An 89977-nucleotide genomic window follows, 5' to 3' on the forward strand; every position below is an offset into this window, starting at 1 on the left:
CGCGGCACACCGTCACGCCGCGGCGGGCGGGTCCCCGCACCATGTGACGGCGCACGGCGGCGAGGCGGTCGACCATCCCCTGCCCGGGGCCGGGCAGGGTCTCAGGCCGCCCTGATGACGTCGTCGGGTTCGGGTTCCGGGGTCGGTTCGGGGGTGGGGAGGTCGCGCAGGCGTGGGATCGGGGAGGGGAGCAGCCACAGGACGCTGAGCACGGCGCCCGCGGTGCCGATCCACAGCCCGGCGTGCAGGCCGAGGGAGCTGCCGAGCGCGCCCCCGGCGAGGGCGCCGAGGGGGCGGAAGCCGTGGTTGAGCATGCGGTAGGCGCCGGTGACCCTGGCGCGCATGGCGGACGGGATGAGGGCGGCCTGGATCGAGCCGCCCGCGATGTCGACGAGCATGACGCCGACGCAGGAGACGAACTCCGCCAGACACAGCAACCCGACGACCAGCCATGTCGGCCCGGCGGCCAGCGGGATCAGCAGGAGCGGCACGGTGAACGCCACGAGGCCGACCACCACCGTTCTGCCGATCCCGATCCGGCGGACCACGCGGCCCGTGAGCGCGGCGCCGATCAGGCCGCCCAGGGCGCCGACGCCGAGGGCGAGCCCCAGCAGGCCGGGGGCCAGGCCCAACTCCTCGGTGGCGTAGAGGATGAAGAGGGTGTGAAAGATGAAGTTGAAGAACTGCACCGTCCCCGACGCCGCGAACATCGCCCGCATGTACGGGTTGCGCACCACCCAGCGCAGGCCCTCGGTGAAGTACCCCTCGGCGGGCGTGGCGGCGGAGGGCTCGACCGGGGAGACGCGGGCGAGGAAGCCCGCCGAGAGCAGATAGGTCAGGCCGGTGGCCACCAGGGCGAGCGGCGCGGTGAGCACCTGGACGAGGATGCCTCCGGCGCTGGGGCCGCCGACGAACGACATGGCGCGGCTGCCGTTGAGCAGCGACTGCCCCTGCACGAACTGCCCGGTGGGGACGAGCGACACGAACAGCGTCGCGTTGCACACGTCGAACAGCACCGTCAGCACGCCGATCGCGAACGCCACGCAGTAGAGCTGGGCGAGCGTCAGCAGGCCGAGCAGGTGGGCGGCGGGGATCGAGGCGATCAGCAGGGCGCGGCCGATGTCGGTGGCGATCATGACGTGGCGCCGCCTCGACCGCCGGTCGGCCCAGGCCCCGGCGGGGAGCGAGAGCAGCAGGGCGGGCAGCAGCTCCAGGGTCTTGAGCAGGCCCATCTGGGCGGCGTCGGCGTCGAGGACGAGAACGGCCGCGAGCGGGATCGCGATCAGCGATATCTGGTCGCCGACCAGGGAGATGGACTGGCCCGTCCAGTAACGCCGGAAGCCGCGCTCGGCCAGCAGCGCGGGAACGCGCGCGGCGACGCGGCTCATCCCGGGGCGCCAGGCGGCTCGTCGCGGTACTTGTAGGCGATCCTGAGGACCTGCACCAACTCGGCGCCCTCGGGCCGCAGTCGGGGGTCCTCCGCGCGCGGGGCGTACTCCTCGACCAGCTCCCTGAACCGGTCGCGCAGCTCGGTCAGCTCGGCCGGGGTGAGATGGATGACGGAGTCGCCGAACTCCTCGGCCTCCTGCCACTCCCGCGACAGCGCGTGCCGGGTCTCGATCGCGTGGGTGATCCGCTCGAACCAGTACTCCGCCACGGCCGTGCTCAGCGCCGCCGTCGCCTCGCCCACGGCCGGGTCGTCCGAGTGGTCGGGCCACGAGGTGTAACGGGCCGTGGCGCGCCAGGGCTTCTCCCGTCCTGTCCCGCCCTCGGCCTCCTCGACCAGCCCGTACTTGGCGAGCATCCGCAGGTGGTAGGAGCAGCTGGCGACCGACTGGCCCACGAGGTCGGCGGCCTGGGTGGCCGTCAGGGGGCCGCGCAGGCGGAGCAGGCCGACCAGCCGCATCCGGGTGGGGTGGGCGTAGGCCCGCAGCGCCTGCACATCGGACAGGTGGACCCGCGAGGGCCACGAGGGCCGCGAGGGCTCGGGCGGTGGGGAGGGTGGCGTGGCGTCGTCCATGATGTAAAGGTAGCTTTAGAAAGGAATCTTTAGCAAGCTTCCTTGAGAAGCTCCCCGATCGCCTCTTCCGATCGCCTCGCCCCCGTCAGGCCCCGGCCTCGGGCACCACGTCGAGGACCGCCTTCCCGGCGACCTTCCGCTCGACCAGGTCGCGGGCCGTCTCGGCGAACCGCTCCCAGGGAGCGCGCCGGTCGATCTCCGGCGAGAGGCGACCGTCCGCGACGAAGCCGAGCAGCGCCGCGAGATCGGGGCCCGGCTCGCGCATGTCGCCGAAGCTGCCGAGGGTCTTGGCGGCGCCCAGCGAGAACAGCGCGCCCGGCGGGAAGACCGCGGGCTCCATCGACGCGTAGCCGATGTGCCGCACCGCACCGCCCGGCGCCAACAGTGCCCAGGCGGCGACCAGTTGAGGGCCGCCCACCGTGTCGAGCACGAGATCCACCGGCCGGTCCACCCCGTCGAGGCCGACGACCACCGCGTCCGCGCCCAGCTCGCGCAGCCCGGCGGCGCGCGCGGCCGACCCCACGGAGGCCGTGACATGGGCGCCGCCGAGCGCCGCCAGCTGCACGGCGTAGCGGCCCACTCCCCCGGCCGCGCCGGTGATCAGCACCCGGCGGCCCAGGACGGAACGGGCGCGCAGGGTCCGCAGCGCGGTGACGCCCGCCATGGGCAGCGCGGCGGCCTCGGCCAGCCCCACGCCGTCCGGGACCTCGGCCACCGCGCCGGTGTCCACGGCCATGCGCTCGGCCCACGCCCCGGCGCCGAACGCCACCACCCTGGCGCCCACCGCCGGGCCGCTCCCGTCCGCCGCCGCGCGCGCCACGACCCCGGCCGCGTCGTATCCGTGCACGGTCCCTGGCGGGCGCAGCCCCGCGAACTCCACCTCGCCCCGGTTCAGCGAGAAGTGCCGGACGTCCAGGAGGAGTTGGCCGGGGCCTGGACCCGGCTCGGGGGCCCGCCCCAGGCGGAGGGCGCCGGGCGCCTCCGGGTCCACCACCAGCGCGCGCATGTCCATCGCGTCTCCCCTTTCGCTCATTCCTCGCCCATCGAGGACGGGACAAACGGACCACCGGTCCGCTTGACCGGTGGCCGTCACCCTATCCGGACCAACGGTCCGCATGCCAGTGAGGGCCTCCCGCCCCGGACGGCCCCTCAGCCAGGGGCCCGGCCCGCCAGCTGGGCCGACGCCGCCCTGAACAGGCCGTCGGCCGCCAACTCCGCCGGCGTGGGGCGCCGTTCCGTGAGCCGGGCCAGCAGGATGCGCCGCGTCGGCGCCTCGGGCTTGAGCGCGATGACCCTGATGCCGGAGCGCAGGTTCGTCAGCGCGAGCCGCGGCGCCAGCGCGATCCCGAGGCCGATGGAGACCATGGCCTGGGCCTCCTGGTAGTCATGGGCGTGGAACGCGATGGCCGGGCGGAATCCCGCCGCGTGGCACGAGCGGGCGAGGACGTCGGCGACGGGGTGGGCGTCCGCGCGCGTGATCCAGCTCTCGCCCGCCAGCTCGGCGATGTCCACCGACGCCCGGTCGGCCAGCGGGTGCTCCTCCGAGACGATCAGCGCGGTCGGGTCGTCCAGCAGGTGCGTCAGCGTGAGCGCCGGGTGGTCCACGCGCCGCCAGTCGTAGTCCCACAGCAGGGCCAGCTGCACCTCCCGGCTCTCCAGCATGGCGATCAGCCCGTCGAGCATCGCGCTGCGGACCGCGAGCCTGATGCCCGGGTGCGCCTGTCCGAAGCGGTGGACGACCAGCGGCAGCAACGACGAGCCGGCCGTGGGGAAGGACCCGATGCGAAGTTCGCCCGAGCGAAGCCCGGCGATCTCCTCCAGCTCGGCCCCGGCCGCGCCCAGCTGGCGCCCGATGTGCCGCGCATGCCGCACCAGGGCCTCTCCCGCCTGGGTCAACTGCACGCCCCTCGCATGCCGTTCCAGCAGCGGCTGACCGACCTCCGACTCCAGCTTCGCGATTTGCTGCGACACCGCGGAGGGCGTGAACGCGAGGGCCTGCGCGGCGGCCGTGAGCGAGCCGTGCCCCGCGACCTCGGCCAGCAGCAGCATGCGCCTGACATCGATCTGCATGAGCCGTTCCTCCCCTGAGAGTTAAGCGTTGCTAAAGGGCACCCCACATTTCCGTGATTGTACTGAACGCCCGCGGCGCGCATGCTCGTGTCGCTCACCCCAGGCAGCGGGAGGTTTCCAGGTGGTGCGATTGCCAGCGACGCTGATGCGTGGCGGTACCAGCAAGTGCTGGGTGTTCGACGCGGACGACCTGTCCATGGCCGACGACCGCCTCGACGAAGTCCTCGCCTCCGCGTTCGGCGCGGCCGATCCGCGCCAGATCGACGGGGTCGGCGGCGCCACATCCACCACGTCCAAGGCCGTGATCGTCGGTCCATCGCGGGAGCCGGGCACCGACGTGGACTACCTGTTCGCCCAGGTCGGCATCGGCACGTTCGGGGTGGAGTGGGGGAGCAACTGCGGCAACTGCGCCACGGCGGTCGGCCTCTACGCCCTCCAGACGGGCCTCGCCACCCCGGGGGACCCGGTCAGCACCGTCCGGCTGCGCAACCGGAACACCGGCGTCAGGCTCTCCGCCACCGTGCCCACACCCGGCGGCACGGTGCCCGAGCTGGGGAGCGCGACCGTGCCGGGGTCATCGGCCGAGGGCGTGCCCGTCGGCCTCGGGTTCGCCAGCCCCGGTGGGGCGAGCACGGGCGCGCTGCTGCCGACCGGCGACAGCGTCGAGCGCGTGGACGGCGCCCTCGCGACCCTGGTGGACGCGGGCGCCCCCGCGGCGCTCGCCGAGGCCGCGTCCGTGGGGGCGAGCGGTCTCGAGACGGTCGAGGAGTTCGCCGCCCTGGTGCCGAGGCTCGCCCTGCTGCGCCGGGCCGCCGCCCTGCGGATGGGCCTGGTCGGCCCCGACGACCCGGTCACCTTCGCGGTGCCCAAGGTCGGCGTCGTCGCCCCGGCGGGCGACTACGTCACCTCGCTCGGCGTCCCCGTCCGCGCGGACGCCTACGACCTGGCCGTTCGCATGGTGTCGATGCACGCCCCCCACCCGGTCATCGGCCTGACCTCGGCGGTCGCGGTCGCCGCCGCCGCCATGACGCCGGGTACTCTTCCGGCCAAGTTGGCCGAAAACCGGCCTCTGGCGTCCACGATCCGGCTGGGGACCCCAGCGGGGATCGTCGAGGCCGAAGTCACCACCGACCACGCCGGCGCGATCGACACGGTGACGCTCCACCGAGCCGCCCGGCGCCTGGCGACTGCCGAACTACTGGTCCCCGCCCTCCTCCGGGAAAGCGTGTGAGGCGCACACGCCTTCCGGCAGCAAAGGAGCTGTCATGAAAGTCCAACTGGAAAACATCACGCTCGCCTACGGCGACGCGGTCGCCATCAAGGACCTCAGCGTCGACATCGCGGACGGCGAGTCGCTCGTCCTGCTCGGGAAGTCCGGGTGCGGAAAGACCTCGACCATGCGCTGCGTCGCCGGGCTCGAAACGCCCCTGAGCGGGCGCATAACGATCGGCGACACCGTTGTCTTCGACAGCGAGAGGCGCGTCGACGTCCCGCCGAACAAGCGCAACGTCGGCATGGTCTTCCAGTCGTACGCCGTCTGGCCGCACCGCACCATCTTCCACAACGTGGCCTTCTCCCTGCGCCAGCAGAAGCTGCCCAAGGCCGAGATCCGCGAGCGCGTGAGGGACGTCCTCGACCTGGTCGGCCTCACCGAGTTCGCCGACCGCGGCGCCAGCCTGCTCTCCGGCGGCCAGATGCAGCGCGTCGCGCTGGCGCGCAGCCTGGTCATGCGGCCCAGCGTGCTGCTGCTCGACGAGCCCCTGTCCAACCTGGACGCCAGGCTCCGCGACCGGCTCCGCGTCGAGCTGCGCGAGATCCAGCAGCGGCTGAGCCTGACCTGTGTCTATGTCACCCACGACCAGTCCGAGGCCCTCGCGCTCGCCGACCGGATCGCGTTGATGCAGAACGGCAGGATCGTGCAGATCGACCGCCCGGAGAAGATCTACGACGCCCCGTTCTCCGCGTCCATCGCCGACTTCCTCGGCGTCTCCAACATCTTCCCCTGCACCCGGGTCGCCTCCCGCGAGAACCTCTCCGTGCTCGGGCTCACCGGCCATGACGTGGAGGTCCTGAGCCGATCGCTGCCCACGGGACCCGAAGGGGCCGCCGAGGGATCCGGCGCCGCCGACCCGGCCGACCCGGCGACGCCCCGCGTCTGCATCCGCCCCGAGGACATCCGCCTGCTGACCGAGCCCCTGCCCGAGGGCGGCAACAACTGGCTCGGCAAGGTCGAGGTCGTCAGCTTCCAGGGCTCCTACGTCCGCTACCGCGTCGGCCTCAAGGGCGGCCCCGAGCTCGACGCCCTCGTCCCGCGGCACGGCAGCGCGCTGCTGCCCGTCGGCACCCCCGTGTGGGCCACCGCCGAGCCCACCGCCGTCCAGGTGCTGCCCGCGGAGGTGCCCGCATGACCGCCGCGATCGCCAGGCTGCGCCGCGCCCTGCCCACCGGCGTCCTGCTGCTCGGCCTCGCCACGCTGGTCATCGTGCCGATGCTGTTCATCCTGCTGGCCGCGTTCAGCACCGAGGTCCCACGCCCCGGGTCGATCGGCCTGGACGCCCTGTCGCTGGAGAACTTCGAGGTCCTCTCCACCTCCCAGGCCATGGGGGCCCTCGGGAACTCGGTGTTCATCGCGGGCGCCGCCTCGCTCGTCGCCCTCGCCATCGGCTGCGGCCTCGCGTTCCTCGCGGCGCGGACCGACGCCCCCGCCAGACGGCTCCTCTACTTCACCGGCATCGCCCCGCTGTTCCTGCCGTCGCTGGTCGGCGCCCTGGCCTGGTCGCTGCTCGGCTCCCCGGCCACCGGCTTCCTCAACCTGCTCCTGCACGGCGTCGGGCTCGACATGACCCTCGACATCTACTCGCGGCCCGGGCTGATCATGATCCTGGCCCTCTACTACGCCCCCTACGCCTTCCTCCTCGTGCACAGCGCCCTGTCGCTGATGAACCCCGACCTGGAGGAGGCGGCGTTCGTCCACGGCGGCACCCGCCGCCACACGCTGCGCCGGATCACCTTCCCGCTGGCCATGCCCGCGATCCTGGGCTCGGGCATCCTGATCTTCGCCCTCACCATGGAGAACTTCCCGGTCGCCCAGGTCATCGGCAACCCGGGTCAGGTGGACACCCTGCCCAGCTTCATCTACCGCCTGATGAACGCCTCGCCCTCCCGCGGCAACGAGGCGGCCGCCGTCGCCGTCGTGCTGACCGCCGTCCTCCTCGTCGTCACCGCCATCCAGCAACGGGCCGTGCTGCGACGCAAGTTCACCACCGTCACCGGCAAGGGCGTCAAGGCGAAGCTGATCCCGCTCGGGCGCTGGCGCTGGCCCGCGTTCGCCGCCGCCATGGTCTACTTCGCCCTCGCGGTGGTGCTTCCCGTGACCGCCCTGCTGATCGCGGCCCTCCAGAACTCCCCCTACATCGCCAGCCTGGGGCAGCTCACCGACGCGGACGCCCTCTCGTTCTACAGCCTCGGCGAGATGCTGACCTCGGAGGACTTGCTCCAGGCCGCCCGCAACAGCGTCCTGACCGCCGTCCTCGCCGGCCTCATCGGCACGGCGATCAGCTTCGCCATCAGCTACACCGTGTACCGCACCAACGCGCCGGGCCGCCGGGTGCTGGAGTTCGTCGCGATGTCGCCGCTCGCCGTCCCCGCCATCGTGCTCGGCCTCGGCCTGCTGTGGACCTGGCTCGTGGCCCCCATCCCCGTCTACGGAACGATGGCGGTGCTGGTCGTCGCGTTCCTCGCGGTCTTCCTCCCACAGGGGTACCGCGGCGTCTCGGCCTCCATCCTCCAGGTGGACCGGGACCTGGAGGACAGCGCGGTGCTCCTCGGCTCGCCCCGCGCCAAGGCCGTGTCCTATGTGACGCTGCCGCTGATGCGCGTCGGCATGGTCTCCACCCTCCTGCTGCTCCTGATGCTCTGCATGCGGGAACTGTCCGCCGCGCTCTTCCTGTTCACCTCCGACACCCGGCTGCTCTCCATCCTCATCTTCGACAACTACGACAACGGCGCGATGCAGGGCGCCGCCTGCGTGAGCCTCCTCTACTGCGGCGTGATCCTCGTGATCGCGCTCCTCGCCAAGTCCCTGGGGGCCAAGACCGTGGAGGGATCACGATGACGCGCGTGACACGGACGGGAGAGGCGGGACGGACGAGAAGGGGACGGGTGACGGCGGCGGCGCTCGCCGCCGCGGCCCTCGGGCTCGCCGCGGCCTGCGCGCCCCCGCCCTCGGTCGATGTGGTGGACGCGGAACAGGCGAGCGTCGACACGAGCGACGGGCTCGTGGTGGACGGCGAGCGCATCGCCGACGCCGAGCTGTTCGCCGCCGCCACCGATGAGGGCTCGCTGTCGCTGTACAGCGGCTACGTCGAGAACTCGGAGAAGGAGGTCATCAAGGCGTTCGAGCACGACACCGGCATCGACGTGGAGCTGGTCCGCCTGGTGCCCAACCGGCTCGCCGAACGCGTCCTCAGCGAGCAGGGCGCGGGACGGCTCGGCGCCGACGTGGTGCGCACCTCCGACTACGACATCGCGTCCCGCATGCGGGACGCCGGGGTCTTCGAGGCCCACGAGGTCCCCGACTACGACCAGCTGGACGACACCGTCCGCTACCACGGCGGCGAGTTCTACCGCGTGTTCAACCCCCTGTACACCTTCGCCTACAACACCGTGCTGGTCGACGAGGAGGACGCCCCGACGTCCTGGTGGGACCTGACGGAGGCCGAGTGGCGGGGCGAGCTCGGCATCACCCAGATCGGCGCGGGCGGCAGCTCCCTCACCCTCAACCGCTTCCAGGAGGAGACCCTCGGCGAGGACTTCCTGCCCGCCCTCGCCGACCAGGAGCCGCGCATCTTCGACTCATCGTCCGCCGCCCTCGAGTCCCTGGCCAGGGGCGAGGTCGCCGTCGCGACCGGCGTCGTCAGCAGCGTCAACATCGCCGCGAGCAAGAACGCGCCGGTGAACTTCGTGATCCCCGACGAGGGCATGGCGGCCTACGACTACTTCGTCGGCAAGACGTCGTCGGCGCGCCATGAGGCCGCCGCCGAGCTGTTCGTCGACTGGAACCTGTCCAGGCGCGGCGGCGACGTCTTCCGCCAGATCGGAGAGTTCCCGGCCCGGGACGACCTCACCCCGCCCGAGGTCCTCGGCCAGACGCTTCCGACCCTCGCCAGCGGCGGCGTCGTGCGGATCGACCCCCGGGTCCTCCTGGACCACGCGGCGACCGACCAGCGCCGCTGGCTCGGGCTCTTCGGCTACCTCTGACGGCTGCCCTCGCGGCTCCCCTTGACGAGCCGAACGCCACGCGCGCCACGCTCCGGGGCGGCGCTACCCTGTTCGGACCAGCAGTCCGGATGCAGGGAGGCCGCCCCGCATGACCACATCGCGGACCGAGCGCACCGAGCGGGCCGACGCCCTCCGCAACCGCGAGGCGGTCCTGCGCGCGACCGAGCGGCTCCTCGCGGAGGGCGGGGGCGCGCCGGTCTCCCTCGACCGGGTGGCCGCCCTGGCCGGGGTGGGCAAGGGCACGGTCTTCCGTCGGTTCGGCAGCAGGGCCGGGCTGCTCCAGGCGCTGCTCGAGGAGCGCTCCGCCTCGCTGCGCCTGGCGGTGACGGAGGGTCCTCCCCCGCTGGGTCCTGGCGCGCCGGTGCGGGAGCGGCTGCTCGCCTTCCTGGACGGCCTCGGCGCCGTCGCCGAGGGCAACGCGATCCTGCTCGCCGCCCATGAGCAGGCCTGCGCGGCCGACAAGTACCGCGACCCCAGCTATCTGTTCTGGCACCGCCACCTCAGCGGCCTCTTCGCCGCCCACCACCCCGCCACCGAGGCCGACTTCCTGGCGCACGCCGTGCTCGCGGCGTTCGACGGCGACCTGGTCAGGGAGCTGACGCCCCCCGACGACCCCCGCAGGTTCACCCGCTCCGTCCAGCGGATGGCCGTGGCCCTGCTCGGCGGCGACACGGCGCCCTGACCCCGCGCCCGCGCCGGGAGCGGTCAGCGGTCAGCGGTCCATGCTCCTCACCCCCCGGAAGATCCCGCGCGGCCCGTCCCGCTCAGCGGTCACGGCAAGGGCCCCCTGGGTGTCGGTCCGCAGCACCGTCGCCCCTGCCGACTCCAGGGCGGCGACCGTGCGGGGCGCCGGGTGGCCGTAGCGGTTCTCCGGGCCGCAGGAGATCAGCGCCAGCTCGGGGCTGAGCCGCTCGATGAGCGGCGGGTGCTGACCGGCCGAGCCATGGTGGGCGACCTTCACCACGTCCACCTCGCCGAGGTCCTGGCTCTCCGCCAGCAGCCGCTCCTGGGCGGCCGGCTCGAGGTCCCCTGGCAGCAGCACGGTCAGCGGCCCGGCGCGCACCAGCAGGGTGACGCTCCCGTCGTTGGCCCCGAGGCCCGCGCTCGCCGCGTCGGCGGGCGGCCACAGCACCCGCCAGCTCAGCGCCTCCCCGACCCGGCCCCGCTCGCCCGGCGCCGCAGGCACCACCGGGACCCCCGCCTCCCGCGCCACCCGGTCGACCAGCGCCGCGCCCTCCGGGGGATCGCGCACCGGGGAGGTCTGGACGGCCCCCACCGTGCGGCCCCTCAACACCCCGGCGAGACCGCCGACATGGTCGGCGTGGAAGTGGCTCAGCACCACGAGCGGCACATGGCGCACGCCAAGCTCCCGCAGGCACCGGTCCACGGCCGCGGGCTCGGGCCCCGCGTCCACCACCAGGGCCGAGCCCCCTCCCGCCGCCAGCACCAGGGCGTCGCCCTGCCCGACCTCGCACGCCACCAGCCGCCACCCCGGCGGTGGCCAGCCCGTCAGCAGCCGGGTCAACGGGGGCGGGCGCAGCAGCGCGAGCAGCACGAGCAGCGCGCAGACCGCGGCGAGCCAGGGGCGGCGGGGCACGCGCCGCGCGAGCACGAGCACCCCCGGGGTCACCCCGGCCAGCAGCGCCGCGCCCGACCAGCCGCCGGGCCAGGCGAGCTCGGCGCCCGGCAGCCCGGCGCCGGTCCTGGCCACGGCCGCGATCCACCGGGCGGGCCACCCCGCGCACCAGGCGAACGCCTCCGCCACCGGCATCGCCACCGGGGCGGTCGCCAGGGCGAGCCATCCCAGCACCACGGCGGGCGCGACGGCCGGAGCCGCCAGGAGGTTGCACGGGATGGCCACCAGGCTGGTGCCCTCGGCGAACACCGTGATCACCGGCGCGCACACCATGTGCGCCGCGGCCGCGGCGGCCAGCGCCTCGCTCACCCGGCCCGGCATCCCGCGCGCCCGCAGCGCCTCGCTCCACCGCGGCGCCACGGTCAGTAGCGCGCCGGTGGCGAGCACCGAGAGCAGGAAGCCGAACGAGCGGGCCAGCCCCGGGTCGAACAGGATCAGCAGCAGCACCGCCCCGGCCAGCGTCGACAGCAGCGCGCGGCGCCGCCCGGTGGCCAGGGCCAGCAGCGCGATCCCGCCGCACACCGCCGCGCGCAGCACGCTGGGCTCGGGGCGGCACACCAGCACGAAGGCGAGCAGCAGCCCACCGCCGACCACGGCGGTGACGCGCAGCGGTATGCCGAGGCGCGCGGCCAGCCCGCCGCGCTCGGCGCGCGCCGCGGTGCCAGGGCTGCCGATCAACAGCGCCAGCACGATGGCCACCTGGCTCCCGCTGACCACCACGAGATGGGTGAGCCCGGTGGCCTCGACGGCCGCGTCGAGATCGGGGGTGATGCCCGAGTCGTCGCCGATGACCAGCGCGGGGAGCAGCGCGCCCGCGTCGCCCGGCACGCCATCGGCGGCCTCCCGCAGCCCGGCCCTCAGCCGCCCCGCGAACCGCTGGTGCGCCCCCGGCCCGCCCGTCACCTCCGGCGACCCGGCGTCAGGGACGACGAGCACCGCCGTCAGCTCCCATGCCCGCCCCGGCATCGGCCGCTCGGCGCGGGCCGCCACCCTCAGCCGGGTCGAGGGCAGCAACCGCAGCCACTCGTCGGTCCTTTCGGTCCGGGTGACCAGCAGGACCGGCGACTCCACCCGCCGCGCGCCGCCGCCCGGGGTCAGGACGCGGGTCGCCTCGGCCGCCACGAGCACCGGCCTGGGCGCGCCCGCGGGGGCGCCCGGCCGCTCCCGCGCCTGCCGGGGATCGCCGGTCAGCGTCACCTCGACGGTGACCCGCCGCCCCGCCAGCTCGTCGAGCGGCCCCGCGGAGACCGCGGCCCGATGCAGCCCCGCCACCGCCGAGCCGGCGGCCGCGGACAGCAGCGCGAGCGCCACGGCCACGAGCAGCGGCCCGGCGCCGCGCCGGGCGGCGGGCAGGGCCGCCCCGCAGAGCAGCGCGCCCGCCGCGGCGCAGCAGCCGAAGGAGCCGAGCGCGGCGACCCTCGGGGGCGCGCCGAGGGCCAGGGCCGCCGCCGCCCATGCGGCCCCCGCCGGGGCAAGCAGCCGCAGGTCGACCGGCCCGTCCTGGCGGGGCGCCGGATCGCCGAGCCGGTGCCCTGAGGCGACGTGGACGGGATGGCGTGAGCCGCCGCCCGGCGGCTCAGAGGGTGACACGGTCCCTCAGATCCGCCAGCCGCCGCTCGCCGATGCCGGTGACGTCGCCCAACTCTTCGACGGCGGTGAACGGGCCGTGCGTCTCCCGGTGGGTGACAATGCGCCCGGCCAGCACGGGCCCGATGCCGGGAAGGGTCTCGAACTGCTCGGCCGTCGCGGAGTTCAGGCTGATCGGGCCGCCCTCGGCCCCCGGCGGGCCCGCCGCGGCACCGGGCGCCGTCGGCTCCCCGCCGACCACGATCTGCTCGCCGTCCACCAGGGGCCTGGCACGGTTCAGTCCCTCGGTCGGGGCGCCCGGCTCGCTGCCGCCCGCCGCCTCGATGGCGTCGGCCACGCGCGACCCGGCGGGCAGCGTGTACAGCCCGGGCTCGACGACATCGCCCGCCACGTCGATCACCACCTCGCCCCCCGAGCCAGCCGAACCGGCCGAGTCTTCCGCGTCCTCGGGCGCCGCCGAAGGGCCGCCCTCCTCGGTCGACCGGTCCGACTCGGCTGCCGGGACGCGCTCGGCGACGGCCGCCGCGCGGGGCCGCCCGGTCCAGACGTGGTGCGCGGCGAAGCCCAACGCCACGACCAGCACCACCGCGAGGGCCACCAGCGCCCTGGGCTCGATCCCGCAGCGCTCGCCCACCGCGAGCCGTGCCCGCGCCCACCACGGGAGCCGCGGCGCCTCCTCAGCGGCCGCAGCCTCGGCCGCCGTCTCGGGTGGTGACTCGGTCGGCGGCACGGGAGGCGGCGCCTCGGGCGGCGGGGTCATGGGACGCGCCCTCGTCCCCGCCACGACCGTCAACTCCCCTTGCGCACCCGACCGTTCGCCGGTGAACAGCGCGGCGGCCCGCCCCCGCGCCACGGCCTCGCGCACCGGCCGCCGCCCCGCCGCGCGATGCCGCCCTGGGCCGCCGTCCCTCCGCCCCGCCGGTCCACGCCCCGGCCCGGCACCGATCCCACGCTCACGTCCTCGGATGATCTCCATGACCCCGAAGGTAGGCGCACGAACACCCCCCGAACGGCCCCCGCCGAGATCTGTGGACAACCACCGCCCTGTGGAAAACCCCGTCCCCCACACGAGCGACCCCCACGCCGCCCGCCCTCCTCAGCGCGGCGCCACCACCGCGCCGAGCAGCCCTGGCCCCGTGTGCGCGCCGATCACCGCGCCCACCTCGCTCACATGCAGGTTCACCAGCCCGGGCAGGCGCCCCCGCAGCCGCTCCCCGAGCTGTGTGGCGCGTTCCTCCGAGGCCAGATGGTGCACCGCCACATCGACGGGGCCAGCGCCCGCGTGCTCCACCGCGAGCGCCTCGAGGCGGGCGATCGCCCGCGACGCGGTGCGCACCCGCTCCAGCGGCTCGATCCGCCCCTCGCGCAGCTCGAGCAGCGGCTTGACGGCGAGCGCCGAGCCGAGCAGCGCCTGGGCGGGGCCGATCCGGCCGCCGCGCCGCAGGTGTTCCAGGGTGTCGACATAGAAATACGCGCGCGTTGACCCGGCCCGTTTCACCGCAGCGGCCACCGCGTCATCGGGGGTGCCGCCCGCCGCGACCGCCTCGGCGGCGGCCACCACGCTGAAGCCGAGCGCCATCGCGATCATCGCGCTGTCCACCACGCGCACGGGCACGGGCGCCTCGCGCGCCGCCACGACGGCCGCGTCGTACGTTCCCGAGATCTCGGACGACAGGTGGAGCGACACGATGCCGTCGGCGCCCGCCTCGGCCGCCGCCAGGTAGGCCGCCGCGAACGTCGCGGGCCCAGGGCGTGACGTCGTCACGGGCCGCCGCTGCTGGAGCGCGGTCGTCAACTCCCGCGCCGCCTCGTCCGTGCCGTCCTCGAACGCCGTCCCGCCGAGCACCACCGTCAGCGGAACGACGATGATCCGATGCCGTTCAACCGCCTCCCCCGGCAGATAGGCCGTGGAGTCGGTGACGATGGCGACGGAGCGGGACCGGGGCATGGGACGGAGACTACTTGAGCCCCGCACCGATCAGTCCGCGTCCTCCACGGCCTTCCTCGGCCGCTCCCGAGGAGGCAGGGAGTGGCCCCCGCGGGGCGGCGGCTCGGACGGCGACCAGTGCCGCAGGGCCTTGGCCTCGATGGCGATCTGGTCCTGGAGCGCGTCGAGCCCTTCGACGTTGTCGTGCCGGGCGCGATCCTGGGCCGCCATGCGCAGCGAGTCCGCCGACGCCTTGATCCGGTCGGCGCGCACCCGCAGGTCGGGCAGCCGACCCGCGATCCTGGCCCGGTCGGGCTCGCCGGTCATCAGCGACGCGAGCTCGCCGTCGAGGCGATCGGCGTGGCCCGCCAGCTGGTCGAGGAGGGCGAGCGCCTCGCCGAGCGCGGGGTCACGTTCGGCGCCCGACGCGAGCGTGCCGCGCGTGCTGTCGAGGCTGGCGCGCAACTCCCTGCGCGTGCGCGCCACATCGCCGATCAGGCCCGGCTGGGCCGAGCGCGCGGTGAGACTCGCGTCGGTCACCGCGCGGCGCACCTCCCGCTTGGCGCGGTCGATCCCGCGCCGGGTGGCGCGCACGCCGCGGGCGACCGCGAGCACGAACACCGTGAAGAACAGCAGGGACAGCACGGCGAGCGCGATAGCTATCTCCATAAATCTCCAGAGTAGAGCCATCCGGGCCCGAGTCGGGCCCGGATGTCAGCCAGGAACGACGTTCACCAGCTTCGGCGCCCGCACGATCACCTTCCTGATCGCGGCACCGCCCAGCGCCTCGACGACCCCGGGGGCGGCAAGCGCCAGCTCCTCCAACTCCGTGTCGGAGATGTCGGGTGCCACGTCGAGACGGGCCCTGACCTTGCCCTTGACCTGCACCACACAGGTCACCGTCTCGTCCGTGACATACGCCGGGTCGGCGACGGGGAAGGAGGTGTGCACCACGCTCCCCTCGTGGCCCAGCCTGCTCCACAGCTCCTCGGCGATGTGCGGCGCCAGCGGGGCGATCAGCCGCACCAGCGTCTCAGCGGCCGCCCTGGGCACCCGGTCGATCTTGGTGACGTGGTTGTTCAGCTCGGTGATCTTGGCGATCGCCGTGTTGAACCGCAGCTGTTCCAGGTCTTGGGCCACGCCGTGGATCGCCTTGTGCATCGCGCGCAGCGTCGCGTCGTCAGGGGCGTCGTCGACGACCGAGACCTCGCCGGTCGTCTCGTCCAGGACGTTGCGCCACAGCCGTTGCAGCAGCCGGAACTGGCCGACGACCGCGCGGGTCTCCCACGGCCTCGAGACGTCAAGCGGGCCCATCGCCATCTCGTAGAGCCGCAGGGTGTCCGCGCCGTAGGAGGCGAACACCTCGTCGGGTGAGACGACATTCTTCAACGACTTGCCGATCTTGCCCAGCTCGCGCCGCACCGGCTCGCCCCGGTGGACCCAGCCGTCGCCGACCTCCTCGACCTCGGCGGCGGGCACGGGGAAGCCGCGGCTGTCGCGGTAGACATACGCCTGGATCATGCCCTGGTTGAACAGCTTGTGGTACGGCTCGGCCGAGGAGACATGCCCCAGGTCGAACAGCACCTTCTGCCAGAAGCGGGCGTACAGCAGGTGCAGCACGGCGTGCTCGGCGCCGCCGACGTACAGGTCGACGCCGCCGGTGCTCATGCCCTCGCGGGGGCCCATCCAGTACCGCTCGATCTCGGGGTCGACCAGCGCGCGGTCGTTGAACGGGTCCAGGTAGCGCAGCTGGTACCAGCACGAACCCGCCCAGTTGGGCATGGTGTTGGTCTCGCGGCGGTACTTCCGCGGCCCGTCGCCCAGGTCGAGCTCGACATGGACCCAGTCGTGGTTGCGCGACAGGGGTGTCTCGGGCTGGGTGTCCGCGTCCTCGGGGTCGAACGTCCGCGGGGAGTAGTCGTCGACCTCGGGCAGCTCGAGCGGCAGCATCGTGTCGGGCAGCGCGTGCGCCACGCCGTCCTCGTCGTAGACGATGGGGAACGGCTCGCCCCAGTACCGCTGGCGGCTGAACAGCCAGTCCCGCAGCCGGTAGGTGACCGTGCCCTCGCCCGCGCCGCGCTCGCCCAGCCAGGCGTTGATCCGCTCCTTGGCCTCGGCCACGCCGAGCCCGTCCAACGAGACGCCGGGGGCCGAGGAGTTGATCAGGTGTGCTTCACCCGAGGTGAACGACCCGTCCCAGGTGGCCGGGTCGGTGCCGCGCCCGTCGGTGGGCTCGACCACGCAGCGCATGGGCAGCCCGAAGGCGCGGGCGAACGCGAAGTCGCGGCTGTCGTGCGCGGGGACGGCCATGATCGCGCCGGTGCCGTACCCGAGCAGGACGTAGTCGGCGATGAAGACGGGGATCCGCTCGCCGTTGACGGGGTTGGTCGCGTGGACGCCGGTGAAGACGCCGGTCTTCTCCTTGGCCTCGGCCTGGCGCTCGACGTCCGACTTGGCGGCGGCCTGCTTGCGGTAGGCCGCGACCGCCTCGGCGGGCGTGGCGTGCCCGCCGGTCCACTCCCCCGGCGTGCCCTCGGGCCAGGCGGCGGGGACGACCTCCTCGACCAGCGGGTGCTCGGGCGCCAGCACCAGATAGGTGGCGCCGAACAGCGTGTCCTGCCTCGTGGTGAAGACGGTCACCGAGGCGTCGTCGGCGACGGGGAAGTCGACCCTGGCACCATGGGAGCGACCGATCCAGTTCCGCTGCTGGATCTTGATGGCCTCGGGCCAGTCGACGGTGTCCAGGTCGTCGATCAGGCGGTCGGCGTAGGCGGTGATCCGCATGTTCCACTGGCGCAGGCGGGCCTTGAACACCGGAAAGTTCCCGCGCTCGGAGCGGCCTTCCGCGGTCACCTCCTCGTTCGCCAGGACGGTGCCGAGGCCCGGGCACCAGTTGACCGGGGCGTCGGCGGCGTACGCCAGGCGGTGGGCGCTCAGCACGTCGGCGCGCTCGGCGGGCGACAGCTCGGCCCACGCGCGCCCGTCGGGGGTGGGCCGCTCGCCCGACGCGAACAGCTCGACCAGCTCGTCGATCGGCCGGGCCAGGCCCGCCTCCTCGTCGTACCACGCGTTGAAGACGCGCAGGAAGATCCACTGCGTCCAGCGGTAGTAGTCGGGGTCGATGGTGGCGAACGAGCGCCGCGTGTCGTATCCCAGGCCCAGGCGCCGCAGCTGGGTGCGGTAGGTCCTGATGTTCGCCTCGGTGGAGACGCGGGGGTGGGTGCCGGTCTGCACGGCGTACTGCTCGGCGGGCAGGCCGAACGCGTCGAAGCCCAGGGTGTGCAGGACGTTGTGCCCGCTCATGCGCTGGAAGCGGGCGTAGACGTCGGTGGCGATGTAGCCGAGCGGGTGGCCCACGTGCAGCCCCGCCCCCGAGGGGTAGGGGAACATGTCCATGATGAACTTCTTGGGCCTGGCCGCCCGCCCGCTGTCGTCCGCCAGGTCCCCGGTGGGGTTGGGCGTCTCGTACGTGCCGTGCCGCTCCCAGTAGTCCTGCCAGCGCGCCTCGATGTCCGCTGCCAGGGCGGCGTCGTACCTGTGTGTCTCGCTCATCGTCTTCGAAGCTCCATCGGTCGTCATCCGCCACGCCATGAAAAAACCCCTCGCACAAGGAGGGGTAGCCACGCTGACGTCGTCCTGACGTTCGTCAGCGCGGCTGCGTAAGCAGAAGGCGTACGGCACGCATGCCGACAGGGTAGCGCACGGGGCCCGGCGCGGCCCTGGCGAGCGAACGGGTCACCCGGCGGTGGGGGCGGGCGCGGCGGCGGGGGCGAGCCAGCCCTCCCTGGCCGCCAGCTCCCTGGCGGTGCGGACCAGCGCGGCGACCGCGGGCGGGGCGCTGCCGCGCGGGCGGACGAGGGCGAGCGGGACGCGGGGCAACGGGTCGCTGACCGGCAGGTGGGCGGCGGTGGGCAGCAGGTGCTCGGCGACGGAGCGGGGCAGCAGCATGAAGCCGCCGCGTAGGATCTCCCGGTGGTGGCGCAGCCCGGGCACGGGATTCTCCCAGACGGGGAACGTCTCGCCCGTCGCGCGCAGGGCGCCGAGCACCGCGTCCACATAGCCGGGCGCGAGCTCCCTGGCCAGGAAGCGGAACGTCTCGCCGCGCAGCTCGGACAGCGCCACGGCGGGGCGCGCGGCCAGCCGGTGCCCGGCACGCACCACGACGACGCACTCCTCCTCCCGCAGCACCTCGGCGACCCAGCCGTCGGGCACGGGCGGATACCGGCCGATGGCCAGGTCGAACGCGCCGTCGGCCAGGGCGGCGGGCAGCTCGGCGTCCCAGGTCTCCCTGGTGGCCACGCGGATCGCCGGGTGGCGCCGGGCCAGGGCGGCTATCAGCTGCGGCAGCTCGGCGTGGGCGACGCTCGGGCCGTAGGCGACGCGGACCGCGCCGCCCGCCGCGCGGGCGGCCTGCCGGGTGCGGGCCACGGCGCGCTCGGCGTGGTGCAGCACGTCGCGCGCCTCGGCCACGAAGACCTCGCCCGCCGCGGTGAGCCGCGTGGGCCTGCGCAGGAAGAGGGCGAGCCCCAACTCCCGCTCGAGCGCGCCGATCTGGCGGCTGAGCGGGGGCTGGCTCATGTGCAGCCGCGCGGCGGCGGCCTGGAAGCTCCCGGTGTCCGCGATCGCGATCACGTACCGCATCAGTCTCAGATCGACGGCCATGCCCTGAGGGTATGTCGGGTGACATAAAGGGACTGTTCGTTTCGGAAGTGACCGGGAAACGCTCTCAACGCCCTTGCTCGCAGAGCATTCGCCGGAGAAGAGAGCGAAAAAACATGTCTGAGACGGACGGTGACGGAACGTCGGGCGCCTCGCGCCGCCACCTGCTCGCGGCGGGTGGCCTCGCCGCGGCCGCCGGAGCCGGGGCCCTGGCCCTCGGCGCGACCGGCTCGGCCGCCGCGTCGGGGGCGGGGGGCCGCGGCGCGGGCGCGTTGATCACCAGGCGGTTCCCGGCCAGCGGGGAGCGGATCCCGGTGATCGGGCTCGGCACGTTCATGACCTTCGACACCCTGCCCGGCGCCCCCCGCGGCCACCTCCGCGACATCGTGCGGCGCTTCCTGCGGGCCGGGGGCGCGGTGATCGACACCTCGCCGCTCTACGGCGCCGCCGAGGCGAACACCGGCTGGGCCATCGCCGGGGCCGCCGATGACGTCTTCCTCACCAACAAGATCTGGTCCACGGGCGAGTACCTGTGGGACGACAGCCACGCGCTGCGCTCACTGGAGCGCTCGATGGAGCGGCTCTCCCGCGACCGCCCGCTGTCCGTCGTGACGTGCCACAACCTGGTCAACGTCGACGTCGTCCTGCCGCTGCTGCACGCCTGGCGGAAGGAGGGCCGCATCCGCCACCTCGGGGTGACCCACCACGACACCGCCTACTTCGACCTGCTCGCCGACTGGGTCGAGCGCGGCGCCCTCGACTCCCTCCAGGTCCGGTACTCGATCCGCACGCGCGACGCCGAGCGGAGGGTGCTGCCCGCCGCGGCCGACCACGGCACGGCCGTGATGGTCAACATGCCGCTGGAGAAGGGGCGTCTGCACGCGGTGGTCGGCGACAGGCCGCTGCCCGACGAGGCCCTTGAGCTGGGGATCGACAGCTGGGCCGAGCTGTTCCTGAAGTGGGTCGTCGCGCACCCGGCGGTCACCTGCGCGCTGCCCGCGACCTCGCGCCCCGAGCACCTGGAGGAGAACGTGCGGGCGATGCGCGGCGCGTTGCCCGACCCGGGGGCCCGCGAGCGGCTCGCGGCGACGCTGGCCGGGCTGCCGGGCTTCGCCGACATCGAGACCGCGCCCTGGTACCCGGGCAAGTCCTACCCCGGGCTGGTCTCGCGGGCCCAGGCGGCACTGCGGGAACGGAGCCCCTGGTGGCCGTCCTGACCGGGCCGCGCCGCCAGGGCCCCGTCCCTCACGCGGCGCTGAGGACCGGCTGGTCGAGGACGCGGCCGAGGAAGCCGCGCATGTAGCCCGCGACGGCGTCGAGGTGGCTCTCCAGCGCGAAGTGCCCGGTCGGCAGGAGGTGCACCTCGGCGTCGGGCAGGTCGCGCCGGAACGCCCTGGCCCCTTCGGGTCCGAAGATCCCGTCGTGGGCGCCCCACACCGCGAGCAGCGGGACGCGGCTGGTGCGGAAGTACTCCTGGACCCGCGGATAGAGGGCGATGTTCGTCGCGTAGTCGCGGAAGAGCGCGAGCTGGACGAGGTCGTTGCCCGGCCTGGCGAGCAGGCCGAGATCGTGCTTCCAGGTGTCGGGGCTCACCAGGCTCGGGTCGTCGACGCCGTTGAGGTACTGCCAGCGGATCTCGTCCTCGGTGAACGCCTGGCGCGCGGCCGTCTCGTTCGCCGGGGAGGGGTCCGCGGCATAGGAATTGAGGCCGGCCCAGAACTCCTGGACGAATCCCTCCTCGTAGGCGTTGCCGTTCTGGGAGACGATCGCCGTGACGCGCTCGGGCGCCCTGAGGGCCAGGCGCCAGCCGATGGGGGCGCCGTAGTCCTGGACATACAGGGAGAAACGCTCCACGCCGAGGCGGTCGAGCAGGCCCTCGGTGAGGTCGGTCAGCGCCTCGAATCCGTAGTCGAACTCATCGACCGTGGGCATGCCGGAATATCCGAAGCCGAGGTGGTCGGAGGCGATGACGCGGTAGCGGTCGGCGAGTTCCGGGATGAGATGCCGGAACATGTGCGAGCTGGTGGGGAATCCATGGAGCAGCAGGATCACGGGAGCCCCGGAAGGCCCGGCCTCCCGGTAGAAGATCCGCTGCCCGTTCACCATGTCCGTCCTGTGGTGCACGGCGGTCATGTTCCGGCCTCCTGCCTGTGGGCGCGTGCGACGACGCGAAAGAGTCGCAGGCACCCCGCCGCCGCGCAACAAGGCTCGCCAGCCGCCCGCCCGGGGAGCGCGCAACGGCCCAACGCGCGCCCCGGGCGACCCACGTGTCAGTCCGCCACCCTGCTCCTGCTCTGGTAGAGGAGGTCGGCGTACTCGGGGTGGTGCCCGATCCAGCCCGCGTAGAACGGGCAGGTGGCCAGCACCCGCAGCCCCGCCTCGCGCGCGGCGTCGAGCGACACGCGCGCGAGCGTCGAGCCGATGCCCTGGCCCTCGTGGGCCGGATCCACCTCGGTGTGGAGGAAGACGATCAACTCCGGGGTGCGCAGATACTCCGCGAAGCCCGCGACCTTCGCCCCCTCCCCTTCGCCCCGGCCGTCCTGGCCGGTGAGCCGCGCCTCGAAGCGCCGCGCCTCGGGGACGTCCACGATCTCGACCGCCATGGGCGATCACCCCATCTCTCGTTCATCGGCCACGGCCGAGGCCGCAGCCGCGACCGCGCCCACGCTACAAAATCGCGGTACCGGAACGGCTCCTGTATTGACGGCGTCACCGGCGGCTGCCATGGTCTAGACATGACGCGGACATGGTCTAGACCTTGGACCGGTTCGCGCCACCCCCTGCTCCCCCACGGCCCCGCATGCTCCTCCGCCGAGCGGATTGTCATGAACGCTGTTATGAACGCTCTTCTGAACGAGGCAACGCTCGGCGCGCGCTGATCACCGTTCCTCACCTCACAGGCGCCCTTTGATGCGAAGGGGACAACTCACCATGTCCATCAGCTTCCTGAAACGTCTTCCGCTCGGACGTTCGGCGGTCATCGTCGCGCTCGCGGCGATCTTCGCCACCCTGTTCGTCGCACCGCCCGCGCACGCCGCCGAGGGCCCGATCCGCGGCCTCGGCGGCAAGTGCGTCGACGTGGCGGCGGCGAACAACGCCAACGGCACGCCCGTGCAGCTCTACGACTGCAACGGCACCGGCGCCCAGCACTGGAACGTCGGCGGCGACGGCACCATCCGCGCGCTGGGCAAGTGCCTCGACGTCACCAGCGGAGGGCGCACCGACGGCACGCCCATCCAGCTGTGGGACTGCACCGGCAGCCCGAACCAGCGGTGGGTGGTCACCGGTGCCGACGACATCGTGAACCCGCAGGCCGACAAGTGCCTCGACGTGCGCGACCGCAGCACGGCCAACGGGACGCGGCTCCAGCTGTGGACCTGCACCGGCGCGTCGAACCAGAAGTGGTCGGCGCCCGGCGGGGGCGGCAACCCGAACCCCGCGGCGTTCGTGGTGAGCGAGGCCCAGTTCAACCAGATGTTCCCGAACAGGAACCCCTTCTACACCTACAGCGGCCTCGTCCAGGCGCTCAACTCCTACCCCGGCTTCGCCAACACCGGCAGCGAGACCGTGCGCAGGCAGGAGGCGGCGGCGTTCCTCGCCAACGTCCACCACGAGACCGGCGGCCTGGTCCACATCGTCGAGCAGAACCAGGCCAACTACCCGAACTACTGCGACTGGGGCCAGCCCTACGGCTGCCCGGCCGGTCAGGCGGCGTACTACGGGCGTGGCCCGATCCAGCTCAGCTGGAACTTCAACTACAAGGCCGCGGGTGACGCGCTGGGCATGGACCTGCTGAACAACCCCTGGCGCGTGGAGCGCGAGTCGGCCGTGGCCTGGTCCACGGGGCTGTGGTACTGGAACACCCAGAGCGGGCCCGGCACCATGACGCCGCACAACGCGATGGTGAACCAGGCGGGCTTCGGCCACACGATCCGCGCCATCAACGGCTCGCTCGAGTGCGACGGGCGCAACCCCGGCACCGTGCAGAGCAGGGTGAGCCGCTACCAGCAGTTCACCGGCATCCTGGGCGTCGCCCCCGGCGGCAACCTCTACTGCTGACCCACGACGCCCTCCCCACCCCCGCGCGGCCCGGAACCCCACGTCCGGGCCGCGCGGTTCCCCGTGGGGGGGCACGCCAGGGGCGCGGGGCGTGGCACAACGCGACCGCGGCGGCGCCCGTCGAACGAGGCGCCGCCGCGGGGCGGTGGGGGTCGGAGGGGGATCCGGGGTCAGCAGCGCGCGAGCGCCTCGGGCAGCTGGTCGCGGGAGGCGATGCCGAGCTTCCGGTAGACCTGGCTGAGGTGCCACTCCACCGTCTTCACCGTGACGAACAGGATGTTGGCGATCTCTCTGTTCCGCTTGCCGTCCGCCGCGAGCACCGAGACGCGCATCTCGCGCGGCGTGAGCCCGGGCATACCGGCGCGCGGGGTCTCCCGGACGCGCACGCCCAGGCTCGCGAGCTTCCTGCGCGCCTCCCTGCTGGTCGCCAACGCGCCGATCCCGTCGGCGATCTCGTCGGCCGCGCGGAACCGCCGCCGCGCCTGGGTGGCGTAGCCCGCGTCCCGCAGCCTGGTGCCGAGCCGCACCAGCTCGTTGGCCTCGAGGCCCGGCGTGCCCGCCGCGGCGAGCATCGACACGGCCTCCTCGAGCGCCTCGATCGCCTGGGCCGCGGGGAGCGTACGCGCGTAGGCGCCGAGCGCCACCCCCGTGATGTGGTCGGCGCCGAACGCCCGCGCCGTGGCCAGGTGCGCGGCGCCCATGGACCGCGCCTCGTCGAACCGGCCGAGGTCGGCCAGGCCGTGCACGGCGCGCGGCGCGGGATTGAGCGCGCAGCAGCGCGCGCCCCACTCGTCGAGCAGCTCGCGCGTGCGCAGGAAGTCGGCCACGCCCGCCTCGGTGTCCCCCTGCGCGACGAAGAGGCGGCCACGGGCCACCATGAGCGGCAGGAACAGCGTCCGGCGCGGCATGTCGAGCGAGGCGGCGTGCCGTTGGTACGCCTCCGCGGCCGTGTCCACCTGGTTGCGCAGGACCAGCAGGTCGATCAGGGCGAGGATGGCGAAGGGCCGCCCCACCGAGAGGCGCCCGAGGTCGCCCGTCGTCCGCTCCAGGGTCGCGGTGGCGTCGGTGTCGGCCTCGGAGAGCATGCCCCGGTTGAGGTTGACATAGGCGCGCAGCGCCCTGAGGTCGTCGGACGCCTGGCTCGAACGCAGCACCTCCGCCTCGTGGATGGCGTTGTCCAGGATGCTGCCCGCCTCGGTGATCCGGCCGCAGCACAGCAGGCACATCGCGACGCACCAGGCCGCCTCGCCGCCGTCGTGCTCGTCGGTGACCGAGACTCCGGCGAGCAGCGCCTCGTCGCACAGCCGCAGGACGTGGGCGGCCGTCGCGCCGGTGATGAGCGCGGCGAGCGCCCGTCGGGCGCGCTCGCCGCTCCTGGAGGCGGGCCCCTGGCCCTCGAGCCGGGTGAACGCCTCCTGCGCGGGCGGCAGGATCTGCGACAGCTTCGTCATCTCGGAGCGCAGGCGGGGCACGAGCGAGCCGGGGCGCTCGCCGACCTCGCGGTGCGCGGCGTTGAGCACGCCCATCGCCTCCTCGTAGCGCGCGTGGGCGGTGAGCGCGCCGCTGAGGTTGAGGGCGATGGAGGCCCGCTCGGCCGGGTCGTCGGCCAGGTCGAGGGCGTCTCTCAGGTGCTGGGTGGCCCGGGGGTCGCCGGTCCGCAGCTCGGCCTCGCCGAGCCCGGCGAGCAGGGAGCAACGCGCGTCATCGGACACCGTTTCGAGCAGGGCGCGGCGGTAGAGGGTGGCGGCGAGCGGGAAGTCGCCGTTCAGCAGGGAGCGTCGACCCGCGGCGATGAGGGTCTCGCCCACCCGGCTGTCCTTGGACGGGGGCGTGTGCAGCAGGTGGTCCGCGACCTGCTCGGCCGGGGCGCCGCCCGCGATGAGCGTCTGGGCGGCGGAGTAGTGGGCGCGGTAGCGGAAGGTCTGGGGCAGGTGCTCGTAGACGGCGTTGCGGACGATGGGCGCGATGTACCGCAGCGGGGCGTCGGGCTCCACGAGGCCCGCGTCGACGAGGGCTTCGGCGGCCTCGGTGGCCTCGGCGAGGGTGAGCTCCGCGGTCTCGGCGAGCTGGGGAAGGTCCCCCGACGAGCCGAAGACGGCCAGGGTGCGGGCGAGCGCGAGGGCGCCGCGCGCGCCTGGCCCGGATATGTGCTCGATCCAGCCCTGGACGACGCGGGATATCGTCCGGGGCCCGATGCGGGCGATGAGGTCGGGCCGGTCGACGCCGTCGGCCCCGGGCCGCGCCCTCAGCTCGTCGACCAGCTCGTTGAGGAAGAACGGATTCCCGGCGGTGGCCTCGTAACAGGCCAGGACCGACTCGGCGTTGAGCGGAACGCTGAGCGCGGCGGACACGTACTCGCGGACGCCGTCCCTGCTGAGGGCGCCGATGTGCACTCTGTTCGGGGCGTGCGGGTCGAGGAGGGCGCGGGCGACGCCGCTCTCCCCGCCGCGGTGGGAGGGGACCGCCGCGGCGCACACGAGGATGCGGTAGGGGCCGAGCCTGCCGCGCAGGCTCTCGAGGAAGCGCAGCGACGGGGCGTCGACCCACTGGAGGTCGTCGAGCAGGACGAGCAGGGGCTTGCCCTCGGAGACGTTGACGAGCAGGTGACAGAGGCCGTCGACGATCGCCTCCTCCTGGGCGGCCTCCGTCTCGTGGGCGGGTCCCTCGTCGCCGTAGCCGAAGAGCGGGGCGGCGGAGGCGGCGGGGCCCGAGAGCGCGGCGTCGCGCCGGTCGGTGCCGACGCGGGCGAGCCACTGCTCGAAGAGCTGACGCACCACTCCGTGACGGAACGTCGACTCCAGCTGGTCACCACATGCCTGGAGCGTCGTGAAGCCTTCCGAGACGGCCTGCTCGCGAACGGCCTTGAGGAGTGAGGTCTTTCCCGTGCCGAATGTCCCTTCCACCAGGACGAGGCCGCCGCTTCCGTTCCGGCAGGCCCGCACCATCGCGCGGAGATAGGACAGCTGGGTGCGACGCTCCACCGTGGGGCGGAAATCGGCCGGGGCCGTGGAATGCGGCCTCGGCGTCGCATAGGCGTACATCAAAAAAAGTCCCCCATTTCCGGACAATCACGCACTTTTGAACCCTCGTCAGGCCCGGTCACAGATGGCCGGACAAGGGACTTCACAGCAGCGGATAACGCGATCCGGGATTGCCGGTCCGCGCGCCGCATTGGGCAGGTCACACCCAAGCGGTGATGTTCAAGACGCGGTCAAGACTAGCCCAACCCGCCTATTTCAGGAACGTGCGACTCACTTCGGCGGGTGGGCCCCGGCAATATGCCGTGGCGGACGGCCCACCGGGCCGAGGAGCGTCACAGAAACGTCTTGGCCAGTTCACGTGGAGGCAATCGCCTCGGCGATTCCGATCACCCCGACTCGGCCGACTCTTTGGCGAGCACTTTCGCCAACTCCTCCCGCGAGCTTATGCCCAGCTTTCGGTAGACTCTGTTCAAGTGCCATTCCACGGTCTTGATCGTGACAAAGAGCGTGTGGGCTATATCACGGTTTCGTTTCCCCTCCGATGCGAGCACGGCCACCCTCCGCTCCTGGTCCGTCAGACTGCACGCCCCTGTGGCGTCGGTGACGCGGACGCGGACCCCCATGGCCGAGAGCTCCGCCTTGGCCACCTTCATCGGGCCCCAGGCGCCGCACCCCTGCGCCGCCTTCATCCCGGTGGTCAGCCGCTGCCTGGCCTGGGTCAGCAGGCCCTGGCGGCGCAGCGCGGTGCCGAGCTCGATGAGCGCGACGGCGTGTTCGAGGCGCGCGTCGCTGCGCGCCAGGATGTCGACCGCCTCCTCGAGCCGGTCGATGCCCTCGCCCTCGGGCGCGGCGGCGGCCGAGGCGCGCAGCACGGCGGCCACGACGCGGGGCGCCCCGAACGCCCGCGCCGTCGGCACCCATTGCTCGCTCTCGAACGCCGCCTCCTCCGCCCGGCCCGCGCGGACCTTGGCGATCGCCGCCTCGGCCGCGGGCAGCAGGGTGGGGTTGTCCAGGTGCCACTCCTCCATCACCCGGCACGCGCTGAGGATCTCCTCGATGCCCGCGTCCAGCTGCCCCGAGGCGATGCGCAGCCGCCCCCTGGCGAACATGATCGAGGTGTGCAGGATGGGCCAACGCAGCAGCGCGCCCCGGTCGTAGCGCTGGAGCACGGCCTCGGCGGCGGCGAACTCGTGGCGGGCGGTGAGGACTTCGGTCATGGCCGCCACGGCGTACGCGATGGCCGAGCCGGCCACCCGTCTGGTCCTGTCGAGGACCTTCTGCGCGTCGTTCCGCGCCTCGTCGAGCCGCCCGCGCCGGCAACGGACCCAGGCCCGCAGCGAGTAGGCGGCGTCGATGGCCAGCGCCATGCCGCGCTGCTGGGCCGCCTCGACGATGAGCGTGAGCAGGCGCTCGGCGTCGGCGAGCCGGTCGCAGTAGGCGAGGGCGAGGGCGGTCAGGCACCACGAGTGGGCGCCCAGGTCGTGCTCGGGAAGGGCGATCCCGTCCCCCGGGATGGTCCTGACGACGTCCTCGGCCAGGGCGACGACCACGGCGGCGGGCTCCCCGCGCCGCAGCGCCTCGACGGCCCGCTCGGCGGTGAGCATGGGCCGCAGCCCGGGGTTGGCCGCGAGACCGGCCTCGAGACGCCGCAGCCGCCGGGAGGCGGCCGGTCTCAGCTCGGCGGCGCGGTGGGCGGTGCTGAGCAGGGCGATGTCGAGCATCGTGCACTCCCCCTCGCCCGTGGGGCCGCTCTCCTCGCGCAGCTCCTCGAGCAGGGCGGTCGCCCGCTCGTGGCGGCACTCGAGGACCAGGGCCATGAACAGGTCGAGGCCGATGCGCGCCCGTTCGTCGGGGTCGGTGCTCAGGCGTAAGGCCCGGGAGAGGTGCTCCTGGGCCTCGGACCTGTGGACGCGCAGCTCGGCCCTGCCCAGGTCGATGAGCAGCTGCCGCAACTCCTCGTGCCCCGGCGGCTCCTGGAGCGCGCGGCTCAGATAGGCCACGGCCGCGGCGTCGTCGCCGTCGGCGGCCGACTTGGCCGCCGCCTCGCGCAGCACGGCGACGGCCTCCTCGCTCCCCGCGGTGGGGGCGCGCACCAGGTGGTCGGCGATCTCCTGGGCCGGGGCGGCCGCCGCGACCAGCACCTCGGCGGCCCTGGCGTGGGCGGCGCGGCGGACGCTGACCGCAAGGTTCCGGTAGACGGCGGTGCGGACGATGGGGTGGATGAAACGCGGCGGGGTCTGCGGGTGGAGCAGGCCGATGTCCGCCAGCACGCCCAACGCCTCGGCGGCCGTGGGCTGGTCGAGCCCCGACACGTCGATGGCGTACATCAGGTCGGCCTCGGTGCCGAGCACGGCCATCGCCTCGATGAGCCGCACGGCCGACGGCGGCAGGGGCGCGAGCCTGCGCAGCACGTGGTGCACGACCTTGGAGGGGGCCAGGTCGAAGACCCGCGCGGGGGCGATGTCCTCCTTGTGCCCGACCTGGGCGAGCTCGCCGAGCAGCTCGTTGAGGAAGAACGGGATCCCGCCGGTGGCCCGGTGGCACGCGGTGGCGAGCGTGCCGCCGCGCTCCTCGCCGAGCGCGCGGGTCACGTGCTCCCACACGCCCTCCTCGCTCAGCGGGTCGAGCCGCAGGAGCTGGGCGGAGGGGCGGGAGACGATGGCCCGGGTGATCTCGGCCTGGTGGCCGCTCTCGGCCGGGTCGGTGGTCATCGCGAGCAGGATGCGCCGGTCGGCGAGCCGGGCCGCGAGGTAGTGGAGGAAGCGCAGCGACGGGGTGTCGATCCACCCGCTGTCGTCGAGCAGGAGCGCCACGGGGCGGTACTCGGCGATGTGGACGCACATCCAGTACAGGCCGTAGAGAAGGCTGTGATGGCGCTGGTCCTCGGAAGCGGACGATCCGTTTCCGCCGAAGTCGAACAACGGGGCGGCGAACGCCGCGGGGCCGCGCAGCACGCGGCGGCGCACTTCGGGCGTCGCGGAGTTCAGCCAGTTGTCGAAGAGTTGATGGACGGCGCCGTACGGGAATCCGCTCTCGTATTCGTTGCTCTGGGCGTGGAGGACGAAGAACTCGTTCTCCGTCGCGCGGTCAAGCAGGGTCGCGAGGAGCGAGGATTTCCCGAGTCCTGGGGCGCCCTCTATGACGAGGAGCTGACCTTCTCCGTCCCGGCACGCCTTCACCGCTCCGTCAATGGCATTCAGTTCGTGGTCGCGCTCGGTCATCAGGCTGCTTGACATCTGCATGCCACACTCCGCTCCCCGTCACCTTGCCCAAGGTTAAAAGATCCGTTGGTTGGATGCTGGCAGATTCCGCAAACGGAAGGCTGTGCCCGTGCGAACGGCGGCCACGGGCACAGCCGGTGGCGACGCGGACCACGGGCCGCGCGGCGCCTGACGCCGGACGTCAGTCCTTCACGGGGCGCATGTCGCTCAACCCCCAGAAGACCTGGAGGCTTTCGATGAGCCCCTCGGCGTTGACCGAGAAGACGTCGAGGGCCCGCACCTCCACGCGGGCGCCGCTGCGCGGCTCGAGGGGGTTGAGCGACGTGGCGGCCGCGGGGATCGCGATCTGTTTGCCGTCCATCGCCGCGGACGGGTCGCCGACCTCGTGGACGGTGAGGTCGTGGGCGAGGACGTTCTCGTAGTACTTGCGCACCGCGGCGGGCCCGCTGTGCGGGTCGTGCCCGACGGGGTCCTGCACGACGGCGTCGTCCGAGAAGAGCGCCACGATGTCGTCGAGCTTCCCCGCGTTGAGCGTCTCGAAGTAGTGCAGCACGATGTCCTTGCGCTTCTGCTCGTCGAGCATCAACTTCCTCCTGGTGACTTCGGAAGGGAACGCGGCCAGGTGCAGGTAGTCACGCCCGTCGTACGGGGGCGTGATCTCGCCCAGCCAGTAGCGCCCACGCTGGAACGCGTAGGTCGGCAGGTCCACGCGCCTGGCGCCCGTCCCGGCCAGGACGGCGCCCCAGTCGGCGGACGCGCCGCGCACATACGGCGCGGCCAGCGCGGCGAGCGCCGCGGCCACCGTGGTGGCGGTCAGCGTGATCGTGCCGGGGGCCTGGCTCGTGGGCGCCTCGGGGCGGGCCAGCCAGTGCGCGGGGTCGGTCAGCCGCTCCGCGCCGACCGCCTCGCCGGTGCCCGCCTCCCGCAGCGGCCTGCCGCCGGTGAAGGTCACCCGGGCGAGCGCGGCGCGCAGCTCGGGCTCGGCACCGTCCGGCCCGGCGTGCGCGGCGGCCAGCAGCGCCGCGGCGTCCTCGAGGGACAGGCGGCCCGCGGCGTGCGCGGCGGCCAGCGCCCCCGCGCCGTGGAACAGGTACTCCTCGGCCTCGGCGCCCCAGCTCTCGTAGAGCCGCGTCAGCGCCACCTCGCGCGCGAACGCGTCGGCCTGCGGCGTCGGGGCGGGCAGCCGCACGTCGAGGTGCGCGCGGACGGTGTCCCACGCCTCGGCGAACGGCGGGAACGCCTTGTACAGCGCGTCGGTCGAGCCGCCGGGGGCGCCGGTGAAGAGCAGCGCCGTGCGGACCCTGCCGGTGGAGGGCTCGGGGCAGGTGAGGACGTGGGCGGCGGGCTCGTCCCGTTCCCACTCCCCCTCCAACACGGCGAGCGCGTCGAGGAGTTCGGCGCGGTCGGCGGCGGTGATCAGCGCGCGGTGCTCGAACGTGGCGCGCCCCGTGGCCAGGGAGTGGGCGATGTCGGCCTGGGCGAGCTCGGGGTGCGCGGCCAGGTGCTCGCGCAGCCGCCCCGCCTGGGCGCGCAGCCCCGCCGCGGAGCGGGCGGAGAGCGGGAAGGGCAGGGTGTCGCCCGCGTGCGCGGCGGCCACGGGCTCGCCCGAAGGCCCGGCGCCGAAGGGCGGTTCGCCCGGGGGCTCCTCCAGGATGAGGTGCACCTGAGTGCCGCTCGCGCCGAACGACGAGACGCCCGCCCTGCGCGGCGCGGCGCCCCGCTCCCAGGGCTCGTGCTCGGTGACGAGCCGCACGGTGCCTTGCGACCAGTCGACCTGGGAGACGGGCGTCGAGGTGTGCAGCATGGCGGGCAGCAGCCCGTGCCGCATCGACAGGATGGTCTTGATGACGCCCACGACGCCCGACGCGTTCTGCGGGTGGCCGATGTGGGACTTGGCGGTGCTCAGGCGCAGCGGCCCGTCGGCGGGGCGGCCCCTGCCGTAGGTGGCCTGGAGCGCCTCGACCTCGACGGCGTCGCCGAGCTGGGTGCCGGTGCCATGGCCCTCGACGGCGTGGATCTGGTCGCCGGTCAGGCCCGCCTCGGCCAGCACCCGCTGGATGAGCTGCTGTTGCGACTTGGCGTTGGGCGCGGTGAGGCCGTTGCTCGTGCCCTTGTGGTTGATGGCCGAGCCGCGGATGACGGCGAGCACCGGGTGGCCGAGGCGGCGGGCGCGGGAGAGGCGTTCGACGGCGACCATGCTGGCGCCCTCGCCCCAGCCAGGCCCGTCGGCGTTGTCGTCGTACGGCTTGCAGCGGCCGTCGGCGGCCGAGCCGCCGGTGAGCTGGTGCCACGCGAACGGCTGGGCGAGCACCGCGATGCCGCCCGCGAGCGCCACCGAGCACTCGCCGCGCAGCACGGCCTGGGTGGCCAGGTGCAGCGAGACGGCGGACGACGAACAGCCGGTGTCGATCGTGACGGTGGGCCCGTTGAGGTCGAGCGCGTAGGCGAGGCGCCCCGAGGCGAACGCGGGGGCCCCGCTGGCGCCCAGGTAGGGCTCGCTGGCCTCGGGGACCCTGGAGGGGACGAAGCCCTGGTAGCCGATGCCGGTGTAGACGCCGACCTCCTCGTCGGCGAGGGCGCGCGGGTCGATGCCCGCCCGTTCGAACGCCTCCCACGCGACCTCGAGCAGGATGCGCTGCTGGGGGTCCATCACGACGGCCTCGTCCGGGCTGATGCCGAAGAACGCGGGGTCGAACTCCGTGATGCCGCCGATGAGTCCGGCCTCGTGGATGCGGCGGACCGCGTTGCCCATCGGGAGGTCGTCCTCGTCGTCCGGCAGGTTGTCCCAGCCGCGGTCGGCGGGCGGGGGGCCCACCAGGTCGCGGCCCTCGACGAGCGCGTCCCAGAACTGCTCGGGGCTCTCCACGCCCCCGGCGAGGCGGCAGCTCATGCCGACGATCACCACGGGGTCGTCCTCGGGCGTGACGGCGGCGGGCGCGCGTTCCGCGGCGGGCGAGGCGGCGTCGGCGCCGTGCGGCCCGCCGAGGAGCTCGCCGCGCAGGAAGGCGGCGAGCGACGCGGGGTTGGGGTGGTCGAAGACGAGCGAGGCGGGGAGCGCGAGCCCGGTGGCCTCGGCGAGCCTGCGGCGCAGGTCGGTGATGGTGAGCGAGTCGAACCCGAGGTCGCGGAACAGCCGGTGGGGGCCGATCTCCTCGGGCGAGGTGTGCCCGAGGACGGCGGCGGCCTCGGCGGCGACCAGGTCGATCAGGATCGACTCCTGACCCGCGGGCGACGCGCCCGTCAGGCGGGAGACCAGCGCGGACGGCGCCTCGCCCGACTCGGGCTCGGGCGCGGGCCTTTCGGCGGCCTCGGCCTCCGCGCGCCGGATCGCGGGCAGGTCGGACAGCAGCGGGCTGGGGCGTTCGGCGGTGAAGCTGGCGGCGAACAGCGGCCAGTCGACCCGCGTCACGGCGACGGACGTCTCGTCGTGCCGCACGGCCTGCGCCATCGCCTCGTTGGCGACGCGCGGGTCCATCTCGAGCACGCCGCGGCGGCGCATGTGCGCGGTGAACGCCTCGTCATAGGCGATGCCTTCGCCGCCCCACACGCCCCACGCGACGCATGTCGCGCGCAGGCCGCGGGCGCGGCGGCGCTCGGCGAGCGCGGCGAGGCGGGCGTTGGCGGCCGAGTAGGCGCCCTGGTGGCCGCCGCCGAGCACGCCGGTGTGCGACGAGAACAGCACGAACGCGGCCAGGTCGCGGTCGGCGAGCAGCGCGTCGAGGTGCTGGGCGCCGTACACCTTGGCGGCGCGGATGCGCTCCAGGTCATCGGGGGTCATGGCGTCGAACACCAGGCCCTCGGTGGAGCCCGCGGCGTGGATGACGGCGGTCAGCGGGGCGTCGTCCGGCACGCCCGCGAGGAGCGCGGCCAGCTGCTCGCGGTCCGCGACGTCGCACGCGGCGACGGTCACCCGGGTGCCCGACTCCTCGATCTCGGCGGCCAGTTCGGCCGCGCCGGGGGCCTCGGCGCCGCGCCGCCCGGTGAGCAGGACGTGCTCGGCGCCCTGCGCGGCGGCCCAGCGGGCCAGGCCCGCGCCGAGCCTGCCGGTGCCGCCGGTGATCAGCACGGTTCCCGAGGGCCGCCAGTCGTGGGTGGGGGCGCGGTCGGCGAGCGGCGCGGGGACGAGCCGCCGCCCGTAGGCGCCCGAGGCGCGCACGGCGACCTGGTCCTCGTCGCCGATCCCGGCCAGCACGGTGGCCAGGCGGGCGGGGCTCCGCTCGTCGGGGGTGGCGGGCAGGTCGACCAGGCCGCCCCACAGGAACGGGTACTCGAGCGCGGCGACCCGGCCGAGGCCCCACAGCTCGGCGCCTTCCGGGTCGGCGGGCGGGTCGGCGGCGCCCACGGCGACGGCGCCCCGGGTGACGCACCACAGGCGCGCGGTCAGGCCCGCGTCGGAGAGCGCCTGGGTGAGCGTCATGGTGGCGGCGAGCGCGCCGTCGCCGCCCAGGGCGAGCAGGGAGACGACGCCGGCGAAGTCGGTCGCCGAGCCCGCGAGGTCGGCCAACGTGGCGGCCAGCGTGGCGCGTTCGACGGCCGTGGGGTCGAGGTCGAGGACCACGGTGTCGGTGCCGTCGCCGCGCAGGGCGCCGGTGACGGCGGCGATCGCCTCGGCGTCGCCCCCGGTGGGGACGACGACGAGCCATGACCCGGTGGGCCTGGCGGGCGCCGCGGTGGCCAGCGGCTTCCAGGCGACGGTGTGGCGCCAGGAGTCGAGGGCGGCGCGGTCGCGGCTCGCGCGCCGCCACGCGGCGAGCGCGGGCAGCAGGTCGCGCAGCGGGCGGCTGTCGTCGAGGGCGGGGCCCTCGGTGAACGCGCCGAGGTCGCCGTTCTCGACCGCCTCCCAGAACGCCGCGTCCGTCGCGTCGCCCGCCTCGGCGCGCCGGGCCTCGGCGGCGGGGGCGGCGGGCTTGAGCCAGTAGCCGCGGCGTTGGAACGCGTAGGTGGGCAGGTCGGCGGGGCGCGCTTCGGCGCCCGCGGCGTCGAGCACGCCGATCCAGTCCACGGGCGCGCCGCGCGTCCACGCCTCGGCGAGCGACGTGAGGAAGCGGTCGGCACCGCCCTGGTCGCGGCGCAGGGTGCCGACGGTGGCGACGGCCGTGTCGGTGGTCTCCTCGACGGCCATGGTGAGGACGGGGTGCGGGCTGATCTCGACGAACAGGGTGTGACCCGCGGCGCGCAGGCCCCGCACGGCGCCCTCGAACTCGACGGTCTCCCGCAGGTTGCGCGTCCAGTAGGCCGCGTCGAGGCCCGTGGTGTCGATCGGGCCGCCCTCCGCGCCGTCCGCGGTGTCCGCGGTGTCCACGGTGGAGTGGAACGGGATGGCGGAGGCCGTCGGGGCGATGTCGGCCAGGAGGCCGAGGAGTTCGTCGCGGATGGAGTCGACCTGCGGGGAGTGCGAGGCGTAGTCCACGGGGATGCGGCGGATGCGCACGCCGTCGGCCTCGCACGCGGCCGTCAGGGCGTCGAGGGCGGCGGGGTCGCCCGCGACGACGGTGGAGTTGCCCCCGTTGGCGGCGGCGACGGCGAGGCGGTCGGCCCAGGGCTCGATGCGGGCGAGGGTCTCATCGCGGCTCTGCGCCAGGGAGGCCATGCCGCCCTGGCCCGCGAGCCGGTCGCGGATGACCTGGCTGCGCAGCGCGACGATCCTGGCCCCGTCGGCGAGGGTGAGGGCGCCCGCGACCACGGCGGCGGCGATCTCGCCCTGCGAGTGGCCCACGACCGCGTCGGGCACGACCCCTTGGACGCGCCACAGCTCGGCGAGGGCGACCATGACGACGAACAGCGTGGGCTGCACGACGTCGACGCGCTGGAGGTCGGGCGCCCCCTCGGCGCCGCGCAGCACCTCTTCGACGGACCAGTCGGTGTGCGCCTCGACGGCGGCCGCGGCCTCGGCGAAGCGGTCGGCGAACGCGGGCGACGACGTCAGGAGCCGCACGGCCATCCCGGCCCACTGCGCGCCCTGCCCTGGGAAGACGAAGACCGTCTTGCCCTCGGCGGTGACCGCGCCCGTGGCGACGGCGGCGCCCTCGGGCGGCGCCGCGCCGTCGGCGAGCGACCGCAGCCCGGCGAGCAGCGCGTCGCGCCCCTCGGCGACCACGGCGGCCCGCTGCTCGGTGAACGCCGTCCTGGTGGTGGCGAGGGACAGGGCCACGTCGGCGAGCGGCAGTTCGGGCCGCTCCTCGACATGGGCGAGCAGCCGCGCGGCCTGGTCGCGCAGCGCGGCGGGGGTGCGGGCGGCGAGCACGAACGGCAGGGGGCCCGCGGCGTGGTCGTCGGGCGCGCGCTCGCCCGCGGCGGCCGACGCGGGGGTCGGGGGCTCCTCCAGGATCAGATGGGCGTTGGTGCCGCTGATGCCGAACGACGAGACGGCCGACCGCCGCGGTCGGCCGAGCTCGGGCCAGGGCCTGGCCTCGGTGAGCAGGTCGACATGGCCCGCCGACCAGTCGATGTGCGGGGACGGCTCGTCGACGTGCAGGGTCTTGGGCAGCACGCCGTGGCGCATGGCCATGACCATCTTGATGACGCCCGCGACGCCCGCGGCGGCCATGGAGTGGCCGAGGTTGGACTTCACCGAGCCGAGCCACAGCGGCGGCCCGTCGTCGGGGCGCCTGCCGTAGGTGGCCATCAGGGCGTGGGCCTCGATGGGGTCGCCCAGGGTGGTGCCGGTGCCGTGCGCCTCGACGGCGTCGACCTGCTCGGCGGTCAACCGGGCGTTCGCCAGGGCCTGTTGGATCACCTTGGCCTGGGCGGGCCCGTTGGGGGCGGTCATGCCGTTGCTCGCGCCGTCCTGGTTGACGGATGTGCCGCGGATGACGGCGAGCACCGGGTGGCCGTTGCGCCGGGCGTCGGAGAGGCGTTCGAGCAGGAGGACGCCGACGCCCTCGGAGAACGCGATGCCGTCGGCGGCGGCGGCGAACGCGCGGCAGCGGCCGCTGAACGACAGCACGTCGTGCGCCTCGAAGCCGAGGAACATCTCCGGGGTCGCCACGATCGCCGTGCCGCCCGCGAGCGCCAGCGTGCACTCCCCGGCGCGCAGGGCCTGCACGGCCTGGTGGATGGCGACGAGCGAGGAGGAGCACGCGGTGTCGATGGTGACGGAGGGGCCCTGGAGGCCGAACGTGTAGGAGACGCGGCCCGCGATGGCGAACGCCGAGCTGCCGGTGAGGAGATGGCCGTCCTGGCCCTCCGCGTCCCCGCTGCGGTCGTGCCCGTACATGGGGGCGGTGGAGCCCATGTAGACGCCGGTGAGCCCGTTCTTGAGCGCGGAGGGGACGATGCGGGCCCGTTCCACGGTCTCCCAGGCGACCTCGAGCAGCAGCCGCTGCTGGGGGTCCATGGCGAGCGCCTCGCGGGGCGAGATGGCGAAGAACCCGGCGTCGAACTGGTCGGCGTCGGCGAGGAACGCGGCCTCCCGCGTGTAGTCGGTGCCCAGGTCCCAGCCGCGGTTCTCGGGGAAGCCCGCGACGGCGTCGCCCTCGTCGGCGATGAAGCGCCACAGCGCCTCGGGCGAGTCGATGCCCCCGGGGTAGCGGCAGCTCATGGAGACCACGGCGATGGGTTCCCGCGCCATCGCGACCAGCTCTTCGTTCTGCCTGCGCAGCTGCTCGTTCTCCTGGAGCGACGCCCGCAGTGCCTCGATGACTTCCGTGTAGGACGTACTCATGCTGTGATCTCCGCTCACGTCAGTGCCTCACCGCGGGCGCCTGACCCGTCCTGGGGGTGGACCGCTCGGCCGTGAGCCGGCGCCGTCGGGCTCGACTGACTGGAGTTGGGTGGTCGGATGAGCGCGGGGTCTGGCCGTGGGGGCTCCCGGGTCCGCGGGCCCTGGAGGAGCCGCCACCACGCGGCGGGCTCCGTTTCACTGGCTCACCCGCCCGATTCTGGTCGGCGGCGGGCCCCGGCCGCCCCGGAGTCGCCCCCCGGCCAGACCCCAGCCCGGTGTGTGTTGCGTGGACATGACGGGCCGGGGTGGTGACGGGGCGGGGCGCGGACCGCTGCGGTCCGCGCCCCGTGGCGCACGCGTGGCGCGCGCCGTGCAACGCCTGGTCAGCGGCGTCAGTTGGGCTTGCGCAGGGCCATGCTGACGAGGTCGGCGACGTCCATCTCGGCGAGGGACGCGGGCTCGTCCTCGCTCTCCCCCGGGTCCCCGGGGTCGTCGCCCACGCCGGTGAGGCGTTGGAGGATACCCAGCACCCCCGCCTCCTTGAACCTCGCGAGCGGGATTTCCGCCAGGACGCGGCGGAACTCCTCCTCGAACGGGTCGGAAACGGGCCCGCCGACGGCGCCGTCGGACCCGACATCGGGGAGGACCTCGGGAAGGAGGAACGCCGCCAGGTCGGCCGGGGTCGGGTAGTCGAACACGGCGGTGGCGGGCAGCCGCACCCCGGTGGCCGCGTTGAGCCGGTTCCGCAGCTCGACGCCGGTCAGGGAGTCGAAGCCGACCTCGCGGAACGGCCGGTCGGGGCCGACCTGTTCGGGTCCCGCGTGGCCGAGCACGGCGGCGGCGTGCTCGCGGACCAGGTCGACCATGGCCCGCTCCCTGTCGCGCCCGGTGAGCCCGGCCAGGCGCTCCCGCAGCCCGTCGGCGGCCGACGCGCCCACGGCGGCCCCGGCCTTGCGGCGCGCGGGGGCGCGGACCAGGCCGCGCAGCTTGTGCGGGACGTCGCCCGATGCCGCCTGGCGCTGGACGGCGCGCAGGTCGAGGGGCGCGGGGGCGACCAGGGGCTCGGGGACGGCCGCCAGGGTCTCGTCGAGCAGGGCCAGGCCCTCGTCGGACCCCAGGAGCCGCACGCCGGTGCGGGCCATGCGCTCCCACTGCCCCTGGTCGAGGTCGCCCGTCATGCCGCTGGCCTCCTCCCACAGGCCCCAGGCCAGGGAGACGGCGGGCAGCCCGCGCGCGGCCCTGCGCTCGGCCAGGGCGTCGAGCACGGTGTTGGCGGCCGCGTAGTTGGCCTGCCCCGGGCCGCCCATGACGCCCGCGAGCGACGAGAACAGCACGAACGCGGACAGGTCGGCGCCCGCGGTCAGCTCGTCCAGGTGCAGCGCCGCGTCGACCTTGGCCGCGATGACGCGGTCGACCTGCTCGCCGGTGAGGGAGCCGATCAGGGCGTCGTCCAGGATGCCCGCGGTGTGCACGACGCCGGTGAGCGGCCGTTCCCCGGGGATCGCGGCCAGCAGCGCGGCCAGCGCGTCCCGGTCGGACGCGTCGCACGCGACCACCTCGGGCTCCGCGCCCAACTCCCTGAGCTTCTCGACCAGTTCGGGAACGCCCTGGGCGGCGGGCCCGCGCCTGCTGGCCAGCAGCAGATGGCGCACGCCGTGGCGTTCCGCCAGGTGGGTGGCGACCAGCGAGCCGAGCGTTCCCGTGCCGCCGGTGATGAGCACCGTGCCGCCGGTGTCCCAGCCGCGCGGGACGCGCAGCACGACCTTGCCGACGTGTTTGGCCTGGCTCATGAAGCGGAACGCCTCACGCGCGCGCCTGATGTCCCAGCAGGTGACGGGGAGCCGCTTCAGCGCCCCTTCGCCGAACAGGCCGACGAGTGCGGCGAGCCACTCCTGGATCTGCTCGTGGCTCGCGTCGTTGAGGTCGAACAGCCGGTAGGCGACGCCGGGGTGCGCGGCGGCGACGTCGGCGGCGTCGCGCACATCGGTCTTGCCCATCTCGAGGAAGCGCCCGCCCCTGGGCATGAGCGCGAGGGAGGCGTCGATGAACTCCCCTGAGAGGGAGTTGAGCACGACGTCGACGCCCCGGCCCCCGGTGGCGGCCAGGAACGCGTCGCGGAAGTCGAGCGTGCGCGAGGACGCGATGTGGTCGTCGTCAAGGCCGAGTTCGCGCAGGGTGCCCCACTTGCCCTCGCTCGCCGTGGCGAACACCTCGGCGCCCAGGTGGCGGGCCAGCTGGATGGCGGCCATGCCGACGCCACCCGCGCCCGCGTGGACGAGAACGGTGTCGCCAGGGCCGACCCTGCCCAATTCCCTCAGGCCCATCCAGGCGGTGAGGTAGACGGCGCCGAGCGCGGCGGACTCCTCGAACGACCAGCCGGGCAGCAGCGGGGTCACCAGCCGGTGGTCGGTGACCACGGTGGGGCCCATGCACTCCTTCATCAGGCCGAACACCCGGTCGCCTGGGGCGAGTCCGGTGACCTGGGCGCCGACCTCCGTGATGACGCCCGCGCCCTCGCCGCCCGGCACGAGCGCGGCGCGGTCGGGCAGCATGCCGAGGGCGATGAGCACGTCGCGGAAGTTGAGCGCGGCGGCGCGCACGGCGACGCGGACGTCGTGCGGGCCCAGGGGCCGGTCCGCTTCGGGGCGCGGGAGCAGCGCGAGGTCGTCGAGCGTGCCGGTCGAGCCGCCCACGGCGAGCCGCCAGTCGGGCTCGGCCGGGGGCCGCAGCGCGTCGGGCGACGCGGCGCGGGCGAGCCTGGGGGCGGACAACCCGCCGTCCGCGAGCCGAAGTTCGGGCTCGCCGGTGGCGAAGGCCGCGGCGATCTCCTCGGGCGAGGGAAGCTCGGGGCCCGTGTGCACGAGGACGAAACGCCCGGGGTTCTCGCTCTGGGCGGAGCGCACAAGCCCGGTGACCGCCGCGTGTGGGAGCGGGTCCCGACGGACGGCGAGGGCGAGCGTGGCGTCCGCGCAGCGGTCGTCGCCGAGCCAGGCGCGCAGCAGGTCGAGCGTGTCCTTGACGGTCCCCGCGATGTCGGGGCCCACGGGGACGGGATGGACGACCAGCTCGGGCACGCCGCGTTCGGCGAGGGCGGCGAGGTCGTCGGCGCCGTCGAGGACGGCGACGGGCCCCGCGGCGCCAGGGGCGAGGGGCACCCAGGTGACGCGGAACAGCGCGTCGGAGCCCGCGGGGGTCTCGCGCAGGCTCTCGGTGGCGACCGGGCGCACGGCGAGGGAGTCGACGACGGCGACGGTGCGGCCCGTTCCGTCGGCGGCGGTGAGGGAGATGGCGTCGTCCCCGGCGCGGGTCATGCGCACCCGCAGGGTGGTGGCGCCCGTGGCCAGCACCTCAAGGCCTCGGAAGGAGAACGGGAGTTGGGGCCTTCCCTCGTCGGCGGACAGGCCGACGAGCGCGCTGGGGTGCAGCGCCGCGTCGAGGAGGGCGGGGTGCAGCGCGAAGCCGCCCACGTCGGTCCCCTCGGGGAGGGCGACCTCGGCGAACACCGCGTCCTCGGTGCGCCAGGCGGCGCGCAGGCCGCGGAAGACGGGGCCGTAGCGAAGCTGGCCCTCGTCGAACCTGGCGTAGATGTCGCCCACGTCGATCGCCTCGGCGCCGCGCGGCGGCCACGAGGCGAGGCCCGCGTCATCGGCCGTCGCGCCCACGGGGGCGAGGACGCCGATGGCGTGGCACACCCACTCGCCCGCGCCCGAGGTGCCCGTGGCGTCGGTCTCGACCTGGCTGTGCACGGCGAAGTCCCGGCGCCCCGAGCCGTCGAGGTCCTCGACCACGACCTGGATGCGCGCGGCGCCCTGGGCGGGGAGGATGAGCGGGGTCTGAAGGGTGATCTCCTCGACCCGCCCGCAGCCGACCTCGTCCCCCGCCCGAACGGCCAGCTCCACAAAGGCCGTTCCGGGCAGCAGCACCACATCGCCGACCCGGTGGTCGGCCAGCCATGGGTGGGTGCGCAGCGACAGCCTGCCCGTGAACAGCACCTCGTCCGCCGACGCCATCGCCACCGCCGCTCCCAGCAACGGATGTTCGGCCGCCACCAAACCCGCCGCCGACACATCCCCCGCGCCGCTGTCCGGCGAGAGCCAGTAGCGGCGACGCTGGAACGGATAGGTCGGCAGCTCCACCCGGGCAACGCCCTCAGGGAAGAGCCGCGCCCAGTCCACGGGCACGCCATGGACAAACGCCTCGGCCGCCGAGGTGAGAAAACGCGCCGCCCCGCCCTCGTTCCGCCGCAGCGAACCCACCACAACGGCCTCGGCCCCGACCGCGTCGACGGTCTCAGTGAGTCCAACGGCCAGCACCGCGTGGGCGCTCGACTCCACGAAGCAGCCATGGCCGTCCCGGAGCAGCGCCTCGACGGTCTCCTGGAAGCGGACCGTGCTGCGCAGATTCCGCGTCCAGTACGCCGCGTCCAGCGCCGTGGTGTCGATCGGCGCCGCGTCCACCGTCGAGTAGAACGGCACCCTCGACGCCACCGGGGCCACGGCGGCCAGCCTCTCCGTCAACTCCTCGGCGATATCGTCCACATGAGCCGTGTGCGACGCGTAGTCCACCGCGATCCGCCGCACCCGCCAGCCACGCTCCTCACACGCGCCCATCCACGCCTCCAGCGCCTCAGGATCACCCGCCACCACGGTGGACGAGGGACCGTTGACCGCCGCGACCGAGAGGCGTTCGGCCCAGGGGGCGGCGCTCTCGGCCGCCGCCTCGGCGTCCACCGCGACGGACACCATCCCGCCACGCCCGGCGAGGCGTTGAGCGATGAGCGCGCTGCGCAACGCCACCACCCGCGCACCATCGTCGAGCGACAACGCGCCCGCCACCACGGCGGCCGCCACCTCGCCCTGTGAATGCCCCACGACGGCCGAGGGCCTGACCCCCAGCCACTCCCACAGCCGGGCGAGCGACACCATCACGGCCCAGGACAGCGGCTGCACGATGTCGACGCGCGCCAGGTCGCCGTTGAGCTCGGCCCAGAAGTCCCAGTCCACGAACTCGGCCAGCGCCGTCGCGCACTCCTCCAACGCCGCACGGAACACCGGGAAGACATCGGCCAGTTCAAGGGCCATCCCCGACCACTGCGCCCCCTGCCCCGGGAACACGAAGACGGGCCGTCGGGCGCTGTCCAGCGCGCGGCCGATGATCGGCTCGCCTGACCCTTCGAGCACCACGGCCCGGTCGTCGAGCAGCGAGCGACCCGACAGCAGGGACCAGCCCACCTCGACGGGCGAGGAGCCCAACTCCCCGAGCCGCGCCACCTGTTCGGCCAGCGCCGCCTCACCACGCGCCGAGACCACCCACGGCACGACCCCGCCGATGACCTCGGCCTCCCCGACGGCAACGGCCTCAGGCTCGGGCGCCTGCTCCAGGATCAGATGCGCGTTGGTGCCGCTCATGCCGAACGACGACACACCCGCCCGGCGCGGACGCCCCGCGTCCGGCCACTCCCGCGCCTCCGTCAACAGCTCGACCGCCCCAGCCGACCAGTCCACATGCGGCGACGGCTCATCCACATGCAGCGTCCTCGGCAGCACCCCGTGCCGCAACGCCATCACCATCTTGATGACGCCCGCAGCCCCGGCCGCGATGGTGCTGTGCCCGATGTTGGACTTGACGGACCCCAGCCACAGGGGGCGTTCGGGCGCGCGGCCCTGGCCATAGGTGGCCAGGAGGGCCTGGGCCTCGATGGGGTCGCCGAGGGACGTGCCCGTGCCATGGCCTTCGACGGCGTCCACGTCGTGGGGGGTGAGCCCGGCGCTGGCCAACGCCTGGGCGATGACGCGCTGTTGGGAGGGGCCATTGGGGGCGGTGAGCCCGTTGGACGCCCCGTCCTGGTTGATCGCCGAGCCACGGATCACCGCCAGCACCGGGTGCCCGAGGCGTTCGGCGTCGGACAGCCGCTCCACGAGCAGCACGCCCGCGCCCTCGGACCAGCCCGTGCCGTCCGCGCCCGCCGCGTACGCCTTGCAGCGGCCGTCGGCGGCGAGCCCGCGCTGGCGGCTGAACTCGATGAACCCGGCCGGGGTGGCCATCACGTTGACGCCGCCGGTGACGGCGAGGGAGCACTCGCCGCGCCGCAGCGCGCCCACGGCCTGGTGCAGCGCCACGAGCGAGGAGGAGCAGGCCGTCTCCACGGTCACCGCGGGGCCCTCGAAGCCGAAGGTGTAGGCGACGCGGCCCGAGGCGACGCTGGTGGCGACGCCCGTGACGGCGTAGCCCTCGAGCTCGTCGGCGAGCCGCCCGCCGCCCGCGGCGTAGCCGCACGAGGCGACGCCGACGAACACGCCCGTGTCGCTGCCCTTGAGCGAGGACGGGGCGATGCCCGCGCGCTCGATGGCCTCCCACGAGGTCTCGAGGAGGAGCCGCTGCTGCGGGTCCATCGCCAGGGCCTCGCGCGGCGAGATCCCGAAGAACTCGGCGTCGAACTCGCCCACGCCCTCGACGAATCCGCCGTATCGCGTGTAGCTGGTGCCGATGTGCTCGGGGTCGGGGTGGTAGAGGGAGTCGACGTCCCAGCCGCGGTCGGTCGGGAAGCCGGTCATGGCGTCGCGGCCCTCGGCGACAAGACGCCACAGGTCGTCGGGCGAGGCGACGCCGCCGGGGAAGCGGCAGGCCATGCCGACGATGGCGATCGGCTCGTCGTCGCGGACGGGGACGAGGGCGGGGGTCGCGGGGGTCGCCGACGCGGCGGTGCTCTCGGTGAGTTGGTCGAGAAGGTGGGCGACCAGGTGGGTGGGGGTGGGGTAGTCGAAGACGAGGGTGGGCGAAAGGCTGAGCCCGGTGAGGGCGTTGAGCCGGTTGCGCAGCTCGACGGCGGTCAGGGAGTCGAAGCCCAGGTCGCCGAACGCGTTCCGCGGGGAGAGCGCGGCCGGGTCGCGATGGCCGAGGACCAGCGCGGCCTGTTCCATGGTCTGCCGCAGCAGGAGGTCGGCGCGCTCGTCGGGCGGGGTGGCGGCCAGGCGGGCGCGCAGGCCCGTCGCCGCCTCCCCCGTGGGGCCGCCAGGATCCTCGGCGCCCGCGGCGAGCGCGGCGGCGACCTCGGGGATCTCGGCGAGCAGCGCGCCCGGGCCGCCCGCGGCGATCGCGGAGGCCACGCGGTCCCACAGGACCGGGCTCACCACCAGGAACGTCTCGTCGTGCTCGACCGCCTGGCGCAGCGCGGCCGACGCGGTGTCGGGGTCCATGGTGGTCATGCCGAGGTTGGCGGCGCGGCCCGCGATCGCCTCGTCGGCCATGCCGCCGCCGCCCCAGGTGCCCCAGGCGATGGAGGTGGCGGGCAGCCCCGCGGCGCGGCGGCGGGCGGCGAGCGCGTCGAGGAACGCGTTGCCCGGGGTGTAGTTGCCGAGGCCAGGGCCGCCGAAGGTGGCGGCCACGGAGGAGAACAGGACGAACGCCGACAGGTCGAGGTCGCGGGTCAGCTCGTCCAGGTGCACGGCGCCGAGCGCCTTGACGCGCAGGCTGGCCTCGACGCGCTCGGGGGTCAGCGCGTCGATGACGCCGTCGTCGAGGACGGCGGCGGTGTGCAGGACGGCGGTCAGCGGGCGGTCGTCCGGCAGCGACGCCAGCAGCCGCGCCACGTCGTCGCGGTCGCCGATGTCGCACGAGGCGACGGTCACCCTGGCGCCCAACGCCTCGAGCTCGGCGGCAAGATCGGCCGCGCCCGGGGCCTGCGGGCCGCGGCGGCTGACCAGCAGCAGGTGCTCGGCGCCCTCGCGGGCGAGGCGGCGCGCCACATGGCCGCCGAGCGCGCCCGTTCCCCCGGTGATCAGGACCGTGCCGCGGGGGGTCCACGCGCGCTCGGCCGCGCGCTCGCCCAGCGGGGCGCGGCGCAGGCGGCGCGCCAGGACGCCGGAGGAGCGCACCGCGAGCTGGTCCTCGCCCTCGGCCGCCGCGAGCGCGGCAACGCACCGTTCGGCGGCGCGCTCGTCCAGGGTCTCGGGAAGGTCGAGCAGGCCGCCCCACAGCGCCGGGTACTCGGCGCGCACGACGGGTCCGAGGCCCCACAGCTGGGCGCGTGCGGCGTCCACGGCGGGGTCGTCGGGGGCCCCCGTGGACACCGCGCCCCTGGTGAGCCACCACAGCGGCGCGGCGGCGCCGATGTCGGCGAGGGCCTGGACCAGGGTCATGGCGTCCACGGTGGGGCGCGCGAGCGACGCGGCGAGGCTCCGGCCCTCGGGTTCCGCGCCGAGGCCGAGCAGGGAGACGGCGCCCGCGAGGTCGTCACCCGCGTCGACGAGCGCGGGGATGAGCGTCCTCGCCAGCTCCTCGCGGCCCTCGGCCGCCGGGTCGACCACCAGCGGCAGGACGCGCGCGCCGCGTTCCTCCAACGCCGCGACGAGCGGGTGCCCTTCGGCGTCGGCGGGCAGGAACGCCAGCCAGGTGCCGGTGAGTCGGGGCCGCCTGGGGACGGTGACGGGCCGCCAGGCGACGCGGTAGTACCAGGAGTCGAGGAGTGCCTGCTCGCGGGAGCGGCGGCGCCACGACGACAGCGCGGGCAGCACGGCGCGTAGCCCCTCGCCGTCCAACTCCAGTGCCTCGGCCAGGACTTCGGCGTTCTCCTGCTCGACGGCGGCCCAGAACCTGCGCTCGGCCTCGCCGGGCGCTTCGCCCGACGCGCCGCGGACGGGTGGGGCCTGGAGCCAGTAACGCCGGTGCTGGAAGGCGTAGGTGGGCAGCTCGACGCGGTGGGCGGGAGGGGCGCCGAAGACGCCGCGCCAGTCGACGGCCACGCCGTTCACGTGCGCGGCGGCGAGCGCTTCGAGCAGCGTCTCGTCCTCGGGGCGGCCCTTGCGGGCCGAGGGGATGACGGCGCCCTGGAAGTCGGGCCCGAGGCAGTCGCGGGCCATCGCGGTGAGCACCCCGGCGGGGCCGAGCTCGAGGAATGTCCGCACGCCCGCGGCGGCCAGCCACTCCACGCCGTCGGCGAAGCGCACCGCCTCGCGGACGTGCCGCACCCAGTAGGCGGGCGAGGTGAGCTGCGCCGCGGTGGCGACCTCGCCCGTGACGTTGGAGACGACGGGGATGGTGGGCGCGGAGAAGGTGAGCCCGGCCAGCTCGGCGGCGAAGTCGTCGAGCATGGCGTCCATGTGGGGCGAGTGGAAGGCGTGGCTGACGCGCAGCCGCCGCGTCTTGTGGCCGCGCCGCGTCCACTCGTCGGCGAGCGCGAGGACCGCGTCCTCGTCGCCCGAGACGACGGTGGACGAGGGGCCGTTGACGGCGGCGATCGAGATCGCGCCGCCGTGGTCGGCGAGGGTCGCGGCGACGGCCTCCGCGCCCGCCTGGACGGCGACCATGGCGCCGCGCGCGGGGAGCGCCTGCATGAGGCGGCCCCGTGCGGCGATCAGGCGGCAGGCGTCGGGGAGGGGGAGCACGCCCGCCACATGGGCCGCGACGACCTCGCCGACCGAGTGCCCGGCGACGTGGTCGGGGCGCAGGCCCCAGGACTCGACGAGGCGGTAGAGGGCCACCTCGAAGGCGAACAGCGCGGTCTGGGTCCAGGCGGTGCGGTCGAGGGTGCCTTCGGGGTCGTCGTCGGCGAACATGACGTCGCGCAGCGGCCGTTCGAGCAGGGGGTCAAGATGCGCGCACACCTCGTCGAGGGCGCGGGCGAACACCGGGAAGGCGGCGGAGAGTTCGCGGCCCATGCCGAGCCGCTGGGCGCCCTGCCCGGTGAACAGGACCGCGAGCAGGTCCTCGGGGCCCTTGGCGTGGACCGCCCCCGAGACGACGCCCGCGGCCTGGGCGCCCTCCTCGATGGCGCGCAGCCCCGCCACGGCGCTCTCGTGGTCGGCGGCGAGGACGACGCCGCGCCGGTCGAGGGCGGCGCGGCCCGTCGCGGCGGCGTGCGCGACATCGGCGAGGGCGGGCGCCCCCCGGCCCTCCTGGCTCTCCTCGCTCTGAAGGAACTCCCGCAGCCTGGCGGCCTGGGCGCGCAGCGCGGGCTCGCCGCGCCCGGAGACCAGCAGCGGAACGAGCGGCAGCGACGGCGCCTCGGCGGGCGCGGCCTCGGCGGTGGCGCCGTCGTCCGTCTCCTCGTCGGCGGACTCGGCGGGCTCCGCGGGCGGCCCGAGCGGGGCCTCCTCCAGGATCACATGGGCGTTGGTGCCGCTGATCCCGAAGGCCGAGACGCCCGCGCGGCGGACGCGTTCGCCCACCGGCCAGGGCACGGGCTCGCCGAGCAGCGCGACCGTGCCGGACGACCAGTCGATCTCGGGGGACGGCTCGTCCACGTGGAGGGTCCTCGGCAGCGTCTCGTTCCCCAGCGCGAGAACCATCTTGATGACGCCGGTGATGCCGGCGGCGGCGAGGCTGTGCCCGACGTTCGACTTGACGGCGCCGAGCCACAGCGGGCGGCCTTCGGGGCGCTCCCTGCCGTAGGTGTCCATCAGGGCGTTGGCCTCGATGGGGTCGCCGAGCGACGTGCCCGTGCCGTGCGCCTCGACGGCGTCGACCTGGTCGGCGGAGACGCGGGCGTTCTCCAACGCCTGGGTGATCACGGCGCGTTGGGCCGGGCCGCGGGGGGCGGTGAGGCCGTTGGACGCGCCGTCCTGGTTGACGGCGGAGCCGCGGACGACGGCGAGGACGCGGCGGCCGTTGCGCCGGGCGTCGGACAGCCGCTCCACCAGCAGCATGCCGACGCCCTCGGCCCAGCCCGTGCCGCCCGCGCCCGCGCCGAACGCCCGGGAGCGGCCGTCGGGGGACAGCGCGCCCTGCTTGCCGAACTCGTCGAAGAGGCGCGTGTCGGGCAGCACGGACACGCCGCCGACCAGCGCGAGCGGGCACTCGCCGCCGCGCAGCGCCCGCACGGCCAGGTGCAGCGCCACCAGCGACGACGAGCAGGCGGTGTCGACGGTGAGCGCGGGCCCTTCGAGGCCGAACGTGTAGGACAGGCGGCCCGAGGCGACGCTGACCGCGCTGCCGGTGGCCACATAGCCCTCGACGTCGGCGGGGAAGTCGCGGGGCCCGGCGAGGTAGCCGAGGTTGGCGGCGCCCATGAAGACGCCGGTGCGGCTGCCGTGCAGGGTGGTGGCGTCGATGCCCGCGCGCTCGAACGCCTCCCACGCGGTTTCCAGGAGTTGACGCTGCTGCGGGTCCATCGCCAGGGCCTCGCGCGGCGAGATGCCGAACAGCTCGGCGTCGAAGTCCATGACGTCGTCGACGAAGCCGCCCCGGTGGCCCTCGGTGCCGACGTCCCAGCCGCGGTCAAGGGGCAGCTCGGTGATGGCGTCGCCGCCCTCGGCGAGCAGCCGCCACAGGCCGTCGGGCGAGGTGACCCCGCCGGGGTGGCGGCAGGCCATGCCGACGATGGCGATCGGCTCGTTCTCCTCCAGCTCGCGCACGCGCGCGCGGGCCTTGCGGAGGTCGGCGGTCGCGCGCTTCAGATAGTCCCGGAGCTTGACTTCGTTGTTCATCTGGCCCACCTATGGGTGACGGAGTGGCTGGGTCGGCGCGGGCGCGGGCGGCGCGGTGGTCTTCGGGGGCGCGGGGGTCACGGCGCTTCGAGCTCGTCGTCGAGCAGGTCGAACAGCTCGTCGTCGGACGCGGTGTCGAGCTCGTCGCCCGAGGCCGCCCGCGCGGGGGCGGTCCGCTCCGCGTCGTGCCACTTCGTCATGAGCACCTGGAGCCTGGCGCCGATCCTGCGGCGCGTCTCCGTCTCGTGCGGGGAGATCCCGGCGAGGGCCGCTTCGAGGCGTTCGAGCTCGCCGAGCGCGGGGAGCGCGGGCGCCTCGTCCTCGCCCACGAGCTGGGTCTTGAGGTGGCGGGCGAGGGCCGTGGCGTTGGGGTGGTCGAACACCACGGAGGCGGACAGCCGTGTCCCGGTGACGGCGCCCAGGCGGTTGCGCAGGTCGACGGCCGCGATCGAGTCGAAGCCGAGGTCCTTGAACGACCTTCCGCCCGGCACCGCGTCCACGTCGGCGTGGCCGAGTGAGGTGGCGGCCAGCGAGCGCACCAGCGCGATCAGCTCGCGGTCGCGTTCGGCGTCGCTCAGGTCGGCGAGGCGCTTGGCCAGGTCGGTGCCCGCGCGCGCGTCGTCGGCCTCGCGGGCGCGGGCCGCGTCGAGGGCCTGGAGTGCCTCGGGCACGCCGGTGATCAACGGGTGCGGGCGGGCGCCCACGGACAGCGGGGCGACGCGCGACCAGTCGATGTCGACGATGGCGAGCAGCCGTTCGCCGTCGGCGAGCGCGCGGGCCAGGCCCGCGACGGCGAGGGCGGGCTCCATGGGCGGGACGCCGTCGGAGCTGAGCCGTTCGCCGACCTCGCCCGCGACGGCACCGGCGCCGCCCCAGTGGCCCCACGGAACGGACAGGGCGGGGAGCCCGGCCGCGCGCCTGTGCAGGGCGAGGGCGTCCAGATAGGCGTTGGCCGCGGCGTAGTTGCCCTGGCCGACGTTGGGGACGGTCCCGGCGAACGACGAGAACAGCACGAACGCCGTCAGCTCGGCCCCGGCGGTCAGCTCGTGGAGGTGGTGCGCGGCCAGGGCCTTGGCGGCGGCGACCGTGTTCATGCTCTCGGGCGTGAGCGCGTCGAGCAAGGTGTCGTCGAGCACGGCCGCGGTGTGGAAGACGGCGGTCAGCGGCAGCTCGGCGGGGATCGCGTCGAGCAGCTCGGCCAGCGCGGCACGGTCCGCGACATCGCACCGGGCGACGGTGACGCGGGTGCCCAACGCCTCGAGCTCGGCGGCCAGTTCGGCCGCGCCTGGCGCCTCGGGGCCCCGGCGCCCGACCAGCAGCAGGTGCTCGGCGCCCGCGCGGGCCAGCCAGTGGGCGATGTGGCCGCCGAGCGCGCCCGTTCCGCCGGTGATCAGGACCGTGCCGCGGGACGGCCGCCACTCGGCGGGCAGCGGGCCGCCGGGGCGGGTGGCGCGTTCGAGGCGGGCGGCGAGGAGCCCGGCGCCCGGGCGCACCGCCACCTGGTCCTCCTCGCCCGCGGGTCCCGCCCCGGTGAGCGCGGCGGCGAGCCCGGGCGCGGCGCCCGGCTCGTCGGGGCTCGCGGGCAGGTCGACGAGGCCGCCCCAGCGGCGGGGGTGCTCGGAGGCCGCGGCGCGGCCGAGGCCCCAGGTCATCGCCTGCGCCGGGGAGTCGAGGCGGTCCCCAGGGCCCGTGGCGACGGCGCCGCTCGTGGCGCACCACAGCGGGGCGAGCAGGGCGATGTCGCCCATGGCCTGGAGGAGCGCCAGGTTGCCCAGCGTCCCCGCCGACTGGGCCGGGGCGGCGGGGACCGGGGCGTCGTCGAGGGCGAGCAGCGAGAGCACGCCGCTGACCAGGGGGGTGTCGGTCAGCGTGCCGCCGAGGAGCGTCGCGAGCGTGGCGCGGTCGGCGGCCGGGTCGACGGCCAGCCGGACGACGTCGGCGCCGTGGTCGCGCAGGGCGCGCTCGGCGCCCTCGGCCCAGGGGTGGTCGGCGCGCCGCGCGGGGACGGCGAGGAGCCACACGCCGTCGAGGGCGGGGGCGGTCCCGGCGACGGGGTGCCACGCGGTGCGGTAGGCCCAGGCGTCGAGCGAGGCCCGCTCGCGCTGGCGGCGCCGCCACGAGGACAGCGCGGGCAGCACGGCGCTCAGCCCCTCGCCGTCGAACTCCAGTGCCTCGGCGAGGACTTCGGCGTTCTCCTCCTCGACGGCGGCCCAGAAGCGGGCGTCCACGTCGGAGGCGCCGTCCGCGCCGGACGGGGCGCCCTCGGCGGCCTCCAGCCAGTAGCGCTGCCGCTGGAACGCGGACGTGGGCAGGTCGACGCGCGGGGTCCGCTCGGGGAAGAGCCGCGCCCAGTCCACCGGGACGCCGCCCACGAACGCCTCGGCCACGGACGTGAGGAAGCGCGGGGCGCCGCCCTCGTCGCGCCGCAGCGAGCCCACCACGACGGCCTCGCCGCCCGCGGCCTCCACGGTCTCGGCGAGCCCGGGGGACAGCACGGGGTGGGCGCTGGCCTCGATGAACCGGCCGTGGCCCTCGGCGATGAGCACGTCCACGGTGTCGCGGAAGCGCACGGTCTCGCGCATGTTCCGCACCCAGTAGGCGGCGTCGAGGCCCGCGGTGTCCATCGGGGCGGCGTCCACGGTCGAGTAGAACGGGACGCGCGAGGAGCGGGGCGCCACCGGGGCCAGGATCTCGGCGAGTTCGTCGGCGATGTCGTCGACCTGCGCGGAGTGGCTGGCGCAGTCCACCGCGACGCGGCGCACGCGCCAGCCGCGCTCATCGGCCGCGGCCATCCACGCCTCGAGCGCGTCGGGGTCGCCCGAGACGACCGTGGCGGCCGGGCCGTTGATCACCGCGACGGACAGGCGGCCCTCCCAGGCGGCCAGGCTCGCGGCGACCTGGTCGGCGGGGACCGCGGCGGACGCCATGCCGCCGCGCCCGGCGAGCCGCCGCGCCAGCAGCGCGCTGCGCCGCGCGACGACGAGCGCGCCGTCGTCGAGGGAGAGGCCGCCCGCGATCACGGCGGCGGCGATCTCGCCCTGGGAGTGGCCCACGACGGCGTCGGGCGCGACGCCGAGCCACTCCCACAGCCGGGCGAGGGAGACCATCACGGCCCAGCAGAGCGGCTGGATCACGTCGAGCCGCTCCGTCGGGGTGGCCAGCTCCTCCCACAGGTCCCATGCGACAAAGGGCCGCAGCGCCTCGGCGCACGCGTCCATCGCGGCGCGGAACGCCGGGAAGGCGTCGGCCAGTTCGAGGGCCATCCCGGCCCACTGCGCGCCCTGGCCAGGAAAGACGAACGCCGTGCGGGACGCGGTCTCGGCGACCTGGCCCACGACGACGGCGGGGGCCGAGGCGCCGGAGGCGACGGTGTCGAGGCCGTCGAGCAGCGAGGCGCGGCCGGTCCCGAGGACCACGGCGCGGTGCCCGAGCAGGGAACGCGCCGACAGCAGGGACGCGCCGACGGCGAGCGGGTCGGCGTCGTTGTCCGGGTGGGGGGCGGCGTCGAGCGCGGCCCGCAGGCGCGCGGCCTGGTCGCGGAGCGCGTCGCCGCCGTGGCCCGAGACCACCCAGGGCACGACGCCACCGGTGATCCCGCCCGGCGCCCCGGCCGACGCCTCCGCCAACTCCTGGGCGGGCTCCGGTTGTTCGAGGATCACATGGGCGTTGGTGCCGCTGATGCCGAACGCCGAGACGGCCGCCCTGCGGGCCCTTCCCGTCTCGGGCCACGCGCGGGGCTCGGTCAGCAGCTCGACGCCGCCCGACGACCAGTCGACGTGCGGGGACGGCTCGTCCACGTGCAGGGTCCTGGGCAGCACGCCGTGGCGCATGGCCATGACCATCTTGATGAGGCCCGCGGCGCCCGCGGCGGCCTGGGTGTGGCCGATGTTGGACTTGATCGAGCCGAGCCACAGGGGCCGTTCGACGTCCCTGTTCCTGCCGTAGGTGGCGAGAAGGGCCTGGGCCTCGATGGGGTCGCCGAGCGCGGTGCCCGTGCCGTGCGCCTCGACGGCGTCGATGTCGTGCGGCGTGACCCCCGCGTTGGCCAACGCCCGCCCGATGACGCGCTGTTGGGAGGGGCCATTGGGGGCGGTGAGGCCGTTGGACGCGCCGTCCTGGTTGACGGCCGAGCCCTTGACGACGGCCAGGACCCGGTGCCCGAGGCGGCGGGCGTCGGACAGCCGCTCGACCAGCAGCATGCCCGCGCCCTCGCCGACCGCGAAGCCGTCGGCGGACGCGGCGAACGCCTTGCAGCGGCCGTCGCGCGCCAGGGCGCGCTGGCGGCTGAACACGACGAGCGCCGACGGCGACGGCATCACGGTGACGCCGCCCGCGAGCGCCAGGGAGCACTCGCCGTTGCGCAGCGCCTGCGCGGCCAGGTGCAGCGCCACGAGCGAGGACGAGCAGGCCGTGTCGATGGTGACGGCGGGGCCTTCGAGGCCCAGGGTGTAGGCGATGCGGCCCGAGGCGACCGCGGCGATGGTGCCGGTGGCCTGGTAGCCCTCGATGCCGTGGGCGTCGTGGGAGGCGCCGTGGCCGTAGTCGTGGTGGGTCATCCCGGTGAAGACGCCGACCGGCGTGCCCTTCAGGGACGCCGGGTCGATGCCCGCGCGCTCGATGGCCTCCCACGAGGTCTCCAGGAGGAGCCGCTGCTGCGGGTCCATCGCCAGGGCCTCGCGCGGCGAGATCCCGAAGAACGCCGGGTCGAACTCGTCGGCGTCGTGCAGGAATCCGCCCTTCTCGACATAGGTCCTGCCCGCCGCGTCGGGGTCGGGGTCGTAGAGGTCGGACACGCGCCAGCCGCGGTTCGTCGGCAGTGGCGAGATGACGTCGCCGCCCTCGTCGGCGAGCCGCCACAGGTCCTCGGGCGAGCGCACCCCGCCCGGGTAGCGGCAGGCCATGCCGACGATGACCACGGGGTCGTCGTCGGCCGCGCCCGGCACGGGGCGCGCGGGGGTGTCGTCCGCCTCGGCCGCGCCCAGGAGCTCGTCCCGCAGGTGGCGGGCCAGGGTGGCGGGCGTGGGGTGGTCGAAGACGAGGGTGGCGGGAAGGCGGAGCCCGGTGAGGGAGTTGAGCCGGTTCCGCAGCTCGACGGCGGTGAGCGAGTCGAACCCGATCGCCCTGAACGGCCTGGTGGGGTCGGGGGCGGCGGCCAGGCCGAGCACCCCGGCGGCGTTGCTGGCCACCAACTCGGTGAGCCGCCGCTCCCGTTCGGCGTCGGACAGGTCGCGCAGCCGGGCGGCGAGGCCCGTGGCGTCCTCGCCCGCGCCCGCCTCGGGGGCGGCCTCGGCCGCGGCGAGCGCGCGGCGCGCCTCGGGCACCTCGTCCATGAGGCGACTGGGCCGCTCGGAGGTGAAGATGACGGAGAACCGCTCCCAGCCGACCTCCATGAGGCCGATGGTCGTGTCGTCGTGGTCGAGGGCCTGGCCGAGCGCGACGGTGGCGGTCTCGGGGTCCATGGGGTGGACGCCATGGCGCCTGGCGCGTTCGCCGACGCTGCCCTCGGCCATGCCCGCACCGGCCCAGATGCCCCAGGAGACGGCGGTGGCGGGCAGCCCTTCGGCGCGGCGCTGTTCGGCGAGCGCCTCGAGGAACGCGTTGCCGGGGGCGTAGTTGCCGAGCCCCGGGACGCCGAAGACGGCGGAGAACGACGAGAACAGCACGAACGCCGAAAGCTCCGACTCCCGTGTCAGCTCATGGAGATGGACGGCGCCCTGGGCCTTGACCCGCAGCACCCGGTCGAGGCGTTCGACGGTCAGGGAGTCCACGATGCCGTCGTCGAGGGTGGCGGCGGTGTGGACGACGGTGCGCAGCGGGCGGTCGGCGGGGATGTCGGCGATGACGGCGGCCAGGGCGTCGCGGTCGGCGACGTCGCAGGGCACCAGGGTGACCTCGGCGCCCGACTCCCGCAGCTCATCGGCGAGTTCGGCCGCGCCAGGGGCCTCGGGGCCGCGGCGGCTGAGCAGCAGCAGGTGCTCGGCGCCGTTGCGGGCCGCCCAGCGGGCGACCTGGGCGCCGAGCCCGCCGGTGCCCCCGGTGATCAGGGTGGTGCCGTCGGGCGTCCAGGAGCGCACGGGCCTGGCGTCGCCGAGCGGGGCGCGCACGATGCGGCGGACCAGCGCGCCGGAGGCGCGGAGGGCCACCTGGTCCTCGCCGTCGGCGCCCGCGACGACTCCGGCGAGCCGGGCGAGGGCCCGCTCGTCGGGCTCTTCGGGGAGGTCGACCAACCCGCCCCACAGGCCCGGCTGTTCGAGGGCGACGACGCGGCCGAGGCCCCACAGCGTGGCCTGGTCGGCGCTGAGCGCGGGCTCGCGCTCCCCGGTGGAGACGGCGCGCCGGGTGGCGCACCACAGGGGCCCGGTGTCCGGCGTGTCGATGAGGGCCTGGATCAGGGCGAGGGACGCGGCGTGGCCGCGGGTGACGGCCGGGTGACCGGTCACCGGGTCGTCGTCGAGGGCGAGGAGGGACAGCACCCCGGCGAGCGGGGCGCCCGCCTCGACGGTGGCCTCGTCGACCAGCGCGGTGAACGACGCGCGGTCGGCGCCGCCGGTGTCGACGGGGCGCGCGAGCACGCGGCAGCCCGCGGCGAGCAGGGCGCGTTCGACGGCCTCGGCCCAGGGGGCGGCGGCCGGTGCGGCGGGGGCGATCAGGAGCCAGGTCCCGGTGAGGGCGGCGGGGGCGCCGCCGACCCGGGGGCGCCAGGTGACGCGGTAGCGCCAGGAGTCCAGCGTGGAACGCTCGCGCCTGCGGCGGCGCCATGACGACAGGGCGGGCAGCACATCGCGCAGCCGGTCGTCGTCGAACTCCAGGGTGGTGGCGAGGGATTGCAGGTCCTCGCGCTCGACGGCGTCCCAGAAGCGCCGCTCGACCTCGTCGCCCGGCAGCTCGTCGCGGTCCGCGTCGGCGGCCACTTCGAGCCAGTAGCGGCGGCGCTGGAACGGATAGGTGGGCAGCTCGACCCGGCCGACGTTCTCGGGGAAGAGCCGGGCCCAGTCCACGGGCACGCCACGGACAAACGCCTCGGCCGCGGAGGTGAGGAAACGCGCCGCCCCGCCCTCGTTCCGCCGCAGCGAACCCACCACGACGGCCTCGGCCGCGGCCGCGTCGACCGTCTCGGTCAGCCCCACGGCCAGCACGGGATGGGCGCTCGACTCCACGAAGCAGCCATGGCCGTCCCGGAGCAGCGCCTCGACGGTCTCCTCAAAACGGACCGTGCTCCGCAGATTCCGCGTCCAGTACGCCGCGTCCAGCGCCGTGGTGTCGATCGGCGCCGCGTCCACCGTCGAATAGAACGGCACCCGCGACGCCACCGGGGCCACGGCGGCCAGCCTCTCCGTCAACTCCTCGGCGATATCGTCCACATGAGCCGTGTGCGACGCGTAGTCCACCGCGATCCGCCGCACCCGCCAACCACGCTCCTCACACGCGCCCATCCACGCGTCCAGCGCCTCAGGATCCCCCGCCACCACGGTGGACGAGGGCCCGTTGACCGCCGCGACCGAAAGACCCCCGAACGGACTCAGGCTCTCCTCGGCCTCCCCCGCGCCCACCGCGACCGACACCATCCCGCCACGCCCGGCCAGGCGTTGACCGATCAACGCGCTGCGCAACGCCACCACCCGCGCACCGTCGTCGAGGGACAGCCCGCCCGCCACCACGGCGGCCGCCACCTCACCCTGTGAATGCCCCACGACGGCAGAGGGCCTGACGCCCAGCCACTCCCACAGCCGCGCCAGCGACACCATCACGGCCCACGACAGCGGCTGCACGACATCCACCCGCGCGAGGTCGCCGTTGAGCTCGGCCCAGAAGTCCCACTCCACGAACTCGGCCAGCGCCGCCGCGCACTCCTCCAACGCCGCACGGAACACCGGGAAGGCATCAGCCAGTTCAAGGGCCATCCCCGACCACTGCGCCCCCTGCCCGGGGAAGACGAACACCGCGCCGGTCTCGGCGCCCGCGCGGCCGATGATCGGCTCGCCGGATCCGTCGAGCACCACGGCCCGATCGTCGAGCAGCGAGCGACCCGACAGCAGGGACCAGCCGACCTCGACGGACGAGGAGCCCAACTCCCCAAGCCGCGCCACCTGTTCGGCCAGCGCCGCCTCGCCACGCGCCGAGACCACCCACGGCACGACCCCGCCGATGACCTCGGTCTCCCCGACGGCAACGGGCTCCGGCTCGGGCGCCTGCTCCAGGATCAGATGCGCGTTGGTGCCGCTGATCCCGAACGACGACACACCCGCCCGGCGCGGACGCCCCGTCTCCGGCCACTCCCGCGCCTCGGTCAGCAGCTCGACCGCCCCCGCCGACCAGTCGACGTGCGGCGACGGCTCATCCACATGCAGCGTCCTCGGCAGCACCCCGTGCCGCAGCGCCATCACCATCTTGAGCACCCCGGCGATGCCCGCGGCGGCCTGGGTGTGGCCGATGTTGGACTTCAACGACCCCAGCCACAACGGCCGTTCGGCGTCGCGGTCCGTGCCGTAGACGGCCTGGAGCGCCTGGGCCTCGATGGGGTCGCCGAGCGCGGTGCCCGTGCCATGCGCCTCGACCGCGTCCACGTCGTCGACGCGGAGGCGCGCGTCGGCGAGGGCCTGGCGGATGACGCGCTCCTGGGAGGGGCCGCTGGGCGCGGTGAGCCCGTTGGACGCCCCGTCCTGGTTGATCGCCGAGCCACGGATCACCGCCAGCACCGGGTGCCCGAGGCGTTCGGCGTCGGACAGCCGCTCCACCAGCACCAGGCCCACGCCCTCGGCGGGCCCGAGCCCGTCGGCCGACGCGGCGAACGCCTTGGAGCGGCCGTCGACGGCGAGCCCGCGCTGGCGGCTGAAGTCGATGAGCCAGCTGGGCTCGGCGACCACGGTGGCGCCGCCCGCGACGGCCATCGCGCACTCGCCGTTGCGCAGCGCCCGCACGGCCAGGTGCAGCGCCACGAGCGACGACGAGCACGCCGTGTCCACGGTCACCGCGGGGCCTTCGAGGCCGAAGGTGTAGGCGACGCGGCCCGAGCCGACGCTGGTGGTGTTGCCCGTGCCGAGATAGCCCTCAAGCTCCTCGGGGATGAGGTGGGCGGGCGGGGCGTAGCCCTGGGCGATGAGGCCCGCGAACACGCCGGTGCGGCTGCCGCGCAGCGCCTCGGTGGCAATGCCCGCGCGCTCGAACAGCTCCCACGAGGTCTCGAGGAGCAGCCGCTGCTGCGGGTCCATCGCCAGGGCCTCGCGCGGCGAGATCCCGAAGAACTCGGCGTCGAACGCGTCGGCGTCGTGGACGAATCCGCCCTCGGTGACATAGCTGGTGCCGGGGCGGGTCGGGTCGGGGTCGTAGAGGGCTTCGAGGTCCCAGCCCCGATTGGCGGGCAGCCCGGTGATGGCGTCGCCGCCCTCGGCGACGAGGCGCCACAGGTCCTCGGGCGTGCGCACATCGCCGGGGAGGCGGCAGGCCATCGCCACGATGGCGATCGGCTCGTCGCCGCCCGCGGCCGGGGTGCCCTGCGTGTCCTCGGCGTTCTCCGCGCCCTCGGGGCCCTCGGCGCCCAGGAGTTCGTCCCGCAGATGGCGGGCGAGGGCGGCGGGCGTGGGGTGGTCGAAGACGAGGGTGGCGCGCAGCCGCAGCCCGGTGGCGGCGTGGAGGCGGTTGCGCAGCTCGACGGCGGTGAGGGAGTCGAAGCCGAGGTCCTTGAAGCCCCGGTTGACGTCGACGGCCTCGCCCGCGCCATGGCCGAGCACGGCGGACGCGTGGGTGCGGACGAGGTCGACCAGGGCGCGTTCGCGGTCGGCCTCGGGCAGCCCGAGCAGGCGCCGCACGAGCGACGACTCGCCCGCGCCCGTGCCGGTGGCGGCGGAGCGGCGGGCGCCGGGCGCGCCGCGCACCAGGCCGCGGAAGACGGGGGGCGGGCCGCCCTGGGCGGCGAGCGCCCGCAGGGCGGCCAGGTCGAGGCGGACGGGGAGGACGACGGGCTCGTCGAGCGCGGTGGCCGCGTCGAACAGGGCGAGCCCCTGCTCGGACGCGACGGGCAGGACGCCGCCGCGCGCCATGCGCGCCAGGTCGGCCTCGTCGAGGTGCCCGGTCATGCCGCTGCCCTCGGCCCACAGGCCCCACGCGAGGGACTGCGCGGGCAGGCCTTCGGCGCGGCGGCGGGCGGCGAGCGCGTCGAGGAACGCGTTGGCCGCCGCGTAGTTGCCCTGGCCCGGGCCGCCGATGACGCCCGCGGCGGAGGAGAACAGGACGAACGCGGCGAGGTCGTGGCCGCGCGTCAGCTCGTGGAGGTGCCACGCGGCGTCGACCTTGGAGCGCAGCACGCGGGACAGCTGCTCGTCGGTCATGGTGCCGATGACCGCGTCGTCGAGGAGCCCGGCGGCGTGGACGACGGCGGTCAGCGGGTGGGCCTCGTCGATGCCGCCGAGCAGCGTGGCGACGGCCTCGCGGTCCCCGGTGTCGCACGCGGCGACGGCCACCCTGGCGCCGAGCTCGGTGAGCTCGTCGATGAGGGCGGCGGCCCCCGGCGCGGCGGGCCCCCGCCTGCTGGCCAGCAGCAGGTGCCGCACCCCGTGCCGGGTGACCAGGTGCCGCGCCACATGGGCGCCGAGCGTTCCGGTGCCGCCGGTGAGGAGCACGGTGCCATCGGGGTCGAGGGTGGGCGGCATGCGCAGCACGATCTTGCCGGTGTGCCTGGCCTGGCTCATGAAGCGGAACGCCTCGGGCGCGCGCCGCACGTCCCACTCGGTGGTGGGCAGCGGCTCGATGACGCCCTCGTGGAAGAGGCCCATGACGACGGCGAGCATGCGCTCGACGCGTTCGGGGCCCGCCGACTTGAGGTCATACGCCTGGTAGGCGACGCCCGGGTGGTCATGGGCGACCCGTTCCGCGTCGCGGATGTCGGTCTTGCCCATCTCGAGGAAGCGCCCGCCGCGCGGCAGGAGCCGCAGCGACGCGTCGACGAACTCCCCGGCGAGGGAGTCGAGGACGACATCCATCCCGGCGCCGCCCGTGACGCGCCGGAACTTCTCCTCGAAGTCCAGCGTGCGCGAGGACGCGATGTGGTCGTCGTCGAGGCCGAGTTCGCGCAGGGCGTCCCACTTGCCCTCGCTCGCCGTGCCGAACACCTCGGCGCCCAGCTGCCTGGCGAGCCGCACGGCCGCCATGCCGACGCCGCCCGCGGCGGCGTGCACGAGGACGCGCTCGCCCGCGCGCAGCCCGCCCAGCTCGACCAGGCCGAAGAAGGCGGTGAGGAACGCGGACGGCGTCGCGGCGCCCGACGCGAACGACCAGCCGTCGGGCAGGCGCGCGAGCCGCCGCTCGTCGGTGATCGCGAGCGGGCCGAGGCCGAACCCCGCGTCGACCACGCCGAGCACCGGGTCGCCGGGCGCGAACCGGCCGACGCCGGGGCCGACTTCGGCGACCACGCCCGCGATCTCGCCGCCCATGCCGGTCTGTCCAGGGGCCATGCCGAGCCCGATGAGGACATCGCGGAAGTTGAGCCCCGCGGCCCGCACGGCGACCCTGACCTGCCCCTCGTCCAGGGGCGCGGCGGCCTCGGGGCGGGGCAGCAGCGCCAGGTTCTCGAACGTTCCCGCGCGCACCGTGTCCAGGCACCAGGGCGCGCCCACGGGCGGCACCAGGGCGCCGCTCACGCCGGGGCGCGCGAGGCGCGGGGCCAGCACGCGGCCGCCGGAGAGCCGCAGTTGGGGCTCGTGCCCGGCGAGTCCGAGCGCCGCGGCGGCGGGCAGCGCGGCGAGCGCGGCGCCGTCGGCCTCGCCTTCGTCGGCCGGGTCGAGGTCGACCAGGACGAGGCGGTCGGGCTGCTCGCTCTGCGCGGAGCGCAGCAGGCCCCAGGCGGCGGCGGCCGTCAGGCTCGCCCCGCTGCCCGCGCCCCGGGCCACGACCACCAGGCGGGCGTCGGCGAGCCGTTCGTCGGCCAGCCACGCGCGCACCTCGGCCAGCGCGTGGGCGACGCCGCGGTGGACGGCGCCCACCATGTCGTCCCCCTCGTCGGCGGCCAGGACGTGCACGGCGACGTCGGGAGCCGCCGCGCCCCCGTCCAACTCCCCGCGCAGCGCGGCGACATCGGCGAAGCGCTCGCCGCCCGCGACGCCGTCGAGCAGCCCTTCGGCGTCGCCGATGACGGCCCATGCGGCGGTGTCGGGCGCGGCCTCGGTGGCGACGGGGACCCAGTCGAGCGCGAAGAGGGCGTCGGCGCCCGCGGCGGAGGGGCGCAGGCTCTCGGCCGCGATCGCGCGCATCGTCAGGGAGCGCACGGAGGCGACGGGCGCGCCCGAGGCATCGGCCGCCTCGACGGCGATCTCGTCATCGCCCAGCGGGGAAAGCCGCACCCTGAGGGCGGCGGCGCCGATGGCGTGGAGGGAGACCCCGCCCCATGCGAACGGCAGCCGGGTGGCCGACGCGGCGGTCCCTTCGGCCCGTTCGGCCCGTCCGGCGGCGAGCCAGCCGTGCAGGGCGGCGTCGAGCAGCGCGGGGTGCAGGGCGAAGCCGCCCGCGTCGGTCCCCTCGGGCAGGGCGACCTCGGCGAACACCGTGTCCCCCGAGCGCCACGCGGCGCGCAGCCCGCGGAAGACCGGGCCATAGCCGTAGCCCTGGTCGAGCAGCCCGTCGTAGAGCCCGTCGAGGTCCATGGCCTCGGCGCCCTGGGGCGGCCAGGCGGTGGCGTCGAACGGCTCGGCGTCGGGCTCGTCGGGGGCCAGCACGCCGGTGGCGTGCGGGAGCCAGGGCTCGTCGCCCGTGGCGTCGCCGGGGCGGGAGTGCACGGTGACGGCGCGGCGGCCCTCGTCGTCCGCGGCGCCCACGGACATCTGGAGCAGGGCGCTGCCCTGGGCGGGGAGGATGAGCGGGGTCTGAAGGGTGATCTCCTCGACCCGCCCGCAGCCGACCTCGTCCCCGGCGCGAACGGCCAGCTCCACAAAGGCCGTTCCGGGCAGCAGCACGGTGTCACCGACGCGGTGGTCGGCCAGCCATGGGTGGGTGCGCAGCGACAGCCTGCCCGTGAACAGCACCTCGTCCGCCGACGCCATCGCCACCGCCGCGCCCAGCAACGGATGTTCGGCCGCCACAAGCCCCGCCGCCGACACATCCCCCGCGCCGCTGTCCGGCGCGAGCCAGTAGCGGCGGCGCTGGAACGGATAGGTGGGCAGCTCCACTTGGGCAACGTTCTCCGGGAAGAGGCGGGCCCAGTCCACGGGCACGCCATGGACAAACGCCTCGGCCGCGGAGGTGAGAAAGCGCGCCGCCCCGCCCTCGTTGCGCCGCAGCGAGCCCACCACGACGGCCTCGGCCCCGACCGCGTCGATGGTCTCGGTCAGCCCCACGGCCAGCACCGCGTGGGCACTTGACTCGACAAAGGAGCAGAAGCCATCGTCGATCAACGCCTCGACGGTCTCCTCAAAACGCACCGTGCTGCGCAGATTCCGCGTCCAGTACGCCGCGTCCAGCGCCGTGGTGTCGATCGGCGCCGCGTCCACCGTCGAGTAGAACGGCACCCTCGACGCCACCGGGGCCACGGCGGCCAGGATCCCGGTCAACTCCTCGGCGATATCGTCCACATGAGCCGTGTGCGACGCGTAGTCCACCGCGATCCGCCGCACCCGCCAACCACGCTCCTCACACGCGCCCATCCACGCCTCCAGCGCGGCCGGATCACCCGCCACCACCGTGGACGAGGGCCCGTTGACCGCAGCGACCGAAAGACCCCCGAACGGACTCAGGCTCTCCTCGGCCTCCCCCGCACCCACCGCGACCGACACCATCCCGCCACGCCCCGCCAGGCGTTCACCGATCAACGCGCTGCGCAACGCCACCACCCGCGCACCGTCGTCGAGCGACAACGCGCCCGCCACCACGGCGGCCGCCACCTCGCCCTGTGAATGCCCCACGACGGCCGATGGCCTGACCCCCAGCCACTCCCACAGCCGCGCCAACGACACCATCACCGCCCAGGACAGCGGCTGCACCACATCCACCCGCGCGAGATCACCGTCGAGCTCGGCCCAGAAATCCCACTCCACGAACTCGGCCAGCGCCGCCGCGCACTCCTCCAACGCCGCACGGAACACCGGGAAGGCATCGGCCAGTTCGAGGGCCATCCCCGACCACTGCGCCCCCTGCCCCGGGAACACGAACACCGCGCGCCCCGCGCCGTCCAGCACCCGCCCGGTGACCGGCTCGGGCGAGCCGTCCAGCACCACCGCCCGGTCCTCGAGAACCGAGCGCGAGGACAGCAGGGACCAGCCCACCTCGACGGGCGAGGAGCCCAACTCCCCGAGCCGCGCCACCTGTTCGGCCAGCGCCGCCTCGCCACGCGCCGAGACCACCCACGGCACCACGCCACCGACGACGCCCGCCCCCGGGGAGGAAGCGGCCTCGGGCTCGGGCGCCTCCTCCAGGATCAGATGCGCGTTGGTGCCGCTGATCCCGAACGACGACACACCCGCCCGGCGCGGACGCCCCGTCTCCGGCCACTCCCGCGCCTCCGTCAACAGCTCGACGGCCCCAGCCGACCAGTCCACATGCGGCGACGGCTCGTCCACATGCAGCGTCCCCGGCAGCACCCCGTGCCGCAACGCCATCACCATCTTGATGACGCCGCCGACGCCCGCCGCCCACTGGGCATGGCCGATGTTGGACTTGAACGAGCCCAGCCACAGCGGCCGTTCGGGCGCGCGGCCCTGCCCATAGGTGGCGAGCAGGGCCTCCGCCTCGATGGGGTCGCCGAGCGACGTGCCCGTGCCGTGCGCCTCCACCACGTCGACCTGGTTGGAGGCCAGGCCCGCGTCGGAGAGGGCCTGGCGGATGACGCGCCGCTGGGAGGGGCCGCTGGGCGCGGTCAGCCCGTTGGACGCCCCGTCCTGGTTGATCGCCGAACCCCTGATCACCGCGAGCACCGGGTGCCCGAGGCGTTCGGCGTCGGACAGCCGCTCCACCAGCAGCACGCCCGCGCCCTCGGCCCAGCCCGTGCCGTCGGCCGAGGCGGCGAACGCCTTGCAGCGGCCGTCGGCGGCGAGCCCGCGCTGGCGGCTGAACTCGATGAAACTCTCGGGCGTCGGCAGCACGGTGACGCCGCCCGCGAGGGCCAGCGCGCACTCGCCGTTGCGCAGCGCCCGCACGGCCAGGTGCAGCGCCACGAGCGACGACGAGCACGCCGTGTCCACGGTCACCGCGGGGCCTTCGAGGCCCAGGGTGTAGGCGACGCGGCCCGAGATGACGCTGGTGGCCTTGCCGGTCATCGCATAGCCCTCGACGGCCTCGATCGGCCGCCCCGCGACGCCGTATCCGGAGGCGGCGGCGCCGACGAACACGCCCGTGTCGCTGCCCGCGAGGGAGTGCGCGGGGATCCCGGCGCGTTCGAGCACCTCCCACGAGGTCTCCAGAAGGAGCCGCTGCTGCGGGTCCATCGCCAGGGCCTCGCGCGGCGAGATCCCGAAGAACTCCGCGTCGAACGCGTCGGCGTCGTGCAGGAACCCGCCCTCGCGCACATAACTCGTGCCGGGGCGGGTCGGGTCGGGGTCGTAGAGCGCTTCGAGGTCCCAACCCCGGTTCTCGGGAAGCCCGGTGACCGCGTCGCCGCCCTCGGCGACCAGAAGCCACAGGTCCTCGGGCGAGCGCACGTCGCCCGGGTAGCGGCAGGCCATCCCCACGATGGCGATGGGCTCGTGGGTCCTGGCCTCGAGCTCGGACAGCCGCTCGTTGGCCTGGCGCAGATCGGTCGTGGCCCGCTTCAGGTAATCGCGGAGCTTGGCTTCGTTACTCATCGGTGCGTCACCTATTCCGAGCCGCGTCAGGCTTCTTCAGTTGGTCGTCGAGCAGGTCGAACAGTTCGTCGTCCGTGGCCGCGTCCAGGGAGTCGCCGGGCGCGGCCTCCTCCTCGGACCTGGTCCTGCCGTCCCAGTCCGACGCCATGGCGCGCAGGCGCAGCGCGATCTCGCCGCCCAGGTCGCCCTCGACGGTGAGGGCGCCCAACGCCGTTGCCAGGCGGTCGAGTTCGGTCAGCATCCGGACGACGTCGCCGCCCTCTTCCGGGGCGAGGTGGCCCAGCAGGTGCTCGGCGAGCGCGGTGGGCGTGGGGTGGTCGAAGACCGCGGCGGCGGGCAGCCGCACGCCGGTGTCGGCGCCCAGGCGGTTGCGCAGCTCGACGGCGGTGAGCGAGTCGAACCCGGCGTCGCGGAAGGACCGTTCGGGCCCGATGTCGCGGACCCTGCCATGGCCGAGGACCACCGCGGCGTGCTCCCTGACCAGGTCGAGCAGCGTCCGCAGCCGCTCCTCGGGGTCGGCGGCGGCCAGGCGCCGCCTCAGCTCGTCCGCGCCCGGCGCGCCCCCGCCGCGCGCTCCCCCGGCGGCGCGGCGCGCCGGGGCGCGCACCAGCGCGCGCAGCAGCGGCGGCACGCCGCCCTCGGCCGCGGCGCGCGCCCTGAGCGCGGCCAGGTCGAGGCGGATGGGCGCGACGGCGGGCTCGCCCAGGTCGAGCGCGGCGTCGAACAGCGCGAGCCCCTCGGCCGAGCCGAGCCCGCGGATGCCGGTGCGCTCCATGCGGGCCAGGTCGCCATCGCCCAGGTCCGCGGTCATGCCGCTGGCCTCCGCCCACAGGCCCCAGGCCAGCGACACGGCGGGCAGGCCCCGCGCATGGCGGCGCTCGGCGAGGGCGTCGAGGAACGCGTTGGCCGCCGCGTAGTTGGCCTGCCCCGCGGTGCCGAGGACACCGGCGGCCGACGAGAACAGCACGAAGGCGTCCAGGTCGGCGTCCGCGGTCAGCTCGTCGAGCGCGACGGCGGCGTCCACCTTGGGGGCGAGGACGCGTTCCACCTGGGCGTCGGTGAGCGCGCCGACCACCGCGTCGTCGACCACGCCCGCCATGTGGACCACGGCGCGCAGGGGGCGTTCGGCGGGGACGGCGGCGAGCGCCTTGGCGAGCGCGGCGCGGTCGGTGACGTCGCAGGCCACCAGGTCGACCGTGGCGCCGCGCTCCGAGAGGGCCGCGGCCCACGCGGCGGCGCCATCGGCGGCGGGGCCGCGGCGGCTGGTGACCAGCAGGTGCCGCACGCCGTGCGCGGTCACCAGGTGCTCGGCGACCAGCCGCCCCAACGTGCCGGTGCCGCCCGTGAGAAGGACGGTGCCGCGCGGGTCCCACCGGCGGGGGTGGGTGAGGACGACCTTGCCGATGTGCTTGGCCTGGCTGACGAAGCGGAACGCCTCGGGCGCGGACCGCATGTCGAACGCGTGGACGGGCAGCGGGGACAGCGCGCCCGCGACGAACAGCTCCCTGACCGCCGCGATCAGGTCCGCGATGCGGTCGGGCCCGGCCTCCAGGAGGTCGAACGCCTGGTAGGAGACGCCGGGGAACGCCGCGGCGACGGTCTCGGGGTCGCGGATGTCGGCCTTGCCCATCTCAAGGAAGTGGCCGCCGCGCGGGAGGAGTTCGAGGGAGGCGTCGATGAACTCCCCGGAGAGGGCGTTGAGTACGACGTCCACGCCCTCGCCCCCGGTGGCGGCCAGGAACGCCTCGCGGAAGTCCAGCGTGCGGGACGAGGCGATGTGGTCGTCGTCAAGGCCGAGTTCGCGCAGGGTGCCCCACTTGCCCTCGCTCGCCGTGGCGAACACCTCGGCGCCCAGGTGGCGGGCCACCTGGATGGCGGCCATGCCGACGCCACCCGCGCCCGCGTGGATCAGGACGCGTCGGCCCGCGCGGAGCCCGGCCAGCTCTCGCAGGCCGAGCCACGCGGTGAGGAAGACCACCGAGACGCCCGCGCCCTCCTCGGGCGACCAGCCGTCGGGGAGCCGGGTCAGCAGGCGGGCGTCGGCGACGGTGCGGGTGGCGAAGCCGCGCGGCACCATGCCCATCACGGCGTCGCCAGGGGCGAGTCGCGCCACCCCCGGGCCCGTCTCCAGGACGGTGCCCGCGACCTCGTCGCCCAGCCAGGGGGCGGCCTCGCCCGAGTACATGCCGAGGGCGATCAGCACGTCGCGGAAGTTGAGGCCTGCGGCGCGGACATCGATCCGCACCTGGCCGGGCTCAAGGGGCGCGTCGGCCTCGGGGCAGCCGACCAGGCGCAGATTCTCCAGGGTGCCGCCGCCCCCGGCGTCCAGGCGCCAGGTGCCGGGGGGCGGGACGAGGCGGTCGCCGCGCGCGGCGCGGACCAGGCGGGGGGCGAGCGGCTCGGCGCCCTCGCCGGTGAGCCGCGCCTCGTCCTCGCCCGAGGCGACGGCGGCGGCCACGGCGTCGGGCGAGGGATCGCCCTCGGCGGCCACGAGCGCGAGGCGCCCGGGGTTCTCGGCGCGCGCGGAGCGGACCAGTCCGGTGACGGCGGCGTGGGACAGCGTTCCACGGTGGGTGACGAGCGCGAGCCGCGCGTCGGCGAGGCGCTCGTCACCGAGGAACTCCCGCAGCAGGGCCAGCGTTTCGCCGACCGCCTCGCGCGGCGACGCGTCGCGGCGCACACGCGCGACAACCAGCCCAGGGACCGGGTCGCGCTCCGCGAGGGCGGTCAACGCGCCGGGTCCCGGCGGGAGTTCGGCGGCGAGCGGGGTGATGGCCCCGGGGTCGGCGGGGGCGGGCACCCAGTCGACGCGGTAGAGCGACCGCGCGGCGGGCCCCGCCGCCCCCGGCGCCTCGTCGGCGGGCTGCCGCAGGGTGAGCGAGGCGATGGCGGCGAGCGGGCGCCCCTCGGCGTCGGCGAGGGTGACGGCGACCGTGCCGCTCCCCGCCGGGGCCAGGCGCACGCGGGCCGCGGCGGCGCCCGAGGCGAACAGCTCGGCGCCCTCGAAGGAGAACGGCAGCACCGGGCGCCCGTCCGTGGCCACCAGGCCCGCGAGGGCGACGGGGTGGAGCGCGGCGTCGAGCAGCGCCGGGTGGAGGCCGAAGCCCGCCGGGTCGCCGCCCTCGGGCAGCGCCACCTCGGCGAACACCTCGTCGCCGCGCCGCCACACCGCGCGCATCCCCTGGAACAGCGGGCCGTAGCACAGGCCTTCGGCGGCCAGCCGCTCATAGGCGCCGGTGAGGTCGATCGGCTCGGCGCCCTGCGGCGGCCAGGCGGTCAGGGTGGCGTCGGGGCCCGCGGCGCCCTGGCCCCGGGGGGCGAGGACGCCGGAGGCGTGGCGGGTCCAGGGCGCGCCGTCGTCGCCTTCGGCGTCCCCGTCGTCGCCTTCGTCGGGCCGCGCGTGCAGGGCGAACGGGCGGCGCCCCGCGTCGTCCGCCTCGTCCACGGTCACCTGCACGCGCACGGCGCCGCGTTCGGGCAGCACCAGGGGGCTCTGGAGGGTCAGCTCCTCCACCGCGGGGCACCCGGCCTCGTCGCCCGCGCGCACCGCCATGTCGAGCAGCGCAGCGCCCGGCACCAGGGCGTGCTCGCCGATCCTGTGGTCGCCGAGCCAGGGCAGCGCGGCCATCGAGAGCCGCCCGGTGAGCACCAGGCGCCCGCCGTCCGCGAGCGTCACGGCGGCGCCGAGCAGCGGGTGGCCCGGGGAGCGCAGGCCGAGCTCGGCCGCGGCCCCCGCGCCGCCGCGCTGCCGCCGCAGCCAGTAGCGCTCGGCCGTGAAGGCGTAGGTCGGCAGGTCGACCCGGCGCCCGCCAGGCAGCAGCGCGGCCCAGTCGACGGGGGCGCCCGTGACCCAGAGACGGGCCAACGCCTCGACGGCGGTGGCGGGTTCGGGCCTGTCGCGGCGCGCCATGGCGACCGCGGCGACCTCGTCGCCCAGGGTCTCGGCCGCCATGCCGGTGAGCGCGCCGTCGGGGCCGATCTCCAGCAGGTGGCGCACGCCCAGGTCCCCGGCCTCGCGCACGGCGTCGGCGAACCTGACGCTCTCGCGCACATGCCGCACCCAGTAGGCGGCCGTCGTCCAGTCGCCCTCGTCGGCGCGGCGCCCGGTGAGCGTGGAGATCACGCCGGTGGCGGGCCGCCCGTAGGAGATGCCCTCGGCCACCGCGCGGAACTCCGCGAGCATCGGGTCCATCAGCGGCGAGTGGAACGCGTGGCTCACCCGCAGCCGCTTGGTCCGCGCGCCGCGGGCGGCCAGCACATCGGCCACCGCCGTCACCACGTCCTCCGGGCCCGAGACGACCACGGACGAGGGGCCGTTGACCGCCGCGACGCCCGCGACGCCCTCGTGGCCCGCGAGCTCGGCCAGCACATCGGCCTCGGGGGCGCCGATGGCCACCATGGCGCCGCCCGGCGGCAATTGGTCCATCAGCCGACCGCGCGCCGCGACCAGGGCGCACGCGTCGGGCAGCGACAGGATCCCGGTGACATGGGCCGCGGCGATCTCGCCGACCGAGTGCCCGAGCACGACATCGGGCCGCACGCCCCAGGACTCGACGAGCCGGAAGAGGGCCACCTCGAAGGCGAACAGCGCGGGCTGCGCCCACTCCGTGCGGTTCAGGGTCTCCTGGTCGCCCTCGAACACGACGGCGCCGAGCGGCCCCGGCAGCAGGGGGTCGAGCACGGCGCACACCTCGTCCCACGCGGCGGCGAACGCCGGGTGCGCGGCGTGCAGTTGACGGCCCATGCCGATCCGCTGGGAGCCCTGGCCCGCGAAGACCAGGCCCACCCGACCGGCGTCGGCGCGCACCTCGCCCATGACCACCCCAGGCGCGGCGCTCCCGGCCGCCAGCGCCTCGACCCCGGCGAGCAGCTCGGGGCGCCCCTCGCCCACGACGACCGCGCGGTGCTCGAACGCCGTGCGGGTGGTGGCCAGGGACAGGCCGATGTCCGCGCCGGTGGCGGCCTGCCCAGGCCCCTCGGCGAACGCGCGCAGCCGCTTCGCCTGCGCGCGCAGCGCCTCGTCGCCCCGCGCCGAGAGCACCCACGGCACGGGCGCCCCCGTCGCGGCCTCGGCGGCGGGGGGCGCGTCAGCCGCCTCGGGCGCGGGGGCCTCCTCCAGGATCAGATGGCAGTTGGTGCCGCTGATCCCGAACGACGACACGCCCGCCCTGCGCGGCCGCTCGCCCGCGGGCCAGGCGCGCGCCTCCGTCAGCAGCTCGACCGCGCCCGCCTCCCAGTCCACGTGGGACGAACGGCGTTCGGCGTGCAGGGTCCTCGGCAGCACGCCGTTGCGCAGCGCCATCACCATCTTGATGACCCCCGCCACCCCGGCGGCGGCCTGGGCATGGCCGATGTTGGACTTCAACGAGCCGAGCCACAGCGGCCGTTCGGCGTCCCTGCCCTGGCCGTAGGTGGCCATCAGGGCGTGTGCCTCGATGGGGTCGCCGAGCTTGGTGCCCGTGCCGTGCGCCTCGACCGCGTCCACCTCGGCGGCGGCCAGCCTGGCGTTGGCCAGCGCGGCGCGGATGACCTGCTCCTGTGCCTCGTCGTTGGGCGCGGTCAGGCCGTTGCTGGCGCCGTCCTGGTTCACCGCGGAGCCCCGGATCACCGCGAGGACGCGGTGGCCGAGGCGCTGTGCGTCGGAGAGGCGTTCGAGCAGCAGGACGCCCACGCCCTCCGCCGGGCCGAACCCGTCGGCGTCCTCGGAGAACGCCTTGCAGCGGCCGTCGCCCGCGAGGGCCTGCTGGCGGCTGAGGCCCACGATCCAGTTGGGCGCGGACATCACGGTGACGCCGCCCGCGAGCGCCGTCGAGCACTCGCCGAGCCGCAGCGCCTGCACGGCCAGGTGCAGCGCCACCAGGGACGAGGAGCACGCGGTGTCCACCGTGACGGCGGGGCCGCGCAGGCCCAGGGTGTAGGCGACGCGCCCCGACATCACGCTCGTGGTGTTGCCGACGGCCAGGTGGCCCTCGACGCCGCTGGGCGCGGGGTCGCCGAACGGGGGCGCGTACTCCTGCGGCACGCCCCCGAAGAACACGCCGACGTCCGCGCCGCGCAGGGCGGCGGGCAGCGTGCCCGCGCGTTCGAGCGCCTCCCACGAGGTCTCGAGGAGCAGCCGCTGCTGCGGGTCCATCGCCAGGGCCTCGCGCGGCGAGATCCCGAAGAACTCCGCGTCGAACGACGCCGCGTCCGCGAGGAAGCCGCCCGCCCGCACATAGCTCTTGCCGGTGGACAGCGGGTCGGGGTCGTAGAGCCCCGCCACGTCCCAGCCACGGTCCTCCGGCAGCGGGGAGACGCCCTCGGCCCCCTCGGCGACCAGCCGCCAGAGGTCATCGGGCGAGGTCACGCCGCCGGGGAGGCGACAGGCCATGGAGACGACGGCCACCGGCTCGTGGTTCCTGGCCTCGGTGTCCGCCAGGCGCTGGCGGACCTGGCGGAGATCGGCCGTCACCAGCTTGAGATAATCGCGGAGTTTTTCTTCGTTGGCGGACATCGAAAAGCACTCCCGGACGCGGCGTTAAGGGCGGCAGAGCGGTATCCATGGGCCATGTGCAAAGAGCCGAAGGTCTCATCGCGCGCGAAAGGACACACCTTTCGCACGGCTCGGCATAGCGGCGCCCCCGGGGCGGGTCGATTTCCCGGCGGGCACCCTGGAACGCCCCCTGTGTGTGTTCCCCTGGATCCTGCGTGGTCTGGGGCCGATTCTGCGCCGGTGCGGGGGGCGGCACCTCGGGGCTCACCCCCAGCCGGTACCCCAGACTCCGCCCCCTCGGGGGGCGAACTCCCTGCGCAGGGGCCCCTTGTGGAGGCGCGAACCACCCCGGGCGGGCGCCGGAAGGACCCAGGCCAGGCGCCGGCGAGGGGCGGGCGCCGCGGCGTTCGGCCACGCCGGACATCGCACGCGTACGCCCCCTTTCACGGACATCGCGGACGCCATTGCGAGCGCTTCGGAGGCTGCGATTCCATCGGGACATGGAACGGTTCCTGGACAATCTCGGTCGACTGTCCGCCCGGCGCCCCTGGCACACTCTCGGCTGCTGGCTGATCGCGGCGGTGGCACTTCTCGCGCTCGGCCAGTCGGCGGGCACCACTTTTGTCAACGACCTCAGATCGCCAGGGGCCGAGTCACAGGACGCGACCGATGTGGCCCGTGAGCACATTCCGGAATTCGGCGCCGCGAGCGCCCAGGTGGTCTGGCGCCTCGGCGACAGCGGCGGCGGCTCGGGCCAGGCGCGGGACGCCATCGACGCGATGCTGGCCGAGATCGCCGGGCAGCCGGACGTGGCGGGCGTGGACGAGCCCGTTCCCAGCCCCGATGGACACGCGGGCATGGCGGGCGTCAACTACGCCCTGGGACTCGACGCGTTGGGCAACGAGCACTACGAACGCCTCGAGGACGCCGCCGCTCCCGCCGTCGCAGCGGGCGTGGACGTCGAGTTCCGCGGCATGGTCGTGGACCTGGCCACCGGCACCCCTTCGAGCACCGCCGAGTACATCGGGCTCGCCGTGGCCGCGATCGTGCTGGTCGTCGCGTTCGGCTCGGTCGTCGCCGCGGGCCTTCCGCTGCTCGTGGCCGGGCTCGGCATCGCGGTGGGCATGGCCCTGGTGCTGCTCGCCGGCACGGTGCTCGACATGCCCGCCGCCGCGCCCGTCATCGCGATGATGCTGGGCCTCGGCGCGGGCATCGACTACGCGCTGTTCGTCCTGACCCGGTTCAGGACCGACCTGGCCGAGGGCGGCGACCCCGTCACCGCGGCCGGGCACGCCACCGCCGTCGCGGGCCACGCCGCGGTGTACGCGGGCGGCACGGTGGTCCTCGCGATCCTCGGCCTCCACCTCGCGGGCATCCCCTTCGTCGGCGCGCTCGGCACGGCCGCCGCCATCACCGTCGCGCTGACCGTCGTCGCCACGGTCACCGCGCTCCCCGCGCTGCTCGGCCTCCTCGGGCACCGCGTCGACGCGCTGCCGCTGCCCGCGCTGACCCGGCGCGGCGCCGCACGCCGCCGGTCGACGCCACGGCGCGCCAGGGGAGTCGACGAGAGCGCATGGACGTTCCGCTGGGGGCGGCACGTCCAGCGCCACCGCGTCCTGTATGTCATCGGCTCGACGGCCCTGCTCCTGCTGATGACGCTGCCGCTGCTGTCGTTGCGGCTCGGCACGCCCGACGACGGCAGCCAGCCCGGCGAGCTGACGCAGCGCCGCGCCTACGACATCGTCACCGAGCACTGGGGCGCGGGCTGGAACGCGCCGCTGATCATGACCGTCAGGGGCGCCGACGAGGCCGGGCTACGGGACTTCGCCGCGGCCCTCGAGACCGACCCCGAGGTGCGACTGGTCGACGAGCCGCGGCCCAGCGAGGACGGCGAGGTGGCCATCGTGACCGCGGTGCCGCACAGCGCGCCGCAGGACGAGGCCGTGACCGAGCTGGTCCACCGCATCCGCGACGACACCGGGCCCGCGACGCTCGCGGCCTCGGGCGGCGAGGTGCTGGTGGGCGGCCCGACCGCGGTGGTCATCGACCTCGCCGAGGTCATCGGGGAGCGGCTGCCCTGGGTGGTCCTCGCGGTGGTCGGCGCGGGCATGCTGCTGCTGTTCGCCATGTTCAGGGCGCCGTTGATCGCGCTCAAGGCCGCGCTGATGACGCTGCTGTCCATCGGGGTGTCGTTCGGCGTGGTCACGGCCGTCTTCCAGTGGGGCTGGGGCATCGAGCTGCTGGGCCTCGACAAGAGCGTGCCGATCGTCTCGGCGGTGCCGATGCTGCTGTTCGCGGTGCTGTTCGGGCTCTCGATGGACTACGAGGTGTTCCTGCTCTCGGCCATCCGCGAGTCCTACGACCACGGCGAGGACGCGCACCGCGCGGTGGTCTCGGGAATCGGCTCGACCGCGCGGGTCATCACCTGCGCGGCGATCATCATGGCGGTCGTCTTCTTCAGCTTCTCCACGCTGCCCGACACCCTGGTCAAGATGGCCGGGATCGGCCTGGCGACCGCCGTCGTCATCGACGCGACGCTCATCCGCATGGTGCTGGTCCCCGCGCTGATGAGCCTGCTCGGGGACCGGGCGTGGTGGCGGCCCCTCAGCCGCCCGCACGGGCACGACCGCGCGGACTGACCCGGGGGCCCCGATGTCAGGGCGCCGGGATCACTCGATGCCCAGCTCCATGTCGATGAGCGCGAACATCTCGTCGTCGCTCGCCGACCCCAGCTCGTCACCGACCCCTGGCGCCCCCGCGCCGCCCGGCGCGGTCCCCTCGACCTCGCCGAGCAGCGTCCGCAGCCGGGCCGCGACCGCGAGCCGCGCGTCCTGGTCGGCGCCCAGCGCGGACACCGCGGCCCGCAGCCGGTCCAACTCGCCGAGCACGGCCGCCGCTTCGCCCGCCGACGGCGCGCCGTCCGGCGGGAACAGCTCGCCGTGCAGGCGCTCCGCGAGCAGCGCGGGCGTGGGGTGCCTGAAGATCACCGTGCTGGGCAGGCGAAGACCGGTCGCGGCGTTGATCCGGTTGCGCAGCTCGACGGCGGTGAGCGAGTCGAAGCCGACCTCGCGGAAGGACCGTTCGGGGTTGACGTCGGCGGCCGTGCCGTGCCGCAGCACGGTCGCCGCGTGGGAGCGCACCAGGTCGAGCAGCGCGCGCCGCCGCTCGTCGGGCGTGGCGTCGGCCAGCCTGCCCGTGAGCGAGCCGTCCCGGGACGCGGGCGACTCGGCCGCGGCGGCGGCCCTGCGCCTGGGCGCGGCGCCGCCGAGCCCGTTGAGCCCGTTGAGCACCGCGGGCAGGACCCCGGCCGCGGCCTGCTCGCGCAGCCCCTCGGGGTCGAGGCGGGCCGCGACGAGCGAGGGATCGCCCCCCGTGAGCGCCGCGTCGAGCAGCGCGAGGCCCTCGTCCGTCTCCAGCGGGGCGACGCCGGTGCGGGCCAGGCGGCCGATGTCCTGCTCGTCCAGGTGCCCTGTCATGCCGCTCGCCTCCCGCCACAGGCCCCAGGCCAGCGAGACCGCGGGCAGGCCGCGCTCCGCGCGGCGGCGGGCGAGGGCGTCGAGCGCGGCGTTGGCCGCGGCGTAGTTGGCCTGGCCCGCGGTGCCGAGCACCCCGGCGACCGAGGAGAACAGCACGAACGCGTCCAGGTCGGCGCCCTCGGTCAGCTCGTCGAGCAGCTGCGCCGAGCGGGTCTTGGCCCGCAGCACCCGCTCGACCCGCGCGGGCGTCAGGTCGTCGAGCACCGCGTCGTCGAGCAGCCCCGCGAGGTGGAACACCGCGCCGAGGGGCCGCTCGCGCGGGATGCCGTCGAGCAGCGCGGCCAGCGCGTCGCGGTCGCTCGCGTCGCACGCGGCGACGGCCACCTCGGCGCCGAGACCGGTGAGTTCGTCGACGAGGGCGCCCGCGCCGTCCGCCGCGTCCCCGCGCCTGCTCGTCAGCAGCAGGTGGCGCACCCCGTGCCGGGTGACCAGGTGGCGGGCCACCAGCGCGCCCAGCGTTCCGGTGCCGCCGGTGAGCAGGACGGTGCGGGACGGGTCGAGCGGCCGGGGCGCGGTGAGCACGATCTTGCCGATGTGCTCGGCGCGGCGCATCGTGTCGAACGCGTCGGGCGCCTGCGCCAGCGGCCAGCCGCGCAGCGGTGGCGGGGTCAGGGCGCCTTCGGCGAACAGCTCCATGAGCCGTGGCAGCACCAGGCCCACGCGCCCGGCGTCCTCCGTCATCAGGTCGAAGAACCGGTAGCGGACGCCGGGGTGTTCGCGGGCGACGGCCTCGGCGTCGCGCACATCGGTCTTGCCCATCTCCACGAACCGCCCGCCGCGCGGCAGGAGCGCGAGGGAGGCGTCGGTGAACTCGCCGCTGAGGGCGTTCATCACCACGTCCATGCCCTCGCCGCCGGTCGCGGCCAGGAAGGCGTCGCGGAAGCGCACGTCGCGGGTGGAGGCGATGTGGTCGTCGTCGAGGCCGAGGCCGCGCAGCACATGCTGCTTGGCCGGGCTCGCGGTGGCATAGACCTCGGCGCCGACGTGCCGGGCGATCTGGAGGGCGGCCAGGCCGAGGCCGCCGGTGGCGGCGTGGACAAGGATCCGGTCGCCGCGGCCGAGGCCGCCGAGCTCGACCAGGCCCATCCAGGCGGTCAGGAAGATCACGGGGACGGCGGCGCCGCGCTCGAACGTCCAGCCATCGGGCAGCGGCACCAGCGTCCTGGCGTCGGCCACGGCCATCGGGCCCATGGCGCCAGGGATCATCCCCATCACCCGGTCCCCGACGGCGAACCGGGTCACCCCGGGGCCCACCTCGACGACGGTGCCCGCGCCCTCGACGCCCATCTCGGCCTCGCCGGGGAACATGCCGAGCCCGATCACCACGTCGCGGAAGTTGAGCCCGGCCGCGCCCACGGCGACGCGGACCCGTCCTGGGGCCAGCTCGTCGCCCGCGGCGGGCGAGGGCACCGCGGCCAGGTTGTCGAGCGTGCCCACGGCGGTGACATCGACCCGCCAGTGCCCCGCCGGCGGCGGCGGCAGCACCCTGCGGACGGCCCTGGCCAGCCGGGGCACGGCGATCTCCCCGGCGCGCACGCGCAGTTCGGGCTCGTCGGGGCGGGCCGCCACCGCGGCGGCGGCCGCTCCGAAGGCCGCGTCGTCGGCGCCGCCCACGAGGTGGACCAGCGCGAAACGGCCCGGGTTCTCCGTCTGGGCGCTGCGCACCAGCCCCGCGACGGCGGCCTGCGCGGGCCCGTCACCCACCAGGGCGAACGCCAGCCGCGCGGCGCCGAGCCGCGGCCCGGCCAGCCACTCCTGGGCCAGCGCCAGCGCGCCGGTCACCGACGCCTGGACGTCGGGGCCTTCGTCGAAGGGCGCCACGACCACGCCGGGCACCGGGGTCGGCAGGGCGTCGAGCGAGGGCATGTCGCGGCCCAGGACGCACCAACGCGCCGCGCTCTCCTGGGAGTCGGGGCGCCCGTGGACGGGAGACGCGACCCACTCGACGCGGTGGAGCCCGTCGGTGACGGGCGCCGCGGCCGCCGCCCCGCGCGGCACCTCGCGCAGCGCGAGCGCCTCGACGGCGGCCAGCGGGCGGCCCGCCACATCGGCCACCAGGACCCGCACCGAGTCATCGCCGTCCGGGGTGAGCCGGACGCGCGCCGCGGCGGCGCCCGCGGCGTGGATCTCGACCCCCGACCAGGCGAAGGGCAGCGCGAGCCCGGCCGCGTCCTCGCCCGCGCGGTCGAGCAGGGCGCCGTGCAGGCACGCGTCGAGCAGCGCCGGGTGCAGCCCGTACCCGGCGGCCTCGGCATGCTGCTCGGCGGGCAGGGCCACCTCGGCGAACACCTCGTCGCCGCGCCGCCACGCCGCCCGCAGGCCGCGGAAGACGGGCCCGTACTCGTAGCCGAGCGCGGCGAGTTGCGGGTAGAGCTTGTCGAGCGCGACGGGCTCGGCGCCCGGCGGAGGCCAGGCGGTGAGGTCGCCGCTCGCGCCGTCGTCGTCCATGGTCTCGGCGCCGAGACCCTGGGTGAGGAGGCCGGTGGCGTGCGTGGTCCAGGGCTCGCCCTCGGCGTCGGCGGGGCGGGAGTGGACGGTGAAAGGGCGCCCCGCGGCGGGGCCGTCGGCGTCACAGGGGCCGCCCACGGCGATCTGGAGGTGGACGCGGCCGCGTTCGGGGAGCGCGAGGGGCGCCTGGAGCGTCATCTCCTCCAGCCGGTCGCAGCCCGCCTCCTCCCCGGCGCGCAGGGCCAGCTCGACGAACGCGGTGCCCGGCAGCAGGACGCTTCCCGAGACGGCGTGGTCGGCGAGCCACGGGGTGTCGCGCGGCGAGAGCGTCGCGGTCAGTAGCGCGCCATCGGCGCCCGCGAGCGGCACGGCGGTCTCGGCCAGCGGGTGGACGCGTTCGACGCCGCTCCTCGCGGGGGTGTCCATCCAGTAACGCCGGTGCTGGAACGCGTAGGTGGGCAGCTCGACCGTGCGCGCGCCCGACCCGGCGAACGCGGCCGACCACGTGACGTCGGCGCCGTGCACATGGGCCTCGGCGACGGAGGTGAGGAAGCGCTCCCGGCCGCCGTCGTCGCGCCGCAGCGAGCCGACCGCGGCGATGTCGGCGTCGGCGTTCTCCTGGATGGCCATGGCGAGCACGGGGTGGGCGCTGGCCTCGACGAAGAGGGAGTGGCCCTCCTCGATCAACAGCCGGGTCACACCGGCGAATTCGACGGTCCGCCGCAGATTCTCGAACCAGTACCCGGCGTCCAGCTCGGGCCCCTCGACCACGCCACCGGTCACGGTGGAGTGGAACGGCACCAGGGAAGGGCCCGCGACGACCGCGCCGAGCTCGTGCAGCAGGCGTTCGCCCACCGACGCGACGACGGAGTGGTGCGACGCGTAGTCCACGGGGATGCGCCGCACCCGCACCCCGTCGGCCTCCAGGGCGCCCATCAGCGCGGCCAGGCCCTCGTCGCCGCCCGAGACAACCGTTGAGCCGGGCCCGTTCACCGCGGCCACCTCGAGATCGCCGCCGACGCGTTCGAGCCACTCCTCGACCTCGCCCACCGGCAGCCCGACCGACACCATCCCACCCCGGCCCGCCAACTCCTCGGCGATCACCCGGGATCGCACCGCGGCCACCCTGGCCCCGTCGGCCACGGAGAGCACGCCCGCCACCACCGCGGCGGCGATCTCCCCCTGGGAGTGGCCCACCACGGCCGAAGGCCGCACCCCGAACGACTCCCACAGCCGCGCAAGCGACACCATCACCGCCCACAGCACGGGCTGCACCACATCCACCCGCCCGAGCGACTCCGCAGACCCCAACGCCTCATGCAGATCCCACTCCACCCAGGGCGCCAACGCCTCCCCACACTCCCCGAGGGAATCCGCGAACACCGGGAACTCCGCCGCCAGTTCACGCCCCATCCCCACCCACTGCGAGCCCTGCCCCGGGAAGACGAACACGGGCCCGGTGGGCGAGACGGGTCGGACGCCGAGGACGGTGGAAGGGGGTTCACCGCCCTCGGCGAGCTGGGTGAGCCCTTCGAGCAGCCCGGCGCGCTCCCGGCCCACGAGCACGGCCCGGTGCTCCATCGGCGCGCGCGTCGTGGCGAGGGACCAGCCGATGTCGGCGACCCCCGCCCCTGGGCGCTCCCGAACGAAGTCCCGCAGCCGCGCGGCCTGGTGGGCCAGCGCCTCGGGGGTCCGCGCGGACACGGGCCAGACGGTCACCCCGGGGTCGGCCGCGGGCGCGGGCGCGTCCGTGGGGGCGGTGGCCGGGGCGGCCTCGACGATGATGTGCGCGTTGGTGCCGCTGATGCCGAACGACGACACGCCCGCCCTGCGCGCCCGCCCGGTCTCCGGCCACTCCCGCGCCTCGGCCAGCAGCGCGACGGCGCCCGCCGACCAGTCCACATGCGGCGATGGCCGGTCGATGTGCAGGGATCCCGGGAGCGTGCCATGGCGCATGGCCATGACCATCTTGATGACCCCGCCCACGCCGGCCGCGGCCTGGGCATGGCCGATGTTGGACTTCAACGAGCCGAGCCACAGCGGCCGTTCGGCCTCCCGGTCCTGGCCGTAGGTGGCGAGCAGGGCGTGCGCCTCGATCGGGTCGCCCAGGGTCGTCCCCGTGCCGTGCGCCTCGACCGCGTCCACGTCGGCGGCGGCGAGGCCCGCGTCGGCCAGCGCGGCGCGGATGACGCGCTGCTGGGAGAGGCCGTTGGGCGCGGTGAGGCCGTTGCTCGCGCCGTCCTGGTTGATCGCGGAGCCGCGCAGCACCCCGAGCACGGGGTGCCCGGCGCGGCGGGCCTCGGAGAGCCGCGTCAGCACGAGCATGCCGACGCCCTCGGCCCACCCCGTGCCGTCGGCCGACGCGGCGAACGCCTTGCACCGCCCGTCGCCCGCCAGGCCGCGCTGGGTGCTGAACTCGAGGAACATGCCAGGGCTCGACATGACCGCGACGCCGCCCGCGAGGGCGAGGGAGCAGTCGCCGTGGCGCAGCGCCCGGGCGGCCAGGTGCAGCGACACCAGGGAGGAGGAGCACGCGGTGTCGACCGTGACGGCGGGGCCTTCGAGGCCCAGGGTGTAGGCGACGCGCCCCGACAGCACGCTGTTGGCGTTGCCCGTGAGGATCTGGCCCTCGAAGCCCTCGGGCGCCTGGTCGAGCCGGGAGCCGTACTCCTGCGCCATCGCGCCGACGAACACGCCCGTCGGCGTGCCGCGCAGCGACGCGGGGACGATCCCGGCCCGTTCGACGGCCTCCCACGAGGTCTCCAGAAGGAGCCGCTGCTGCGGGTCCATGGTGAGGGCCTCACGCGGGGAGATCCCGAAGAACGCGGCGTCGAACTCGGCGGCGCCGTCGAGGAATCCGCCCTCGCGCACATAACTCGTGCCGGGGCGGGTCGGGTCGGGGTCGTAGAGCGCGTCCAGGTCCCAGCCGCGGTCGGTGGGGAACCCGCCGATGGCGTCGGTGCCTTCGGCGACCAGACGCCACAGGTCGTCGGGCGAGTGGACGCCGCCGGGGTAGCGGCAGGCCATGCCGACGATGGCGATGGCGTCGCCGTCGTCGGCCGCCGCCCCGGGGTCCGCCGTGTCCTCGGCGGCGGCGTTCCCCGGGGCGGCGGGCGCCGCCGGGGCCGCGGCTCCGGCGCCATCGGTCAGGCGCCGCCGCAGGTGCCCGGCCAGGGCGTCAGGGGTGGGGTGGGAGAACAGCACGTCCGATGGCAGGCGGAGCCCGGTGGCGGCGCCGACGCTGTTGCGCAGCTCGAGCGACATGTGGGAGTCGAGCCCGGCCTCCTTGAACGTGGCGGACTCCCCGACGCGCGCCGCGTCGCGGTAGCCGAGCACGGCGGCGGCGTGGCGGCGGACCAGGCCGAGCAGGTGGCGGTGCTGCTGCTCGGGGCCACGGCCGCTCAACTCCACCGCGAGACCGTCGGGCACGCCGGGCGCGAAGGGCAGGGGCGGCCGGGGCGCGGCGGTGGCCCGTGGCGTTCCACCGGCCGGGGCGGCGCTGGTCCCCGTGCCGGTCGCGGCGCCGCCGGGGGTGCCGGTCAGCCAGTGGCTCTCGCGCTGGAAGGCATAGGTGGGCAGGTCGACGACGCGGGCGCCCGACCCGGCGAAGGCCGACGACCAGTCGACGCCCGCGCCATGGGCCCACGCGCCCGCGGCGCCCGCGAGGAAGCGCTCGCGGCCGCCGTCGTCGCGGCGCAGCGAGCCGACCGCGGCGGCGTCGGCGCCCAGGGCCTCGGCCGTCTCGGTGATGCTGGCGCACAGGACGGGATGGGCGCTGGCCTCGATGAAGAGGGGGTGCCCCTCCTCGATCAACAGCCGGGTCACACCGGCGAATTCGACGGTCCGCCGCAGATTCTCGAACCAGTACCCGGCGTCCAGCTCGGGCCCCTCGACCACGCCACCGGTCACCGTCGAGTAGAACGGCACCCGGGACACCCCGGCCGCCACGGAGCCCAGCTCGCCGAGCAGCCGGTCGCCCACGGACGCGACGACGGAGTGGTGCGACGCGTAGTCCACGGGAACGCGGCGGACCCGCACGCCCTCGGCCGCCAGGGCGCCCATCAGCGCGGCCAGGCCCTCGTCACCGCCCGAGACAACCGTTGAGCCAGGCCCGTTCACCGCGGCCACCTCGAGGCCGCCGCCCAGGCGTTCGAGCCACTCCTCGACCTCGCCCACCGGCAGCCCGACCGACACCATCCCACCCCGGCCCGCCAACTCCTCGGCGATCACCCGGGATCGCACCGCGGCGACACGGGCGCCCTCACCGACCGACAGCACACCCGCGACCACGGCCGCGGCGATCTCCCCCTGGGAGTGGCCCACCACGGCCGAGGGCCGCACCCCGAACGACTCCCACAGCCGCGCAAGCGACACCATCACCGCCCACAGCACGGGCTGCACCACATCCACCCGCTCGAGCGACTCCGCAGACCCCAACGCCTCGTGCAGATCCCACTCCACCCAGGGCGCCAACGCCTCCCCACACTCCCCGAGGGAATCCGCGAACACCGGGAACTCCGCCGCCAGTTCACGCCCCATCCCCACCCACTGCGAGCCCTGCCCCGGGAACACCAGCACGGGCCCCGGCGACGAGGGCGCCCACGCGGGGGCCGTTCCGCGCACGACGTCGGCGGACGGCTCGCCCTCGGCGAGGGCCTGGGCCGCGGCCAGCAGCCGGTCGGTGCCCGAGCCGAGGAGAACGGCCCGGTGGCGCAGGGCGGTTCGGGTGGTCGCCAGGGAGTGCCCGATGTGCGAGGGCGGGGTGCCAGGCCGGTCGAGCAGGGCGTCGCGCAGCCGCGCGGCCTGGGCCCGCAGCGCCTCGGGGGTGGCCCCCGAGAGGGCCCAGGGCACCACGGCCGCCCCGCCCGTGGCCTCCTCCGCCGCCGCGGGGCGCGGCTCGGCGGGCAGATAGGCGGCGGGACCCTCCACCACCACATGGCAGTTGGTGCCGCCGAGCCCGAACGACGAGACGCCCGCCAGGCGTCGCCCGGGCGGCGCGGGCCAGGCGCCGCGGTCGGTCTGCACGCGCAGGTTGAGGGCGTCGAGCGGGATGCGCGGGCTCGGCGCGGAGTGGTGGAGGCTCGCGGGCAGCTCGCCGTTGCGGATGCCGAGCACGACCTTGAGCAGCCCGGCGATGCCCGCCGCGCCCTCGAGGTGGCCGACGTTGGACTTGAGCGAGCCCACGCGCACCGGGTCCCCCGAGGGCCTGGACGCGCCGACGACCGCGCCGAGGGCGGCGGCCTCCACGGGGTCGCCCACGGGGGTGCCGGTGCCGTGCAGCTCGACGTACTGGACGTCGGCGGGCTCGGTGCCGCCCCGCGCGTGGGCCAGGCGCAGCACCTCCTCCTGGGCGGCGCGGCGGGGCGTGGAGAGCGTTTCGCCGCCGCCGTCGTTGTTGACGGCGCTGCCGCGGATGACGCCGAGCACGCGGTCGCCCGCGGCGAGCGCGACGGCGAGCGGCTTGAGCACCAGCACGGCGCCGCCCTCGCCGCGCACATAGCCGTCGGCGTCGGCGTCGAACGCGCGGCAGCGCCCGGTGGGCGAGAGCGCGCCCATGCTGGCCGAGGTCGCGGGGGACCCGGGCCCGGTGATGAGGTTGACGCCGCCGACGAGCGCGGCGGTGGCCTCGCCGCGGCGCAGGGCCTCGCACGCGAGGTGGACGGCGACCAGCGAGGAGGACTGGCCGCTGTCCACGGTGAGGCTCGGGCCCGTCAGGCCGAGGACATAGGAGAGGCGGTTGGCGAGCATGGCGCGGCGCGTGCCGGTGAACGCGTGGGGCGTCAGCGCCTCGCCGCCGATCCGGGTGGTCAGCTCGGCGTAGTCGTCCCAGATGGCCGAGGCGAACACGGCGGTCCTGGTCTCGCGCAGCGCGGCGGGCACGATGGCGGCGTTCTCCAGCGCCTCCCAGGCCAGCTCCAGGAGCAGCCGCTGCTGCGGGTCCATCGCGGCGGCTTCCCTGGGGGCGATGCCGAAGAACTCCGGGTCGAACGCGTCGACCCGCTCGAGCCAGCCGGCCTGGAGCGTCGCGGAGGCGTCGAGCCCGAGCGCGCCCCTGCGGGCCTCGGGGATGTCGCCGACGGCGTCGACGCCCTGGGTGAGCAGCCGCCAGAACTGTTCGAGACCGGCCGCCCCGGGCAGACGGCAGGAGGCGCCGACCACCGCGACGGGGGCGCAGGGGCGCTCTTCGTCCGACTTCTCAACCGACATACGCTCAGCTCCCGCGGACCGTGTGACCTGTGCTTTTGCCATGCGCGCGGCGATGTGGCCGCGTGGTGACGGTGTGATTGTGGGCCGGTGCCCCCCGGGGTCGGCTCGGGTCGGCCTCTGGCCACACCCCAGACATCCCCGGGGGGGCGCGTTCGGAGTGGGGCGCGTTCAGATGCGCTTGGCGACCGGGACGACATACCGCCGGTACATCAGGTCGCGCAGGACGTCGTCGCCGCCCTCGATGATCGAGACATGGCGCATGTCGCGCAGCAGCTTGCCGATCATCAGCTCGTCGGTGTAGCCGAGGCCGCCGAACATCTCGGAGCCCGCCGCCGCGATGGCCCAACCCGCCTGGCCGCAGAACATCTTGGCGGTGATCGCGGACTTCAGCGTGCCATGCCCGAGGAACGCGCCCGCCGGGTCGGGCCCCGCCATCACGGCGTCGAACTCGCGGGCGGCGGTGCGGCAGACGTCGCGCATCGCGGAGATCCGCATCTCCATGTCGGCGAGCTTGGCGCCGAAGACCTGGTTGGCGGCCAGCTTCCCGCCGCCGAGCGACTTGCGCCTGCCGTACTCCATGCACAGGTCGCGGACGCAGCGGGCGACGCCGACCCCGGTGGCGGCGATGAGGACGCGGCTGGCGTTGAGGCCGATCTCGAGCAGCCGCAGCCCGGAGCCTTCGAGGGCGTTGGCCGCGGGGACGCGGCAGTTGTCGAGCGACACCTGGTACGTGCCCGATGAACGGAGCCCGATCATGCTCCATCTGCGCCGCATGCGGATGCCGGGGGTGTCGCGCGGCAGGATCACCGCCACATGCTCCGCGTGGTCCTCGCCCCTGCGGGCGATGACGACGAGGAAGTCGGCGAAGTCGGCGTTGGTGGAGAAGAACTTCTCGCCGCTGACCACGAGTTCGTCGCCGTCCAGGGTGGCCGTCGTGGTGATCCTGGCCAGCTCGCTGCCCGCCGCCTGCTCGCTGCCGAGGGTGGCGCAGAAGCCGCCGCGCCCGGCGAGCGGCGCGAGGAAGGCGCGCCGGGTGTCCTCGCCGCCGTAGAGGGAGACCATGGTCGTCCCGAGGACGGAGATGAACGCGGTGAACGCCACGCCCGCGTCGCCGTAGGCGAGCTCGGAGACGATGTCCACGCCCTGTTCGAGGCCGAGACCCCGGCCGCCCAGGTCCTCGGGCAGCCACCAGTTGGCGAGGCCGATTCCCCGGAACTTCTCATGGATCGGAAAAGGAATTTCCCTCGAGGTGTCAAGATCCGTTTGTCTTCCGATGAGTTCCGCGCGGACGAACTGCCTGACCTCGTGGATAACCTCTTCGGGCGCCACCTGGCTGCTCACTCGCATCCACTCCTTCGGGATCTCGCTTCCGCCCATCGATTCTGTGGGGCCCCCGGGGACCCAGGGCCGGTGCCGTCCCCTGGCCAGACCCCGGCCCCCGGGGGCCCAGGGCCCGGGGCTTCGCCCCGGCAATTCCCCGGCCTTCCGCCCGATTCGGGGGGCCAGGGGTTTCCCCCAGCCGCACCCCAGAACGCTTATGCGCCGCTTGAGCCGCAGGCCGCGCGGTGCGCAGAATGACGACCGGACATGGAAGCGGGGAATTCTTTTTTCCTTCCCGACCGCCCGACGTGCCCGACCGATCCAGGGGGAACCTCATGCGTTACGAAACTCTGGGTGCCGTCCGCATCATCGGCCCCGAGGGACCGATGGGCGTCAACGCGCACAAGAGAAGGGTGCTGCTGGCGGCGTTTCTCGCCAGGTCGGGCCGGGTCACGTCGATGCCGCAGCTCATCGGCGAGATCTGGGGAGGTGACGCGCCGCGCCGCGCGAGGGCGTCCCTGCACGTCTATGTCTCGCAGCTGCGGAAGGTCCTGCACCACGACGCGCGCGAGCGGGGCCCCATCCGCACCGAGCCCCTGGGGTACTCCTTCCACCTGGGCCAGGACGAGTACGACGTCCAGGACTTCGAGCGGCTGGTCAACGCCGGGCGGCACGCCATGTCGCTCGGCGACGCGGCGACGGCGCTCGGCCGCGTCAAGGAGGCCCTGGCGCTGTGGCGGGGGCCCGCGTTCGAGGGCGTGAGCGAGGGGCCGATCCTCACGGCGTATGTGAAGTGGCTCGAGGAGATGCACCTGGAGTGCCTCGAGCTCAACGTCGAGGCACATCTGCGGCTCGGGCAGCACCGCGAGATGGTGGCCCCGCTGCACACGCTGACCGCCGAGCACCCGCTGCGCGAGAAGTTCTACCTCCAGCTGATGCTGGCCCTGCACCGCTCCGAGCGGCAGGCCGAGGCGCTCGCGGTGTACCGGACGGCGCGGCGGCGCATCAGCAGGGAGCTCGGCGTCGAGCCGTGCCGCCCGCTGCGCGACGCGCACCAGGCGATCCTCACGGGCCAGGACGCCCAGCCGCTCTCGGCGGCGGGCTCGCGCGGATGGTGAACGGGCGGATGGTGAACGCGTGGATGGGGAGCGGCCGTTGGTGAGGGCGCGGGAAAACGCGTTGCGCGCGCCCCTGGCCCGCGCGATGCTCCCGGCATGGTCGACGACCCTCCCCGCGACGGCCGCGCGGGCATCGACGCGGCGCTGGTCGGGCGGCTGATCGCCGCGCAGTTCCCGCGCTGGCGCGACCTGCCGGTGACGCCCGTCGAGGTGGACGGCTGGGACAACAGGACCTATCGCCTGGGCACCGAGCTGACCGTCCGCCTGCCCACGGCCGAGGGCTACGCGCCCGCGATCGCCAAGGAGCACCGCTGGCTGCCCGCGCTCGCGCCGCACCTGCCCCTGCCGGTGCCGCCGATCGTGGCGCGGGGCGCGCCGGGCGAGGGCTACCCGTTCGCCTGGTCGGTGCGCGGCTGGCTCGAAGGCGAGGTCACCACCGCCGAACGCGTCGCCGACATGCGCCGGTTCGCGCGCGACCTCGCGGCGTTCCTGCGGGCCCTGTGGCGCGTCGATGCCACCGGCGGCCCGGTCGCCGGGGCGCACAGCTTCCACCGGGGCGCGCCGCCCGCGCACTACGACGGCGAGACCCGTCGCGCCCTGGCCGCGCTGGCGGGCCTGAGCGACGCCGGGATCGACGCCGGGATCGACGCCGAACGCGCCGCCGCCGTCTGGCGGGACGCGCTCGACGCGACCTGGCGGGGCGCCCCCGTGTGGTTCCACGGCGACATCGCCGCGAACAACCTGCTGGTCAGGGACGGCGAGTTGGCGGCCGTCATCGACTTCGGCACCTCGGGCGTGGGCGATCCGGCGTGCGACCTGGTGATCGCCTGGACGCTGTTCACGGGCGCCGCCCGCGAGGCGTTCGCCGAAGGCGTCGGGCAGGACGAGGGCACCTGGGCGCGCGCCCGCGGCTGGGCGCTGTGGAAGGCGGCGATCTCCCTGGAGGGCGCGCTCGACACCGACCCCGTGGGGGCCGCCCACCACCGCCGGGTGATCGAGGAGGTCCTGGCGGACCACGCCGCCCACGCCCCGTGACCGCGCGCCGCCCGGGTCAGCTCACCGCGATGTCCACCGAGGGGCGCAGCCGGGCCGCGGCGGCCAGCGCCTCGTGCACCGGGTGGCGCGCGAACGCGGCCGCCGGGTCGTCGGGGCCCGGCGCGTCCCCGCGGCCCAACGCCGGGAGGACGAGCTGCTCGCACGCCGCCTGGAAGCGCGGCCCCCAACGCCGGGCGCCCAGGCGGGCGGTGCGGGAGCAGTTGTCCACCATGTACGCGACATCGCGGGCGTGCATGGAGGGGAGCAGGGAGTCGACGGCCTCGATGACGGACTCGTTGACGATCTCCGACCAGGGGTGGCCGCGTTCGGCGAACTCGTCGACCTGCGCCGTCATCGTCGCCACGAACACCCCGGCCGTCAGCGGGTCGACGGGTGGCTCGCCCGCGCCGCGCCCGGCGCGCGCCCGGTCGCCCACCGCCCACATGGGGGAGCCGCCGATCGGCGGCAACGGGCGTTCGGCCAGGCGGCGTTCGGCCAGCACCACCCCGCGCAGCTCGTTGCCGTCGGCGACCTCGTCGTAGATCTCGGCGATCAGGTCGCGCGCGGGCCCGTGGGCGGCGCGGTAGGCCCGGTCGAACGCCTCGCGCCCCGCCGGTCCCAGCCCGTCCCGCACGGCGCGCAGCCCGTCGCGCGAGATCGTGCGGGCGATCGGCCCGGTCACATTGGCGCAGGAGCGTTCATAGGCGGTCACCGGATCGTCGCCGCCGAGCAGGAAGTGACGGTACAGGGCCTCCACCAGGCCATGGACCGCGCCGAGCAGGATGCCGCGCTCGCCGACGGTGTCCGAGCGGTACTCGTTCTCCAGCGTGGTGCGGAACGTGCAGGGGGAGCCGAGCGCGACCGACCACGCGAGCGAGCGGTCGGTGGCGCGGCCGTCCGGGTCGGCGTGGACGGCGAAGCTGGCGTTGATCCCCGCGCCGTTGATGTGCGCGCCCTGCTCGTAGAGGCGGCGCACCGAGTCGCCCATCCCCTTGGGGCACACCGCGACCACGGGGTGGCCCGGCGGGAAGTCGCCGCCGGTGGCGGTGAGATGGCCGAGCAGGAAGCCGTGCGAGAGGCCGAGGGTGGCGCCGGGGCGGAGAGCGGCGAAGAGCGCGCGGTGGTGGGTGGCGAGCGCGGCGTCCGCGATGAGCGCCAGCACCAGGTCGGCCGTCGCGGCCACGGCGAGCCAGTCGCCCAGGGTGCCGTTCTCCTCGGTGAAGCCATGGGCGCGGGCGTCGGCGGCCGAGGCAGAGCCGGGGCGCAGGCCCACGACCACCTCGATGCCGGTGCCCGTGAGGGAGTCGCGCAGGTTGCGGGCCTGGGCGCGGCCCTGGGGGCCCCAGCCGAGCACGGCGACGCGCCGCACCCCTTCGAGGGCGCGCGGCAGCAGCGGGAACAGATGCCGCCCGCCGCGCAGGATCGTCTCGGTGCCGCCGGGAACCTCCATGGTCTCGAGCGGGAAGACCGCCGAGGTGAAGGAGTGGGTGGTGTGGGTCCGGGGGGTGTGGGTCTCTGCCATGGGGCGGTTGTAGGCTCCGCGATGCGATTGCGGCAAGCGCAACCAACGCAGCGGGGCGTTGCGTTCCCTGAAAGGGCGAGGTGGAGGCGGGTGCTCGACGACCACAGGGACCTGAGGACGTTCCTCCACCTGGCGCGCACGCTCAACTTCGGGCGCACCAGCGCCGACTGCCATGTCAGCCCGGCCACCCTCACCAGGACCGTGCAACGCCTCGAGGCGCGCGTGGGGCGCCGACTGTTCGACCGGGGGCCGCGCGGGGTGGCGCTGACCGTGGAGGGGCACCGCTTCAGGGAGTACGCGGTGCGCGCGCTCGAGCTCTGGGACGCCTACCGCGCGGCCGGGCCGCTCCAGGGCGAGCTGACCGGCTCGCTCCGGGTGTTCGCGACGGTGACCGCGTGCCAGGCGCTGCTGCCGGGGCTGCTCGCGCCGTTCCTGGCGGCGCACCCCGGGGTGCGGCTGGACCTCAGGACGGGGGACGCGGCGGCGGCGCTCGCGCGGCTCGACGAGGGCGAGGTGGACGCGGCCGTCGCGGGCCTGCCGCCGCGCCTGCCCGAGCCGTTGGTCAGCAGGACGGTGGCCACCACCCCGCTGGTCTTCGTGACCGCGCGCGACCGCGCGGACGACGGGCTCGGCGGCCCGTTCGTGCTGCCGCACCGGGGGCTGGTCAGGGAGGCGGCCGATCGCTGGCTGCGCCGCACGGGCCGCTCCCCCGCCCTCGCGGCCGAGCCCGAGGGGCACGAGGCACTGCTCACCCTGGTCGCCCTGGGGTGCGGCACCGGCATCGTGCCGCGCCTGGTCCTCGACACCAGCGCGGTGCGCGACCGGCTGGCCGTCGTCCCGTCCGGGGTGGCGCCCGCGCCGCTCACGGTGGGCCTGTGCGTCCGGCGGGCGGACCTGCGCCGCCCCCAGGTCGCGGCGCTGTGGAGCCTGACGGCGCCCGACCGGGACGGCTGAGAGCCCTCGCCGGGAACTCCTCGGAAAACCGCGCCCGGCGCCCGGCGGAACGTCCCCCGCACGGCCCCCCGCGGGGCGCGCCCCCGACGCGCGCCTGCACGGCGGCCTCGCCCACACCCCCGAGTCGCTGCGCCGGATCTTCGCCCCGCTCACCGAGGTCGAGCCGCGCCGCGCCGCATGCGCCAGCAGCCCGCGAACTCGGCCTACTTCGGGGAGTCGTTCCTCTGGACGGGGCTGTTCCGGCGCCCGATGACATAGCCCTGCGGCGCCTTCTCGCCCTCCCGCGCCCGACGCACCGCCGTGGTCAGCACGTCGAACCCCGCCGCGGTCAGCAGCTCCCCCAGCTCCTCGGGCCGCTGCCGGTACCAGTGGAGGCGCACCGCCTGCCCGAACGCCTCGGTGCGCTCGGAGTGTTCGTCGCCGACCTGGAAGACCAGCATCAGGTGGCCGCCGGGCGCGAGCACCCGGTGGAACTCGGCGAACAGCGCGGGCCGCAGCTCCCACGGCACATGGATGATCGAGTACGCGGCAAGCACCCCGCCGAGCGCGCCGTCCTCGAGGTCGAGGGACAGCATCGAGCCCACCTCGAACCGCAGCGCCGGGTAGGTGCGGCGGGCCAGGGCGACCATCCCGGGCGACAGGTCGACGCCGAACGCGTCGAGCCCCATCCCCACCAGCGCGTCCGTCAACCACCCGGGCCCGCACCCCACATCGGCGACCCGGCCGCCCCCGGCCTCGGTCACCAGCTCGGCGAACACCCCGTACAGCGCCCGGTCGAGCGGCCTGTTGTCCAGGTCGAGGCCGCCGAACGCCTCGGCGTACGGCTCGGCCAGCGCGTCATAGGAATCGCGCGTCGCGTCGAGAAAGTCGAACTCCGCCACGAGTCAGGACCCTAGCCCGTCCCCCTCCGCCGCCCTCACGGTGCTCGGGTCACGGTGACCGTCGCCCTGAGCTTGTTCTTTTTCTTCTGGCCTCGAACGGTGTCCCGAACGTGGTCACTCACCTGGGCATTCGCCTGACATGAGGGCGGCCTTCGTCTGATCCTGTGCTCCGTCACGAGGAGAACCAGTCGAAGGCC

At 75.1% G+C, this 89977-nt stretch carries 32 protein-coding genes and 1 pseudogene; 11 read left to right on the forward strand and 22 right to left on the reverse strand.

The window, feature by feature from the left end:
- Positions 1–101: 101 nt before the first annotated feature.
- From D7318_RS07405 to D7318_RS07420, 4 genes are all read right to left on the reverse strand, one after another.
- Complete coding sequence (locus D7318_RS07405; RefSeq protein WP_120696046.1) at positions 102–1388, reverse strand: MFS transporter; 1287 nt, start codon at positions 1386–1388, stop codon at positions 102–104.
- Positions 1385–2020 (reverse strand): helix-turn-helix domain-containing protein, encoded by a 636-nt coding sequence (locus D7318_RS07410; RefSeq protein WP_120696047.1) that lies wholly within the window; start codon positions 2018–2020, stop codon positions 1385–1387. Before D7318_RS07410 ends, D7318_RS07405 begins: the two co-directional genes overlap by 4 nt.
- An 85-nt stretch (positions 2021–2105) precedes the next feature.
- The gene (locus tag D7318_RS07415; RefSeq protein WP_120696114.1) at positions 2106–3026 is read right to left on the reverse strand and encodes a zinc-binding dehydrogenase; all 921 of its coding nucleotides are present in this window, start codon (positions 3024–3026) and stop codon (positions 2106–2108) included.
- Between the two features lie 143 nt (positions 3027–3169).
- Complete coding sequence (locus D7318_RS07420) at positions 3170–4090, reverse strand: LysR family transcriptional regulator (protein ID WP_120696048.1); 921 nt, start codon at positions 4088–4090, stop codon at positions 3170–3172.
- A 121-nt stretch (positions 4091–4211) separates the two neighbouring features.
- On the opposite strand from D7318_RS07420, the gene D7318_RS07425 reads away from it, so the two are divergent.
- The 5 genes from D7318_RS07425 to D7318_RS07445 all read left to right on the forward strand — a co-directional run bounded on the left by D7318_RS07425 (position 4212) and on the right by D7318_RS07445 (position 10052).
- On the forward strand, positions 4212–5321 hold the full coding sequence (locus D7318_RS07425; protein ID WP_120696049.1) for a PrpF domain-containing protein: 1110 nt from the start codon (positions 4212–4214) through the stop codon (positions 5319–5321).
- A gap of 34 nt (positions 5322–5355) precedes the next feature.
- The gene (locus D7318_RS07430; RefSeq protein ID WP_120696050.1) at positions 5356–6498 is read left to right on the forward strand and encodes an ABC transporter ATP-binding protein; all 1143 of its coding nucleotides are present in this window, start codon (positions 5356–5358) and stop codon (positions 6496–6498) included.
- Complete coding sequence (locus tag D7318_RS07435; protein WP_120696051.1) at positions 6495–8204, forward strand: ABC transporter permease; 1710 nt, start codon at positions 6495–6497, stop codon at positions 8202–8204. Before D7318_RS07430 ends, D7318_RS07435 begins: the two co-directional genes overlap by 4 nt.
- A 47-nt stretch (positions 8205–8251) precedes the next feature.
- Complete coding sequence (locus tag D7318_RS07440) at positions 8252–9349, forward strand: ABC transporter substrate-binding protein (protein ID WP_183091267.1); 1098 nt, start codon at positions 8252–8254, stop codon at positions 9347–9349.
- Between the two features lie 109 nt (positions 9350–9458).
- Positions 9459–10052, forward strand: coding sequence for a TetR/AcrR family transcriptional regulator (locus D7318_RS07445; RefSeq protein ID WP_120696053.1), 594 nt, complete (start codon positions 9459–9461; stop codon positions 10050–10052).
- A 30-nt stretch (positions 10053–10082) separates the two neighbouring features.
- Here D7318_RS07445 and D7318_RS07450 read toward each other — a convergent pair whose 3' ends face one another.
- From D7318_RS07450 to D7318_RS07475, 6 genes are all read right to left on the reverse strand, one after another.
- The gene (locus D7318_RS07450; RefSeq protein WP_120696054.1) at positions 10083–12596 is read right to left on the reverse strand and encodes a ComEC/Rec2 family competence protein; all 2514 of its coding nucleotides are present in this window, start codon (positions 12594–12596) and stop codon (positions 10083–10085) included.
- Entirely contained in the window at positions 12583–13569 is a 987-nt protein-coding gene (locus D7318_RS07455; RefSeq protein WP_230423476.1) for a ComEA family DNA-binding protein, read from the reverse strand. Before D7318_RS07455 ends, D7318_RS07450 begins: the two co-directional genes overlap by 14 nt.
- Before the next feature lie 120 nt (positions 13570–13689).
- Positions 13690–14541, reverse strand: coding sequence for a DegV family protein (locus D7318_RS07460; RefSeq protein WP_120696055.1), 852 nt, complete (start codon positions 14539–14541; stop codon positions 13690–13692).
- Positions 14542–14571: 30 nt separating this feature from the next.
- Complete coding sequence (locus D7318_RS07465; RefSeq protein ID WP_183091266.1) at positions 14572–15189, reverse strand: hypothetical protein; 618 nt, start codon at positions 15187–15189, stop codon at positions 14572–14574.
- A 45-nt stretch (positions 15190–15234) separates the two neighbouring features.
- Positions 15235–18072 (reverse strand): leucine--tRNA ligase, encoded by a 2838-nt coding sequence (gene leuS / locus D7318_RS07470; protein WP_120696056.1) that lies wholly within the window; start codon positions 18070–18072, stop codon positions 15235–15237.
- 183 nt (positions 18073–18255) lie between these two features.
- Positions 18256–19182, reverse strand: a complete 927-nt coding sequence (locus D7318_RS07475) for a LysR family transcriptional regulator (protein WP_120696057.1) — start codon at positions 19180–19182, stop codon at positions 18256–18258.
- A gap of 113 nt (positions 19183–19295) precedes the next feature.
- Here D7318_RS07475 and D7318_RS07480 point away from each other — a divergent pair, with 113 nt between their 5' ends.
- On the forward strand, positions 19296–20396 hold the full coding sequence (locus D7318_RS07480; RefSeq protein ID WP_120696058.1) for an aldo/keto reductase: 1101 nt from the start codon (positions 19296–19298) through the stop codon (positions 20394–20396).
- Between the two features lie 28 nt (positions 20397–20424).
- Here the strand turns inward: D7318_RS07480 and D7318_RS07485 are convergent, their stop codons facing one another.
- Together D7318_RS07485 and D7318_RS07490 are read right to left on the reverse strand one after the other, a co-directional pair.
- Complete coding sequence (locus D7318_RS07485) at positions 20425–21312, reverse strand: alpha/beta fold hydrolase (RefSeq protein WP_120696059.1); 888 nt, start codon at positions 21310–21312, stop codon at positions 20425–20427.
- A gap of 137 nt (positions 21313–21449) precedes the next feature.
- A complete protein-coding gene (locus D7318_RS07490) occupies positions 21450–21782 on the reverse strand; it encodes a GNAT family N-acetyltransferase (protein WP_120696060.1) in 333 nt (110 codons plus the stop codon).
- 328 nt (positions 21783–22110) lie between these two features.
- Here D7318_RS07490 and D7318_RS07495 point away from each other — a divergent pair, with 328 nt between their 5' ends.
- On the forward strand, positions 22111–23238 hold the full coding sequence (locus tag D7318_RS07495; RefSeq protein ID WP_120696061.1) for a glycoside hydrolase family 19 protein: 1128 nt from the start codon (positions 22111–22113) through the stop codon (positions 23236–23238).
- 170 nt (positions 23239–23408) lie between these two features.
- Here D7318_RS07495 and D7318_RS07500 read toward each other — a convergent pair whose 3' ends face one another.
- The 6 genes and pseudogenes from D7318_RS07500 to D7318_RS07540 all read right to left on the reverse strand — a co-directional run.
- Positions 23409–26219 (reverse strand): helix-turn-helix transcriptional regulator, encoded by a 2811-nt coding sequence (locus D7318_RS07500; protein WP_183091264.1) that lies wholly within the window; start codon positions 26217–26219, stop codon positions 23409–23411.
- Positions 26220–26605: 386 nt separating this feature from the next.
- Positions 26606–29461, reverse strand: a complete 2856-nt coding sequence (locus D7318_RS07505) for a helix-turn-helix transcriptional regulator (RefSeq protein WP_230423477.1) — start codon at positions 29459–29461, stop codon at positions 26606–26608.
- Between the two features lie 160 nt (positions 29462–29621).
- Complete coding sequence (locus D7318_RS07510; RefSeq protein ID WP_120696064.1) at positions 29622–37103, reverse strand: type I polyketide synthase; 7482 nt, start codon at positions 37101–37103, stop codon at positions 29622–29624.
- 392 nt (positions 37104–37495) lie between these two features.
- Positions 37496–48526 (reverse strand): type I polyketide synthase, encoded by an 11031-nt coding sequence (locus D7318_RS07515; protein ID WP_120696065.1) that lies wholly within the window; start codon positions 48524–48526, stop codon positions 37496–37498.
- Positions 48527–48603: 77 nt separating this feature from the next.
- Positions 48604–64317 carry a type I polyketide synthase gene (locus tag D7318_RS33740; RefSeq protein ID WP_408055456.1) on the reverse strand — a complete coding sequence of 5238 codons (15714 nt, stop codon included), beginning with the start codon at positions 64315–64317 and terminating at the stop codon, positions 48604–48606.
- Between the two features lie 259 nt (positions 64318–64576).
- Positions 64577–70780 (reverse strand): annotated as a pseudogene (locus D7318_RS07540) (SDR family NAD(P)-dependent oxidoreductase); the annotation flags it as partial.
- Positions 70781–71259: 479 nt separating this feature from the next.
- On the opposite strand from D7318_RS07540, the gene D7318_RS07545 reads away from it, so the two are divergent.
- Entirely contained in the window at positions 71260–73398 is a 2139-nt protein-coding gene (locus tag D7318_RS07545; protein ID WP_120696067.1) for an MMPL family transporter, read from the forward strand.
- Positions 73399–73428: 30 nt separating this feature from the next.
- On the opposite strand, the gene D7318_RS07550 is transcribed toward D7318_RS07545, so the two are convergent.
- Together D7318_RS07550 and D7318_RS07555 are read right to left on the reverse strand one after the other, a co-directional pair.
- The gene (locus tag D7318_RS07550) at positions 73429–82950 is read right to left on the reverse strand and encodes a type I polyketide synthase (RefSeq protein ID WP_120696068.1); all 9522 of its coding nucleotides are present in this window, start codon (positions 82948–82950) and stop codon (positions 73429–73431) included.
- Positions 82951–83118: 168 nt separating this feature from the next.
- Positions 83119–84291, reverse strand: a complete 1173-nt coding sequence (locus tag D7318_RS07555; protein WP_230423481.1) for an acyl-CoA dehydrogenase family protein — start codon at positions 84289–84291, stop codon at positions 83119–83121.
- Between the two features lie 314 nt (positions 84292–84605).
- On the opposite strand from D7318_RS07555, the gene D7318_RS07560 reads away from it, so the two are divergent.
- Positions 84606–85388: an AfsR/SARP family transcriptional regulator gene (locus tag D7318_RS07560; protein WP_120696070.1), complete on the forward strand. Its 783-nt coding sequence runs from the start codon at positions 84606–84608 to the stop codon at positions 85386–85388.
- A 96-nt stretch (positions 85389–85484) separates the two neighbouring features.
- On the forward strand, positions 85485–86423 hold the full coding sequence (locus D7318_RS07565) for an aminoglycoside phosphotransferase family protein (RefSeq protein WP_120696071.1): 939 nt from the start codon (positions 85485–85487) through the stop codon (positions 86421–86423).
- A 16-nt stretch (positions 86424–86439) separates the two neighbouring features.
- Here the strand turns inward: D7318_RS07565 and D7318_RS07570 are convergent, their stop codons facing one another.
- Positions 86440–87945: a ketol-acid reductoisomerase gene (locus D7318_RS07570; protein ID WP_120696072.1), complete on the reverse strand. Its 1506-nt coding sequence runs from the start codon at positions 87943–87945 to the stop codon at positions 86440–86442.
- A gap of 90 nt (positions 87946–88035) precedes the next feature.
- Here D7318_RS07570 and ilvY point away from each other — a divergent pair, with 90 nt between their 5' ends.
- Positions 88036–88899 carry an HTH-type transcriptional activator IlvY gene (gene ilvY, locus D7318_RS07575; protein ID WP_120696073.1) on the forward strand — a complete coding sequence of 288 codons (864 nt, stop codon included), beginning with the start codon at positions 88036–88038 and terminating at the stop codon, positions 88897–88899.
- 203 nt (positions 88900–89102) lie between these two features.
- Here the strand turns inward: ilvY and D7318_RS07585 are convergent, their stop codons facing one another.
- Positions 89103–89780, reverse strand: coding sequence for a class I SAM-dependent DNA methyltransferase (locus D7318_RS07585; RefSeq protein WP_120696074.1), 678 nt, complete (start codon positions 89778–89780; stop codon positions 89103–89105).
- Positions 89781–89977: the final 197 nt, after the last annotated feature.

Source organism: Streptomyces radicis, from assembly GCF_003626575.1.
In the GTDB taxonomy this organism is placed as follows: domain Bacteria; phylum Actinomycetota; class Actinomycetes; order Streptomycetales; family Streptomycetaceae; genus Streptomyces; species Streptomyces radicis.

Bases quoted from the DNA above. Each gene is read 5' to 3' on its own strand.
- D7318_RS07515 (WP_120696065.1), bottom strand. From the start codon at position 48,526: ATGAACAACGAAGTCAAGCTCCGGGACTATCTGAAGCGCGCGACCGCC.
- D7318_RS07405 (WP_120696046.1), bottom strand. From the start codon at position 1,388: ATGAGCCGCGTCGCCGCGCGCGTTCCCGCGCTGCTGGCCGAGCGCGGC.
- D7318_RS07480 (WP_120696058.1), top strand. From the start codon at position 19,296: ATGTCTGAGACGGACGGTGACGGAACGTCGGGCGCCTCGCGCCGCCAC.
- D7318_RS07430 (WP_120696050.1), top strand. From the start codon at position 5,356: ATGAAAGTCCAACTGGAAAACATCACGCTCGCCTACGGCGACGCGGTC.
- D7318_RS07460 (WP_120696055.1), bottom strand. From the start codon at position 14,541: ATGCCCCGGTCCCGCTCCGTCGCCATCGTCACCGACTCCACGGCCTAT.
- D7318_RS07550 (WP_120696068.1), bottom strand. From the start codon at position 82,950: ATGTCGGTTGAGAAGTCGGACGAAGAGCGCCCCTGCGCCCCCGTCGCG.
- D7318_RS07475 (WP_120696057.1), bottom strand. From the start codon at position 19,182: ATGGCCGTCGATCTGAGACTGATGCGGTACGTGATCGCGATCGCGGAC.
- leuS (WP_120696056.1), bottom strand. From the start codon at position 18,072: ATGAGCGAGACACACAGGTACGACGCCGCCCTGGCAGCGGACATCGAG.
- D7318_RS07565 (WP_120696071.1), top strand. From the start codon at position 85,485: ATGGTCGACGACCCTCCCCGCGACGGCCGCGCGGGCATCGACGCGGCG.
- D7318_RS07560 (WP_120696070.1), top strand. From the start codon at position 84,606: ATGCGTTACGAAACTCTGGGTGCCGTCCGCATCATCGGCCCCGAGGGA.
- D7318_RS07545 (WP_120696067.1), top strand. From the start codon at position 71,260: ATGGAACGGTTCCTGGACAATCTCGGTCGACTGTCCGCCCGGCGCCCC.
- D7318_RS07465 (WP_183091266.1), bottom strand. From the start codon at position 15,189: ATGGAGATAGCTATCGCGCTCGCCGTGCTGTCCCTGCTGTTCTTCACG.
- D7318_RS07415 (WP_120696114.1), bottom strand. From the start codon at position 3,026: ATGCGCGCGCTGGTGGTGGACCCGGAGGCGCCCGGCGCCCTCCGCCTG.
- D7318_RS07570 (WP_120696072.1), bottom strand. From the start codon at position 87,945: ATGGCAGAGACCCACACCCCCCGGACCCACACCACCCACTCCTTCACC.
- D7318_RS07410 (WP_120696047.1), bottom strand. From the start codon at position 2,020: ATGGACGACGCCACGCCACCCTCCCCACCGCCCGAGCCCTCGCGGCCC.
- D7318_RS07510 (WP_120696064.1), bottom strand. From the start codon at position 37,103: ATGAGTACGTCCTACACGGAAGTCATCGAGGCACTGCGGGCGTCGCTC.
- D7318_RS07505 (WP_230423477.1), bottom strand. From the start codon at position 29,461: ATGCAGATGTCAAGCAGCCTGATGACCGAGCGCGACCACGAACTGAAT.
- D7318_RS07495 (WP_120696061.1), top strand. From the start codon at position 22,111: ATGTCCATCAGCTTCCTGAAACGTCTTCCGCTCGGACGTTCGGCGGTC.
- D7318_RS07490 (WP_120696060.1), bottom strand. From the start codon at position 21,782: ATGGCGGTCGAGATCGTGGACGTCCCCGAGGCGCGGCGCTTCGAGGCG.
- D7318_RS07485 (WP_120696059.1), bottom strand. From the start codon at position 21,312: ATGACCGCCGTGCACCACAGGACGGACATGGTGAACGGGCAGCGGATC.
- D7318_RS07455 (WP_230423476.1), bottom strand. From the start codon at position 13,569: ATGGAGATCATCCGAGGACGTGAGCGTGGGATCGGTGCCGGGCCGGGG.
- D7318_RS07445 (WP_120696053.1), top strand. From the start codon at position 9,459: ATGACCACATCGCGGACCGAGCGCACCGAGCGGGCCGACGCCCTCCGC.
- D7318_RS07435 (WP_120696051.1), top strand. From the start codon at position 6,495: ATGACCGCCGCGATCGCCAGGCTGCGCCGCGCCCTGCCCACCGGCGTC.
- D7318_RS07420 (WP_120696048.1), bottom strand. From the start codon at position 4,090: ATGCAGATCGATGTCAGGCGCATGCTGCTGCTGGCCGAGGTCGCGGGG.